Origin of the sequence: Desulfobulbus sp., assembly GCF_030824455.1 — a bacterium.
GTDB lineage: Bacteria > Desulfobacterota > Desulfobulbia > Desulfobulbales > Desulfobulbaceae > Desulfobulbus.
Map to the genome: position 1 here is coordinate 57,320 of NZ_JAVBXR010000124.1, position 81,746 is coordinate 139,065.

The following is an 81,746-nucleotide window of genomic DNA, read 5'->3' on the forward strand; positions in this document are numbered from 1 at the left end:
AAGAAAAAAACCATGGATATTTCAAAAACCATTGCAGCAATGAAACAACGGCCGGACTTCAACGACAACGTGGGGATGATCCTCATTCACAACGGCACAGTGCGCAGTTGGTCACGCCAGGATCGCCAGGAGGTCACGGCCCTGGAAACAGTGGTCGACGACCGGAAAATCGCGGCATTACGCCAGGAATATCTGCAACGGCCCGGCATTTACGACATCGTCGTCGAGGCCCACTCCGGTCGATTTCTTCCCGGCGACGACTTGCTGTTCATCATTGTTGCCGGCGACATTCGCGAAAACATCAAACCGGTGCTCGCTGAATTGCTTGACCGCATCAAGGCCGAGGCCGTCTCCAAAAAAGAGATTGCCGCCTAATCACTCCGTCCGCATTGCGGCAACGCCCCTAGGAGTCCCCCATGCCATCCGCCAGAAAACTGCTCGATAAATTCAAAACGATCAGGACATTGCCTCACATCGTCACCCGCCTCGTGCAATTGGTGAACGACGATGAGTCAACCCTGCAGGATTTTGAGGAGGTGATCCGGCTGGACCCGGCGCTGGTTGCGCGTCTGCTGACCTTGGTCAACAGCTCCTACTTTGGCCTGACCAGGAAGGTGGACTCCATCTCCCGGGCCGTTGCCCTGTTGGGGATGAAGAATTTGCACAATATTGCGGTCACCGACGCCATTCAGGGAATGTTGCGCACCGATTCCAGCTCCACTGAATTTTCGCCGCAACGTTTGTGGCTCCACAGCGCCGCCTCCGGCATTTGCTGCAAAATGATCGCCGAGCGAATTTTCACCATCAACGGCGACGACGCCTACCTCTGCGGCATCCTCCACGACATTGGCCTGATTGTCGAAATGGAGGCGGCGCGGGAGTCGTTTTTGCATTTGATCGATCAGTTGGCGCCGGGCGGACCGCCCATCATCGAACTGGAACACGAACTGCTCGCAACCGATCATTGTCAAATAGGCTACATTCTGGCCAAGGAATGGCGCATCCCGGACGCCATTGCCGAGGCCATCCGCGATCACCACCACGACAGCGGCCAGATTACGCCCCAGTCGCCGACCGGCATTCTCCAGATGAGCGAATACATCATCCAGCAATTGAACTTTCCGGCCATCAAAGAAGGACTGGCCAACAGTCTCGTCCCAACCCTGGCGGCGCATATTCAAAGCAATGTCGAGGAATACAAGGTGCTCGCGGAAGATCTCCCGGAAGAATTGGAGAAAACCAGAAAAATGTATGGCGGCTAAGGAGACTCCCTCATGGCCCAGACTTCCCTGTTTGCCGATCTGGTTGATCCGGTAGGCGAATTGACCGCGCTTCTCGCCCACCTGGAACAGGAAACCGACGATCTTCTTTTTTTCTGTCTCAACCAATCGGGCAACCACGTTGCCTCCGCACAATTTCCCTTGCCGGTCGATCAGGCCATCCGGCACATCGACGAACACGAAAAGAAATCCTCGGAACTGGCCTTTGCTGTCCAAGGGCGGCGTTATTTCCTCCTGGCGGTTCCCGATCTTCAGGGCTATATCCTGGCCACTCCCCTGGAATCGGCTCAACAGGACGCCGGTGCCTGGGCCGCCGCCGTCGTCAGTCTCGCGGTTCGACTCTTTCTCTCCCTCCGGGAAACGGTGGAAACCGTCAGCAGGCTCCGTATACAGAAGAAGCAGTTTGACCGCAAATCAGCCGTCCTGGAAAAAAAGTTCCAGGACATTATGGCGGAAAACGAACAGAATTATCTGCAAATACAGGAGCAGCAGCGCAACTACTCCGAGACCCTGCAGGCGGAAATACGATTGCAGACGAATGAGTTGCGCACCGCCAAGAAAGCGGCGGAGGCGGCCAACATCGCCAAAAGCGAATTCCTCGCGGCCATGAGCCATGAAATCCGCACGCCTATGAACGGCATTATCGGCTTCACCGACATGCTGCTGGATACTGGGCTGGACAGCGAACAGGAGGAATTTGCCCAGACCATCAAACGCAGCGCCGACGCCCTGCTCTCGCTAATCAACGACATTCTCGATTTCTCCAAGGTTGAAGCCGGCAAACTGGACCTGGAGTGCATTAATTTTGATCCTGAAATCACCGCCCAGGACGTCTGCGACCTGGTCCGGCCCAAGGTGACGTCGCGCCCCATTGAAGTGCTCTGCCGCATTGACGACGCCCTGCCGGCAAACGTGATGGGCGATCCAGGAAGGTATCGACAGGTGCTGGTTAACCTGATGGGCAACTCGGCGAAATTCACCCGAAAAGGGGAACTGGAACTGTCCATCGCGGTTGACGGCGAAACGGACGAGACCATCACCCTGCACGCCCGCATCCGCGACACCGGCATCGGCATTCCCGACGACAAACTGGAAGCGATCTTTGAGGCCTTTCGCCAGGCCGACGGTTCCACCACCCGCGAGTACGGGGGCACCGGCCTGGGCCTTTCCATCTGCCGCAAAATCGCCGGCCTGATGCAGGGCCACGTCTGGGCGGAGAGTCAAATAGGCGTTGGCAGCGTCTTCCATTTCACCGCCACCCTGAAAAAGGCGCCGCAGCAACAGGTAAAAAGCTTTACCAAGGTCAGCCTGGGCAACAAACGGGCGCTGATCGTCGACGACAATCCCACCAACCTGAGCATCCTCAGACACATCCTCCAGGCGGCGGGATTGGAAGTCGTCGCGGTTGAGGACAGTTCTCTGGCGGAAGCGATACTGCAGCAGGCGATCAACGAGCGCCGCCTGTTTGATTTGATCATTCTGGACATTCAGATGCCGGCGCCGGACGGATACGCGCTGGCCCGACGCATTCGCCATGAATTGCCGGAAACCGGGAAAATCCCGCTTTTGGCCTACACCTCGACAACCGAGCGCAATGCCCAGCGCTGCAAGGACGCCGGCTTTGACGCCTTTCTCACCAAGCCGACGCGGCGGGAAATCCTGTTCAAGACCATCGAAAAGCTGATGGCCGCCGAGGAGCCGGAGACCGCCAGCCCGGTCAAGGAAACCTTCATTACCCAATACAGCGTCCGTGAGGAGCTCAAGCAATCGGTCCGCATCCTGCTGGCCGAAGACAACCCGGTCAACCAAAAACTGGCGGTGCTCATTCTCACCAAGGCCGGCTACAAGGTCGAGGTGGCCAACAACGGCCGCAAGGCGGTGGACGCCTTTGCCGGGCGACCGGATGATTTTGATCTGATCCTGATGGACGTCCAGATGCCGGAAATGGACGGTTTGGCCGCCACGCTGGAATTGCGGAACCGTGGATTCACCACCATTCCCATCATTGCCATGACCGCCAACGCCATGAAAGGCGACCGGGAAATCTGCCTGGAGGCAGGGATGAACGATTACATCACCAAACCGGTCAAGCGGGAAATCATTTTCGAGATTATTGAGAAATGGCTGCACCGTGAGCTAGGCCGATGATCGAACCCGCCGGCGACGACCACGACGCCCATCCGAAGCCGGAAAGCGCCGCCGTTGTGCCCCTGCCCCGCCGGCGACGTCTTCGGAGCTGGGCCTTCTCGCCTACGCCGGATCCCCATGGCGCAGGCGCCCTTGCCCGCTTTTGCGTTCGCCTTCTTCTGATCATGCGGCAGGAGTTCTTTCGCACCCATCTTGCCCTGCGCGCCTCGGCGCTCACGTATTCCATTATTCTGTCCCTTGTCCCCATCCTGGCGCTCAGCACCTCCATCCTCAAGGGCCTGGGCAACGACGAGCAACTGAAAACGGCGGTCGTCAAATTCATCGACCAATGGGAACCGCCGCCGGCTGCAGTCGACCCTCCTGAAACCGCAACAAACACCGTTCTCGGGCAAGCGGATTTGCCTGTCTCGGCGACAACCCCCGTGCCAACGCCCGCGTCGCCCACAACCACCAATCTGCATCATGCCGTTGATCTCATCTTTCAGTACGTTGATCGGACCAACTTCGCGGCCTTGGGCATCATTGGCGTCATCGGCCTGATTGGGGTCGTCTTTCTGGTGTTGTCGTCGATTGAGGAGGCGATGAACGCCATTTGGCATACGCACAAGGGGCGCTCCCTGTTCCGCAAGATCATGGATTACCTAGCATTGTTGATATTGCTGCCGCTCTCCTTGAACGTGGCCCTGGCCGCCGAAGCCATCCTCGCCAATCAAACCATCATGCTGCGCCTGAGCATGATCCTGCCCTCTGCGTGGATGGCCGGTTTCTTCATTAAGCTCATCCCGTTTCTTTTTATTGTTCTGAGCCTGATGGTGATGTACCTCTTTTTTCCTCACTGCAAGGTAAAAACCGGGCCAGCATTGGTGGGGGCGCTTTTTGCTTCTGTTTTTTGGTTCATCTTTCAAAAGCTCTATATCACCCTGCAAGTTGGCGTGGCCAATTACAACGCGATCTACGGTTCCTTTGCCTCCATCCCGCTTTTTCTCATCTGGCTGCAGATCGGCTGGACATTCATTCTCCTGGGCGCTTCCCTTGCCTACGCGCTCCAGCATCACCATCACTACCAATTTGGGGCCGCAACGACCTCGCCGCAAAAAAGCCTGCAACTGGCGGTTGACGTGCTACACGCAGTGTACGAAGATTTTGACGCTCGGCGCGCCACCGCGCTGTCTTCACTGGCCCAACGGCTGCCCCAGGCAGGCGATGCGGATCTCTCCGCGGTGATCGCCTTGTTGCGCAAGGGCGGCCTGCTCCGCACCCTCGACAGGCAAACGGAAGAAATGCTGATTCCAGCAACCCCGGCGGACAAATTGCTGACCCGCGAAGTCGTCCAACTGGTTCTCGGCAAGGAGGTCTTGCCCACCCTGGGAGGACGTCTGGCAACGCGAACCATCGACGCCGCAAGCAATGTTGCCAATTGGAGTTTTTCAAAAATCACTCTTATGCTCGGTGACCATGAAACAGCCATTGCCCCAGACCATTCACAGAATACTTGGCAGCAATAACATCCTTCTCGTCGTGACCGACGGCTACAATGCGCCGGCGAATGAGCAGGAGGGCAACTTCGTAGCCAACCTGGCCCTGACGCTGGCGGCCCAACTCAACTGTTATGCAGTCGTCAACACCAAATACAAACGAGAGATCATGGATCTCTCCGACATCGTCGCCATTCAGGCCCGCCCCAAGGTGCGCGAATCTTTTCTCACGCCCATCAGGAACTTCAAGGAAGAAATCTCCAGCAACGGACTGCTTCCCCTGGTGCTCGTCCTGCAGGCAATGCCGCCCCAGCAGCGCGGCGAAGAAATGATCCTGTTCGGATACGGCCAGGGAGAACGGGCCTCGCTGGAGGCCCCGCACCGCCCCACCATCTCGCCGTCGCTCCTCTCCAGGATTCGAGTGGCCGTCGAGGATCAACATCTCAAGACGGCGGTCGCCCCGACTGATTCCCCTTATTGCGGCAGAGATGAACGGCACATCAATCAACTGTTTCGACAGAAGCAGTGTGAGGGGTATTACGACCCGAAAGTGCGCTCCCTGCTGCTCTCGGTGCGCCATGATTTAATCAGCCAAGAACAGACGGCGGAGTCCATCGCGTTGATGCTGGTTCCCGCTCTGGAACAATTCCGCCTGGCAATGGCCCTGGTGCGCAATATCGACATCAACAATATTGACACAACCAGTTCCGAGGATCTGCAATACATCTTCCGCCTTCAGGGCGACACCCGGTACGCCGATTTGATGCGGGAATCCTATATCGACGAACTGGCAGGTTCCATTGACCGCAACGGCCTGCTGCATCCGCTGGTGTTGCTAAAGAAAAATGACGGCCGATACAAAATCCTGTGCGGTTTTCGCAGATTTCAGGCGATGAAACGGCTTGATCGGCCCTTGGTTGAAGCCAAAATCTACCAGGAGAGTGATTTCTCACCCGAGGATTTTTTCAATATTTCGCTGGCGGAAAACACCAAACGCAGGAATCTCAACCCTATTGAGATTGGAAATTTTCTTGAATCAGCCAGTTGTGCGCTGGGGTTGAACAACGCCGAACTGGCGGAACAATTTGGCGGCACGCTCGGCATCGGCAAACCTGGGCAAAGGGTTTCGCATTCCACCATCCACAAATACCGCAAGGTCAATCAAATTCGGATTCGCGGCGAATCGCCTGAAATAATTGCGGATGTAGTCAATGAAAAGCTGCAGTTCTCCGTTGCCTCCGAGATGCTGGCGCCGATTAAAAAAAGCGCAGACCGAGACGCCCTGTATCTGCAGATTATCAAACCCTTGGCGCCAACCCGGCCGCAACTTGCCAAGTTGCTGACGCTGCTTGCGCAAAGATCGCCAGACCTGACCGAAGCGATTGCCGACAAGGGGGTGCAACAGGCCATCGCCAAGGCAACCGCCTCCCCTCAGCCTGCGGCAACCCTGCTGAGGCTGCTGTCGAAGAAAAACGACCTCCCGCCAGCGACTCGGCGATTGGGTTTTGAAAACCGGGTGGTCGCAATACGCCGCGCCTATTTTGGCGACAAGGCAACCAAACGCGATTTCAACATTGCCCCCGCCTCGCCAACCAACCACAGCGAATTCATTGTTCAATTCCGTTTTAAAAAAGAGGACGGGCAGCGCACCCTGGAACAACTGGCCAAGGCGCTTGAACAAAACGACCTGTTTGCCGAGGCCTCGACAACACCGGAGGAGCCCCGTTCAACAACGGCTTCGGACGAGTGAAGCGTGTTTTTTCGCATGCGAAAAGGTACGCATAGCCGTAAAATCAGTGCATTTCAAAAAAACACTCACTCGGCCCTCAACAGGATCGCGCTGTCAGGCAACAGCTTCAGGTTCGGTCTCCATGGAGAGCGCGTGCTTTGCATGCACGTTGAACGCTCTAAAACCCCTCATTGTGCGTCGCACAAGCATCCAAACAGGTCGCCTGCCCCCTGCAACAGGCAGTCCAAGGCAACGCGGGCGCAATGTTCAACGATTGCTTACGACATTTATCCCCCTTTTATTGCGCACACGTCACCATGCCTTTTCCAACCACAGTCCGAGCCGTTGCCTTGTTTGCATTGCTCCTCATTGCGCCCTCTTGGTCCTGGGGAGAGTCGTTACAGTTACCGCTGACCATCCCCTTGCCGCTGCTCAGGAATTTGATTGCACAGGCCGCCTACCCGCTCGCCGGTGAAAAAGCTAAGATCCTCGACGCCGCTCACGGCTGCAACCAAATCGTTCTCTCGCATCTGCAGCTTTCCGAAGAACGCGGCTATCTCCGGTTCCAAACCAAGGTGTCCATGCATTGGGGCACTCCGGTGGTCGATTCCTGCCTGACGCCTTTCACCTGGGAAGGGTCGGTGGTTCTATGGCAACGTCCGCGCATAGACGGCAATTGGCGACTTTCCTTTGCAACCGCCGATTCCGCCGTCTTCGACAAAAACAACCAACCAATGCACGCCGTTGATCTGTTGTGGAGCCTGATCAAGGACCATGTGCATGCATACGTCGACAAAATCACCGTTGACCTCGCGCCCCCGGTTTCCGACGTCAAGGCCGCCCTGTTGCCTATGTTTGATCGTGATCATCAGGCAACGGCGCTCCAGTTTCTCGCCGGCATGCAGCCTGATCGGCCCCTGGTGCACCCCGAGAGTTTGAGCGTCAACATCCTGGCCGACATTGCCCTGCCCCGGCAAACCGTTAACGACCAACCAGCGCCGCAACTCAGCCCACAGGACTACTCCCGGGTGTTGTCGCTCTGGCGAGCCTGGGATGATTTTCTCGTTCTCCAACTCAAACAATTTGCCGGCGCTCCCTTAAGTGAAGAAGAGCGCCGCATCCTGCTCAACACCATGTTGACGACGCGGTACGCGTTCACCGATGCCATCGAGCAGAACCAACTCTCCACGCTGTTCGTCCGCCAACAGTTCCTCTGGGGCTGGAGCCAATTGGAGCCGATTTTTCGCAATCATCTGCTCGGCGGTTCGCAGACCAATATCCTGGGATACCTTGCTTTCTTCACCGCCAACGACGCTTTGCGCATTCTCGATTCGCTGGGACCGGCAGTTGGGGTTGAAATCAGTGAGGATGGTTTTCGTCGTTTGGCCGCCCTGATGAGCACCGAATCTTTGCAACCGGGCCCGCCTTCCTCTGCAACCGATCAGCGACTTCGTCAGGTCCTCGGCCTCGATCCCCTCCCGGACGAACCCTTGCCGACTGACAAGCCGATTCCCCTGCCCGCAGCCGAGGAAAACGATCCCACCTCCCTGCTACAACCTTTCCCCTGGCGACGTTTCACGCATTATTTTGGTCTGTCTTCCGCCCTTGCAGCCGACCAAGCCGCAGGGCAACAGGACATCAGGGAGTGGACGCCGGAGTTCGTCCCGGCCGCTGAGTTGCTGCCCAAGGTTCGCGACTTGCTCCACGGCGCAGCCACGACGCAGCAGGACAAATTAGCGGCTCCCGCCGGCACGGACGACTGGTTTGTAACCATGATTCTGGCCTCCGCCTGGCAAGAAAGCTGCTTCCGCCAATTTCGGATCCTTAACAAAACCATTACTTACACCCTCTCCTCGAATCAAACCTCGGTCGGCATCATGCAAATCAACGAGCAGATTTGGCGGGGAGTGTACAACACCAAGCAACTGCGCTGGAACATCGGCTACAACAGCCAGGCAGGCTGCGAGATCATGGCCCTGTACCTTCGCGACTATATGCTCAAGGAAAAGGCCCCGGTGGATTTGACCACTCCGACGGGGCAGCGGTTCCTGGCCGCGTGGCTGTATGCGCTCTACAATGGCGGCCCGGCACAGATGAAACCGTTTCTCCAGCGGTACAAAAAAGAAAACCTTTACCGCGCCGAACAGTTGTTTCTCGCCAAGTTTGACGCCGTCGCCACTGGAGAATGGACCGAGGCGGTTCATTGCCTCCCCTGATTGATTCGCTTCGGGCCGAGTTCTTCGGGACGCCAACAATAAAAAAGGGGGAAAGGATTTGGCATCCTTTCCCCCTTGGCGCGTTATGACCAGACGCTGCTCAGGAACGCGAGCCTTTGTCTGTCTTTTCCTTGCGGTAGGACTCCGCAAGCAGGGAAATAAAGTGGGTGATCTCTTGCTGGCCGCCGGCACGGTGGACGTTGTCCAGCAGTTGCATCATGCAGGCCGGGCATCCGACAGAAACGGTGTCGGCCTGGGTGCGGTTGATGTCGTCCGCCTTTTTGCGGCCAATGGCGGAGGAGGTTTCATAGTGCGAGAGCACAAATGAACCGCCGCTGCCGCAACAGGCGTCCGGGGCCGACATCTCCTTAAAGGTGAGGCCGGGAATCGATTTGAGAATCTCGCGCGGCTCGGCAAAGACCTTCATCGACTTCTTGAGGTGACAGGAGTCGTGGTAGGTCACCACCCGCTCCACCCTGCCTTTCGGCTCCCGGAGCTTGATGATCCGGGTGAGGAAGGTGGAGACGTCGTAGGTCCGTTTGGCCCAGTATTCGGCCTTGGGCCCGTAGACCGGATCGGCCGCCAAAATATCGACGTAATCATGCTGCCAGGCGCCGCCGCAGGAACCGCAGCCGGTGATCAGATACTCGCAGCCGGTTTTGTCAAAGGTGTCGATGTTGTTGCGGGCCAGGGTTCGCACGGTTTCCACGTCGCCGTGGACCAGCACCGGCACCCCACAGCAGTTCTGCGCCTTGGGGATGTGGACCTCGATGTTGTTGGCTGTCAGGACGTCAATCAAATCCTGGCCGGCGTCCGGGTAAAAATAGTTTAACGAGTCGCCGGTAAAAAAGGCCACCTTGAGCACAGCGCCTGGCGCTTTCACCACCTCGGGAACGCGTTCGCGCAGCGGCGTGACGTTCAGGCCTGGCATCTGCCGTTCCTCGTCAAAACCAATCGCACCGCCTACCCGGGCAAAGGGCGAGCGGGGCGAGATGGCCTTGCCGCCTTTGTCGGTTTTGAAGGCGAGGCCCTGCATGGCGGCGCCGATGCGGAGTCCGGCGTCGAAGAGTTTCGGGTGTTTGAGGGTCGAAAAGATGGCCTTCTTCAACCAAGGCAATCCATTCTTGCGCACCAGGGCCGCCCGCAGAGCGAGGATGATCCGGTCGAAATTAACCTTGGTCGGACAGTTGGTCATGCAGGATTTGCAAACCAGACAGTTGAACAACATCGCATAGACCTGCGGGTCGTCCAATTCCAACTCGCCGGCCAGCACCGCCTCGGCCACAGCAATCTTTGATCGGGTCACGGCGGTTTCCACCTTGTCCGCGCCATACACCGGGCACACCGACATGCAGTTGCCGCATTTCATGCACTTGTCGAGTTCCTCGCGCACAATCTCGAGGTCGTCGTGGTAGGTTTTTCCAGCCCGCACCACCTGGGCCTTGTCGGTTGTCGCCATGCTTCAGTTCTCCCGTAGGGGCACCATCTTGCCCGGATTGAGGATGTATTCGGGGTCGAGCGCTTCCTTGATGTTGCGCATCAGGTTGAGCCCGCTCTGGCCGAGTTCGTCGCCCAGATACTTCATTTTGGCCACACCGATGCCGTGCTCGCCGGAAAGGGTGCCGCCAAAACGCAGGGCTACCTCAAAAATCTCGTCGACCGCCTTGTGCACTCGGGCGACCTCCTCCTGGTTGCGTTTGTCGCAGAGGATGGTGGGATGGAGGTTGCCGTCGCCGGCATGACCGAAGGTGCCAAGGGTCAGGTTGTATTTTTTGCCGATGTCCTGACAGGCGATCAGCATGTCGGTGATCCGCGAGCGGGGTACGGTGGCGTCTTCCAGGACGACCATGTTGTTGAGCGAGGCCAGGGCCGGCAGGGCGTTGCGGCGCGCAGTCCACAACTGATCGCGCTCCTGGTCGGTTTCAGCGGTCTTGAGATCGCCGTTGTTGCCGGTCACCACCTGCATCACCGCCTCAGCCTCGGCGCGGACCACGTCCTCGGACATGCCGTCGACCTCGATCAGCAGCAGTGACTCGGCGTCCACCGGCAGGCCGATGTGGGCGAAATCCTCGACCGTGCGGATAGTCATCCGGTCCATGATTTCCAGGGTGGCGGGAATGACCTGGGCGGCAATGATGCCGGCCACGGCGTTGCCGGCGTCGGCCAGGGACTTGAACACGCCCATCATGGTGCGGCGATACTTGGGGGCCGGAATCAGCTTGGCGGTGAGTTCGGTGATGATCCCCAGGGTTCCTTCGGAGCCGACAAAGAGGTTGGAAAAATCATAGGCCGTGACGTTTTTCACCGTCTTGCCGCCAAAGCGCACCTTCTCGCCGCTGGCCAGCACCACTTCCATGCCCATGATGTAGTTCTTGGTGACGCCGTATTTGAGGCCGCGCAGACCGCCGGAGTTCTCGGCGGCCGATCCGCCCATGGTGGCGGTGGCGACCGTGCCGGGATCGGGCGGGTAGATCAGGCCGTGTTGGGCAACGGCGGAGTTGAGGGCGGCAATGACCACGCCCGGCTGAACCACGGCGGTGAGGTTGGCGGCGTCGACCTCAAGGATGGCGTTCATCTTCTGGAACGAGAGGACAATGCCTTTTTTCAGCGGCACGGCACCGCCGCTGAGGTTGGTGCCGGCCCCACGGGGATAGATGGCGATTTTATTGCGGCGGGCCAGACGGACAATCTCCTGCACCATTTCGGCGCTGGTCGGCAAGACGACCACGTCCGGCATCTGTCGGGGCAGATCGGCGGTGGCGTCGTAGCTGTACGCCACCAGGTCGACCTTGCCGGTCAATACGTTTTCTTTTCCTACCAGGGCCTCGAGTTGTTCAATGATGTTCTGGTCAAGCATATCAACAGTTCTCCTTGGATGCGATTGCACATGCGGGATGCACTCTCTCCGCCGCAAACGCCTGTTGCTGCCTGTTTATTCAGCGGAGGTATTGTTGTCTTACCAATTATCATTTGGAAAATGATCTGTCAAATAAAATATCGCAAACAAAGGCTTGACCGCATTCATCCGCTGACCAATGAGGCACAACGGATGGATGCGGCGAATGGGCGATGGAGAAAAAACGACTACAAAAGGGAAACCGTCGATTCGGGACGGACAATCCCGATCAACGGCGACGAGAAAAAACGAAAAGAGGCGTTTACGCCGGCTGACGGGCAACGTAGACGGTGCTGCGCTGCTCGGCAAAGGTGAGGTGGTCCATCATGGCGCTGCGGGCGCCTTCGGCGTCTCGGGCCCGGATGGCGGCAACGATGCCGGAGTGATGGCTGTACAGCAAATTGTGGTCTTCCAGAGTGAGATAAACCGCCCGCCAAACGCTGCGCTGAAACTCCTTCATGGCGTCAAACAGGCTCTGCATCAGGTGCAGCCAGACAATGTTGTGGGTGGCCCGGGCAATAACGATGTGGAGGTTGGCGTCCAGATCCTCGGAAGGCAGCTGTCCTTCCAGATTCTTCTCCATGTTCGCCACAATCTCTTCCATGCGGCGCAGGTCTTCAGGGAGGGCACGCTGGGCCGCGTAGTAGGCGGTCCAGGACTCCATGCACTTGCGCACTTCAATCACTTCCAGGGCACGGTCCTGTTGGCTGCGGATCAACTCGCTCAGGGCGTTGCCCTGCCCGGCGTCGACCAGCGACAACACCACGGTGCCGCCGCCCTGATACGACATAACCAGACCGGCTGACGACAGGATGTTGAGCGCCTCGCGCACCGAAGGGCGGGACACGCCAAACATCTCGGCCAACTCGCGCTCAGGCGGCAGCTTGTCGCCAGGGGAGAAATCCCCGGCAAGAATCGACTCGCGAATCTGGTCGGCGATCTGACTGGAAACTTTTTTGGGCTTGATCGGTTTAAAGCGCATGGTCATCCAATTCGGTAAAGAAAACATACAACCGTCCTTTTCTACTCCATAACCTATGGGAATGCAATTCATTGTCGCAACAAGCGCGCAGCAAGTCGCAGGGGCGATCAGCCCAGTCAAGCAGGCGAACACGCCAACGCGTTTTCACAAAAAAAGGGAGACGCCAGAGCGTCTCCCGAACACAGAGGGCTCCGGGCGGCCCGACTGCTGCCGCCCGGAGTTGCGCGTGCCTTTCTCCTCCAGGGGGGCGAGTCGTTCAGGCAGGGGGAATTGCCGGAACGACTCCAGGAGGAGCAAGACAAGGAGAGTGTTACGGAATCATCCACTGCAGATGATAGGCCTGGAGATAGACCATCACGCAGACGATGAGGGTGAGAAAGATCGAATGCTTCAAGGTGAAGCGGAACAAAGTGCCCTCTTCGCCGACCATGCCGCAGGCGGCGGTGGCCACTGCCAGGGATTGGGGCGAGATCATCTTGCCCATAACGCCGCCGCTGGTGTTGGCGGCGCCGGTGAGAATCGGGTTGATGCCCAACTGCTCCGCCGTGGCCTTCTGCAAACCGCCGAACAGAACATTGCTCGAAGTGTCGGAACCGGTGAGGAACACGCCCAGCCAGCCAAGAATCGGAGCCAGGAAGGGGAACCAGTGGCCGGTCTTGGTAAAGGCCAGACCGAGGCAGTTGGTCATGCCCGAGGCGTTCATGATGTAGGCCAGGCCCAGCACCGAGGCTACGGTGACGGCAGGAAAGCGCATGTCAACCAGGGTCTTGCCGGCAATCTTGAGCACGTCGCCAAAGCCTACGCCGCAAACCAGGGCGGAGAGCAAGGCTGCAATCAGGATGGCGGTGCCGGCGGCGGACATGAAGTTAAAGGTGTACTTGGCCGGTACTTTGGCCGGCAGTTGGTCGTTCAAAGCCTTGGTCAGGGCGCCGAACTTGTCCTTGGCCACCACCTGATCTTTCACCAATCCCTTAACGGCGTCCTGCAACTCGGCGCTCTTCTTCATCACCGGCTCAAGAGCGGCAAGCCGTTCCGGCGGCAGAGACGCGCCCTGGCCGGTCAGCTTCTGCTCAACGGTCAGCAACTGTGCTTCCAGGTTTTTCAACTCGCCAAGCTTGCCAACCACGCCGCTGAGCTTGGCGTCGCCGACCGGCAGAGAGGCAAGGGTTTTGTCGATTTCAGCCACGGCTACAGCCAGCTTCGCTGCGCCCACTTCCGGGGTGGCGACTTTCTTGATAATCATGTTGTCCAGGCCGGCAATCGGAATGATCATCTTGCTCTTGTCGAGCCCGGCCTTGATCGAGGGGATGCCCCAGAGCAGCACCATCAGGGTGAGGAACACATACGGGGTCCAGGCGCGGAAGATCTGGCCGGCGGTGTAGCTGTGTTCTTCCTTGGTCGCGGCCTGTTCGTGATCAAAGACAAAGTTCTCCTTGGGCTGCCAGACGCGCAGCAACAGCACCAGGGCGGCCATGGCCGCCAGGGAGGCGGTGATGTCCGGCAAGTAGGGACCAACATAACTGGCGGTCAACCACTGCGCGATGGCAAAGGTGACGCCGCAGACCAGGATGGCCGGCATGACCTCGAAGGCCTTTTTAATCCCAGCCATCATCACGATGACATAGAAAGGAATGAAAACCGAAATAAAGGGCAGCTGATGGCCGACCATTTTAGAGAGTTTCATCATACCGACATCGTCATAGCCCATAACCGCAGACAGGGCGACGACCGGAATACCGATGGCGCCGAAGGCTACAGGCGCGGTGTTGGCCACCAGGCAGACGCCGGCGGCGTACAACGGACGGAAACCAAGGCCGACCAGAGTGGCGCCGGCAATGGCCACCGGGGTGCCGAAACCGGCGGCGCCCTCGATGAAAGCCCCAAAACAGAAGGCGATCAGCAGGGCCTGAATGCGGCGGTCAGCGGTCAGACCGGCCAGGGAGGCGCGGATGACTTCAAATTGACCGCCTTTAACGGTGATGTTGTAGAGAAAAAGGGTGGTGAGCACGATGTAGAACACGGGAAAGAGACCAAAGGCGGCGCCTTGGCCGAAGGCCAGCCCAGCCAGCTTGACCGGCATTCCCCACACGCCGACGGCGATGGCCAGGGCGGAACCCACGGCCAGCAGCGCGGCCTTGTGGGCCTTCATCTTTACAACCGCCAGACAGAGGAAGATGACCACCAGGGGCACGGCGGCGAGCAGAGCGGACCATCCAAGGCTTCCCGCGGCAGGGGTGTACGTTTGTATCCAGGGCATAATGGGTACTCCTTAGTTGATGAATGGTTGACGCACACCCCAGGGGCCGGGGGGCGCTTACGGATTTCCAGGAAGAGCGCGCATCACCTCTTGGCTTCGTCAATTGGTATTACCAGTTATTCCATTCCGAAAAAGTTGTCAACATTTTTTTCAAAAACATCCAAAAAAGCATGTTGACAAGGGGTGATGCTTTGCAATATGGTTAGACGTAATTTGGTTTTACAATTTAAAAAAAGATGACCAGTGCTGTCAGAACGGCTCCGGAACGGCCGACGAAATAGCCGGTCAACACTTCAACCGGACGCAAAACCGGGGGAGAGGGAGGAGGAGATGTTCAATCAATTCAAGACTAGGGCCGAGGGCGTCAGCGCCGAGGTGCATCGTTTTTCAACCCCAGCCGAGGCGCTTGATTTCCTGGTCGGCTTTGTCCGCGCCGAGGGCGTGGCTGATCAGCCTGGCCAGTACGGCGTTTTTGCCGACTGTCCGTTCCTGGCCGCCGTTGACCGGCAGCAGCTTGAGGCCGTGGCTGGGATGAGCTTTGCGGTCACCCGCGAGCAGGCCGCCGGGGCGAAGGTGGGCATCAGTCAGCTCGATTGGGCCTTGGCCGACACCGGCACCCTGGTGCAGGACGCCACCGCCGTTGACAAGCGGCTGGTGAGCACCCTGCCGACCATTCACGTCGCCCTGATCGCGACCTCCGGCCTGCGGGCCGACATGCCCGCCTGGCTGGCCGAGATCAAACCCGAGAGCGCCAACTACATCGCCATGATCACCGGCCCGAGCCGGACCGCCGACATTGAGCGGGTCTTGACCATCGGCGTCCACGGGCCGGAACGGCTCGTGATTGTTTTCATCGACCAGCTGGGAGGAGCCCACTGATGCAGCAGGAATTCAAGCAATCCATCGACAAGGCCCTGCACAACGCCAATCTCACCGGCGCGCTGGGCAAATTTTCCGAGGCCTACAAGGTCAACCGCGCCAAGGCCTACGAGGGCATCGACTTCGAGGCCCTGCGCACCACCATCGCCGGACTGAAAGGCTACGCCGCCTCGCATCTCGAGGAACTGTCCGACCAGTTCCAGAAGAACGCTGAGGCCAAAGGCGCCAAGGTCTTCCGCACCAACGATCCGGCCAAGGTTCGCGAGTACATCCTCAAGGTGGCCCAGGAAAACGGCGTCAGGTCGGTGGTCAAATCCAAGTCCATGGCCACCGAGGAAATTCATCTCAACCCCTATCTGGAGAAGGCCGGGATCGAGGTCGGCGAGACCGATCTCGGCGAGTGGATCATCCAGCTGGCCGGCCAGACGCCCTCGCACATGGTCATGCCCGCCATCCACATGACCAAGGAGGAGGTGGCCGATCTCTTTTCCAAGGAGGTCGACGAGCGGCTGGCTTCCGACATTCCCCGCCTGGTCAAGGTGGCGCGCAACGAACTGCGCCCCAAATTTCTCAAGGCGGACATGGGCATCTCCGGCGGCAACATGGCGGTGGCCGAAACCGGCTCGATCGCCCTGGTGACCAACGAGGGCAACGCCCGCCTGGTGACCTCGCTGCCCAAAATTCACATCGCCGTGGTCGGCATCGAAAAGCTGGTCGCCAAGTTCAGCGACATCGGCCCGATCCTCAAGGCCCTGCCGCGCAGCGCCACCGCCCAACTGCTTACCAGCTACGTCTCGATCATCTCCGGCCCGACGCCCAACAGCGACGGCAGCATGAAGGATCTGCACATCATCCTCATGGACAACCGCCGCAGCGAGATGGCGGCCGATCCGATGTTCAAAGAGGCCATGCAGTGCATCCGCTGCGCCTCCTGCCTCAACGTCTGCCCGATCTTCCGCCTGGTCGGCGGGCACGTCTTTGGCAAGGTCTACACCGGCGGCATCGGCACCATCCTCACCGCCTGGTACGACGAGTTGAAAAGCTCGGAAGACATCCAGGGCCTGTGCATCCAGTGCGGGGCCTGCAAGGACGTCTGCCCCGGCAAGATCGACATCCCCGGCCTGATCATGGAGCTGCGCCGCCGGCTGGTCAAGGAACAGGGCGTGCCCCTGGTGCAGAAGTCGATCTACGCCGTGGTCAACAATCGCCGTTTGTTCCACGGCATGCTCCGCGCCGCCTCAGTGGCCGGCAAACCCTTCAGCAAGGGCACCAAATTTATCCGTCATCTGCCGATGTTCCTGGCCGATCTCACCGACGGCCGCAGCCTGCCGGCAATCGCCGCCAAGCCCTTCCGCGACGTGTTCAAAACCATTGAACAGCCCAAGGGGCTCAAGGAAAAGGCGGTGTTCTACGGCGGCTGCCTGATTGATTTTGCCTACCCCGAGATGGGCGTGGCCCTGGTGAAAATCCTCAACCGCGCCGGCATTGAGGTGCTGTTTCCCGAAGGCCAGACCTGTTGCGGCGCCCCGGCCCGCTACAACGGAGCCTACGAAACCGCTGCCGGCAATGCGGCCGACAACATCGAGGCCCTGCTGGCCGAACCCGCCGACTACGTGATTTCCGCCTGCCCCACCTGCACCGTGGCCCTGGATCACGAGTTCATCGCCACCTTTGAGAGCCTGGGCCGGAAAAAACTGTTGCCCCAGGCGCGGGAACTGGCCGCCAAGACCATCGATTTCTCCACTCTGGTGAAAAAGCTGGTCGACAAGGGCCGCCTGAGCCTCAAGGAAGGCCAGCAGCTGGGCGCGATCACCTACCACGACTCCTGCCATCTCAAACGCACCCTCAAGGCCGATCAGGCTCCGCGCCAGTTGCTCGCCCAGGCGGGTTACGAACTGACCGAGATGTTTGAATGCGACACCTGCTGCGGCATGGGCGGTTCCTATTCGCTCAAGCTGCCGGAGATCTCCGCGCCGATCCTGCAGCGCAAGCTGAAAAACATCAAGGACACCGGCGCCCCGGTGGTGGCCATGGACTGCCCCGGCTGCGTGATGCAGATCCGCGGCGGCATGGACCAGGACGGCGCAGCGGTCCGGGTGCAACACACAGTTGAACTGATCGCCGTTCAATTGAAGGATTGACGGTCGGCTGTTCCCGGTCCGGCTTGTCGCGAGCCGGAGCCGGGAACGGCAGCCCCGACGATCCCGATTTGATTTGATAGATATCTGAAAGAGTTATACACTACCTACACAACCCAAACGCCGGTCCCCGCCTGGAGCAGCACCACTGTTCCGGCCGGGGCCGGTCCGTTTTACCAACACTCCTCCCGCGGTCCAGCGGGAGCGCGAGGTTCAACTCCCATGGCAAACAATCTCTACGTCACCGCAGCAGAAGAACGGAGCGGCAAGTCGGCCATCATTCTCGGGGTCATGCAGGTGATCCTCAAGGAAATCAGCCGGATTGCCTTTTTCCGTCCCATCATCAACGACCATATCTTTGGCCGGGTTGACCACGACCTCAACCTGGTCCTCAAATATTTCAAGCTCGATATCCCGTACGAAGACACCCACGCCTACACCCTCAGCCAGGCGCGGCAGCTGATCACCTCCGGCCAGGAAGAGATCCTTTACGAAAACATCCTCAAAAAATACAAGCAGCTCGAAGCCAACTACGACTTCATCCTCTGCGAGGGCACCGACTTTCGCGGCAAGGACCCGGGCTTTGAGTTCGATCTTAACGCCAACATCGCCGCCAACCTCGGCGCGCCGGTGCTGATCGTGGCCTCGGGCCGGGACAAATCCACCGAGGAAATCTGCACCCACACCGCCATCACCATCGACACCCTGGAGGAAAAAGGGGTCGACATCGCGGCCTGCATCATCAATCGCGCCCCGGACACCTTCCTCCGCGACACCGCCAGCAACGCCAAGTGCCGCGAGCAGTTCGGCCGTGCCTTTCCGCTCTACGTGATCCCGGAAAACAAGGCCCTGGGCAACCCGACCATCGACGACGTCAAGCGCTGGCTGGGGGCCGAGGTGCTCTACGGCAAACCGAGCATGCTCAATCTGGTCAACAACTACCTGGTGGCCGCCATGCAGATCAGCAACTTCCTCGACTACATCAAGGAAGGCAGCCTGATCATCACCCCCGGCGACCGTTCGGACATCATCATCTCCAGTCTGGCCAGCCGGATTTCCTCGGCCTACCCCAACATCGCCGGCATTCTCATTACCGGCGGCCTTGAGGTCAGCCCCAGCGTCCAGCGGCTGATCCAGGGCTGGACCGGCATCCCGGTTCCGGTTCTTTTTGTTGAATCGCACACCTACGACACGGTGCAGAGCGTCAACGAACTCTATGGCCGGATCGAGCCCACCGACACCAAACGCATCGCCACCGCGCTCGGCTGGTTCTCCAAATACGTCAACGTCTCCGAGATGACCACGCGGGTGGTTTCCCAGCGCTCCACCAAGATCACCCCGCGCATGTTCGAGTATTCGCTGGTCGAGAAGGCCGCCGCCAACCGGCAGCACATCGTCCTCCCCGAGGGTCTGGGCGAGCGCATCCTCAACGCCACCGACATCATCCTCCGGCGGGGCATCGCCGACATCACCCTCCTGGGCAAGGCGGACGAAATCCGGGCCAAGGCCAACAAACTCAACCTCAACATCGAAGGCGCGCAGATCATTGATCCCAGCGCCTCCAGCTACTACGACGACTTCGTCCAGACCTATTTCGACATCCGCAAGTCGCGCGGCATCGTCATGGACGTGGCCCGCGACCGCATGTCCGACCCGACCTATTTCGGCACCATGATGGTCCACAAGGGACTGGCCGACGGCATGGTGTCCGGCTCGGTGACCACCACCGCCCAGACCATCCGCCCTGCCTTCGAGTTCATCAAGACCAAACCCGGCGTGTCGGTGGTCTCCTCGATCTTCATCATGTGCCTGCAATCCAAGGTGCTGGCCTTTGGCGACTGCGCCGTGGTGCCCAACCCCGACGCCCGTCAATTGGCGGAAATCGCGATCAGCTCGGCCGAGACCGCGCAGATCTTCAACATCGACCCCAAAGTGGCGCTGCTCAGCTACTCCACCGGCATCTCCGGCTCCGGCCAGGATGTGGAGAAGGTGGTCCAGGCCACCGCCATTGCCAAGCAGTTGATGGCCGAACGCGGCCTCACCTTCCCGCTCGAAGGCCCCTTGCAGTACGACGCCGCCTTCGACCCCGAGGTGGCGGCCCTCAAGTCGCCGGATTCGCTGGTGGCCGGGCAGGCCACGGTCTTTGTTTTCCCGGATCTCAACACCGGCAACAACACCTACAAGGCTGTCCAGCGCGCCGCCCACGGCGTGGCCATGGGCCCGGTGCTCCAGGGCTTAAACAAACCGGTCAACGACCTGTCGCGCGGCTGCACCGTGCAGGACATCGTCGACACCGTGGCCCTGACCGCCATCCAGGCCCAGGTGGCCAAAAAACACTAAGCCTCCCCCTTATACCGGAAACGCGATTATGAAATTTTTTGTTATCAATTCAGGAAGTTCCTCGATCAAATATCAGGTGATCGAGATGAAGACGGAAACCGTGCTGGCCACAGGCCTGGTGGAGCGGATCGGCGAAGAAACCGGCCGTCTGAAAAACACCTTTCTGCCGGGAACCGCCACCCAGCGGGAAACCGTGCTCGAACAGCCGATTGAAGATCATTACAACGGCATGATGCTGGTCATTGGGCTGCTTACCGACAAGGAGCACGGCGTCATCGCCGACGCCTCCGAGATCAGCGCCATTGGCCACCGGGTGGTGCACGGCGGCGAGGATTTCCGCGAATCCACCCGAATCACCCCCAAGGTAATCGAGGCCATCCAGCGCAACATCCCGCTGGCGCCGCTGCACAACCCCGCCAACCTCGACGGCATCCGGGTCGCCATGGAGATTTTTCCGGCGGTCTTCCAGGTGGCGGTGTTTGACACCGCCTTCCATCAGACCATGCCGCCGCACGCCTTCATGTACGCCCTGCCCTACAGCCTCTACGAGCAGGACCGGGTGCGACGCTACGGCTTCCACGGCACCTCGCACCGCTTTGTCGCCGGCGAATGCGCCCGGTTGCTGGGCAAACCGCTGCCCGAGTGCAACCTGATCACCGTGCATCTCGGCAACGGGTGCTCCATGACTGCGATTGAAAACGGCTGCAGCGTCGACACCTCGCTGGGCATGACGCCGCTCGAAGGCCTGGTGATGGGCACCCGCTCCGGAGACCTCGACCCGGCCATGCACCTGTTTTTGAAGCAGAACAAAGGGATGGAGCTGGAAGCAATCGACGTGATGCTCAACAAGGAGTCCGGATTAAAAGGCCTCTGCGGCATGAACGACATGCGCGACATCCATCAAGCGGTGGCGGACGGCAATGCACGGGCGGCCCTGGCTCTGGACGTGCAGACCTACCGCAACCGCAAGTACATCGGCGCCTACATGGCGGTGCTGGGGCGGGTGGACGCGATTGTCTTCACCGCCGGCATCGGCGAGAACGACGACATCGTCCGCGCTGAATCGCTGAAAGGGATGGAGGTCTTTGGCGTGCGAATTGACGCCGAGAAGAACGCGCAGCGTTCCAAAGAGGCCCGCTGCATCAGCACCCAGGACAGTTCAGTGCAGGTGTTTGTGATTCCCACCAACGAGGAATTGGCTATTGCCCGAGAAGTTGCCAATGTAATTCGAGGATAAGGCGGATGCGTTTGCTGTAAAGCGGAGGGAGGGCCCAGCGTCTTCGGGACGCTGGGGTCGACAAACAAAAGGCGATTTCAAGGGAACTTGAAATCGCCTTTTTCATTGGGATCGGAGTAAAAACACTTACGGCTTCTATTTTTTTTGTGTGGTCAACTGAAGGAATTCGCCAGCTTTTTCAGGGCTGAGTCTTCGCAGTTTTTCGGAGATTTCCTGAACGCCGGCACGGTTGCCGGACATAAAATAAACAAACCCGAGATCACTCAAACAGTCGACGTCTCCAGGGCGAATGCGCAAAGCGTGGAGATATGATTCAACCGCGTCGTTGTAGCGCTTCAGCTCAGCATAAACAAACCCGAGATTGCTCCAGCCGTCAGCATCTTCAGGATTGACGCGCACTGTCTGCAGGTACGCTGCAATAGAGTCATTGTACTGTTTCACATTGAGATAGCCATACCCGAGGCAATGCCACGCCGAGGAGTCGTTCGGTTCGCTCTTTGACCATTGTTGACACCAAGCAAGCATCCCCTTCCAGTCGGACGCTTCTTCAAAGGCTTGAGAGCCTTTCAGCCACTCGTCGTGATTCCTGGGAGATACAGGCCGTTGTTCTCCGTTATCTTGTGGCGCTAAAGAGCCCGAGGCAGCGGGTGGAGATATGGCTGAGCCGGGCGCAGAGCCGCCATTCATGGCTGCATGCGCTGCAACGGGCAGCATTGCCGGCAACAACAGCGTAATCAACCAGAACATCATCGCCACAACAAATTTCATTTGTATCAGCAAGGTTAATTGGTCGGGGTAAGGTTATATTCCCCGGCTCCTCCATTCTGTCAGGCTTCCCCGTTTGTGCGGTTACTTACCGCGCGGCGAGCGCCTAAATTTCTTCTTTGAATTGATCGTTGCAGTCTTGGTTCAATGGGGATAGGACGTTTAAACCTGAAAACGGCAGTTGAATAGTGTCTGTTTTCGTGTAACGTTCTTTGGTAGCGATATAAATTCACTCAATATATCCACCGAGGTATTCACCAAATGGGTGAGCAGCACGAATTGATGGTTCCATCCGATGAGCGTGTCCGTTTAGACACCTACGCCGGCAAGGTCCATGTGGAATGGGATCCGCAGGCGGCGGTCACACCACTTGGGCAGCTGCCCTTTTTCATCTCCTTTCTCAAGGTCAGCGGGTTGTATGACGACTTCGTCGCCTCCTGTCCCTTGTCGTACACCAGCCCCAACGCCCCCGGCCAAGCGGGATGCGCTTGGCACTCTGCTGATGTCGATCCTGGCCGGTCACCACCGCTACGCACACATCACCTCGTTGCGCTTCGATGCGGTAAACCCGGAACTCTTGGGAATGAGCAAGGTGATCAGCGAGGATGCCACCCGAAGGGCACTCAAGGCGATGGACGAGGAAGCTGGCATCGCCTGGCTCGATGCCCAGTTGCACACCTCCACCGCATCTGCCCTGTCGCTGGCCTCCTGGATTCTTGACACCGACACCACGGTCAAGTGTCTCTACGGCAAACAGGAGGGGGCGGTTGTCGGCTACAATCCGCAGAAAAAAGGCCGTCCTTCCCACAACTACCACTCTTGTTTTATGGGCAATACCCGCCTGGCCCTGACCGTGGAGGTCAATCCCGGCAACCGTCAGGCGGCCTCCCATGTGACGCCATCTTTGTGGCGATACTACGACGGGTTGGCGGACAATCAGAAGCCCGCGCTAATCCGCGGCGACCTCTTTCTCGGCAACGAGGGGTTTCTGGCTGCGGCCGAACAACGGGGCGCCCACTATCTCACCAAACTCCGTCTAACCACCGGCGTCAAACGGTGCATGACCCGGCTGTTTCGCCAGGCCGACTGGGTCGATGCCGGCAAGGGTTTCGAGGGGGCCGAGTCCCGACTCAAGCTCACCGGCTGGACCCAGGAGCGGAGGGTGATCGTCCTGCGTCGGCCGCTGGCCGGCGAGGTAGCCCTGGCCGACGAAGGCCCAGTCCAGTTACACCTGGCCTTTATCGACGGCCCTGCGACCATGCGCCGTTATGAATATGCCGTGCTGGTGACCTCATTACCCTCGGAGATACTTACCTTGGCCCAGCTGTACCGCGATCGGGCCGATTGCGAAAACTGTTTCGATGAACTCAAAAACCAGTGGGGCTGGGGTGGTTACACAACCAAGGATCTCAAGCGCTGCCGTCTGACCAGCCGGCTTGTTGCCCTGGTCTACAACTGGTGGAACCTGTTTGTTCGCCTTGCTCAACCCAAGAAGCATGCCGAGGCGATCACCAGCCGGCCTTTGCTCCTCCATGGCGTAGCCCGACAGACCAGACACGCTGGCCAAACCACCTTAACGATCACCAGCAGCCATGCCAGATCCCAGACCGTTCAGTCCGCACTGCGAGTACTGACGCGATTCCTCGACCTGTTGCAGGGTGCTGCGGAGCAGTTGCGGTCTTTGGATCGCCTCGGGCTCATCACGCAACAGGCATTCCGCTATTTGTTGGACAAACGGGCTGCCATTGCGGGACTGCTGCCACCACCGGCAGCTGCTTTTACTGGGTAACTGCCGTTTTTAGGTTAAACTGTTTATGATCAGGGTCAGCAGCAGGGGCCAGAGAAACAAAATCCCTGGCGGCCAAGACAGTCTTTCCCCTGATCCCCGCGCTAATTTATCCCCTTCCCCGCCGTTTCCCCTGCTTCAGCGATTGCGAACCGCTTGCCCCTGACCGGGCCGGCGGCCGGCCGCTCTTGTCGTTTCTTCGTCCGGTGGATGGTTTAGGGCCTGTGCTCGCGCGCCGGCCGGAGCCTTTTGCCGCCCCTCGCCCCTCTTCGGTCTTTCCCTGCGGCTTGGCCCCGCTGGTCGATTTGGCCGATTTTGCGGCTTTGGCCGCAGCCCGACCGGCCACCAACTCTTTGATCGCCTTGCCCGCCTTTTTCTCGCTGGCGGCATTGTTGGGCCGATAGAGCACATAGTCCGGGACGTCGGTCCCTTCCGAATAGCCGGTGACGATTTCCACCGGAATCTTCTGCCCAAGCAGGGTTTCGATGGCCTGCAGATGTCGGTTTTCCTCATGACTCACCAGAGAAACTGCGATGCCGGTTTCGCCGGCGCGACCGGTGCGGCCGATGCGGTGGACATAATCCTCGGCAATGGTCGGCATGTCGTAATTGACCACATAGGGCAGATTGACGATGTCCAGGCCCCGGGCCGCCACATCGGTGGCCACTAAAATGCGGACGTCGCCGCGCCGAAATTCCTCCAGGGTCCGCGTCCGCAGCGACTGGCTCTTGTTGCCGTGCAAGGCGGCGGCGCGCAGCCCCTGCTCAACCAATTTTTCGGTGATTCTATTGGCCCCGTGTTTGGTGCGGCAAAAAACCAGCACCCGGCTCCATTTGCCCGAGGCGAGCAGGTGGATCAGCAGGGCGCGCTTGTTGGCCTGTTCGACCAGATGCACCTTCTGCACCACCGATTCAGCGGCAGTGGCCGTGGGCGTTACCTCGACGCATTCCGGATCCTTGAGCAGGATCGCGGCCAGATTGCGAATCTCCTGGGTGTAGGTGGCGGAAAACAGCATGGTGCGGCGTTCCGTGGGCAGGAGTTCGAGAATCTGGGAAATTTCCCGGCTGAAGCCCAGATCGAGCATCCGATCCGCCTCGTCAAACACCAGAAACTCGATCCGGGAGAGGTCCAGATGTCCCTGCCCCGCCAAATCCAACAAGCGGCCTGGTGTGGCGACCAGAATATCGACTCCGCGATGCAGCCGCTCGATCTGCGGTTCGATGTTGATCCCGCCGTAGACCACGGTGCAACGCAGCGAAACCCGCCGGGCATAGGCCTTGATGCTCTCGCCCACCTGCAGCGCCAACTCGCGCGTCGGGGCCAGGACAAGGGCGCGGGGATGGCGCTCGCCATAGATGTGGCGGCTGAGGATCTCAACCATGGGCAGGGCAAAGGCGTCGGTTTTGCCGGTGCCGGTCTGGGCGCGGGCCAGGATGTCGCGCCCTTCGAGAATCACGGGAATGGCCCTGGCCTGGACCGGAGTGGGAGCGACGTACCCTTTGGCGACAACCGCTTTCAGCAGTTCGTCCCGAAGGTCAAGTTGATCAAATGACATAAGCGTATCCTTCATGGTTGTGCACAAGCTTTGGGGCGACGCCAATACACTGGAAAAACAGCCGACAATACAAGCCGGAGTTCCAGTGGCGTTGCGCTCCAAAAGGGGAAGTCAGGAGGGAATCTGACGGTTTCACAATGAATGGGGCAGAGACGAGAATCCGGGGAGAGAAAGAACGGCCCCTGCTTTGTTTGCAGCCTACCCTATTTGCAGCCGGAATGACAGCGAGTTGGTGGGCGAAAGCAAGCAAAAACAACCGCCCGGACAAAAAATCCCGGGATTGGCGCTTGGCTCGAACGCATCCGTCGGATGCACGCCTTTTCCCTCTCACCGCCTGCGCATCAACCCATCCTCATACCCATGAGATCCGGTCGGCGCAGGGCAGAACGGCGCAGCCTGGTGCGAGCGTCATGCCCCGTCGCTCCGGCAGGAGTTTGGCAAGGCCTTGCCTTGTCATGCTCGCTCGTGATCATTATCTTTTGATAATACCACAGGGTAGCATGATAAAAATTTGAATTTCATTTATTATTGATCAGTTGTCAACACCATGACCAGCAATTCAATCTATTGCAAATCGTCTTCAAGGGCAAGCGGCGCAGCACAGGCAAGACGATTTTGGGAATACGGCCGGAAAGCACTCGATCAACATCCATCCCCAGGAGGACTGCATGAAGGAACTCATCGGTTGGCTCAAAGACATTGAGCATCTGGCAAGCGTCGCCTATCGGCAGGCGGCGGCGTTGCATGCGGAGGACGCCGAATTCAGCGCCTTTCTCTCCCGTATTGCCGACGACGAGGCTTGGCATTGCCAAGTCATGGGCAACGCGGCGGATTTCCTTGCCTCCGGCGAGGAGCACCTTCCAGCCATCGCCGTCGACGTGGCGACCAGTGAGCAAATCAAAGGGTATTTTGAGGAAATGCAGCAGGGGTTGGATCAACAAACCCTTTCCAAGCAAGGGCTGATCGAAAAAATCATGGAGGCCGAACTCTCGGAATGGAACAAGATCTTTCTGTACGTGGTCAGCCAGCTCAAGGAAAAAAACAGCGAATTCAAATATCCGGCGGCGCGGATTCAAGCCCACATCCAGGAAATTGAGCGATTTGCCGCGACCCTGGCGGGAGGCGCGCAAATTGTCGAACAAATCCGGGCGCTGCCCAAGGTCTGGGTCGAGAACATCCTGATTGTGGACGACGAGGCAACCATCACCCAACTGATCCGTTCTCTCCTGGAAGGCGCAGGCAACATCGACGTCGCCGGCAACGGTCAGGAGGCCTTAGAGTTGATTGACCGCACCTATTACAAACTGATCATCAGCGACATGAGCATGCCGGTAATGGACGGCGAGCGATTGTTTGAGCATGTGGCGGCCCGATTCCCAGACGCCAACAAGCGGTTTCTCTTTATGACCGGGGAACTCACCTCTGAGCGGGCGGACTTTTTTAAACGCCGTCACCTGCGCTACATGACCAAACCCATGCACATCAAAGATCTCAGGGAGGAGGCGGCGGCCATTCTCCGCTCCATCTAAAATCTTATCCTTGCCGGCGGCCGGGTTGGAGGTTTTCTTCACCAACCCGGCCGTTCAACAACGCCTGAGCAAAACGCAAGGGCCGCAGCGCCATCAGGGTTTACGGCATAATTCGTTGACCGTTGCCGCCAAGATCCGCCCCTTTGGGGGAACCCGGCTACCACCGGTCGCGGTCCGAGTGATGATGCCGATGATGCGGCCGCCGGTATTCATAGTTATACACCGGGGGAGGAGGCGGGTAATGCCGCCAACCCCTTGCCCGGTAATGCGGAGGCGGCGCCGGGCGCCACCGATCCCAACCGTAATACTGGGGCGGAGGTCGATGGTGGACATAGCGGGGTCCGTAATCGTAGTACGGGGTCGGGGCGCCGACATTAAAGCCCACATACACGCTACTGCCGGCGGCGGCCGGTTTGGGCTGACTGGCCATGGTCATCAGGGCGCACAGCAACATGCCGGCAACAACCATCATTCTGCTCTTCATTTTAATGCTCCTCTAGGTTGGATTATTTGCGTTGCCGTCTTCGGCAACCGTCGCGCAGCTTCTTTTTGACCGCTCGATTACAGCCGTCGACCGGGCCTGCCCCGATCCTTTGCCTCCAACGTAGCCCTGCTTTTCAACCCTGTCAGTGGACATCGGGCGATTTGGGACCCGACGCCGGGCCATGTCGGGTCCATGTCGTGGTCCCATCATTTTAATATTACGCCAATTTCACAAAACATGGCCGTTGCCCGCAAACACCGCCTGTTGCCGACGGATCGGCGTCCACAGACGATTACGCCACCGAAATACGACTGGCGCAGCCGATCCGCACGGTGGGTCACCGCCATAAAACGCCAGCCAAGGGTCTTTCTAACCAGAGTGGGATATGGTAAGGAAAACGGCGTGTCAGAGGGGCGATTCCAACAATTTTCAGGGGAGACAACAGCGGTGAGCCATCAGCAGCAAGAGCGATTTATCTACATTGTCGGCGAACAACAAAACGGCATTATTCCCGAGAACCCCGAGGTGTTTGCCTACGCCAGGGAGTCGATGCAGCAGATCGACACCAAGGAACTGGCCATGGTCATTGCCAACGTCTTTGCCAAGGGGCAGTACTTCCCCGGCTCCGACGGCGCCCTGGCCTCGGTGATCCATGAATTCGCCAGCCGGTCTGATCGATTCAACCGCGAGAAAGCCAAACGAAAAAAAGGCCGCTGCACCATCATCACCGCCTTTAAACGCTTAGACGGCGAGATATCGGTCAAGGTCGCGGCGGTGACGGCCGTGACCCCGGGCGCGCTGAAGATGGATGCGCCGGAAGTCTTCCACGACCTGCTGGTGGCCACCCTGCCCGAGTATCAGGAGGCCTTCACCGAGGAAGCCTACGCCCCTGATTCAAAAATTATCGACATTATTAAGGAAACCACCCTGCATCACATCACCGGCAAACTGCAGTGAGGGGCCTCCCGGTTTCCGGGTTGCCGCCGGCCGGTTTCGCGCCCCCGCCTCGGCGGATTTCGCTCTATTGACCGCGCCTCTGCCCCTGTCCTGGAAACGGCGTCTACCCTAGCGAGAAAACAGGAAATTTTACTGGCGCCCCGAAGGCCCGGCGGTTATTCTTGCAAACACCTTTTACCCGATTCTGCAGCATCCCTTTGCCGAGCATGCCATGGAAAACAAACATAAATACAATGTGATTTTTGCAATTTTCGCCGCCTTCGGCATCCTGATCATTCATGAAATCTGGGTTGAGCAGCAAAGCATCAGCCCGGTGCCCTACAGCGAGTTGGAAACCCTGCTGCAGCAAGGCAAGGTGGCGGAACTGACCATCCGGGAAAAATACATTGTCGGGGAATTGAAGGAACCGGAACAGAACGGCAAGAAGATCGTTGTCGCCAACCGGGTCGAACCCGGCTTGGCCGAGCATCTGTCGCAATACCGCGTGCCCTACACCCAGGTGTACGAGAGCAAGGTGCTGGTGACCCTGCTCTCCTGGATTGTCCCGGCGCTGATTTTTTTCGGCATCTGGATGCTGATTTTTCGAAAATTCGCGGACAAACAGGGCATGGGCGGCGGCTTCATGAACATTGGCAAGTCCAAGGCCAAGGTTTATGTGGAGCACCAGACCGGGGTGAGTTTCGCGGATGTGGCAGGGGTGGAGGAAAGTAAGGCGGAATTGCAGGAGATTGTCGATTTCCTCAAGGCGCCGGACGATTACGGCAAGTTGGGCGCGAGGATGCCCAAGGGCGTGCTGCTGGTGGGTCCTCCCGGCACCGGAAAAACCCTGCTGGCGCGGGCGGTGGCCGGCGAGGCCGGGGTGCCGTTTTTTTCGATCAGCGGTTCGGAATTTGTTGAGATGTTCGTGGGCGTGGGCGCGGCTCGGGTGCGCGATCTCTTTGAGCAGGCGCGAAAATCAGCGCCGGCAATCATCTTCATCGACGAACTCGACGCCCTCGGCCGAGCCCGATCCGCCGCCGGCCTGGGCGGCAACGACGAACGCGAACAGACCCTCAATCAGCTATTGGTGGAACTGGACGGCTTTGACGTCACCAGCGGATTGGTGCTGCTGGCCGCCACCAACCGGCCGGAAGTGCTTGATCCGGCCCTGCTCCGCGCCGGCCGCTTCGACCGCCAGGTCTTGGTCGACCGGCCGGACAAACTCGGCCGCATCGCCATCCTCAAGGTGCACATGAAAAAAATCGAGATGGGCGACGACGTTGACGCCAGTCAGGTGGCCGATCTCACCACCGGTTTTTCCGGGGCCGATCTGGCCAATCTGGTCAACGAGGCGGCCCTGCTGGCCACCCGGCGTCAGGCAACCGAAGTCCGAATGGAGGACTTCACCCAGGCCATCGAGCGGATTATCGCCGGCCTGGAAAAGAAGAACCGACTGCTTAACCCCCGGGAGCGGGAGATTGTGGCCTACCACGAGGTCGGCCACGCCTTGGCCGCCCTGGCCCTGCCGGGAACCGATCCGGTCTATAAAATCTCGATTATTCCACGGGGCATTGGCGCCTTGGGCTACACCCTGCAGCGACCGACCGAAGACCGCTTTCTGATGACCAAGGAAGAATTGGAGCACAAAATTGTGGTCCTGCTCGGCGGCCGTGCGGCGGAAAAGCTCATCTTCAACCACCTGTCCACCGGCGCCGCCGACGACATCGCCCGGGCCACCGACATTGCCCGAAACATGGTCACCCGCTACGGCATGGACCCGGCCATCGGCTTTGTCGTGTATGAGGAAAACCAGCAGACCTTTCTCGGCCAGCACGGCCACGGCATCAACGGCTGCCAGATCAGCGACGGCACGGCCCAGCAGATCGACGTCTCGGTGCGCAAGATCATTGACGACACCTTTGCCGTGACCTACCGGATTATGGAAAACAACCGTCCGGTCCTGGAGCGGTGCGCCAAGGTGCTGCTCGAAAAGGAAACCCTGCTCGAGAAGGAACTGCTCGAAATGACCGGCGATCTCCAGCGCTAAACGCCAGCGCTAAAACGCAAAAAGCCGGAAGGATGGCCTCCTTCCGGCTTTTTTTGATGGACGAAAATCGGTTAGGCCGCGGCCTGCGAGGGCAGGAAGGGGCGCAGATCCTGCTCGTACCGGGTCAGCACCTTAAACCCGTTGGCTTCCAGGGCGGCAATCGCCTTGTCGCCGTCCGCCTTGGCCACCCGGATCACCAGATGTGAGATGTCGGGATAGCCCTTAGCCGGCCAGCAGAAAAAGCTCTGCAGATTGATCCGCTGCTCCTTGAGAATGGCGGTAACTTCGGCCAGTCGACCAATCCGGTCGTCAACCAGCACCCCAAGACGCACGCTCTCCTCGCTCATGCCGATGGCCTGCAGCAACACCGCCATGACGTCGGTGCTGGTGACGATGCCGACCAGTTGGTCGCCGACCATCACCGGCAGCGAACTGATGTTCTCGGTCTGCATGATGTAGGCCGCCCGTTCGATGGTGGTGTCGGGGGCCACGGTCTTCACCGTCTTGACCATAATCATCGCCACCTCCACCTTTTGCAGCAGGTAATGCAATTCGTGGGCGCTGAGCGAGGTGGCGGGCGAGGCCCAGTTCTGCTTCAAATCCCGATCCGAGACCATGCCGACCAGTTTTCCCTTTTTATTGACGATCAGCAGATGCTCGATCTGGTGTGCGTCGATCAGTTCGCGGGCCTCGACCAGGGTGGTTTCCGGGGGTGCGGTGACAAGGTTGGTGTGCATGATTTGGCCGATATACATAGGGTGCTCCTTTCTTAAAAACCACTGCGGTTGACAGTTTTAATAACTGATTTTCCTCACCACCAACGATCCGTTCTCGGGATGGCGATAACTGATTTCGCCTTGCAGCTGTTCTTCCGCCACCTGCCGGGATAGCTGCATCGACAGGATGAGGGAGCCGGGCCGGGGCCGTTTGACCAGCCACTTCACCGTGGCGCCGTCCTGCACGAAGCCTGAAGGGGCCGGCGAGGCCGAGGTCATTTTCACCCCCGGCGGAATCTGCTGCAGGACAATAAAGGCGGCAGGCACCGGCTTTTGGATGGTCAGCAGCATCTGCACGTCGCTGCCGCCGCCGGCCAGATACCGCCCAACCACGCCGCTCTCCGCAGCCGCCATCCCCCCAAAAATCAGCGCCAACAGGATCTGCACAAGGAAAGGTCGCATCGAAAGCTCCTATTCCTTGCCGTCCGCCAGCGAGGAGGGGACAAAGGTTTGCGTTTTTTTGTTCCAGGCGTATTTGCCGGCCAGCCACAACTCTTCAATGGCCGTAAAATTAATCAGATTTTCACCGGGAATGGAATAGGTTTCGTAGGCCTTGAGAATTTCACTGTCGCTGATGACGGAGTCTTTGTCGCTGTCCACCCAATGATAGGGGGCAATCACGATCCGCGTCGGGCCGCCGATGGCGTCGCCGGCGCTCTGCCCTTCCCGGGAGATGACGTCGCCGGAAAAGCCGATCTCCTCGTCGGGCCGCAATTTCTTGCCCGGCTCGACCAGATAGAGGAAGACGGCCTTGCCGTTGCTCAACTTGCCGATCCATCGGGGATTTTTGCCGAATTGCTTCGCTGCGCCTTCGTCGGCCGGACCCACCGCCTCGCAGTCGCCGAGCAGTTCCTCCCGGATCAGCAGGGTGTTGTGGGCCTCAACTGCGCCTGTGGTCTGAATCAGCACCGGAAAGGGAAGATTGGGGGCTGTATGCGTGGGCATGGTCCTGGTGGCGCGGATGTCGGAGCGATTGGACCACACGGCGAACCCGACCATGACAACCACCGCGAGCAGACCGCCGCCAACGCCGATCCACAGCCTTCGGCGGGCGAGCAATCGCTGCAGCCTGCCCGCGGCAATCGGCGCAGCCGATGTTTCCGTCGCGGTTTGGACGGCGGCCGAATCGGCGCCTTCGGCAACAGATCCATCCTCCCCCTCGGCCCCGGCTTCCGCTTCCAGCAGTTCCTCAAGGGATACTTCCAGGGCCTCGGCCAGTTTTTTCGCGTTTTCCAGCTTAATCGAGGGATAACGGCGGTTTTCCCACCGGGAAATGGTGTCCGTGGTCACGCCCACCACGGTTGCCAGATAGAGCTGGGTCAACCCCTTCTGCTCCCTGATCAACCGGATGGCATTGCCGTTGACGTCTACGCTGTTGCTGCTGTTCATCGCATATCGTGTGAAGGAAAGCGTCGAAGCAGTCAGCTCCGCGCGCGCTTGTCGCCGGCGTGGCCATCTGCCGACCTCAACAGGAACGAACACTCTGCCGCCCCTATCCCCTGCTTCCAATGGCCCATTATAAGCGAACCGCCAGCTGAAAGCTACCTGCGCCGCAGGGAAACGCCGAGCATGTACGCAGCAACCCGCCCCTGGCCGTGAGCCCCGCACCGCAAGCAAGCCGTTCGCCCTCGCCAAAAAAAGGGCGCTTCCGAAGAAGCGCCCTTGCCCAACAGCGTCAGATGATCAAAAAGATCAATATCTGCTCAGATAGGTGTCCAACTCCCAATCGGTGACGGCGGTGCGGAAGGCGTCCCATTCCTTCTCCTTGCCCTCGATGTATTTCTCGAGGATGTGCGCGCCCAAGGCTTCCTTGGCAATCGGATTGGCCTTCAGTTCCTGGATGGCCTCGTACAGGTTGGCCGGCAGGCTGGCAATCCCGGCTTCCTCTTTCTCGGCGGCGGTCATCTCGAAGATGTCGACATTGACCGAATCCGGCACCGGCAGGTTGTTCTTGACGCCGTCCAGACCGGAATTGAGCATCATCGCAAAGGCGAGATATGGGTTGCAGGTGGGATCCGGGCAACGCACCTCGGTCCGGGTGCCCAGACCGCGGGAGGCCGGGATGCGGACAAGCGCGGAACGATTCGACGCCGACCAAGCCACATAGACCGGGGCCTCGTAACCGGCCACCAGACGTTTGTAGGAGTTGACCAGCGGGTTGGTGACGCCGCAGAAGCCCTTGGCGTTCTTCATGATGCCGGCGATGTACTTGTAGGCCACCTCGCTCAGCTGCAGCGGACCCTTTTCGTCAAAGAAGGCGTTGGTGCCGTCGACATTGAACAGCGACTGGTTGGTGTGCATGCCGGAACCGTTGATGCCGAACACCGGTTTGGGCATGAAGGTGGCGTGCAGGCCGAACTCGGCGGCGATCGAACGGACAACCCACTTGAAGGTGACGGTGTTGTCTGCGGCGGTCAGGGCGTCGGCATACTTGAAGTTGATCTCATGCTGGCCTTCGGCCACCTCGTGATGGGAGGCCTCGATCTCAAAGCCCATCTCCTCCAGGGTCTCAATGATGGCGCGGCGGCAGTCGATGCCGGCGTCATCGGGCTCGACGTCGAAATAGCCGGTAACATCGTCGGTGATGGTGGTAGGGTGGCCCTCGTCGTCGCGGCGGAACAGGAAAAATTCGCACTCGGTGCCGACATTCATGGTGTAGCCCATGGTTTTGGCGTCGGCAAGCACGCGTTTGAGGTTGTTGCGGGGGCAGCCTGCAAAAGGGGTGCCGTCGGCTTTGTAAACGTCGCAGATGATGCGGGCGGCGTTGCAGCCGTCTTTTTCACGCCACGGCAGGACCACAAAGGTGTCGTAATCCGGCTTGAGGTACATGTCGGACTCGTTGATGCGAACGAATCCCTCGATGGAGGAACCGTCGAACATAATCTTGCCGTCCAACGCTTTTTCGATCTGGCTGAGCGGCATGGCGATATTCTTCATGGCGCCGAAGATATCGACAAACTGGAGGCGGAAGAAATTGACGTTCTTCTCTTTGATGATTTTCATAATTTGGTCGCGGGTCATAATTCTGCTCCTTATTCTTTGTGGATTCTGATTGCCAACAAACTGCAGCCAGGGTCAGCAGGCGCTGGGGGCTCGGCTGGGTGTGCAGTTCGCCATAAGCCAACCGGTCAGCCACGGGCCTCCAGCTGAAACCGGCAATTGCAACGATAACAACATTGTCGTTTCCGCAACGAGATGCGAACGACGTTCTTGAACATGGAAAAGATCAATACCCGACCTTAATCATCAGCTACAGTACGAGAGTTGCGCAGGCAGGTCAACCACCAATAGGGGTTGGGAGTGCGGTTCACGGATCTGATCCTCGCTCGTGCGCGGGACGAATGGCGCCGGCGGATTCGGCCGCGTTGGCCTCAAGCGGGCTCTGGCTGACGAGGGGGGAAACTGCGCGGCAGTCTGGCGCGAAAGGCCGCCTTGCGCACGAAGAAAAGGCCGCCCCCTGCTGGGAGCGGCCTTGAACGTTTTCGTGATGCAGCCGGGATCAGCGGATGAACAGCATCTCCTGGTAGGAGGGCAGCGGCCACAGATCGTCAGCCACCACGGACTCCAGAGCGTCGGCGTAACCGCGAACCGCCAGCATGGCGGGCAGCACCTTGTCGCACATGTACTTGGCGTGGGTCAGGGTGTCGCCGCCCTCATGGGCCAGCAGCTTCTCCAGTTTGTCCACTTCGACCTGCATGGCGCGCAGGTTGGTGGTGACTTCCTCCAGGGTGACCATCTTGAAGTCGTGACCAATGGCCTGCATGCTGGCGCAGGTCTCAGCCAGCTGGCCCTGGTAGCGCATCGCGGCCGGAAAGATCACGGTGCGGGCCATACGGATCACCAAGTTGGCCTCGGTGGCGACGGTCTTGACGTACTGCTCCAGGTAGATCTCCTGACGGCTCTTCAGTTCGGCCTCGGAGAGGACATTGTACTTGGTGAAGAGTTCCACCACGTCCTTGCTGGTGAGCACGGGCAGGGCTTCGGGGGTGGTCTTCAGGTTGGGCAGTCCGCGCTTGGCCGCTTCCTTGTGCCAGGCGTCGGAGTAGCCGTCGCCGTTGAAGATCACGGCGTCGTGCTCCTTCATGATCTTCTGCAGCAGCATCTGCACGCCTTCGTTGAACTGGGTCTTGTTGACTTTGCCCAACTTCTCCAATTCGGTTGCCACGTAATCAAGCGATTCCGCCATCATCGTGTTCAGGGCCACCTGGGCGCCGGCGATGGAGTGGGAAGAACCCACGGCGCGGAACTCGAAGCGGTTGCCGGTGAAGGCAAACGGGCTGGTGCGGTTGCGGTCGCCCGGATCCATGGGCAGCGGCGGCAGGGTGTCGACGCCGATGTTCATGATGCCCTTGGTCTTGGACCCCTTAACCTCGCCCTTCTTGATCTGCTCGAAGACATCGGCCAATTGCTCGCCCAGGTAGGCGCTCATGATGGCCGGCGGGGCCTCGTTGGCGCCCAGGCGATGGTCGTTGGAGGCGGAAGCCACGGTGGCGCGCAGCAGAGCGCCGTGCTTGTGCAGGGCGCGGAGGGCGGCGGCGCAGAACACCAGGAACTGGGCGTTGGAGTGGGGGGTTTCGCCCGGATCAAACAGGCTGCCCAACTCGGCGTTGCCCAAGGAGTAGTTGAGATGCTTGCCCGAGCCGTTGATGCCGGCAAAGGGCTTCTCGTGGAGCAGGCAGATCATGCCGTAGCGCTTGGCCACGCTGCGCAGGGTGGTCATGACCAGCTGGTTGTGGTCGGTGGCCAGGTTGCCCTGCTCATAGATCGGGGCGATTTCGAACTGGGCCGGGGCCACTTCGTTGTGGCGGGTCTTGACCGGCACGCCCAGCTTGAAGAGCTCCCGCTCAACTTCCATCATGAAAGAAAGCACGCGGCGATTGATCACGCCAAAGTACTGGTCCTCGAACTCCTGGCCCTTGGCCGAAGGCGCGCCAAACAGCGTGCGGCCGGCGATGAGCAGGTCGGGACGGGAGAACACAAAGTTGCGGTCAACCAGGAAGTATTCCTGCTCGGGACCAGCGTAGGACCCGACCGGCAGTTTGGTGTTGACGCCGAAGAGACTGAGCACGCGCTTGGCCTGCTTGTTCAAGGCCTGCTGGGAGCGCAGCAGCGGGGTCTTCTTGTCCAGGGCCTCGCCGGTCCAGGAAACAAAGGCGGTGGGGATGCAAAGGAAGGTGCCGTTAGGATTCTCAAGGATGTAGGCCGGGCTGGTGACGTCCCAGGCGGTGTAGCCGCGGGCTTCAAAGGTGGCGCGCAGTCCGCCGGAGGGGAAGCTGGAGGCGTCGGGCTCGCCCTGGATGAGCAATTTGCCGGAGAACTCGGCCATGGCGCCGCCGTCGCCGTCGGGAACCAGGAAGGCGTCATGCTTTTCAGCGGTGAGGCCGGTCAGGGGGTAGAAAACATGGGTAAAGTGGGTCGCGCCCTTCTCAATGGCCCAGTCCTTCATGGCGTTGGCGACCACGTCGGCAACCGAGGCGTCGAGTTTCTCGCCAAAGGCGATGGTGTTCTTCAGCGACTTGTAGACATGCTTGGGCAGACGTTCCTTCATGATCTTGTCATTGAAGACGTTGGAACCAAACACGTCGGTGGGTTTTGTTTCGCTGAAATTCAGGGGGGCATGGGATGGCTGGTAGTTGATGATTGCCGAAATGGCGTTCAGACGGGCCTGGATTCCACTCATAGTGCACGCTCCATAATGGGGTTGAAAAGGTAATACCTACAGCTCGGAAATTAGCTTGTGGATTGATGTAAAACCCGGCCGCTGCCGGATACTGTTGCTCTTGCGGGCGGCGCTACAAGCCGGCGGGTTCGGGTTCCGCCTCCTCCGCGCCGATGATCCGCATCAGGGTCATGCTGATTTTCCCCTTGGTGTCTTCATCGGTCAGCTTGGCGCCGCTTTGGGTGCTGACATAAAAGATGTCGATCAGCTGTTCGACCTCTGTGGCGATGTGGGCCCGGTGAATGGTCAGGCCGAAATCCGCCAGGGTCTGGGTCAGCCGATAGAGCGTCGCCCGACTGTCGCCGCCGTACACCTCAACAAGGGTGTACTGTTGCGAGGTCTGGTTGTCGATCACCACCTTGCGCTCCAACTGCTGCACCAGGCGAGCCCCGCCGTAACTCTGCGGCTGGCTGCGCTCGCTCAGCTGATAGCCGACGTCCAGACGATAGTTGATCGCCAGATTCAAATCCCGCTCCACCGCCGGCCAATCCAGCTCGTCAAAACTGCGCGAGGTGGCGGGCACGACCTCAAGGGCGTCGACCACCGTTCCGTCCGGCCAGGTGAAAATCTGCGCCGACAACACCGTCAGGTTGTGCAGGGCGAGCACGCCGCAAAACTTGGCCAGCAGCCCCACTTTGTCTGGGCCCATGATCAGCAGCGACCAGGAACGACTGCCCATTTCGGCAAAGAGCAGAATCTGCTGTTTGAGCCGGACCGCGTTTTCGGTGTGCAGCGCCAAGTGCTGCAACACCGCCTCCAGACTGAAACTGAGCAGATAGTCGGCGGGCAGCTGCGCGATCTCGATGCGGGTAGGGCGGCCGTCCAATTGAGCCAAAATCTGATCCCGGAGCCAACTGACCCCCTGGGCCTCCTCGCCCTCGTCCACCTGCTCGACATGGCAGTCGGCGCCAAGGCAGGCTTTAAGATTCAGGTACAGCTCGGAGAGCAGGCTCGATTTCCAATCCGACCAGGCCGACGGACCGGTGGCCTTGGAATCGGCGATGGTCAACAGGTACAGCATGGTCAGACGCTGGGCGTCGCCAATCAATTCCGCCGCCTGCCGAATGAATTCGCGGTCGCTGAAATCGCGGCGCATCGCATTCTCCGGCAGATACAGGTGGTGGCGAATAAGAAAGGCCAGGGTTTCGCACTCTTCCGCCGAAAACCGCAACCGGGCGCCGATGCCGGCGGCCATTTCCGCGCCCAGGACCGAATGGTCGCTCTGCTTGCCCTTGCCGATGTCGTGCAGCAGGGCCGCCAGAAAAAGCGCGTCCGTATCCGTGAGCTCGGCAAACAGTTCAGGGTTGCTCTTTTGCAGCAGCCGCAACTCGACCACGGTCTGCAACTGGTGCCGGTCAACCGTGTATAGATGGTACAGATCGTGCTGGGCCAGCGATTCCACCCCGGCAAATTCCGGGATATAGCGGGTCAGCAGGCCAGTGGCGAGCATGGTTTCCAGCACCGCAAAAATTCCGTCCGCCTGGGCCAGCACTTCAAGAAACACCTTGGCCACCCGTTTGGAGCCGCGAAAATGCTCATCCACCAGGTCCAGGTGGTTGGCGACGACCTGCCGGGTGCGGTGATGCAGCGGCAGCCCCGTGCGCCCGGCCTGGAGGAAAAGGCGCATCAGCAGGTAGGGGCGTTCCGCCAGATCTTCCAGCGAGGTCAAACGGATCGTGCCGCCCCGGACGACTATGGAGCGTTCCAGTTGCTGTTCCACCGCCAAGCCGCCGGTGAGCCCCAGGACCTCATGCACGTGTTCAAAAAACAGGTCGGTGACCATGGAAACCGTCTGCAGATGACCGTAGACGTCGCGCATGAAATGCTCGACCCCCAGCATGCCGCCTTCGTCCCGGTAATCAAAGGCCGAGGCGGTCTCCTGCTGCAACTCAAAGATCAGATGATCGTTTTTTCGACGGCAGAGCAGATGCAGCCGATTTCTAATCTTGGTCAGCATGGACCAGGCATTTTCAAAGGCCTGCCGGTTGACGTCCTCCAGCATGCCCGACGACTGGATGGCGTCGAGATCCTGCAGACCAAACACGCCCTTGGCCACCCAGCACATGGCTTGGATGTCGCGCAGGCCGCCCTTGCCTTCCTTCACATGGGGTTCCAGCAAGTAGGTGTGGCTGCCGTATTTCTGCCAGCGCTCCAGCTTGAAGGCATCCATGGTGCGGACAAATTCATGCCGCCGGCCGTCAAACACCTTTTTCACATACCGCGACTGCAACTCGGCAAAGAGTTCCTGGGAGCCGGTCAGCAAGCGGGCGTCCAGCAACGACACCTGAAAATGGAAATCATCCAGGGCAAACTGCACCGCGTCCTTGACCCCGCGCACACTGTGCCCGACCTCAAAGCCCTCATCCCACAGGGGATAGAGTAGGGCCTCGGCCACTGCCTGCATCGACTTTTTCGACCACCAGTCGTGTAACAGGAGGAGGTCGATGTCCGAATGCGGATACATTTCACCGCGGCCATAACCGCCCAGGGCAATAACGGCGATCGAACCCCGCGCCTTCTGGACCGCCGGGGCGCTGTTAAACTGACGGATGATGAATTCGTCCACCAACGCCGCCGAGCGTTGCAGGATCTCCTGACCGCTGAGGCCCTGTCGCCAGGCGTCGACCAATGCTTCCTGCTGCGACCGCAAGGTTGAGGCCATCAGACGGCCTCGCTGCCGGTCTCCCCGGTCCGGACGCGCACCACCCGCTCCACCGGCAGGACAAAAATTTTGCCGTCGCCAATTTTGCCGGTTTTCGCCACATGCAGGATGGTGTCGATCACCTGATCAACCTGTTCATCCGGGACGATCACCTCAAGTTTAATTTTCGGGATAAAATCAACGACATACTCCGCGCCGCGATAGATCTCGGTGTGGCCCTTCTGCCGGCCGTATCCCTTGACCTCGGTTACCGTCATCCCTTTGACGCCAATGCCGTTCAAGGCGTCCTTCACCTCGTCGAGCTTAAAGGGTTTGATAATGGCTTCAATTTTCTTCATGGCGATCTCCTCACGATTGTCCGATTCGCTTCAAGTCGACGCTTCGCCGCCAGACCCGCCTCAGTTGTAGGCGGTCTCCGAATGTTCGGTGTAATCCAGCCCCTGATGCTCGGCTTCCTCGGTGATCCGCAGCCCCATGGTCGCATGCACGCCCTTGAGGATCAACCAACTGACCACAAAGGCATATCCGCACACCACGCCCACGCCGATGCACTGAGCGAGCAACTGCGCCCCGTTTCCGGCCAGCAGACCGTCCACACCCGCCGGATTGACGGTTTTGTCGGCAAAAACGCCCAACAACAGGGTGCCGGTGACGCCGCCCACGCCGTGGATGCCGACCACGTCAAGCGAGTCGTCGAACTTGAACTTGCTTTTCATATTGACTGCCAGATAGCAGACAATTCCCGCGATCAACCCTATAACAATCGCCGCGTTCGGTCCAACAAAACCTGCCGCCGGGGTAATGGTGGCCAGACCGGCAACGGCGCCGGAAGCCGCGCCCAGAGTGGTGGGTTTGCCCAGTTTGATCCACTCCATGACCGTCCACATCGCCATCCCGGACATGCCCGCCAGATGGGTGGCGACAAAGGCCGCGGCCGCCGTTTCATTGGCCGCCAGGGCGCTGCCGCCGTTGAAGCCGAACCAGCCAAACCACAGCAAGCCGGTGCCGAGCACGGTCATCGGCAGATTATGGGGCATGAAATTGGTCTGCCCGTAGCCTTTGCGCGGACCGATCACCATCACCGAGGCCAAGGCTGCAGCGCCGCAGGTGGCGTGCACCACCAACCCGCCGGCAAAATCGAGCACGCCCAGTTTGGCCAGCCAACCGCCGCTGCCCCAGATCCAGTGACACACCGGATTATAGACCAACACCGCCCACAGGAGACTGAAGACGACAAAAGCGGGAAAACGCACCCGCTCGGCAAAGGCGCCGGCGATCAGGGCCGGGGTAATGACGGCAAACATGCACTGATAGATCATGAAAACCGTGTGCGGAATGGTGGTCGCGTAGGTGGCGCTCGGCGCGTTGCCCACGCCCTTGAGGCCCACCCAGGACAGGTCGCCGATGAAGCCGCCCACGTCGGGGCCAAAAGACATCGAATAACCCAAATACACCCATTCCAGCGAAATCAGCGAAATCAGAATGAGGCTTTGCATCATGGTGCCCAGCACATTCTTGCTCCGCACCATGCCCGCGTAAAACAGAGCCAACCCAGGCGTCATCAGCAACACCAAGCCAGCTGCCGCCAGAACAAACGCAGTATCCGCGCCGTTGATCATCTCCCCCTCCCTGTATATTACATTCTTGTGTAAAAATTTTACGCGATTGTAACAAAGGAGGAAAAAATATTCAAGCTGTTCCAAGGAACTTTTTCATTGTCAAAGAACTGCGTCAGGCATGACAAAAGGCTCCGGCAGCAAATAACGGAGGGGGTCGCAAAAGCAGCCAGGTTCCCATAATCAACACAGCCCAACCTCTCGCCAGCGAGAGCCGCAATAATGTGCTGGTTGCTGCGTATTTACAAAAAAGGCGCCATCCCCAAAAAAACATCACAACCATTGAAAACACATACATAAAATCATTCCACCACACGCAAACCGGCCGGAAACAGCTCTACATATTTGTCATAGTTAGCGACAAAATAAACAAAATTGTCCGCCATCACCTTTTCCTGCAGGTTGATTTGACAAAGCAAAATGCAACCTGTAGACTTGATTCACGAATTTTGTTTCTGCACCTTCAATTCACTTGCACGACACGACAAGCCGCACCGGGAACGAGCGGCAATATTGTCTTGTGCAAGCACTCTGCACAGGCATGAACATGACCACGGAACGCAGACAATACATCCGGCCCGAAGCTTTGAATTTACTCGATTATCTCGTGGTCGACGAACAGGGACGCCAGGGAGAGTACTCCATGGCAAGAACCCTGAACGTCAGCAAGGGCGGCATTTTAATGGAAACACACATGCCGCTGCCGCAGGGGCAACAGGTGATGATCACGCTGGGCCTGAAGGACCAACTGATCGATGTGATGGGACGCATTGTATATACGACCAACGCGTCTGGTCGTTATCAGAATGGGGTGGAGTTTTTTCACGTCTCCGACAACGACAAGCGCGTTCTCGACGACTATGTGGCGGCGTTTCACAAATTGTACGCCGGGGACACCGCCCAACACCCGCTGCCGGGCGAGACGCGCTGATCGCCTCAACCTCCAGGCAGCGGGGCGACCAGCGCGAAACGGCGGGCGTCTACCCTTGCACCCGGCCGTATTCGTCGTCAAAACGGACGATATCGTCTTCGCCTAGATAGCTGCCAATCTGCACCTCAATCAACTCCAGGGGAATCACCCCTGGATTTTCCAACCGATGCACCGTGCAACTCGGGATGTAGGTTGCCTCGTCTTCCTTGAGCAGGATCGACAGTTTGCCGTTCTGTACCTTGGCGGTTCCCGACACCACCACCCAATGTTCATGGCGATGGTGGTGCATCTGCAGGGAGAGCCGCGCCCCCGGATTAACGGTGATGCGCTTGATCTGGAAACGATCCTGCATCTCCAGGGTGGTGTAACTGCCCCAGGGTCGATACACGGTGCGGTGCACATGGTATTCCGGCCGCTTTTCCCGTTTCAGCCGGTCGACAATTTTTTTCACATCCTGGGAGCGATCCATCGGCGCCACCAGCACCGCGTCGGCAGTTTCCACCACCAGGGTGTCGCGAAGCCCGACCGTGGCCACCAGGGTGTGCTCGGAACGAACCAGGGAGTTGTGTACATCCTCAAGCAAAACGTCACCGTAAACCGCGTTGCCCTGGTCGTCCTTGGCGGCAACCTCCCACAGCGCCCCCCACGAACCGATGTCGCTCCAGCCGATGTTGGCCTCCACCACCGCAGCCTGATCGGTTTTTTCCATCAGGGCGTAATCGATGGAATCCGACGGACAGGCAGCCATGGCCTCGGCGCCAAAACGGAAAAAGACGCCATCCGGTTTTCCCGTCGCCACCGCCTCGGTCATGCACTCGACAATCACCGGGGCATGCTTGTGCATCTCGGCCGCCAGGGCGTCGGCGGTGAAGGCGAACATGCCGCTGTTCCACAGGTAGTTGCCGCTGGCCAGATACTGTTTGGCCGTCGCCAGATCCGGCTTTTCGACAAAGCTCTCCACCTGAACGCCCTGCCCCCGCGCAATGTAGCCGTAACCGGTCTCAGGATGATCGGGCACAATGCCGAAGGTGACGATCCGCCCCTGCCGGGCAAGAGCCGCAGCCTCGGCCACCGCCTGTGCAAAGGCCTCGGCCTTGGCGATGAGATGATCGGCCGGCAGCACCAAAAGCACGTCGTCGCCGCGCCCCTGGCCGATTACATAGGCTGCGGCGCCGCAGATGGCCGGGGCGGTGTTTTTGCCCATCGGTTCCAACAGAATATGGAAATCAGCGGCAAGCCCCAAGGCCTGAATCTGGGTTTTGGTCAAGAACCGGTGCTCTTCGCCGACCACGATGATCGGGGCCAACACGCCGTCCAGCGCGGAAAGGCGCTGCACCGTGGTCTGCAACAGGGAAAAATCGCCGGTCAAACTGATCACTTGCTTGGGATAGAGTTCCCGTGAAAGCGGCCAGAGCCGGGAGCCGGTGCCGCCGGCCAGAATAATGGGTTGAAGAGCCATCAAATCACCTCAGGGTTGTTGGTCGTTGTTCGCGATGTCTGCAAAAATGTTCAGGCCCGAATCAGCTGGAGCAGTTCTTCAGTCTTGTCCCGCAACAAATGTTCGTTGCCGCGGGTTTCGACATTGAGCCGCAACACCGGCTCGGTGTTGGATTTGCGCAGGTTAAAACGGTAGTCGGGGTATTCGATGGAGACGCCGTCGGTGAAGTCCCGCGCGCCGTCGGCGTACCTGCGCTCTATGCGGGCGATGACCGCGTCGGGATCAGCCACCTTGGAGTTGATTTCGCCGCTCACCGGATAGGCGGCCATCCGCTCGTCGCAGAGTCGCGACAGCGGCTGTCCGGAAAGACTCATCAGACGGCAAACGAGCAGCCAGGGCAGCATCCCGGAGTCGCAGTAGCCAAAGTCGCGGAAATAGTGATGGGCCGACATTTCGCCGCCGTAGACTGCGTCCAGAGCGCGCATGTTCGCCTTGATAAAGGCGTGCCCGGTCCGCGTCATGGCGGGCGTGCCGCCGGCGGCCAACACCATTTCCCGGGTGTTCCAGATCAGACGTGGGTCGTGGAGGATGGTTGCGCCCGGCTGCTGCTGCAACAGGGCGGTCGCCAGGAGACCGACGATGTAGTAGCCCTCGATGAATCGGCCGTTCTCGTCGTAGAGAAAACAGCGGTCAAAATCGCCGTCCCAGGCGATGCCGAGATCGGCGCCGTGTTCGCGCACGGCCTGGGCGGTGGCCTCCCGTTTCTCCGGCAGCAGGGGATTGGGCACGCCGTTGGGAAAACTGCCGTCAGGCTCATGCTGCATGCGGATGAATTCAAACGGCAGGTGCGGCGCCAACAGATCAACAACAGGCCCGGCGCAGCCGTTGCCGGCGTTGACCACCAGCTTCAACGGCCGCATCACCGTGCAATCGACCGTGGCCAAGAGATGCTTAATATAGGCCTGCTTGTCGGCAACCTGGGTACATACCCCGGGCCGGGCGGGCGTTTGCGCGCGCAGTTCGCGCAGCCAACCTTCGTCTCCGGCCATGCGGGCGATGTCCTCAAGGCCGCTGTCGCAGGACACTGGACGAGCGCCGCGTTCCACGATTTTCATGCCGTTGTATTCGGCTGGATTGTGGCTGGCGGTGATCATGATCCCGCCCTCGATTCCGGCAGCCTCGCCGCTGAACACGGCATGATAGACCTCCTCCGTGCCGCAGAGGCCGATGTCGACGACGTCAATTCCCTGATCGAGCAAACCGGCGATGATGGCCTTGGCAAGCTCGGGGCTGGTCAAACGCATGTCGCGACCGATCACCATCTTGCTCACCCGGCAGTGCCGGGCAAAGGCCAGGGCGATCCGCAGGGCGATCTGAGCGTCAAAATCCTCCGGAATCCTGCCGCGAACATCATAAGCCGTGAAACAGCGCAGCGACGTTGTCATACACTCACCCAAACCGTATATTTGAAAGAAACAGGGAAATGCGGTATACACCGCAAGTTCTAAGCCATGGTCCGCTCCCTCGCGAGAGCGGCAAAATCCTTGTTATTGCCGCGCCGGCTTGCGGGCCTCCGGCTGCTTCTCGCCGCCCTGGCCCGGCAACAGCTCGGAGAGAATCGCCGGCTCCTTCTGGGCAAAATACTTGCGCAGGCGGGGGTCGTCAATGAACGAGCGCAACAGTTCCGACCCCTGCCGCAGATACGGCGTTGAACAGGAGGCGCGCAGCAATTCGTTGGTTGCCGACAGACTGGACGCCAGGAACATGTACAGCAACGAGGCGACCACCGCCGCCTTGACCGCGCCGACGCCCAGCCCGGAGAGCCGATCCAGCCAACCGAGCAGAGTGATCTGGAGGAAGCGGTGCAGCACCTTGCCAATCAGGGTGAAAACGATGGCGGCAACGATAAAAATAAGGCCAAAGCTGACCAGAAAGGTCAATTTCGGATTATCGACAAAGCGCTCGGTCAAGGGCAGAATCGCATCCGCATACTGGCCGGCCAGATAGTAGCCGCCCACCAGAGCAAAAAAAGCGGCCAACTGGCGCACGCAACCGATCCACAGCCCCCGAACCAAAAAAAACAGAAAAATACAAGCAACCACCAGATCAAAATAGGTCAACTCAGCGAACGTGGGCATGGCGATAATTTTTTATGGATACAAAGGTGGAGATGCAGGTTGTGGTTGCGACGCCCCGGCAGGCGCAAACTTTTCGATTATACCGGATCTCTTGGTTATGACAAGGATTTGTCCTGATTCTGCACCGAAATCAGGGTTGGCGCTGTTGGCTTCGATGGAGGCATTGGCCCTTCGATTCGCGCCTGTGGCGCCTGCAAACGGTTGCCTTTCATTGCTTGACTTGCGGCAACTGCAGAACCTCCTCTCCAAGCAGGAAGGCGTCGAATTCTTGACCAGCCTGCTTTCACCCGCCGAAGCAGCCCTTTGGACCAATTTCACCTACCCAAAACGCCGACTGGAGTGGTTGGGCGGCAGGCTGGCGGCCAAGCACAGCCTGGGCAGACTGCTCGGTCGCGAACCGGCCCCGCTGTACCGCGACTACTCGCTCCTGCCCGACGAACATGGCCGGCCCTCCCTGGAACCGCTGCCTGGCATCAACGCAACCCCTCATGTCTCCATTTCCCACAGCCGCGACTACGCCGCCGCCCTGACCACCGCCACTGGGCGCTGCGGCCTGGACATTCAGCAAAAAAACGCCCGCCTGAGCACGGTGCAGGAACGGTTTGCCAGCGCAGAAGAGTTGGCCCTGCTGGCCGCGCTCCCCGACCCCTTGACCCGCCTGTGCCTGCTCTGGACGGCCAAGGAGGCGGTCAAAAAATGTTGTCTCTCCGACCAACCGACGTTTTTTGGCTCGATCAAACTGGTCGCGCTCTCCCCTGTGCCGACGGACGGCGCGTGGACGGCCCTAGTGCAGGTGCAGGGCGACGCCTCGGCCGAAATCGAGGTCTGCGTCGCGGAGTTCGAAGAGTATTGCATTGCCTGTGTCGCAGAGGAGCGCCATGCCTGAATTGCCGGAAGTGGAAGTGACCCGACGTGGACTGCTGGAGCAACTGCCGGGCAGGACCGTAACCGCAGTTTCCTGGAGTGCGCATCGCCTGCGCAGCGCAATCCCCCACCAGTTGCTGCGGGAGGAAATTGCCGGCCAACAAATCCGCACCGTCGACCGACGGGCCAAATATCTGCTGGTGCGGATGGCAAGCGGCGCGGTCTTGGTGATCCATCTGGGCATGACCGGCAAGCTTGGCGTGATAGAGCGGCAAACCGCGCCGCACAAACACGATCACCTGCTGCTGGAATTGGACAACGGGCTGGATTTGCGATTCAACGACAGCCGCCGATTTGGCGTGGTCCTCGTCTGGCTGGCGGAAAAGGCCGCCCAGTGCGAGGAAAACTTTTCCCTCAAAGAGGGCCTGGAACCCTTTGGCGACGACTTCACTGCGAAAACCCTGCACGCCCTGGCCCAACATCGGCGGATTCCGGTGAAGGCCTTGCTCATGACCAGCCGGCTGATTGCCGGTATCGGCAATATCTACGCCAACGAAATTCTGTTCGCCGCCAGAATCCATCCCCTGACGCCAGCCAATCAGCTGCCCCCGGCGGCGTGGCGGCTCGTTGTCAAAGAGACCCGACGCATCCTGCAACAAGCCATCGACGCCGGCGGTTCAACCATCTCCGACTTCCTCGGGGCCAGCGGCCATCCGGGCTACTTCCAACTGCAACTCGCGGTGTATGGGCGCAAGGATTCGCCCTGCCTGCGGTGCGGCCAGCCCATCGTCAAAACCACCCTGGCCGGCCGGGCAACCTTTCACTGTCCAGCCTGCCAACACGGCTGACCACAACTCGCCAGCCGCCACTGTCGCCTTACAGCAACAGCACTATTCCCTGTTTTGCCGTGGTTCCCCGGCCCGCCGCCTTACCGCTGTTGCGTAATGGCGACAACGCCCCGCCGCATTCAGTCTTTATACAACGCCGGCACAATATGATGCCGGTTGAGCAGTTTGTAAAAATCGGTGCGATTGCGCTGGGCCAAGCGGGCGGCTTGGGAGACGTTGCCCTGGGTGGTTTGCAGCAATTGGATGAGATATTGTTGCTCAAACTGTCGCCGGGCCTCGAAGAGCGGCAGGATTTTCTTCTGGTGTTGCTTTATGGCGTCATAGAGCAGATCCTCGGAGATCAATGACGAGGTTGCCAGGGCCACCGCATTTTCGACCACATTGTACAACTGCCGAATATTGCCCGGCCACGGCGCCTCCACCAGGATGTGCATGGCCTCCGGCGTGAACCGCTTTTCCAGGCCGTCGCCTTTTTCGGCGAGCAAACCCACAAAATGCTCTGCCAGTAGAGGGATGTCCTCTCTACGCTCGTGGAGCGGCGGCAAAGCAAGATTGACCACGTTTAACCGGTAAAAGAGATCCTCCCGGAAGGTGTTCTCCCGGATCGCCTCTTCCAAATTCCGATGCGTCGCGGAAATGATGCGCACATTCACTGGCACGGGGTGGGAACTGCCCACCGGTCGAATCTGCCGATCCTGAAGCACCCGCAGCAGCTTGACCTGAACATGGAGCGGCATGTCGCCGATTTCATCAAGAAAAAGCGTGCCATTGTGCGCCGACTGAAACAGGCCGGCATAGCTCTTGACCGCTCCGGTAAAGGAACCCTTGACGTGGCCAAACAGCTCGGACTCCAGCAAAGTTTCCGGGATTGCCGTGCAATTAACCGGAATAAAAGGACCTTTCCTATGCTGACTGGCCTTGTGAATGGCAATGGCCAGCAGTTCTTTGCCGGTGCCGCTTTCGCCGCGAATCAGCACGGTGGAATCGGTCTCGGCCACCAGTTTGGCGCGGGAGAGCAATTCCTCCATCACCGCGCTCTGGCACACAATATCCTGCCGCCAGGCGTCTCGCTCACCCAGGGTCTCGCCGGAGCCGCCGCCGCTCAGTTCAATGGCCCTTTCCACCTCCGCGACCAGCGCCGCGCCTTCGATGGGCTTGGTCAAAAAGGAAAAAACCCCCTGCCGCGTGGCCTCCACCGCCTCGGGAATGGAACCGTGGGCCGTGATGATAATCACCGGGACCGATTTGTTTTGCTTGCGGATCGCTTCAAACAACGACAATCCGTCGATCCCCGGCATCCGCAGGTCGGTCAGAACAACGTCCGGCTTGAAGGCGGCAAAGGTGGCCAGCGCCTCCTCGCCGCTGGCGGCCACGGCAACGTCGTATTCGCGGCTCTCCAGGCGCAATTTCCATAAACGAAGCAGATCGGTTTCATCATCGACGAGCAGTATCTTAGAATGATGAGGCCCCATGTCAGCGCTCCCTGTTTTTAATGATGTTCTCAATATTCTTCAGCTGTTCAATCTGGTTTTGCAGTTCATTGACGCGGTTTCGGTCTTGCGTGGCTGCTTGTTCCAACAGCTCATTGCGTTCGGCCAGATCTTTGTTTTCAGACTCCAGGCCCTCTTTTTCATCGCTGGTCTTGTTGTTCTGGGTCCAACGGATAGTCTTTTCTCTGTCAATTCGCTGCATCAACAGATAAATGCCTTGCAAGCCAGGGGCCGCGTCTGGATGATTCTGAATATAGCGGGAGAGCTGGTCCATCCCCTCTTTAAACTGCTTGTAGCCGGCATAGGGGTGCAGGCTGAGACAGATCTGGTTGCGGGCGTCGGCGTCGCCTTTGCTTTTGGCAAAGCGTTCCGCCGCCTCGGCATAGGCGGCCTTGAACTCTTTGCGCGTCATTTTCCGCTGAGCGCCCACACAGGACAACACCGCCTCGGCGTCCGTGGGACGAAAAACCACGGTTGCCGTTTGCTGATCCGGCAGGGGCTGTTTGCCATACCGCCCGGCGCAACCCTGCGCCAACACGACCGAGACCGTCATCATCACCAGCAGTACAAAACGTTTCATCCTATTGCATCCTTTGTTTTCAATGACGCGGCAGGCAGGATTGCCGCAAAGCGGGCGCCCTGACCATCACCGCCGGGCAGCAACCGAAGGGACCCGCCACAATTTTGCATATATTCTTTGCTGATGGCAAGCCCAAGACCGGACCCTTTGACAAAGGAGCGGTTCTTGTGCCTGCCTTGAAAAAAAGGGAGGAAAACCTGCGGCCGATCCTCTTCGCTGATGCCGGGGCCCGTATCCTCAACCAGAAGCGTCACCTGACCGCCCTTGTTCTTCAACGTAACATTGATCTCGCCGTCGTCCGGGGTGAATTTCACCGCGTTGCCCAGCAGGTTGTCGATCACGGCTTTCAGCTGTTGCGGATTGCCGCTCACGGTTGCCGGTTCCATCTGCAGGTTCAAACGGATGTTGCGCGCAAGCAAGGCGTTGCGATGATCCTCGGTTACCTCGGCAACAAGCGCGTCAACCCGAACCGCCCGGAGATCAAGGGGCATGTCCCTGGCCTGGGCCATGTTGAAGTCGAGGATGTTTTGAATGAGGCGCTGGAGCTTGCCGCAATTGCTGTCGAGAATGGCCACCACTTCGGCCTGATTGGAGCTCAGCGGGCCCACCAGGCCGTCTTTGAGCAAGCCCGCCCCCTCTTTTATAGAGGACAGCGGCGTTTTTAACTCGTGGGAAATGTGGGCCAGCATCTTCACTTTTTCCCGGTCCAGGACGTCGAGCCGCTTCCGAAGCCAGTCGAGCTTTTCGCCGATGGCTTCAAGGTCGCGGGGCCCGGACACCACAATGGGTGTTGCAAAATCGCCCTCCCCCAACCGTTCAATGCCCCGATCCATTTGGCTCACAGGCTTCACGATCAACGAGATAAACAACACCACCAGCAACACGCTGAATCCAATTAAACCGGACACCTGCCAGACCAGGGTTTTCTTGTTGCTCTGCACCCGTTCCTTGAGGAGGTCGACCTCCTGAATCATCAACGCGTTGCTCAACCGTTCCAGTTGCGCGGCCAAATCGCCAATCTCGCCGTACCCGGACAAGGTTGCCTCCTGCTCGCTTTTTGAGATCTCGGGATCGCTTGCTCCAGCATGCAACTGCGCCACCAACGCCTGTTCCTTGGTCTGCAGCTGTTCAATCAGGCGAGCCAGCTCGCCTTCGGTGTAAAGCCCCACAAACGGGTGCAGCAATTCGGTCAATTCGACATGTAGCTTGTCGACATCCTCCAACTGCTCCGTTTCTCCCAACACGCTGAACAACCGTGCGGCGCGCTCTTGCCCATGCAGCACATCCGCAACCTTTTTGCTGGCCTCAATTCTGTTCACCGAGCGAAACACGGCGACTGCGCTCTGCTGGGCCAGACTGTCCAGAATCTGAATCGAACTGACCAGCGCCACGATCAAGGGCAGCGCCACAAACACAAATCCGGTCAACAACAGCGAAAAAAACGAGTGGGGACGATAGAGGCGACTCACAACAGTTCACTTCTCGAGGTAGACATGGTCGAGGTAGATCTCCATCGGACTGGCCTGCTGAACCACGAACAGACCGAATCCTTCGATATGCTGCATATCCATGACGCGCCCTTTGGGGGCGTTTTTCACCCGCTCCAGGGAGACCGCCAAGTCGTTCCATCCCTGCTGGACAACAAACTGCTGGTTGAAACGGTCGGAAAACTCCGATCCATGCTCCTTGTGATGGACGTCATGGATGCGGCAATTGAGCACGAAACCAGCGGGTTGCGAATTATAAACGCTCCAGTGCAGGGTTTGATACCCCCGCCAGTCACCGGGAAAATGCAAAAGGACCACCCCGGAATATTTAGCTGTGGACAATTGCACCCGCATCGCCTTGCCGCCGTGGCGAACGATGGCATTTTCCTCGCGCATCTGCTGGATATTCACCCACCGATAGCGCTCAAACGGCGTTTCAAAATCAGAAAGTCTCGGAAACTGGTTGACGGCTTGGCGTTCATCTATAACCGCCCGAGCGAACGGCCAGATGGCCGCACTCATCAAGACGATCACGCCCAACTGGAGCAAGTGCCGCCGCAGACCGCTGAGAAGGGGCGGGCGGATGAAGAAGGCAAGCGCCAATAGACAGCCCAACTGATTGCGGAGCAAATCGGACAAGTCGGGAGAACGCCCGCCAGTGAACATTTGCAAGAATTCCACCAACAAGCCAATAAAAAACACAAGAATAAAAAGAGCGCAGCAGGCTCGAAGCCGCGACCACGCCGCGACCCAGGCTTGAGGGAGAGCATGAAGCCACAGAGACATGATCATAAAAAAAAGGATATGCCCCAGGTCCCACGCGGTTTGAAAAGAACGCGAGGAGTAGTAGCCCGGCCCTCCTAGAAAAAAGAAAGGGAAACCGATGAGCAGAACCACCCACAAATGAGGGAGGATCTTCGCCCTATTTGACGTCATCTTCTCGCATCTCGAGGCAATGGCAAAATTCCCTTAAAAATTATTTTCAATGCAGATTTCCTCAAAAGCATTGCGCTGCAGTCAATTTGAGTTTTGCACAACAATACGTCAAGAGTTGTGCAATATTTCGATTTGACATCGCCTGCCGCCGTTCCCTACCATTGAGCAATACGGGATCTCTCCCGATTTCCATCCAACTCTATCAAAGGAGGCATTGTGAAAAAACTGTATCTGACCCTCATCCTCGTTCTCTTTTTTGCAACGGCTGCCTTTGCCAAGGTGAACATCAACACGGCGAATGCGGACGAGTTGGCCACACTCAACGGAATCGGCAAGGCAAAAGCCGAGGCCATTGTCGCCTACCGTACCGCCAACGGAAATTTCACAACCGTTGACGACCTCACCAAGGTAAAGGGGATTGGCGACAAAATCATTGAAAAAATCAAGCCAGAGGTTACGGTCGGCGAGTAACGCTCCTGCGCCAGCCGTCGTCAATCACGGCTGGCGCACGTTGGAAATGGGCGGGAATGGGCGCAAAAGCAGGTCCATTCTATCACTCCCCGTTTCCGCTTAAAAATGCCCCATCCCGCTCCCATACCATCCCGCACCCATATAGAGGTTACGCCGACTCGCCTTGATTTCCAAACCACCACATCACCCCACAGGAAAGCGAAGGGAACATCATAGGTTTTATTTCTGTTGTCCCGCAGCAGTGGAGGCGGATATCAGCTTGTACGTTGCATTTATATATAAAATCAACTCCTTGAATTCCGCCCTTTTTATTTACAAACCCACTCAAGTCGTTTAGCATTCCGCATTGGACTGACTCTTTTTCTTCATCCCGCGTTGGAGGACTCAAGTGCGCACTTTTCCATCAATGCTGATCGCTGTTTGGGCCGCCACTGTTATCTTCCTCACCCCAGCCTTTGGCGACAGCACATCAGCCGAATACACAATGCTCTACGATCCAGACTTTCACCTCTACTGGTTGGTCGGCAAAACCCCTGACACCAGCAAAATGACCTGGAGTGAAGCGAATGCCTGGGCGGAAAATCTTTCCTTTGGCGGATATGACGACTGGAGCCTTCCGGATACTCCCGACGGGACATGGGGATACGACAACAAAAACGTATCGACAAAATACAATGTCACTGAGAGCGATCTCGGTCATGTTTATTATTCGCTGCTGAAGCTCACTCCAGACAAGGGCATCAAAACAACCTCGTCTCCTTTTACCAACCTGCAAGCCGGATATTACTGGTTTGGCAGCTTATCCAAGACCTGCGACGACCAAAACAATCCAATGGGTTGGATATTCGATTTTCGATTCGGAACACAATTCCTTGCCTCAACCAACACCAAGGCCTACGCCATAGCCGTACGCCATGCCCCAGAACCATCCACAATCTTCCTCTTTCTAGCTGGACTGTTGACACTCTGTCGCACCTCTTGCGAAAAGAAACGCCAACTCAATTCCTTAGCTGAGAAATCCCTAAACAGGGCATAAAAGCGCTGCCATCCATCGCTTGCCTCCCCCCTGTTTTTTCCCTCTTGATTTTTCCCCGTTCCACCCCATATAATCAAACATGGGAATGCAAAACATCACGCACTCAACAAGTTAGCAATTCCAGCTCAACCCCTTGCTTTCAATAGGAGAACCACCATGTCTGAAAAAAAACGTTTGGGCGAACTCCTGATCGATGCCAGCCTGATCACCGCAGAAGACCTCAATCGGGCGTTAAAAATGCAAGTTGGCGGCAATCGCCGACTGGGGAGAATTCTGGTAAAAATGGGCGCTATAACCAGCGATCAATTACTAGAAACGCTGTCCAGCCAATTTCAACTACCAATCATCGACCCCGACCAGGAACATGACCCGTCGACAAAAGGCGTGCTTCCGAGATATCTCTGCAGCAAATACGAAGTATTGCCGCTGGGATTGGAGAGCGACACTATTCTCAAGGTGGCGATGGCTGACCCTTCTGACAGCGAGGCAATAACCGATATCGAAAATTTTACCGGCAAGGCCGTGCAACCCTGCCTGGCCCGGCAGACGGAAATTCACCAGGCGATCAAGCGTCATCTTCGTTTGTCGTTGAGCGATGTTTTTAACCCGCAGAGCTATACCCGATACGCTAAGGTGGCCTCCACCCTGGCGCTCGTTTTGATTCTCGTTGTCGCCGGTTTTACCTACCGTTTTTACATCCAAGCCAAATACGGCTCTGTCACTCGAACCGCCGAAGCAGTTATTTATAAAAATCACGATCTGATGGTTGGCATTGATCAGTCTGGAAAAGCCACCTTGCTCGGTCGTGGCGCGCACGCCAACGGTTACTATTCCATCTCTTTTGATTCCACGGCCTCGTTGGCAAAATTCATCGACAACAAAAAGGATGATCTTTCGTCCAACCAGTATGAATGGACGCAATGGGCGCTCTCCAAGGGCCACTGACCGGATGCTGCACACACGACGACATAAGCTCCGCAAATTTCAACATGGTAATCAGGCGACCCAACACATTTCCCCATTACCGCGCAACATGCTGTAATAACTGAAAAGTCGTTAAGCATCACAATGGCACGATCTGTGCTTCCTTTCTTTCAACGACTTTTCGGCCCACACACCTCTTCATGCGGGGAAAACGATGCAACTCACCCTAATCCGTTTACTTGTCGCTTTTTGCTGTTGGCTGCCATTTTTTGCCTCGGCGGCAACCCAGTCTGTCCATGTTGAATGGGGATACACCCCGCCAAGCGAGCCGGCGGTAACTGGTTTCAAGCTCTATCAAGAAGGCGTGTTCGCCTGTCAGGTCGAGGACCCCAACGCTACAGCCATGGATTGCGAGGTTACCTTAACCGCTGCCACCACCAATTTCACCTTGACCGCCAGATTCAGCGACAGCACCGAGAGCCCGCATTCAGCGCCCTTTGCCTTTACCACGACCGACGCAACTGTCCCGGACACCACGCCCAAGACTCCAGCTCCGGACCCCGATACCGACACAGCAACAACCGAATCCGGCAGCAAACTGTTCACCTTTTCCTGGGGTTCAACCGCCGATCAAACCACCCTCAAAGGCTACAAAATCTACCTGAACGACGTTCCTCTTTGCGAAACCAGCACCCCCTCCGCCACTTCGCTAGCCTGCAAGGCGGACCTCATCCGCGGCGTCATGACTTTCGGCATGACCCAGGTTGCCGCCGACGGCAGCGAAAGCGCCGTTTCCAACCTGCTGGTGTTTGACCCCACCGCCTATCCGGAACTATTCACCACCAAACTCGTCACCTTCAACTGGGAATACAGCGGAACAACAGACATCACCGGTTTCCGTGTTTATCAAAACAACGCGCTCATCTGCCAAACCACTGACCCGACCGCACGGCAGCTGGCCTGCACGGTAGACATCAACAGCACGCCTGTTTCCTACGGATTAACCGCCGTGCAGTCGGACGGCTCAGAAAGCATTCTCTCCAACCTGCTCACCTACACCAGCGATTCTTCCACAACCGAACCAACCGACACCACCACCTTGAAAGCGGTAATCACCGCTGCTCCCCTTACCGGAACAGCTCCCGTGACGGTTGATTTCAACGGGACTTCTTCAACCGGCTCCATCTCATCCTTCCAATGGGACTTCGGCGACGGAGCAACCGCAACAGGCAACACCGCCAGCCACGCATACACCAATGCAGGCGCCTACACGACAAAGCTGACCATTACCGATGCCGCCGGACAGACAAGCATAGCTTCCGCAACGGTGACAATTACCGAACCCGCCACCCCAGCGACGCCACCGACGGCGGTCATCTCTTCATCAGGCGCTGCCGGCCCTGCCCCCTTGACCGTGAATTTTGACGGTTCCGGGTCCACAGCCGCAAGCGGCGCCGCTATAACGAGCTATGCATGGAGCTTTGGCGACGGTTCTTCGGCCACCGGCACCGGTACGTCCCACTCCTTTACATCGGCCGGAACCTACGACACCACGTTGACCATCACCGACAGCAAAGGCTTAACCAGTTCAACCAGCACCCCGGTCGTGGTCACGGCGGCGATAATCACCAACAAAGCGCCGACCGCAGTCACCAGTGCCGCGCCAATAACTGGAACAATCCCCTTGACGGTCACCTTTGACGGATCACCGTCCACTGACAGCGATGGAACCATCGCTTCCTATACCTGGAATTTTGGCGACGGCAGTTCGGCAAGTGGGAAAACCGTCACTCACACTTACAGCACCGCAGCAACTTTCACCGCGACCCTTCAGGTAGCAGACGACAAAGGCGCCACCGGGTCCGCTGTCACGACAATCACCGCCCAGCCTAAAGAGCAGGAAACCTCCCAGCTCAACATGGAAACCGGAGAAATTTCCGTAACCGACAAGTGGGTTCGGGTTCCTCTGACCGGAACATTTCAAAATCCCATTGTCATTGCCGGCCCGGTTGGATTCAACAATGCCGACCCAGGCGTGGTCCGCCTGCGCAACGTGGATAAAACAGGGTTTGACATAAAATTTGCCGAGTGGAATTATCTGGACGGAACCCATCCGGAAGAAACCCTTAGCTATCTGGTTGTGGAAAAGGGCCGCTTTACCCTGGATGACGGCTCGTCTGTTGAAGCTGGAAGCTTTGCAGGAACCACCAGTTTTAAAACGATATCGTTTAGCACAGCCTTCGCCAAAACACCGGTAATGCTCACGACCATCGCGTCGGCAAACGAAGCGGACACCATCAGCGGCCGAATCAAAAACATCGGCCTCTCCAGTTTTGCCTACTACTTCCGGGAGCAAGAGAAGAACACCAACACTCACGCCAACGAAACAGTCAATTTCATTGCCTGGGAACCCGGCACGGGAAGCATCGGTTCGGTGCAGTTCGAGGTTGGAACCACAGCTAAAGCCGTAACCAATGCCTGGTATAGCCGCACATACCAAACATCGTTCACACAACCACCACTGCTGCTGGCAGACATGCAGACCACGGCCAATACCGACACCTCGGCACTGCGGGTGCAACTACTCACCGCAACGGAATTTCAGGTAAAGGTGGAAGAGGAAAAATCTAAGGATACCGAGATAACCCATCCTGTAGAAACAGTCGGTTACCTTGCACTCAACCAAGCGGAGGAAAAGGTGCTGGCGACCTTTGCGTGGGACTTCGACGCCGCCCAGGAAGCCAATATCACTGGATTCCAGGTTCTAGCCAATGGCGAACAAATTTGCACAACTAACGCCGCGACAGCCAGACAACTAAGTTGTGAAATAACCAAACCTGCCACTGCAAAGGCGTTTACCATCCAGTCGATTGAAAAAACGGGCGGCCTCAGTTCTCCCTCAAACACGGTCATCTACACGCCATGAACCTCAGCGCTCATCACGCCAATATGCGCCAACGCGAGAGGATGTTCCTGACCAGAGAAGATATAGCGAGTGTCACGAAGCCACCTCCTTGTACAATCACACGGTCATTTCGAAGCGCGAAGGCCGTTGCAATCTTAGCTCATTGCCACCAGATAGATCGAAAAAATTACCTCGCCCTCTGTACAATTACAAAAGGCCCTATAAGCACCCCAGGAGAGCACCAATGAAAACAACCAAGCCCACTGCCCAGGCACTCCGCGCCGTAGCCCTAACCGGCCTCCTCTCACTTGCCTTTGTCATCCCGGCAAATGCCGTCGACTTTTCCGGCAGCCTCACGGGAGTTACAATCACCGACGCCAAAGTTACCAACAGCCCCCCCGTTGCCACATTCACCTACAAGCAGGACGGCGAGACCCTCCTTTTCGACGCCAGCGGTTCATCTGATCCGGATGGCAGCATTACGGCCTACAAATGGGACTTCGGCAGCGGCTCCGTAGCAGAAGGGGCAACCTCCTCATACACCCCCACTTCTCCCGCCAACGTTCAAGTAACGCTGACTGTTGTGGACAACAATAACGGCGTGGCCTTAAGCCAACGAACAGTGGGGCTCGCTCCTAAAGGCGTTCAAGACGATTTCTCGACCGACACTGCCGGAAATTACACTGTTCTTAAAGGCGGACTCAAAGTGGCCGACGGCGCTATGCATTCAAGTGGCAACTGGACAACAACCTACGCCATCCACACTACCGAACTGGCGTCAGACAACCACACGGTCGAAGCAGATGTTTTTTATAGCGGATCAAGCGGAACAAGCGGGTTGCTGTTCAGATTTAATAAAGAGCAGGCTACCGGATACAGTGTTTGGTTTGCTAGCGGAAGAATCATGCTGAATGCTTACAGTAGCGGTTCAGAAAAATTCATCTCATTTTATGATGGTAAATATGCAGCAGGAATTTATCGCCTAAAAGCTGAGATATCAGGAAACCTGATCAAGATTTATGTGAACGGCACCCTTGTTTTAGAGAAGACAGACAGCACATACGGTACAGGCAAGCAGATAGGTTTAAAGATCAATCCATACGGTGACGCCACATCGGTTACTGTCGACAATTTAACTGGAAATTAGAATAACGCCTATGAACAGGATAATTTTTCATACATTTGCATTTATCCTGCTTGCAACTACCAGCAATGCAGCCATAGAAAATCTTGACGAAATGGCCGCGCGAAAGGAACGGCGGGCAACGAATACCTATTACAGCGGGGAATCGGCAGGGAATGGGTGGAATCGGCAACCTGAGTCTCTGATGTATGCTGACACCAGGACCGGAAATGAGGTGTGGGTGCTCTCAAATACACCTAACAAATCCAACGTGTACTATACCGACATATCCCCTGCAAACCCTTGGTCCGCAGATGGGGCAAGGGTTGGTTTTTTTAGCAACAGGCCAGTCAGCGAGTTTACACGAACTGCAGGGTCTTCTTTAGACGCTGCCATAGCTTCAACATTTACCGTTAACACTGATGGTTCACACCTTCGGGCTGCTTATGATTCTTCTGAAAGGACATATTCATCATCAGGTACACAATATTTCTACTGGAGTCCGGTTATTCCAAACACATATTATACAACTGGAGGTAGATTCAACGGTCAGTCCCTGGACTCTAGCGCCATTTACAAAAATACAGTAACTGACAAGGGTACGATTTATAGCAAATTAGTTGATTTACCAGGAGTCGACTCTGACTATTATGGAATGAAAAAGATAATCAGCCCTGATGGCCAGTATCTTCTTCCTAAAAAAGATGGAAAGTATTTCCCCGTCAGAGTTCATCCGGAAGCATCCGCAGGAATGCTGGACACCGATGGATGGGCCGAGTACCGTGGACAACTCAACCAGTTTGCGGGAGGGGATCCGTTTGGTTGTCGCCATGATATATACTTCCCGTCACCTGATTTTATTGTAATTCTGTATTCAAACGACTGCAATTCCGCTCAACCAATACTTTACAAACTAAATATAAAGGGCACCGACCCAGACGGTGGGCCGGCGTTCGATGACGCCGAGTTGAAGTATGCAAATTTTGGTGATTTTGAAACCGAACCATTGTGGAACTATATGCCTCCCCGCGTCCCTTGGAAGCTCGAACCAACAAATATGAAACATTGGTGGGGACACCCAGGATTCGACAGATGGGGGAGGACCGTAACGTTTGGGGATGGCAATGGGTATCAATTGATAAACGGAAATTTATATGAATTTGGAGGTCCTGTTACGTGGGATTATAAAGCTCGGAAACTAGAAGCGCAACCTGCCGGCACTTTACTGCCTCAAGTCCTCGTAAATAAAGGGGCTTCATACAATGACCACAACGCATGGTCCGATTATTTCGCGCTCTCAAACACTGGTGCAGGAAAGCCAGAAGAGGATCAGTGGGTAGGAACTGCAGAGTACAACAAGACTGCGGCTAACAAGAATGATTTCAGAATGGTTTCTTATCATTACCAAAACCAAAACGGCTCAACCAGCTATACCTGGACCAGCAACAACAGAATTGCTCAAAGCCCGGACGGAACTAAAATATCTTACGCAATCACTTTTTTAACAAACATCGCAAACACAGGCGACCTCGCCTATGCAGTCGCGCACTACCCACACCCACCTGAAATTACCAGCGTCACCGACAATAGCGGCGCCTATACGGTGCGTTTTGACTGGCGATTAGGAACGGCAACCCCGCGGGGTTACACTAAGCGGGGGTGGCCCAATGAAGCAACTGACAATCCGCCGCCGCCAAGGGAAACCAAACTGTTCCGAGTGTGGCGGTCCTGCGACAAGGTCGATGACTGGAAGCCCTTGGGCACCGTCAATGCAGATATCTTCAGCCGGTATGATTTCAGCACGGGCCAGTGGAAAGGCAATGATTATTGGGAGTTTACCGACGACTCCAAGCCTTCCGGAACGTGCTATTATGCGGTGACGGCACAAGAACATTCGGGGCTGGAATCTCGCACGTTATCAAATGTCCTGAGCACGACAGGCACGCAAACATCAGAGTATCCGAGCGACCCCAAGGGAGCAAAACCATTCTACCTCGTTGCACCTCAATGGCCCAAACCAACAGTCAGCAAGCTTAGCACGCCCGGCCAATATCGTCTTGATTGGGAAGAACCTGCGAACGCTATGATTCGTTATTACAATATCTATTATTCAACGGATCCCATTCCCAAAGCCATTCAAAGCCAACGGATCGCATCGGTTCCTAAAGGAACCAACACCTATGTTGATTGGTTAGCTCATCCAACGAGTGAGGGCCACTATCTGATAACCAGCGTCGACAGCCAAGGGAATGAATCTTCGCTTGCCAGAAGAATGCTAACCCCTTGAGCAAGAGGAAAATAAACAGCATTGAGTGTTCGCAAAGAGTCTGGGACGCGAACTCCTTCCCTTCACAGGAGAAACAACAGGCCCGTACTTCCGCACTAACAAAACGGATTCTCTATTTTTGAGATGCAAAACCGATATTTCCCAGAAAGTTCAGATTGAATCGAGGCCACATATTCAACCTGCCAAGCCATCTGGTCGCCAAAGCGTTCTCTTGCCAGCTGATCAATATCACTGACGGTATGGCTTGAGAACGCCTCCCCTTTTACTATCTTGAACACCAGCAAATCGATTTTTTCCTGAACAATCTGCATCTGTTTCACACCGGGAAGATGCATCGCAAAATTTTCTGTTAGAGAAATCCCTGATATATACTTGCCGTCCGGCGTAACCACATAATCGGCTATCCGGCCTTCAAGAGAATCCATAATCGGATAGGTACAGCCACAGGGGCAGGCGCCCTTGACCGAAGGAACGCCGACATCGCCGACCTTGTACCGAATGACAGGCATGCCGTAATTGGTAAGATCAGTCACAACAATGGCCCCAGGCTCACCGGGCGCCACAGGCTTACCGTCACGAAGAAACTCAACAAGCAAAGAATCGCAATTCAAATGCATATTCCCTTGCGCACATTCACACGCAATCAGGCTGACTTCTTCACAACCGTAACGGTTAGTTACCCGGCAACCAAAAATCCGTTCAATAGTTTCACGCTCAAAATCATGCAGCACCATGCAGGTGCTTATAATGCCTTTGGGCCGAATGCCGGACAACCCGTTTTGCTCCATAAATCGGGCAAACAGAAAAAGCGAATGGGCATGGCCAAACAGAATGACAGGCTGCTTTCTGAGTAGCGCCTTATGGTATTGCCGCATCGTCGGTTCGTCCATCTTCAAGGTGTCGAGATAGAGGTGACGATTCAGCAACATATTGCGCAGATACATCCGCCAGTTCTGGTAGCACTCCGGATTTCCCCAAATAGCGCCCACTCGCTCGCCAATGTCCCAACCGGACCAGCGGTCATAAACAATTGTCACCGCACGCTTCCACTGATTGCTGGCTTCATCCGTATACAGTTCCACTGAAACCCCGGTGGAACCGGAGGTCTTCTTTGGCATCAAGCTGTCTTTTGGTATATTTTTGGCCGTCATACCATCTTTGTTGGCTCGGAGGTCATCCTTCGTCAACAATGGCAACCGTTGCAGGTCGGCAAGGGTGCATATACTATCCGGCGTAATGCCACATTCCGCAAAGCGAGCGCGGTAATAAAGCGTCTCCTCATAAGCATGGCGCACAAGTGATTTCAATCGCCGCAATTGATCCTCATGCACTGCCGCAATCGGCCTGCGGTGCATGTCTTCAATAATTTTAACATAGTTCAAATATGGCGTTTGCTCCCTCATTGCCCACAGTGGGGCAATAATGCCTCGTATAAAGGTTCCTGTCATGCTCATTACGTTTTCCCCCTATCTTTACCCAAAACACGATCCACTCAAGTGTTGTACAGGATCAAGGAAATGCCAAGGCCGGATGATGCGCAGACCGCAGTCACTTGATCATTAAGGCTCCTCACCTGAGAAAATTCAAAGCTCGCATGATTTTCAAACGGACGGCATCAACCAACCAGCGAAAAAAAGGTAGTGGGTCGTCCGGTGCAAAAAGGCAGTATGCAGTCGGTCCGGGCAACGGTTTGAGCAATTCGGCCCACGTCACCTTCCCCTCACCCACCGATACTCGAACCGCCTCGATTTCTAATTGCAAATTCATGTAGGACGCAGATGGCCGGGGTGGACAGGCGAAACAAGGTTCTCCAATGGCCGCTAAGTAGGTATCCAACACGAGGTTGGTTCCGGCGATTTCCGCCAAGGGGCTAATCGCTTCAGGGCGAAAATTTGTTTCAATGTAATAAAGATCTTGAGTGCCCTGGCGTCGTTTTGCCTCAATTCCGATAAATCCTCCAATCTTAAACAGTTCGCATAGCTTTATCGACTTTTCCTCCATTTTGTCATCTTGGTGGATTACCCCTGAAGACATTAACCCAAACCCAGGAGGCTTTTGCCGTAATTTATGACCACTCACATACGCACGCGCTCTGCCCAGAACGTCACAACTCGCCATAAATAAAAGTACATCCTGATCGGATCCAGGTATGTATTCTTGCGCAAGAAGTTTGGTGCGTTCATCATCAAAAAATTGTTTCGCTTGCTCAACAAAACCTGCCGGAGAATCATAAATGAGCACCTTCTCGAGGAAGTTGCCAACCGTATGCCGAGCAAGTGGTTTGACAATAATAGGAAATTGCATTCGTTCACATACCGCGTCCAACTCGTCAGCACTCTGCAAGACCATCGATTGCGGTACACAGAACCCTGCTTCAACTGCTGGAGGCAACTGGTTTGCCTTCTCTAAATAATGGCCGACATCACCCATGGGCAATATGGTGAAATGCTTTTCAAGAAAAGGCCGTATCGAATGCAAATTAAAAATGTCATTTTCGGTGATATGCATCATCACCGGCTTCTGCTTGCACGAACCCATGGCAGCCAACATTGCTGTCAGCCGCTGGATGAGTTCTTGGTCAGTAATGTCTCCAGTAAACTGTTCTATCCTGTGCGCATATCGCGTTTTTCCTGTGTATGTTAAGGGACCCTTCACCAACAAATACACCGGAACCCCATTGCGCCCCAAGGCGCGTATCATACTCAGTAGGGTAGAACCGTCATGACGAACCTTGGAAACAATCACCACCGGAACAACAGGGAACGAGCCGGATGCCAAGCGAACACCATAACGAAACACCTGAAACGGGCATCCCAGTCGGCTGCCATGAAGGACTGTCCCCAAGATTGCAAAGCCTGCTTTAAGAAAAGCGCGGAGAGAAAAAATACGCTTGGGTCGTATTAAAGCATACGCAAATGCATACCCTCTCTGCTTTGCAATATTAAGAGTATAACACAGCAGAGCCGTCGCAATGCCCTTTCCGCGCGCTTCTGGAACCGTATACAGGCGGCTCGGCGCACAGGCTTTGCTGGCTCGTTTTTCCAAGGGCAGAACATTCGGATAATACCAATCTCGGAGCCAAATGACGCCCAGCAGTTGATTGGTTATCGAATCGCGCGCAACAAAACAGGCTATACCAGCCTTAAAGCGTCCGTATATCTCGTTGCGCAATACAGGGCGGGGCATCGCCGGGGTTGGAGCCGACAATTCATCAGGAAATGTTGCGACAATGTCTTCCAGATCATCGGTTTCATTCCCTTCGCGAAGAGCAAAAAATTTACCATCAAGCAATTCTTCAGCCGTTTCAGCTTGGCCCCACTCCTTCAAATTACATTCAACCAGAACACTCTCGACTCTTCGATATATCTTATTGAGGCGCTTACGAATTTCCCAAGAATAGTTTCGGTATTTGTCATTCATATCTACGCATGGCCCCATGCAACTTGACATTTTTCTAACCATAATCAAATTTTTCCTTTGAAAAAAATCTGTTGGAACCGCTGCAATACACTATTGCGTACATTTTCATCCAAAGAAAATTTCCAGATGGCCAACAGGTAAATGGCTCCAGACACACCGATCTGAATCAAAATATTCATATAACTTTTTTCAATGAACAACATTTTAAAAATCCACAAGGAAAGACCCAACAGTAACAGAGCAGGAAAAATGCGTATCAATGTCATGCGAAAATAGGTCCACAAGGGTATGCGCATCACAGCACAGGCCATGACCACAGTGAATATATTCCCCAGAACTGTTGTGATTGACGTACCTGCGGCGACCCCAACCACTCCCCACAGATACCCACCACCCACGCCCAGAGGGACACTGAGCACCGAAAAAACAAGCCACATCAACGCAGGCTTGCCATGTTTACCCTGGGCGGTCAGTATACTGAAAGCATTGGTTGCAAACGAGTCGGCCACTAAACCAACCAGCAAAAGGTACAACACCAGCCGCCCGGCAGCCGAATATTCAGGCCCAATCCACAGCTCCAAAAATGTTTCGCCACAGAAAAAAATAACAATGGGCATGCCTAGCGAAACAATTTGCAAAGCCAGAGTAGTATTTAACCAGGAGTTTTTTAACACTTCAACGTTCCCTTTACCGATAGTCGCACCGAAATAAGGGACCAGGGGAAAGCCTATCGCCCTGGAAAATCCTTTAGCATAATCAATCAAGCGGTTGGGCATGACAAAATAGACAATATGCCCCAAGCCAATCACATGCCCGATGATTAATGGCACGCTCTGATTCTGCAATCGGGAGGCAACCATCATCGCGGCACTTTTCAGACTGAAAAGCATCATCTCCCTCGCTTTCTTTCGGCTTACCGCAGATAGGGCCACGTTAGGGATGTCCCGGTCTAAAATTACAGCTCCAACAAATAATAAAACCTGAACCGCAGTATAACACGGTTGCAACAAGGCCATCACGAGCAAGCCCTTCCCAGGATACCGCAACAGCAGATAATAGGAGACTCCAGCCCGAGTGATCAGCAACACTATTCGGACACTATTGAGAAAATAATGGCGCTGCATACCGGAAAGCGTTGCGGTAAAGACCTGCAAAGGAAAAAGCATGGCAGCATTGATACCCAGTAACAGAAAAACCGTTTCGAGGTTGGCAATATCCCGTATTTCCTGGCCGGCTATCAGTCCGGGAGAATAGCTTAACATTGAGAATAACAAGAATGCGACAACACCCACGGGAACAAAAAAAGCACACGCGGTGCTCATAGTTTGCTGCAAATCCTTCTTATCCTGCCTGCCGTCAGCAATCGAAACAAACCGCACCAGGGAACCGCCAATCCCCAGATCAAGCAACCCCATATAACCAACGACGCTTAACACCAGTTCCCACAAGCCATAATCGCGATTTCCCAGTGCATGGATGTACACAGGGCTCATGATGAAGGCAACGACGACGTTTGCGACATAGAGCGTGGTGCCCGTCAACGAATTCAACAGTAATTTTTTACTCATCACCGCCCCAATATCTGCGTTATAAGGTGTAGGAGTTTCACTGATGAAAGATTGACATCATACCGAGCGCGTGCCTCCGGTATAAAATCCCGAAAAATTTCAGATGGGTTGTTACAGATTGAATCCAGCATCAAGTCAGTCAGAGCAACAACATTCTCAGATTGAAAAACCTTTGCCGGGGTCTCGGCAACTGTTTCCCTAAGTCCAATGCAATCAGAGGCTATCAGTGGAGCCCCCATACAGAGAGCTTCCATCGCCAACAAACCGCTCGCCTCCCAACGTGAGGGCATTACAACCACGTCTATTTGAGGATAAAGATGATGCACCATCGGTTGAAAGGGCAGAAAATGAAAAAATCTATTCAGCCCTTTTTTTCTAATAACAGCTTGATATTCCCGCAAATAATCGCCAGAACCTATTGCCGCGACAGCGAAAGGTTTTCCATCATTTTGCTGTTGCAGGCTCAAGACAGCTTCGATCAAAAGATCGAAACCCTTTTGCGGCATAAATCGCCCTAAAAATCCAAAAATGAAGGTGGCCTGATCAATACTCAACGCCTTACGCAAAGTTAGTGGTTGTGCAGGCACAGTGTCCAACACTTTCAGCTCAATGCCATTAGGAATAACCACTGCATGTGGCCCATCAGTTTTCAATCGAGGATATTGACAGTACAAATGTTCGAGAATATCATTGCTGACCGCATATAAGACCGTTATCCGCGATAGTATCCAGCCTAGCGCCCTTCGTTTTAGTGAACCAAATTTTCCCGTAACGTACTGAGACTCGACAATACCATGAATAGTCAATACATGGGGAATTCTGAAACACACATTTGCCAGATATACAGCTACTGATGATATGAAGCCCTGGCTGAGAATAATATCATAGTTGCTTATTTGCAATTCCTTGAATATTGCAACGGCAAAATCGCGAGTATCTGAGGACCGTACAAGCTTCAACTCAGCATTACATGCAGTACAATCTCTGAAGAGAGCATGGTCTTCCTGAGTAGAGGCTGCCAATACGGACAACCTGCAAGAGGATGGCAAATGGCTGAACATATAACGCATATATGTTCTGATACCCCCAAGCGGCCAACGGGCAACAACCAACACTCTGATATTCATTTTGTCAAGAGACATTGTCAGAAACCAAAATTCTCATCTCAATGGACTTGTGTCGACAAAGGAATTGCTCTAGGCTTGCACACAATTTTCACTTCAGCAATACAGACCAAACTGCCAGACCACGCCGCCAACCATAACCACAACGTACGATAAAAATTATGCCCAGCTAACCCCAGAAGCAGCAACAGTAACAAACTCGCCATAATAGCCCTTGCCAGTGAACAAAGAAATAATCCTTCTTCTCGAGAATAAGCGCCCAGTATTCTTAGAGCCCTCCTACTATTTTTCCAGGTAGCAAAGATCAGCCCGACAAAAAGAAGGGCGCCAGGGAGGCCAAATTCAGCAAGCACCTGACCATACAAGTTGTGAGATTGGTGGGGTGAAGGAACAGTTCCGACAACAGCATCAACATTATGGGCCATTCGGTACCCTATAAAGTTTTTCCCACCAGGCCCGACACCAGTAAAGGGTTTCTGTTTGAACATTTCCCAACTGACCTGCCAGCCAAATAATCTCCCCTTAGCCGAATCGGAAGCAACTTTGGGGCCGGCGTCTGTATCCCAAATGGTTCTGATTCGTTCTCGCTTATCTACAGGCATGACAGTCCAGACGGCACCCAGCGAAAATAACACGAGTAAGATCAACCATTTCTTTTTACTGCCCTTCTGCGAACCACCCCAAAGCAGAACAAGAAAAACAAAAGCGATAGATGCAGAGCGCGAACCAGTCAAAATGACGCAGAGGATAGCTAGGGCAAAATAACTAAAGTATAACTTTCGCATGAAGGATTTCGCTTCGGAACACAGCAGCACGTAGACAAAGGGCAGCGAAAGCACGACACTGGCACCAAAGGCGTTGGGATCGTTATGAGTTTCGTCTACCCCTATCATCCTGGCGATACCCTGACGATATTCATGCCGTCCGTTATGATACTCCCAGAGTGAGTGCAGCATGTAGAACATCATCGAAAAGACAAAAGCTTTTATGAGCAGTTGCAGCGAAAACTCGTCATCAGCTACAGCAAGCATTAACAAATAAACCAAAACAGTCTTTGCGTATTCGTAATTTTGATCCAAAGTGAATTCACTGTTAAATGAAAATGGAATCAATAAAAAATGCAAACACAAAAGCGAATACACCCACTTATTCGTTGAAGAAGTTACAATTAAAAGCTTGCCGGACAACAATGAAACCAAAATCATTACTGTAGCAAATATTCGTTCTATTGGAACTCCCTCTAAATACCTAATCGATTCCCAGGGCCTTTCTGTGAGAAGGAATATGTACAAACAGACCATGACTAATGCGGAGGGGACAGTACCCCTAATTTTATCTTGAAGCATATAAAATAAAAACTATTTCACTCAAATTTTTAATTACAATTAATCAATTAAAGCAGAAACAGGCTTATTAATCTTATAATTTAGATACGAATTGGGATCGCCACCCATACCGTCCTCAGCAGCTGAAACTATATTATAAGCCTCTCTGGCTGTCACATAATGCAATTTATATTTATTATTTTTATATTTCATCTCCAAATAAGAAAAAATATCATCAACAACAGTATTAAAAAATATTTTCTTGCTTTGAACACCATGAGTAAATGTTTTAACAAAAACCCATTCAGGGCGTCCAGATACGTGAACATTAGCTTTTATCAAACTATCAATATCACCATGGCCTGGAAATGGATCAATTTCAATAGCACCATAATCCTTAATCGTTATCGGACCTTCAAATACCATAAGGTCTTTATCATTATGAACTCCAACCCTTGCCTCAATACCCGTATCATACGATTTGCTTTGATCGTCGTCACTTGCATAATAAATACTATTAACTTTACGCGGTTGAGCAATATTACCAAAAGCCGGAAAAGTGAAATCGCCATAACACCCAAGTGATTTCAAAATTTCCAACTCACGCGTCACACCACAAAATTCTCGCCCCCCAGAATTGTCTAACGACCAATCACCATGAATGAAAGCAAACGACTTCTTGCCTTGAGCATCAATCATGGCCCCGTATTGGTTGAACCAGGCAACGCCTTCTGCCAACTTTGCCGGGAATTCCGCATTGTTGCCGTTGCCATGGTGCCAATGAAACTCTATCTCTCCGTATCCGTCCCGAACCGCACGGGCCAGCTCCGGCATAACCAGTTCGTTTTTTTGCTCATAGGCATAGAACCAAGAATGTTGCGGCACCCTGCCGTAGCTATCTTTATGGCGACTCGCAAGCTCTTTATAACGATCAAGCCATTCTTGATTTATTTTGGCCCCCTTTTCACCACGACCTGGTTCATAATGATCAACCATCAGGAAAATAATGTGGATTAAGTTTGGCTCAGGATCCGCTCTCCGCAACTGCCCTGCAATATAATCTGGAAGCCAAATGTACATTTTCCACCGTACGATCTTGTACGTCACAAGAGAACAAACACAAAAAACGAGAAAAATGACCGCGAAACTAAATATTTTTTTAAAATTTTTCATTATTATTCAGTGGATCCGTAATCTTATTCAGAACTTTTGCAGGATTTCCCGCTACAACTTCAAATCCGTCTGTTGGATAAACCACCACACTGCCAGCTGCGACAACTGTCTGCTCACCGATATCCGCCATAACAACAGCATTATTGCCAATCCAGCAGTTATCACCAATAGCGATCACCTTGAAAAAACCTGGTTGCTCCTGGATCGGCCTACCAATTTCACCGTAACCGTGTTGTTTTTTTCCACTCAAGATGGAAACATGGCTAGCTATAGTCGCATGATTACCAATTCTTGCCATACCAATAATATTATAGGATCCGATGTAATAGCCCACACCTAGTTCCGCTTCAGGATGCGCAAAAAAAGAGCCAAAGCCAATATAACCATACCGAGAGCATTGTTTCAGCGTCATGCAGTAATAGCCAACCCGCAGATAACTACCTATTTTTCCAGGAGCCAATGCCAGCAACTGCGCTTGGCCCGCAAAGAGTGCGCGTGAACGGGTAAGCCTGTACAAAAAAAACAGCGGTGACGTAAGGGCGAGGCAACCGATGAAAAGCATGAGCTTTGCGACACGCATCATGCGATCTCCTTGTAAAGTTGCTGATAACGAACAACAATCCCCTCGTGAGAATAAAGCGCTACCGCTTTTTCTCTGCCTCGCCGCCCCATATCCGCAAACAAGTCCTTTTCGATAATCAAGGAGATCCGTTCCGCCATCGCGCAATAATCACCGGGCTCAACGACAAATCCATTAAGCCCATCGTCAACAGCTTCTCTAGCGCCACCCACATCAGTACAAACGACCGCCAGCCCTGCTGCCATATACTCCAAGATGGCGTTTGAGAAGCTCTCCGAGCCGGAAGAAAGCACCCCAATATCCAGACAGCTCAGAATTTCAGGAACATCCAAGCGTTTCCCTAAAAAATGTATTGAAGACTGAAGACCTAAATACCTGCAAAGGTCCTCAAGCATATTTCTTTCCGGCCCGTCCCCGATAACGACGAAACGCGCCTGCGGATTTTTCCCCACCACCTTCCTTGCGGCTTCAATGAAAACGCCAACCTCCTTAACGGGCCGCAAATTGGCCACAATGCCAACGAGAACAGCATTGTCGTTAAATCCAAACTGTCTTCTGAAGGCCTGTCGCTGCATCGCCGAGAAGTTCTGGAAATTCGCAACTTCAAGCCCATTAGGAATGACGACTATACGCTGCGGAACAATGCCTTCCGTTTTCCCCGCCCAACTTTTTGTATTTTCACAGTTGGCCACAAACAACGTCGTGAATCGATTTAGGATTTGCTGCACTACAAGTTCAAAACTGTTGACCCAATAGCCCTGATTTCTCCTGGTCCCAACCCTTGCCTTTACGCCCGCCAGCCTTGCAGCAAGGATACCGACAATACTGCCGTCTCGAAAATGGGCTTGAACAATGTTCACTCCCTCGGCACGGAGAAACGCACTGAACCTAAAGATAGCCCACCAAGCTGATATTCGCCCGAATGACGTGAAGCCAATTTTATATAAACAACAATCAGCCAATTCATTTTCCACCCAACTCGATGACCTTAACACACAGAGATACGGCTTGAAGCAGGTCCGATCCAACTTATTGATCAGTAATAGAAGTTGCTTTTCCGTACCAGCAGTCGGGGATTCAATAGCGTCAATGACAAAACAAATTTTTATCCGTGAATCGCTATCCATAAAATGCTCATCGACTTCCCCTTGGGAAGACCTCCATATCTGTTTTGATATAAAACCCATCTACACCGGCCCAAATTTGGTTCTTCCTTGCGAAGGGTTCAATGAATTCACAATAGCAATTATCACAGATTGCAAATGAAAAATCGGTTAAATTTCCACGAACGACTGAATAATAATTTTTCAATTAATTTTTATATCAATATTGAACCGTCTTTTTATTGATTGACACTCATCTTCATCATGATGAGTCTTATCATAAAAATAAAAATTGAAATTCTCACAATAAAAAGGAGTAACATCATGCGTCCATTGATTTCCCACCAAAAGACTGTTTTCCCTAAGGAGCAAATTGAGTTTTTTACTGTTAATCCTTGCAGATATATTCGACTTTGCCCATTTTTGGGTATCAAATTTACCGTAATTTTCGAGTAAATATCTAATTTTTCCAGACAACTTCTCTTTTTCACCAACCAAAAGACCGGTTTTTAAGTTTACAAAATCTTTCGAACCTATGATTGCATTTTCATACATGATGACAGGCGCCCCTGCGAACATAGATTCAACCACTGCAATATAGGACCCTTCCTTATGGCTAAGAGCACAAAACATCTTAGAACGACCCAACAAATCTCTAATTTCTTCATTAGAAGGATTCTCGATAATACATATTCTATCTGCAACGCCAAAATTCTTGGCCTCTAAAATTAAAGACTCCCTATTTCTGTCACCTAGAGGCCTCCCGGCAATGACCACCTTTAGGTTTTCGCTTAACTCAGCGAGCGCCTCGAATAACAGCCAATGCCTTTTATACTTACTGAAATTAGCAAGCATGATTATGTCGATATCCTTATTCCCTTGAGAATCCGTATATTTATCGCCATCAACCCAGCTCGAAGCCTGAAAGGGCAAAGGCAGACACAACGGCCCTACGGTTTCACACAATTTCATGTCTCTTGCAGAAGAAGGCATAATCCAAAATGGCTCTTTAACTCTGCTGAGAAATGTATAGAACGCAGTACTATAAAAAGGTTGCCAGCTTGGAAGAAAAATAACCTGATACTCCTTTTCAAAATCATTCAATTTTGACAAGTTGGCTAATTTTTCCAGTTGATTTTCAAATGAAACAAGAACAATCCCCTTCTCTTTTTCAGATATATATTTTTTCAGAACAATAGACCGTATCAAGGTTTGCTCTGTTTCATTTTCAATGGAAGCTCGAACTGATTTTTTTGATAATTCTACGACTCTCTTCAATATGACGGGAGCCTTTTTAGCATTGAAATTGAACCGCAAATACGAGTCATAAATCTTTATCTTAAAAAAAATAATTGGAATTATTCCTACAAAATTAACTATAAAACTTGTCAACAAAGCCAAATAACGTTGATTAGTCAGTATGTGGTTTTCAATTTTCAATTTAATTCTCATTAAATTCATTTAATCCACCTCTATGAAATCAACCGAAATTAAAAAATGCGCGTAAAACCGACAATGTAGCAACATGTGCATTGCTTAATAGTAATCTGCCTAAAGCAGTGACGGACAGGAGATAACTTGGAGGGAAGTTGAGACTGGAGATAAAAATGACGAGTATAATTCATGGCCACAATATCAAGATACCGCGCATCATTATACGTTCACCATCCTTCCGGTTGGCTAGCAGCAACATGGAATGCATGCAGGCTTTATTCTTATGAGTTAGTTTCGCAACATTCTGCCTACAAAGGTTAGATATAATTGACTCAAAAATCCCCACCCAAGACCAAAGTGAACCGCTATAAAAACACCTGGAAGATAACCCGAATACTCAAACCCGTTATGAATGCCAACCCGAAGAGATTCAAGGGTAATGGCAATGAGATATAGAATATAGAGAAAACCGAGCGCCCATATAGCCGCATAACCAAACCAACCAGTAACGACGGCAAGCATCAACAGCAACAGACCAATCACAAAACCGGGAGGGATAAGTTGATTGATCGTCAGCGCTTCTTTGTGTTTTTTTATAAAATGGAACCGTCCCTTCCCATAACGAACCATCTGGCGGAAGAGCCCGCGCATATTCTCACGAGGATAATATTGAATCGTGAGACTCGGACTCGTGTAGCAGGTTAACCCGGCCTGCTCGACACGGTAGTTGAATTCGACATCCTCACAGGCATCGAACTGCTCATCCACATAACCCACTTTTTCGAAGACATGCCGGGCATAGGCCGCGCCATTGCTGACAGGACTAGCAAACCCCTCATATTCTCCATAAATCAAGGAATCGCCCCCATGCCCCAATCGGGAGCCTCGCGCCAAGGCAACCGCCTTCTGGAAGAAGGTGAGTTCTGGTGGATTGAGCGGCTGGGGACGCCCCAGGCAGTCGGCGCCGCTTGTGGTGAAACATTCGACCACATGGGCCAGCAGTTTGTTATTCGGGATAAAGCAGTGTCCATCCACAACAAGGAAGTAATCCCCCTGCCCTCGTTTGAATCCGATGTTGCGACCCGAGCTCGATTTACGTTTGGGGTTGTCGAGCAGATGAAGATGAGGGTGCTCCTGCGCCAGACTTTCAACGATCTGCCTGGTGCCGTCAAAGGACATGCCGTCAACGACCAAGATTTCAAACTGGCTTGCCGGACACTCCTGAGTCAGCAGTTGTTGCAATGTCTGCCCGATAAAACGGGCCTCATTGTATACAGGCATAACAATGGTGACAAAGGGCAGCCGCTGAGGGTCAATCATGGTTGCCCCTGGACCAGCATCTGGCGGTAAAGGTTTTCAAGCTTACGCGCCTGTTCAGTGAAACCATATTTGGTTTCAATCACCCGATATGCCGCACGGGCGAGATGGCTTGTCGACTCATGGTTGGTGACACAGTGTTCAATAGCCTGAACAAGTTGAGGAATATTACCGGGGTCAACCAGAAGACCACTTTCACCATCTGATACAATTTCCGGAATCCCGCCTACACGTGTCGCCACGATAGGCACATGGCAGGAGGCTGCTTCGAGTAGAACGTTCGGCAAGCCTTCGGTTAACGACGGCAACACAAACAAATCAAAAATAGGCATTAAGGAATCAAGGTCGGTCCTGTGTCCTAAAAAATGCACATTCCGACACCCTGCGTCAGCCGCTTTTCGCTCAAGCGATTCCCGCAGCGGCCCATCACCACAAAGCACCAGGTGGATATGACCGTACTGTTGACAAAGCTGAGAAAAAGCTGCGATCAAATCTGCCTGTGCCTTTTCCGGGCTCAATCGGCCGGCTGACGCAATCAGAAAATCCTCTTCGACAAAACCGAGCTTTTTCCGAATTGGAGTCTTTTTTTCGATAAAGGGTAAGAATTTATCGATTTGCACCGCATTGAGCACCACCTGAATTCGTTCAGGCTTGATGCCATGTCGTTTGAGCGCTTCAGCGTAGCCTTGCGAGACGGCTATGATCGTATCCGCACAGTTATATAGTTTTCGTTCAATGTATTCGAAGACGCGTATCTTCAAATTTTCTGAAGTGTGACCACGAGAAAAAGCGATTATTGGCATAGGCTCGCTTCTCTTGGCGAGAAGACTCAAGGCCAGAGGCTTATAGCCGTGACAGCAAATGATCGCAGGCCGCTTTTCAAGGATGCAGGCTCGCAATTGCTGCACAGAAGACCATTGGTAGGAATGGGTGGTTTTGATGGTGGCGACAGCCACTCCTTGGCCGATGCAAACTTTCTGGAACTCATTATCCGTGCCGCCTTCCTGAAAAGTTACAACGAGATGATCGAATTCCTTCGAAGCCTGAATGTGGCCTATGATTTGTCTCTCAGGACCACCAAAAAAATTACTGGCACGGACATGGAAAATTAAAGGCTTCATGCTTTCCGTTGGGCCTCTTCCGCCGCTTGCAGCCAATTCGCTTCAAGCCGGTCGGCCAGCACATGCCATTGGTACTGCGCTTCCACCAAGATCCGTCCTTGCCTACCGAGATCATTCGCCTTTTTGACATCATCCAAAACAGCGCCCACCGCAATGGCAAAAGCCTCTGGAGTGTCTGCGATAAGTATATCTTTGCCCGGGGTGACATCAAGTCCTTCAGCGCCGATGGTGGTTGAGACTACCGGCATCTGCATGGAAAGAGCCTCAAGAATCTTGAGCCGGGAGCCCCCACCCACCCGAAGAGGCACAATATATACAGCGGCTTGTTCCATGAAAGGACGCACATCTTCAACCGTCCCGGTCAGGGCAACATCGGACATTCCGGCCACCTTAGCCTGCAATGCCGGCATAGGGTTACGCCCAACAATGATCAGCCGGCTTTGGGGATACTTTTTTTTAACCAGAGGGAACACTTGAGCTAAAAAGAAAAGAAGCCCGTCCACATTGGGCCGCCAATCCAGCGACCCAGTGAACACCAATGTTTGGTTCAGTTGAGCGGGTTGGCGACAAGAAGCCTCCCTGCTAAAATAATCAACATCCACACCATTAGCGACCACATCCACCTGACTTTTCGGCACCATTCGAGTGATGATTTTTGCATCCTGCTCCGAGACGGCGACACATCGGGTAAATTTCGGAAAAAATTGATGCTCGAAAGCTTTCATTTTCTGCCATTGCAGATAGATATACGCCTTTTTGAAAATGTTTTGCTCTATCTGGAAATTTCTATGCCAGATCATGGCTTCAATATTATGCGCGTCAACAATGGTTGGCATTGTTCCCAACCACTGCCGCAAATTGATAGCATACGGCGTCCATTCACAATGAATAAGATCAAATCGATTACGCTCTAACAAATTTGCGATACGCAGGACAAGCAAAGGAGAATGATGGCTGCTTACCGTATAAGGATAGCGAGAAAAAAGATTGGCAAGCAGAGCCAAGTAAAATTCCACTCCTTGTTTTTTTCTTATCGGATCAGGAACCACCTCTACGTGGATACCCGCCTCTTCTAATCCCAGAGAACTGTTATCCTCAAGATGCTCATGCTGCCGGCAAATAAGCGTGATTTCATGACGCTCCGCTAACGGTTTCAGCAAATTGAAGGTCCGCAGCCTCTTCCCCGAATTGAGTGGAAAGGGGATCTCTTCATCAACTACTAAAATACGCATTTGAGGCCTAAATCCTTAGCACTTTTCAATTGATGAAGCCGGCGGTGCTGGCACAGGCAAAGGTGAAAATGAAAAGTCTTTCAACAGCTTTTCAAAACGGGCGCGGGTTTGCTTCAACTGATTATAATGTCGAAATTTTGAAAAAATTTTTGCGCGGTGAAATCTCGGCTGGTCAGGATCTATCTCCCAAGGGTGAAGGTAAAAAACAAAAGGTTGTTTCTCTTTGCGATTAATTGCTTGCAAAGCAAATCGGGTAAACCAGTAAGGAAATAGGCGAAAATATCCCCCCCCCGAAACCGGCACATTTCGTCCGCAAATAAGTGAGGTCGAAATAGGGTATTCGCGCAAGCCGTTGGCGTGTAGATAGGCAAATCTCGGCGCATCCGGAATACCGTAAGTGTCGTGGTAAACAGGAAAAACAGATGAGTCGTAGACAAAACCAAGATCTTTAAGAATATCGAGCGCCCAGAGAGAATTAGCGGTTATCGAATAGCTAGGGGCACGGTAACCGAGAACAGGTTCTCCTAAGATATCTTCAAGGACCGTTTTAGCCTTCAACGTGTCGGCGCGGAACTCTTCCCGCCCGAGGTCGTACACTTTACGATGCCAGTAACTGTGGCAACCGATAACGTGACCCTGATTATGGATTTCTTTAACAAGAGACGGAAATTTATCGGCAATCCAGCCTACAATGAAAAAAGTAGCCTTAACGGAATTTTCGGAGAGTACCGTGAGAATTATATCAGTATTGCGCACCACCCGTTGTTCCATTCCGCCCCAATCTTTAGGATGAACAATATCCTCAAAGGCGGAAACCTGGAAATAGTCTTCCACATCAATGGTGAGGTAGTTGCAGATTGGGTCCATAAAGGAACTGTATACAAAAAAGAAAAAGGTTCAGCAGTTAGACCCTTGCGGCTCACAGCAGATCGCTTTAGCTAAGATCGCAAAGACCACAAATTATGAATGGATCGTTTAACGCTGGCTTTGAAGAAATTTATTCACCAAAACCAGCAGCATCAAACCAAACACAAAGGTAAAAAGCCCTGAGAATTCATGGAGAAAGCCCTGCGCTACTTTCTCCCCGTAAACGCTGGCGAGGCCTGCTGTTCCGGTGAGCCGAACGATATTGGCAAAGATGGCGATAGGGGCCGCGGCCAAGAAAAGGACCCATTTCTTCCAGGCTGTAGCGTCACTGAACCAGGCAAGGGCTGCGCTGAGGGCAAACATAGTGGTCAAGGAACGCAACCCGGAGCAGGCGTCAACAACTTCTAAAGTGGTTTGAGCCAGATGTAAAACATTGCCTTCGCGAAATATGGGGATGCCAATTAACCGGACGACCACCTCGGTAACGGCGCTGGAGAAAAGCTGCATAGGAAAGGCTATCTTGTTCCATATAATGGCGGGAAGAGGCACCATGAACAGGAGGTAGGCTATTGGCAACAGCAGTTTGCGCGTCATCGCTTTGCCCAAAAGGAAAATGACCATCCCCAGCAACACAAGGATAAGCGAGGTTCTTTGCAAAAAATATTCCGATCCAACCCGCGCTATATATAATTGCCCCACCCCCGCTAGCAGCAGGAATAGCCCCCAGTTAGCTGGTCTCAGGGAAATGTTCCGCAATTCATCTTTCATGGCAAACACCATGTATCCGCTGATCAGAGGGATAAAAAAACCATGGGAATAGTTGTCGTTGGTGGACCAATCATGGGCCATAGCAACTAAAACCGGGTAGTACAACCCGAGTAACGCCGCCAAAAGGACGAGAAGGCATGCAAGGTTGACAGGAAAGAGACGAGGCGAAGCCAATGAAGGTTGCATGGGTTTATTTTCCAGGGAGGAAATTGTCCAATTCAGAGATAGCCAGACCTGCAAATTGCTGCAGGGTCTTCTCCGCTTGCTGGATGTCGCCGCCGGGTGCGGGGGCTATGAGGCGGACAAAGGCGCCGTCGCGCCGTTTCATGAGAATCGCATCCCGCACCAGATAAATTTTTTCCCAATATTCCGAATAAATGATCCGACCTCGGTTCTGATACCAGTAGAACACCACTTGGTATTCGTTGCGATTGCGAATAATCATCTCGCTCACGGTGACAGAGACCCGTCCCTTGGGTTGAATCTCCACGGTTGTCACCGCGTCAATGCCCCAACCGCCGCCGGGAATGCAGTTCTTCGGTGAATGATAGCCGCCGCCAGTGCCCACCGACTCGTAGAAGGCCGTATAAAAATTAACAGCCCGCCCGGTTGAATCCGCATAATTGTATTCGATGTAATCGTCCACGCCGAGCATCTTGACCACCGCTTCCGTGGACTCGCGACTGGAAAGCGCTTTCCAATCCGCCAGCATCGTGGGGAATTTGCCGAGCGTTTGCTTGATCGGCGTCCTGAGTGTTCCTGAGACGCCCTGCAGGAGAACAAATGTACTTCCGAGCAGGAAGAGCACCAAAAGCACTCGATAAGGCGAAATCGTTTTGCTTGTGGCACACGTAGTATGGTCCATGCATCTCCCATCCATCAAATTATAAACTTCCGGTCAGTTCTAGAGACGATTACATGCAGCGTGATCGTGCCGCAAACGAACATGAGGACTGCGACACTTCATGTTACATGCCGCGATGGGACGGGTCAAAATAAATAATTGCCAGCGTGTTTTTCCGGCTCCTCAACATTTCGAGTGGAATTTGCCAGGAAATGGCTGGCTGCATGGGCAGAGATTATGATGCCGCTCAATGCGCAATATCTCAGCGGCGCTATCTATCTCTCTGTTCTTACAATGCGCAGAGGGCCGCCTCCTGGGGAATTGGTCCTTTCGCTATACTTGCAGCCACTTTGACACAACAAGCTGTTTTATTGTTATTTTTACCGTTCCGTGTAGGTTTGATCCCTCGGAAAATCAAATCCAAACAAAACGACGAGGAGCCGCTTTTCCCCTGCCTCATCACTTGGAAAAATCTAGACGTCAAAGACTCCGCCGAACCAACCTTGACTTCAAGAAACAGCCTGTGTTTAATACTACATTGTCACCCCATCCCCTTCACGTTTATCCCAACAAAAACTATGCCGACATTTTTCAATAAATATTATCCTGTTCGTAAAATTCTGTTTTTTTTGGGCGAGGGCCTGCTCATTTTTATCAGCGTGCTCGGAATTCTCGTTCTTTTTTCCAGCTGGAAAATTTTCCTCATAGATCCGTCTGAATACACACTCAGGGCTATCACGGTCACCCTGGTTTTTCAACTCTCCCTCTATTTTTACGATCTCTACGACCTGCGCAAACCGGGGACCACAGCTGACACCTTTATCCGAATGATGCAAGCCTTTGGCGTTGGATGCATCCTCCTGGCACTCATCTACACGCTGTTCCCCTCTATCATCATTTCGACTTCCATTTTCTGGAGTTGCTACCTTATCATTTGCGCAAGCCTGCTTATTTGGCGCTCACTCTACTATCTTGTTTTGGAGCGAAAACTCTTTGCCAAGGAAATCATTCTTGTTGGAACCGGCGAGACTGCGGCAAAAATAGCCATGGAAATTAAAAACAACAGAGAATCTGGGTTCGTCATCGGAGCATTGATTGGAACAACCGCCCCCATCTTTGACCACGGCGACATTCCAGTGGCGGCAAGCCTGGCTGATCTTCACGGCAACCCGCGATTGTCTGGGATCGAGAGGATCGTTGTCGCCTTGGATGACCGAAGGGGGACCATGCCCATTGCCGATTTGCTCACCAGCAAACTGCGCGGTCGGATCATTGAAGACGGCATCTCTTTTTATGAGGCCATCACCGGGAAAATTCTGGTGGAAAAGGTCAATCCTGCGTGGCTGATTTTCTCGGAGGGATTTGATTGCGGCCGCATGACCTATCTGGTCAAACGGATACTCGATCTTGCCTTGGCATTTATAGGCCTCAGCCTCAGTTTACCGGTGACGTTGATTACAGCGATCCTCATCAAGCTTGAATCGCCCGGTCCGGTTTTCTACCGGCAGGAACGTGTGGGAGAGCGAGGCGATGTCTTTTCCATCATTAAATTTCGCAGCATGCGACAGGACGCGGAAAAAGACGGGGCCGTTTGGGCCTGTCAAAACGATAACCGGGCGACCCGGATAGGCGGATTCATCAGGAAAGTGCGCATTGATGAAATCCCCCAGATTTGGAACGTCATTCGCGGGCAGATGAGTTTTGTCGGCCCGCGCCCGGAGCGGCCTATTTTTGTGGATCAGTTGGTGCAGAAGCTGCCTTATTACTCGCTCCGGCACTCAGCGAAACCGGGAATCACGGGATGGGCCCAGGTGTGCTATCCGTATGGCGCCTCGGAAGAAGACGCCCTTCGCAAGCTGGAATACGATCTGTATTACATCAAGCACCAGTCGTTTTTCATCGACCTGCTGATTATTTTCCGAACCGTCAAGACAGTGCTGTTTCAGAAAGGTTCGCGATAACGATTGGGTGGCGTGGGGGAAAGTTTTCTATTTTTGTCATTCCGAACACGAGGTGAGGACTCTCAAAATTTCTACAGCACGGTTGGAACGAGAAAGAAAACAGGTGCTCTGAGGGTAAGCCAAAATTACCAGCGCCAGAGTTCTTTTGAGGCGCTCAAGGTGAACAACACGCGATGGTCAGTGTACTGATCGCTGTCCAATTGACCGTCGGACACATAATATACATATTTTACGCCAGCCGTGTACCAGCGAGCGAAGTCGTATTTCAACCCAAGACCAGCTTGATAGATGTCTTTGTCGTAAGTAACGTCGCCTGTAGTGCTTTCCGTCAGAACGCCGGTGACGGCGTCACGATAGTCGCCCTGGGGGTCAATCTGTGATTCTCGAGTATACCGCCCAAAAAGATTCAACCCGAGCGCTTCGGTGTACTGGTAGGCTAGATTGGCGCTGGCGTTGTAGGTGTCGGTCAGGCCAGACTCATCGGTGCCGCTGAAGTTCTGAGTTTCATACCGTTTATCCAACTGCAGCGAGTAGGAGAGGTGCTCATACTGCTTCATGAAGGTAAGATAGGCATTATACCCCCACGATCCGTCCAACCCCTGGGTTTTCACATAGGAGGGGCCGGCGCCCACCGTCACACGCGTCTGCTGATCAAAGGCATGATCCCAACCGGCAGACCATTCATGCGCCTGGGTGTCCCGACGGGTGTCGCCGTCATACTGCGTTTCCGAAAGAGAATATTTCACCGGGAAAAAATCTCTTTGGCTGAGAATATAATCAACGCCAACATTCCCGCCGTATTCATCCAAATCCGGCGTGCTGCCGGCTGCAGATGAACCAGAAACGGTTTCTTCGTCGTCGTATAGACCTCGGGTGTAATTCAAACCAAGGCTGGACCGCCAGTTTGCATTGAATCCATGGGAGAGATTGGTAAAAAAGGCGTGCTTGTCGTACTCGTCATACGTGTCGCCGCCTTCATCCCCCCCCCCTTCGTTGCGA

The 81,746-nt window shown here is 55.1% G+C and carries 62 protein-coding genes; 24 read left to right on the plus strand and 38 right to left on the minus strand.

The window, feature by feature from the left end:
* The first annotated feature begins 12 nt into the window (after positions 1-12).
* The 6 genes from RCH93_RS17200 to RCH93_RS17225 all read left to right on the plus strand — a co-directional run bounded on the left by RCH93_RS17200 (position 13) and on the right by RCH93_RS17225 (position 8,848).
* Positions 13-375 carry a molybdenum cofactor biosynthesis protein MoaE gene (locus RCH93_RS17200; RefSeq protein WP_306549664.1) on the plus strand — a complete coding sequence of 121 codons (363 nt, stop codon included), beginning with the start codon at positions 13-15 and terminating at the stop codon, positions 373-375.
* A gap of 41 nt (positions 376-416) precedes the next feature.
* Entirely contained in the window at positions 417-1,262 is an 846-nt protein-coding gene (locus RCH93_RS17205) for an HDOD domain-containing protein (protein WP_306549665.1), read from the plus strand.
* A gap of 12 nt (positions 1,263-1,274) precedes the next feature.
* Positions 1,275-3,428: a response regulator gene (locus RCH93_RS17210; protein ID WP_306549666.1), complete on the plus strand. Its 2,154-nt coding sequence runs from the start codon at positions 1,275-1,277 to the stop codon at positions 3,426-3,428.
* Positions 3,425-4,933, plus strand: a complete 1,509-nt coding sequence (locus RCH93_RS17215; RefSeq protein ID WP_306549667.1) for a YihY/virulence factor BrkB family protein — start codon at positions 3,425-3,427, stop codon at positions 4,931-4,933. The genes RCH93_RS17210 and RCH93_RS17215 overlap by 4 nt, the downstream gene beginning before the upstream one ends.
* On the plus strand, positions 4,884-6,653 hold the full coding sequence (locus tag RCH93_RS17220; protein WP_306549668.1) for a ParB/RepB/Spo0J family partition protein: 1,770 nt from the start codon (positions 4,884-4,886) through the stop codon (positions 6,651-6,653). Before RCH93_RS17215 ends, RCH93_RS17220 begins: the two co-directional genes overlap by 50 nt.
* A 329-nt stretch (positions 6,654-6,982) precedes the next feature.
* Entirely contained in the window at positions 6,983-8,848 is a 1,866-nt protein-coding gene (locus RCH93_RS17225) for a hypothetical protein (RefSeq protein WP_306549669.1), read from the plus strand.
* A 100-nt stretch (positions 8,849-8,948) separates the two neighbouring features.
* On the opposite strand, the gene RCH93_RS17230 is transcribed toward RCH93_RS17225, so the two are convergent.
* From RCH93_RS17230 to RCH93_RS17245, 4 genes are all read right to left on the minus strand, one after another.
* Complete coding sequence (locus tag RCH93_RS17230; RefSeq protein ID WP_306549670.1) at positions 8,949-10,307, minus strand: (Fe-S)-binding protein; 1,359 nt, start codon at positions 10,305-10,307, stop codon at positions 8,949-8,951.
* A gap of 3 nt (positions 10,308-10,310) precedes the next feature.
* Positions 10,311-11,705, minus strand: coding sequence for an FAD-binding oxidoreductase (locus RCH93_RS17235; RefSeq protein WP_306549671.1), 1,395 nt, complete (start codon positions 11,703-11,705; stop codon positions 10,311-10,313).
* Positions 11,706-12,006: 301 nt separating this feature from the next.
* Positions 12,007-12,726, minus strand: coding sequence for a FadR/GntR family transcriptional regulator (locus tag RCH93_RS17240; protein WP_373693317.1), 720 nt, complete (start codon positions 12,724-12,726; stop codon positions 12,007-12,009).
* A 310-nt stretch (positions 12,727-13,036) separates the two neighbouring features.
* On the minus strand, positions 13,037-14,983 hold the full coding sequence (locus RCH93_RS17245) for an L-lactate permease (protein ID WP_306549673.1): 1,947 nt from the start codon (positions 14,981-14,983) through the stop codon (positions 13,037-13,039).
* A gap of 330 nt (positions 14,984-15,313) precedes the next feature.
* Between RCH93_RS17245 and RCH93_RS17250 the strand changes: the two genes are divergently transcribed.
* From RCH93_RS17250 to RCH93_RS17265, 4 genes are all read left to right on the plus strand, one after another.
* Entirely contained in the window at positions 15,314-15,862 is a 549-nt protein-coding gene (locus tag RCH93_RS17250) for a lactate utilization protein (protein ID WP_306549674.1), read from the plus strand.
* The gene (gene ldhH, locus RCH93_RS17255) at positions 15,862-18,003 is read left to right on the plus strand and encodes an L-lactate dehydrogenase (quinone) large subunit LdhH (RefSeq protein WP_306549675.1); all 2,142 of its coding nucleotides are present in this window, start codon (positions 15,862-15,864) and stop codon (positions 18,001-18,003) included. The genes RCH93_RS17250 and ldhH overlap by 1 nt, the downstream gene beginning before the upstream one ends.
* 219 nt (positions 18,004-18,222) lie before the next feature.
* Complete coding sequence (gene pta / locus RCH93_RS17260; protein ID WP_306549676.1) at positions 18,223-20,340, plus strand: phosphate acetyltransferase; 2,118 nt, start codon at positions 18,223-18,225, stop codon at positions 20,338-20,340.
* A gap of 28 nt (positions 20,341-20,368) precedes the next feature.
* The gene (locus RCH93_RS17265; protein WP_306549677.1) at positions 20,369-21,577 is read left to right on the plus strand and encodes an acetate/propionate family kinase; all 1,209 of its coding nucleotides are present in this window, start codon (positions 20,369-20,371) and stop codon (positions 21,575-21,577) included.
* Between the two features lie 135 nt (positions 21,578-21,712).
* Here RCH93_RS17265 and RCH93_RS17270 read toward each other — a convergent pair whose 3' ends face one another.
* Positions 21,713-22,345, minus strand: coding sequence for a tetratricopeptide repeat protein (locus RCH93_RS17270; protein ID WP_306549678.1), 633 nt, complete (start codon positions 22,343-22,345; stop codon positions 21,713-21,715).
* Between the two features lie 415 nt (positions 22,346-22,760).
* Between RCH93_RS17270 and RCH93_RS17275 the strand changes: the two genes are divergently transcribed.
* A complete protein-coding gene (locus RCH93_RS17275; protein WP_306549679.1) occupies positions 22,761-24,131 on the plus strand; it encodes a transposase in 1,371 nt (456 codons plus the stop codon).
* Between the two features lie 106 nt (positions 24,132-24,237).
* On the opposite strand, the gene RCH93_RS17280 is transcribed toward RCH93_RS17275, so the two are convergent.
* The gene (locus tag RCH93_RS17280) at positions 24,238-25,683 is read right to left on the minus strand and encodes a DEAD/DEAH box helicase (protein WP_306549680.1); all 1,446 of its coding nucleotides are present in this window, start codon (positions 25,681-25,683) and stop codon (positions 24,238-24,240) included.
* Between the two features lie 668 nt (positions 25,684-26,351).
* Between RCH93_RS17280 and RCH93_RS17285 the strand changes: the two genes are divergently transcribed.
* Complete coding sequence (locus RCH93_RS17285; RefSeq protein WP_306549681.1) at positions 26,352-27,212, plus strand: response regulator; 861 nt, start codon at positions 26,352-26,354, stop codon at positions 27,210-27,212.
* Positions 27,213-27,369: 157 nt separating this feature from the next.
* Here the strand turns inward: RCH93_RS17285 and RCH93_RS17290 are convergent, their stop codons facing one another.
* Positions 27,370-27,696, minus strand: coding sequence for a hypothetical protein (locus tag RCH93_RS17290; protein ID WP_306549682.1), 327 nt, complete (start codon positions 27,694-27,696; stop codon positions 27,370-27,372).
* A 447-nt stretch (positions 27,697-28,143) separates the two neighbouring features.
* Between RCH93_RS17290 and RCH93_RS17295 the strand changes: the two genes are divergently transcribed.
* Both RCH93_RS17295 and ftsH read left to right on the plus strand, forming a co-directional pair.
* A complete protein-coding gene (locus RCH93_RS17295; protein WP_306549683.1) occupies positions 28,144-28,653 on the plus strand; it encodes a hypothetical protein in 510 nt (169 codons plus the stop codon).
* 211 nt (positions 28,654-28,864) lie between these two features.
* Positions 28,865-30,679: an ATP-dependent zinc metalloprotease FtsH gene (gene ftsH, locus RCH93_RS17300; protein WP_306549684.1), complete on the plus strand. Its 1,815-nt coding sequence runs from the start codon at positions 28,865-28,867 to the stop codon at positions 30,677-30,679.
* Positions 30,680-30,750: 71 nt separating this feature from the next.
* Here the strand turns inward: ftsH and RCH93_RS17305 are convergent, their stop codons facing one another.
* The 8 genes from RCH93_RS17305 to RCH93_RS17340 all read right to left on the minus strand — a co-directional run bounded on the left by RCH93_RS17305 (position 30,751) and on the right by RCH93_RS17340 (position 41,455).
* On the minus strand, positions 30,751-31,434 hold the full coding sequence (locus tag RCH93_RS17305) for a CBS and ACT domain-containing protein (protein ID WP_306549685.1): 684 nt from the start codon (positions 31,432-31,434) through the stop codon (positions 30,751-30,753).
* A gap of 39 nt (positions 31,435-31,473) precedes the next feature.
* Entirely contained in the window at positions 31,474-31,857 is a 384-nt protein-coding gene (locus RCH93_RS17310; protein ID WP_306549686.1) for a hypothetical protein, read from the minus strand.
* A gap of 9 nt (positions 31,858-31,866) precedes the next feature.
* Positions 31,867-32,844 carry a helix-turn-helix transcriptional regulator gene (locus RCH93_RS17315; RefSeq protein ID WP_306549687.1) on the minus strand — a complete coding sequence of 326 codons (978 nt, stop codon included), beginning with the start codon at positions 32,842-32,844 and terminating at the stop codon, positions 31,867-31,869.
* Positions 32,845-33,147: 303 nt separating this feature from the next.
* The gene (gene glnA / locus RCH93_RS17320; protein ID WP_306549688.1) at positions 33,148-34,476 is read right to left on the minus strand and encodes a type I glutamate--ammonia ligase; all 1,329 of its coding nucleotides are present in this window, start codon (positions 34,474-34,476) and stop codon (positions 33,148-33,150) included.
* Positions 34,477-34,954: 478 nt separating this feature from the next.
* Positions 34,955-37,135 carry a glutamine synthetase III gene (locus RCH93_RS17325; protein WP_306549689.1) on the minus strand — a complete coding sequence of 727 codons (2,181 nt, stop codon included), beginning with the start codon at positions 37,133-37,135 and terminating at the stop codon, positions 34,955-34,957.
* A 112-nt stretch (positions 37,136-37,247) separates the two neighbouring features.
* Positions 37,248-39,836, minus strand: a complete 2,589-nt coding sequence (gene glnD, locus RCH93_RS17330; RefSeq protein ID WP_306549690.1) for a [protein-PII] uridylyltransferase — start codon at positions 39,834-39,836, stop codon at positions 37,248-37,250.
* Positions 39,836-40,174: a P-II family nitrogen regulator gene (locus RCH93_RS17335; protein ID WP_306549691.1), complete on the minus strand. Its 339-nt coding sequence runs from the start codon at positions 40,172-40,174 to the stop codon at positions 39,836-39,838. Before RCH93_RS17335 ends, glnD begins: the two co-directional genes overlap by 1 nt.
* Positions 40,175-40,234: 60 nt before the next feature.
* The gene (locus RCH93_RS17340) at positions 40,235-41,455 is read right to left on the minus strand and encodes an ammonium transporter (protein ID WP_306549692.1); all 1,221 of its coding nucleotides are present in this window, start codon (positions 41,453-41,455) and stop codon (positions 40,235-40,237) included.
* A 544-nt stretch (positions 41,456-41,999) separates the two neighbouring features.
* Here RCH93_RS17340 and RCH93_RS17345 point away from each other — a divergent pair.
* Entirely contained in the window at positions 42,000-42,383 is a 384-nt protein-coding gene (locus tag RCH93_RS17345) for a PilZ domain-containing protein (protein ID WP_306549693.1), read from the plus strand.
* A gap of 49 nt (positions 42,384-42,432) precedes the next feature.
* Here the strand turns inward: RCH93_RS17345 and RCH93_RS17350 are convergent, their stop codons facing one another.
* The 3 genes from RCH93_RS17350 to RCH93_RS17360 all read right to left on the minus strand — a co-directional run bounded on the left by RCH93_RS17350 (position 42,433) and on the right by RCH93_RS17360 (position 45,959).
* The gene (locus RCH93_RS17350; protein WP_306549694.1) at positions 42,433-43,842 is read right to left on the minus strand and encodes a mannose-1-phosphate guanylyltransferase/mannose-6-phosphate isomerase; all 1,410 of its coding nucleotides are present in this window, start codon (positions 43,840-43,842) and stop codon (positions 42,433-42,435) included.
* Between the two features lie 50 nt (positions 43,843-43,892).
* Positions 43,893-45,266 (minus strand): phosphomannomutase, encoded by a 1,374-nt coding sequence (locus RCH93_RS17355; protein ID WP_306549695.1) that lies wholly within the window; start codon positions 45,264-45,266, stop codon positions 43,893-43,895.
* A gap of 102 nt (positions 45,267-45,368) precedes the next feature.
* Positions 45,369-45,959: a CvpA family protein gene (locus RCH93_RS17360; protein ID WP_306549696.1), complete on the minus strand. Its 591-nt coding sequence runs from the start codon at positions 45,957-45,959 to the stop codon at positions 45,369-45,371.
* 163 nt (positions 45,960-46,122) lie between these two features.
* On the opposite strand from RCH93_RS17360, the gene RCH93_RS17365 reads away from it, so the two are divergent.
* The gene (locus RCH93_RS17365) at positions 46,123-46,845 is read left to right on the plus strand and encodes a 4'-phosphopantetheinyl transferase superfamily protein (RefSeq protein WP_306549697.1); all 723 of its coding nucleotides are present in this window, start codon (positions 46,123-46,125) and stop codon (positions 46,843-46,845) included.
* Positions 46,838-47,671 carry a bifunctional DNA-formamidopyrimidine glycosylase/DNA-(apurinic or apyrimidinic site) lyase gene (gene mutM / locus RCH93_RS17370; protein ID WP_306549698.1) on the plus strand — a complete coding sequence of 278 codons (834 nt, stop codon included), beginning with the start codon at positions 46,838-46,840 and terminating at the stop codon, positions 47,669-47,671. The genes RCH93_RS17365 and mutM overlap by 8 nt, the downstream gene beginning before the upstream one ends.
* A gap of 119 nt (positions 47,672-47,790) precedes the next feature.
* On the opposite strand, the gene RCH93_RS17375 is transcribed toward mutM, so the two are convergent.
* From RCH93_RS17375 to RCH93_RS17390, 4 genes are read right to left on the minus strand one after another with little or no spacing between them, the layout of a single operon-like run.
* A complete protein-coding gene (locus RCH93_RS17375) occupies positions 47,791-49,143 on the minus strand; it encodes a sigma 54-interacting transcriptional regulator (protein ID WP_306549700.1) in 1,353 nt (450 codons plus the stop codon).
* Position 49,144: 1 nt separating this feature from the next.
* Positions 49,145-49,741, minus strand: coding sequence for a hypothetical protein (locus RCH93_RS17380; protein WP_306549701.1), 597 nt, complete (start codon positions 49,739-49,741; stop codon positions 49,145-49,147).
* A complete protein-coding gene (locus tag RCH93_RS17385; protein WP_306549702.1) occupies positions 49,738-51,210 on the minus strand; it encodes a sensor histidine kinase in 1,473 nt (490 codons plus the stop codon). Before RCH93_RS17385 ends, RCH93_RS17380 begins: the two co-directional genes overlap by 4 nt.
* 6 nt (positions 51,211-51,216) lie before the next feature.
* Positions 51,217-52,164 carry a VanZ family protein gene (locus RCH93_RS17390; RefSeq protein WP_306549703.1) on the minus strand — a complete coding sequence of 316 codons (948 nt, stop codon included), beginning with the start codon at positions 52,162-52,164 and terminating at the stop codon, positions 51,217-51,219.
* A 216-nt stretch (positions 52,165-52,380) separates the two neighbouring features.
* On the opposite strand from RCH93_RS17390, the gene RCH93_RS17395 reads away from it, so the two are divergent.
* The 6 genes from RCH93_RS17395 to RCH93_RS17420 all read left to right on the plus strand — a co-directional run bounded on the left by RCH93_RS17395 (position 52,381) and on the right by RCH93_RS17420 (position 60,910).
* On the plus strand, positions 52,381-52,635 hold the full coding sequence (locus RCH93_RS17395; RefSeq protein WP_373693316.1) for a ComEA family DNA-binding protein: 255 nt from the start codon (positions 52,381-52,383) through the stop codon (positions 52,633-52,635).
* A gap of 388 nt (positions 52,636-53,023) precedes the next feature.
* Positions 53,024-53,671 carry a PEP-CTERM sorting domain-containing protein gene (locus tag RCH93_RS17400; RefSeq protein ID WP_306549704.1) on the plus strand — a complete coding sequence of 216 codons (648 nt, stop codon included), beginning with the start codon at positions 53,024-53,026 and terminating at the stop codon, positions 53,669-53,671.
* 156 nt (positions 53,672-53,827) lie between these two features.
* Positions 53,828-54,616 carry a hypothetical protein gene (locus RCH93_RS17405; RefSeq protein WP_306549705.1) on the plus strand — a complete coding sequence of 263 codons (789 nt, stop codon included), beginning with the start codon at positions 53,828-53,830 and terminating at the stop codon, positions 54,614-54,616.
* 193 nt (positions 54,617-54,809) lie between these two features.
* On the plus strand, positions 54,810-57,521 hold the full coding sequence (locus tag RCH93_RS17410) for a PKD domain-containing protein (protein WP_306549706.1): 2,712 nt from the start codon (positions 54,810-54,812) through the stop codon (positions 57,519-57,521).
* Between the two features lie 223 nt (positions 57,522-57,744).
* Positions 57,745-58,647, plus strand: a complete 903-nt coding sequence (locus RCH93_RS17415) for a PKD domain-containing protein (RefSeq protein ID WP_306549707.1) — start codon at positions 57,745-57,747, stop codon at positions 58,645-58,647.
* 10 nt (positions 58,648-58,657) lie between these two features.
* Complete coding sequence (locus tag RCH93_RS17420; RefSeq protein ID WP_306549708.1) at positions 58,658-60,910, plus strand: hypothetical protein; 2,253 nt, start codon at positions 58,658-58,660, stop codon at positions 60,908-60,910.
* Between the two features lie 95 nt (positions 60,911-61,005).
* Here the strand turns inward: RCH93_RS17420 and RCH93_RS17425 are convergent, their stop codons facing one another.
* The 15 genes from RCH93_RS17425 to RCH93_RS17495 all read right to left on the minus strand — a co-directional run bounded on the left by RCH93_RS17425 (position 61,006) and on the right by RCH93_RS17495 (position 78,750).
* Positions 61,006-62,364 (minus strand): phenylacetate--CoA ligase family protein, encoded by a 1,359-nt coding sequence (locus tag RCH93_RS17425; RefSeq protein WP_306549709.1) that lies wholly within the window; start codon positions 62,362-62,364, stop codon positions 61,006-61,008.
* A 115-nt stretch (positions 62,365-62,479) separates the two neighbouring features.
* A complete protein-coding gene (locus RCH93_RS17430) occupies positions 62,480-64,330 on the minus strand; it encodes a GNAT family N-acetyltransferase (protein ID WP_306549710.1) in 1,851 nt (616 codons plus the stop codon).
* A 44-nt stretch (positions 64,331-64,374) separates the two neighbouring features.
* On the minus strand, positions 64,375-65,898 hold the full coding sequence (locus tag RCH93_RS17435; RefSeq protein ID WP_306549711.1) for a lipopolysaccharide biosynthesis protein: 1,524 nt from the start codon (positions 65,896-65,898) through the stop codon (positions 64,375-64,377).
* Positions 65,898-67,040, minus strand: coding sequence for a glycosyltransferase family 4 protein (locus RCH93_RS17440; protein WP_306549712.1), 1,143 nt, complete (start codon positions 67,038-67,040; stop codon positions 65,898-65,900). Before RCH93_RS17440 ends, RCH93_RS17435 begins: the two co-directional genes overlap by 1 nt.
* 23 nt (positions 67,041-67,063) lie before the next feature.
* On the minus strand, positions 67,064-68,227 hold the full coding sequence (locus RCH93_RS17445) for an O-antigen ligase (RefSeq protein WP_306549713.1): 1,164 nt from the start codon (positions 68,225-68,227) through the stop codon (positions 67,064-67,066).
* A 180-nt stretch (positions 68,228-68,407) separates the two neighbouring features.
* Positions 68,408-69,520: a hypothetical protein gene (locus RCH93_RS17450; RefSeq protein ID WP_306549714.1), complete on the minus strand. Its 1,113-nt coding sequence runs from the start codon at positions 69,518-69,520 to the stop codon at positions 68,408-68,410.
* A complete protein-coding gene (locus RCH93_RS17455) occupies positions 69,507-70,103 on the minus strand; it encodes an acyltransferase (protein ID WP_306549715.1) in 597 nt (198 codons plus the stop codon). The genes RCH93_RS17450 and RCH93_RS17455 overlap by 14 nt, the downstream gene beginning before the upstream one ends.
* The gene (locus tag RCH93_RS17460) at positions 70,100-71,227 is read right to left on the minus strand and encodes a glycosyltransferase (RefSeq protein WP_306549716.1); all 1,128 of its coding nucleotides are present in this window, start codon (positions 71,225-71,227) and stop codon (positions 70,100-70,102) included. The genes RCH93_RS17455 and RCH93_RS17460 overlap by 4 nt, the downstream gene beginning before the upstream one ends.
* A 180-nt stretch (positions 71,228-71,407) precedes the next feature.
* On the minus strand, positions 71,408-72,664 hold the full coding sequence (locus tag RCH93_RS17465) for a glycosyltransferase (RefSeq protein WP_306549717.1): 1,257 nt from the start codon (positions 72,662-72,664) through the stop codon (positions 71,408-71,410).
* Positions 72,665-72,925: 261 nt separating this feature from the next.
* Positions 72,926-73,957: a glycosyltransferase family 2 protein gene (locus RCH93_RS17470; RefSeq protein ID WP_306549718.1), complete on the minus strand. Its 1,032-nt coding sequence runs from the start codon at positions 73,955-73,957 to the stop codon at positions 72,926-72,928.
* Positions 73,954-75,075, minus strand: coding sequence for a glycosyltransferase family 4 protein (locus RCH93_RS17475; protein ID WP_306549719.1), 1,122 nt, complete (start codon positions 75,073-75,075; stop codon positions 73,954-73,956). The genes RCH93_RS17470 and RCH93_RS17475 overlap by 4 nt, the downstream gene beginning before the upstream one ends.
* Complete coding sequence (locus tag RCH93_RS17480; protein WP_306549720.1) at positions 75,072-76,307, minus strand: glycosyltransferase family 4 protein; 1,236 nt, start codon at positions 76,305-76,307, stop codon at positions 75,072-75,074. Before RCH93_RS17480 ends, RCH93_RS17475 begins: the two co-directional genes overlap by 4 nt.
* A 15-nt stretch (positions 76,308-76,322) precedes the next feature.
* Positions 76,323-77,174, minus strand: a complete 852-nt coding sequence (locus RCH93_RS17485; RefSeq protein ID WP_306549721.1) for an XrtA system polysaccharide deacetylase — start codon at positions 77,172-77,174, stop codon at positions 76,323-76,325.
* Positions 77,175-77,282: 108 nt separating this feature from the next.
* Positions 77,283-78,128, minus strand: a complete 846-nt coding sequence (gene xrtA / locus RCH93_RS17490) for an exosortase A (protein WP_306549722.1) — start codon at positions 78,126-78,128, stop codon at positions 77,283-77,285.
* Positions 78,129-78,132: 4 nt separating this feature from the next.
* Positions 78,133-78,750: an exosortase C-terminal domain/associated protein EpsI gene (locus tag RCH93_RS17495; RefSeq protein WP_306549723.1), complete on the minus strand. Its 618-nt coding sequence runs from the start codon at positions 78,748-78,750 to the stop codon at positions 78,133-78,135.
* 260 nt (positions 78,751-79,010) lie between these two features.
* On the opposite strand from RCH93_RS17495, the gene RCH93_RS17500 reads away from it, so the two are divergent.
* Positions 79,011-80,747 (plus strand): TIGR03013 family XrtA/PEP-CTERM system glycosyltransferase, encoded by a 1,737-nt coding sequence (locus RCH93_RS17500; protein ID WP_306549724.1) that lies wholly within the window; start codon positions 79,011-79,013, stop codon positions 80,745-80,747.
* Positions 80,748-80,872: 125 nt separating this feature from the next.
* Here the strand turns inward: RCH93_RS17500 and RCH93_RS17505 are convergent.
* Positions 80,873-81,746: hypothetical protein (locus RCH93_RS17505; RefSeq protein ID WP_306549725.1), on the minus strand; the 874-nt coding region annotated here is incomplete at its 5' end.

Excerpts from the sequence above, each read along its gene's own strand:
- RCH93_RS17200 (WP_306549664.1), top strand. The coding sequence starts at position 13 with ATGGATATTTCAAAAACCATTGCAGCAATGAAACAACGGCCGGACTTC.
- RCH93_RS17205 (WP_306549665.1), top strand. The coding sequence starts at position 417 with ATGCCATCCGCCAGAAAACTGCTCGATAAATTCAAAACGATCAGGACA.
- RCH93_RS17210 (WP_306549666.1), top strand. The coding sequence starts at position 1,275 with ATGGCCCAGACTTCCCTGTTTGCCGATCTGGTTGATCCGGTAGGCGAA.
- RCH93_RS17215 (WP_306549667.1), top strand. The coding sequence starts at position 3,425 with ATGATCGAACCCGCCGGCGACGACCACGACGCCCATCCGAAGCCGGAA.
- RCH93_RS17220 (WP_306549668.1), top strand. The coding sequence starts at position 4,884 with ATGAAACAGCCATTGCCCCAGACCATTCACAGAATACTTGGCAGCAAT.
- RCH93_RS17230 (WP_306549670.1), bottom strand. The coding sequence starts at position 10,307 with ATGGCGACAACCGACAAGGCCCAGGTGGTGCGGGCTGGAAAAACCTAC.
- RCH93_RS17235 (WP_306549671.1), bottom strand. The coding sequence starts at position 11,705 with ATGCTTGACCAGAACATCATTGAACAACTCGAGGCCCTGGTAGGAAAA.
- RCH93_RS17240 (WP_373693317.1), bottom strand. The coding sequence starts at position 12,726 with ATGCGCTTTAAACCGATCAAGCCCAAAAAAGTTTCCAGTCAGATCGCC.
- RCH93_RS17245 (WP_306549673.1), bottom strand. The coding sequence starts at position 14,983 with ATGCCCTGGATACAAACGTACACCCCTGCCGCGGGAAGCCTTGGATGG.
- RCH93_RS17250 (WP_306549674.1), top strand. The coding sequence starts at position 15,314 with ATGTTCAATCAATTCAAGACTAGGGCCGAGGGCGTCAGCGCCGAGGTG.
- ldhH (WP_306549675.1), top strand. The coding sequence starts at position 15,862 with ATGCAGCAGGAATTCAAGCAATCCATCGACAAGGCCCTGCACAACGCC.
- pta (WP_306549676.1), top strand. The coding sequence starts at position 18,223 with ATGGCAAACAATCTCTACGTCACCGCAGCAGAAGAACGGAGCGGCAAG.
- RCH93_RS17265 (WP_306549677.1), top strand. The coding sequence starts at position 20,369 with ATGAAATTTTTTGTTATCAATTCAGGAAGTTCCTCGATCAAATATCAG.
- RCH93_RS17270 (WP_306549678.1), bottom strand. The coding sequence starts at position 22,345 with ATGAAATTTGTTGTGGCGATGATGTTCTGGTTGATTACGCTGTTGTTG.
- RCH93_RS17275 (WP_306549679.1), top strand. The coding sequence starts at position 22,761 with ATGACGACTTCGTCGCCTCCTGTCCCTTGTCGTACACCAGCCCCAACG.
- RCH93_RS17280 (WP_306549680.1), bottom strand. The coding sequence starts at position 25,683 with ATGTCATTTGATCAACTTGACCTTCGGGACGAACTGCTGAAAGCGGTT.
- RCH93_RS17285 (WP_306549681.1), top strand. The coding sequence starts at position 26,352 with ATGAAGGAACTCATCGGTTGGCTCAAAGACATTGAGCATCTGGCAAGC.
- RCH93_RS17290 (WP_306549682.1), bottom strand. The coding sequence starts at position 27,696 with ATGAAGAGCAGAATGATGGTTGTTGCCGGCATGTTGCTGTGCGCCCTG.
- ftsH (WP_306549684.1), top strand. The coding sequence starts at position 28,865 with ATGGAAAACAAACATAAATACAATGTGATTTTTGCAATTTTCGCCGCC.
- RCH93_RS17305 (WP_306549685.1), bottom strand. The coding sequence starts at position 31,434 with ATGTATATCGGCCAAATCATGCACACCAACCTTGTCACCGCACCCCCG.
- RCH93_RS17310 (WP_306549686.1), bottom strand. The coding sequence starts at position 31,857 with ATGCGACCTTTCCTTGTGCAGATCCTGTTGGCGCTGATTTTTGGGGGG.
- RCH93_RS17315 (WP_306549687.1), bottom strand. The coding sequence starts at position 32,844 with ATGAACAGCAGCAACAGCGTAGACGTCAACGGCAATGCCATCCGGTTG.
- glnA (WP_306549688.1), bottom strand. The coding sequence starts at position 34,476 with ATGACCCGCGACCAAATTATGAAAATCATCAAAGAGAAGAACGTCAAT.
- RCH93_RS17325 (WP_306549689.1), bottom strand. The coding sequence starts at position 37,135 with ATGAGTGGAATCCAGGCCCGTCTGAACGCCATTTCGGCAATCATCAAC.
- glnD (WP_306549690.1), bottom strand. The coding sequence starts at position 39,836 with ATGGCCTCAACCTTGCGGTCGCAGCAGGAAGCATTGGTCGACGCCTGG.
- RCH93_RS17335 (WP_306549691.1), bottom strand. The coding sequence starts at position 40,174 with ATGAAGAAAATTGAAGCCATTATCAAACCCTTTAAGCTCGACGAGGTG.
- RCH93_RS17340 (WP_306549692.1), bottom strand. The coding sequence starts at position 41,455 with ATGATCAACGGCGCGGATACTGCGTTTGTTCTGGCGGCAGCTGGCTTG.
- RCH93_RS17345 (WP_306549693.1), top strand. The coding sequence starts at position 42,000 with ATGACCACGGAACGCAGACAATACATCCGGCCCGAAGCTTTGAATTTA.
- RCH93_RS17350 (WP_306549694.1), bottom strand. The coding sequence starts at position 43,842 with ATGGCTCTTCAACCCATTATTCTGGCCGGCGGCACCGGCTCCCGGCTC.
- RCH93_RS17355 (WP_306549695.1), bottom strand. The coding sequence starts at position 45,266 with ATGACAACGTCGCTGCGCTGTTTCACGGCTTATGATGTTCGCGGCAGG.
- RCH93_RS17360 (WP_306549696.1), bottom strand. The coding sequence starts at position 45,959 with ATGCCCACGTTCGCTGAGTTGACCTATTTTGATCTGGTGGTTGCTTGT.
- mutM (WP_306549698.1), top strand. The coding sequence starts at position 46,838 with ATGCCTGAATTGCCGGAAGTGGAAGTGACCCGACGTGGACTGCTGGAG.
- RCH93_RS17375 (WP_306549700.1), bottom strand. The coding sequence starts at position 49,143 with ATGGGGCCTCATCATTCTAAGATACTGCTCGTCGATGATGAAACCGAT.
- RCH93_RS17380 (WP_306549701.1), bottom strand. The coding sequence starts at position 49,741 with ATGAAACGTTTTGTACTGCTGGTGATGATGACGGTCTCGGTCGTGTTG.
- RCH93_RS17390 (WP_306549703.1), bottom strand. The coding sequence starts at position 52,164 with ATGACGTCAAATAGGGCGAAGATCCTCCCTCATTTGTGGGTGGTTCTG.
- RCH93_RS17405 (WP_306549705.1), top strand. The coding sequence starts at position 53,828 with ATGTCTGAAAAAAAACGTTTGGGCGAACTCCTGATCGATGCCAGCCTG.
- RCH93_RS17410 (WP_306549706.1), top strand. The coding sequence starts at position 54,810 with ATGCAACTCACCCTAATCCGTTTACTTGTCGCTTTTTGCTGTTGGCTG.
- RCH93_RS17415 (WP_306549707.1), top strand. The coding sequence starts at position 57,745 with ATGAAAACAACCAAGCCCACTGCCCAGGCACTCCGCGCCGTAGCCCTA.
- RCH93_RS17420 (WP_306549708.1), top strand. The coding sequence starts at position 58,658 with ATGAACAGGATAATTTTTCATACATTTGCATTTATCCTGCTTGCAACT.
- RCH93_RS17425 (WP_306549709.1), bottom strand. The coding sequence starts at position 62,364 with ATGAGCATGACAGGAACCTTTATACGAGGCATTATTGCCCCACTGTGG.
- RCH93_RS17430 (WP_306549710.1), bottom strand. The coding sequence starts at position 64,330 with ATGAATGACAAATACCGAAACTATTCTTGGGAAATTCGTAAGCGCCTC.
- RCH93_RS17435 (WP_306549711.1), bottom strand. The coding sequence starts at position 65,898 with ATGAGTAAAAAATTACTGTTGAATTCGTTGACGGGCACCACGCTCTAT.
- RCH93_RS17440 (WP_306549712.1), bottom strand. The coding sequence starts at position 67,040 with ATGTCTCTTGACAAAATGAATATCAGAGTGTTGGTTGTTGCCCGTTGG.
- RCH93_RS17445 (WP_306549713.1), bottom strand. The coding sequence starts at position 68,227 with ATGATTTTGGTTTCATTGTTGTCCGGCAAGCTTTTAATTGTAACTTCT.
- RCH93_RS17450 (WP_306549714.1), bottom strand. The coding sequence starts at position 69,520 with ATGAAAAATTTTAAAAAAATATTTAGTTTCGCGGTCATTTTTCTCGTT.
- RCH93_RS17455 (WP_306549715.1), bottom strand. The coding sequence starts at position 70,103 with ATGATGCGTGTCGCAAAGCTCATGCTTTTCATCGGTTGCCTCGCCCTT.
- RCH93_RS17460 (WP_306549716.1), bottom strand. The coding sequence starts at position 71,227 with ATGGATAGCGATTCACGGATAAAAATTTGTTTTGTCATTGACGCTATT.
- RCH93_RS17465 (WP_306549717.1), bottom strand. The coding sequence starts at position 72,664 with ATGAATTTAATGAGAATTAAATTGAAAATTGAAAACCACATACTGACT.
- RCH93_RS17470 (WP_306549718.1), bottom strand. The coding sequence starts at position 73,957 with ATGATTGACCCTCAGCGGCTGCCCTTTGTCACCATTGTTATGCCTGTA.
- RCH93_RS17475 (WP_306549719.1), bottom strand. The coding sequence starts at position 75,075 with ATGAAGCCTTTAATTTTCCATGTCCGTGCCAGTAATTTTTTTGGTGGT.
- RCH93_RS17480 (WP_306549720.1), bottom strand. The coding sequence starts at position 76,307 with ATGCGTATTTTAGTAGTTGATGAAGAGATCCCCTTTCCACTCAATTCG.
- RCH93_RS17485 (WP_306549721.1), bottom strand. The coding sequence starts at position 77,174 with ATGGACCCAATCTGCAACTACCTCACCATTGATGTGGAAGACTATTTC.
- xrtA (WP_306549722.1), bottom strand. The coding sequence starts at position 78,128 with ATGCAACCTTCATTGGCTTCGCCTCGTCTCTTTCCTGTCAACCTTGCA.
- RCH93_RS17500 (WP_306549724.1), top strand. The coding sequence starts at position 79,011 with ATGGGCAGAGATTATGATGCCGCTCAATGCGCAATATCTCAGCGGCGC.